Genomic DNA, 115,343 nt, shown 5'->3' with positions numbered 1-115,343 from the left:
AAAGCGCGGCAGCAGGACCATGAGCGGCAGGAAGCACACCCAGACCGTCAGCGCGAGCTGCCAGGAGTAGACGAACATCAGCACGGTGGCGACGAGGAGCTGCCCCAGGGCGATGATGACCATCAGCCCGCCCCACTGCATGAACACGCTGATCTGGTCGACGTCGCCGGTGACCCGGGAGACCAGGGCGCCGCGCCGCTCGGAGTTCTGGGTGAGCACCGACAGATCGTGCACGTGCCGGAAGCCGCGCACCCGGAGCGTGGCCAGGGACGCCTCGGTGGCCTTGTAGAGGCGGACGTTCATCAGGTAGGCGCAGAGCGCGGTGAGGATCACGGCCGCCGCGCAGAGCAGCACGGCGGTGCGGATGTAGGGCAGGTCCGGGGCCGCCCCCTTGAGTCCCCTGTCGATGGTCTGCTGGACGGCGATCGGCACGATGACCTTGCCCGCCGTGGCCAGCACGGCCAGGGCGAGCGTCCCGGCCAGCCCCTTGCGGAACTCGGGCGTGAGCGAGAGCCCGTGCCGTACGGTGGCCGACGCCGACCTCTCGATCCGGTGCAGGGAGCTCACGCGTTGACCTCTTCCTCTTCGTCGGCCACGAGCGCGCCGGCCTCGATGGCCTCGCGCTCGGCCTCCTCGCGCTCGTAGGCGGTGACCAGGTTGCGGTACCCCTCGCAGCGGACGATCAGCACGTCGTGCGGGCCCCGGTCGACCACCCTGCCGTGTTCGAGGTAGACGACCTCGTCGGCCAGGGAGATGGTGGCCATCCGGTAGGCGACGACGACCACGGTCGAGGCCCGGCCCGCGTCGCGCAGGCCGTACAGGATCTTCGCCTCGACCTGCGGGTCCACGCTGGAGGTGGCGTCGTCCAGGATGAGCAGCCGGGGATCGCGGACCAGCGCGCGGGCCAGGGCCAGGCGCTGGCGCTGGCCGCCGGACAGGGTCGTGCCACGCTCGCCGAGCCTGGTGTCGAGCCCGGAGGGGAGCGCGCTGACGAAGCCGTCCGCCTGGGCCAGGCGCAGGGCCGCCCAGACCTCCTCGTCGCCGACGTCCCGGCCGAGGGTGACGTTGCCGCGCGCGGTGTCGTCGAACAGGAACGTCTGCTGCGGGACCAGCGCCACCGCGTCGCTGACCCCGCCGCGGACGACCTCGCGCAGGTCCACCCCGTCCACGAGCACCGCTCCCCGCGCGGGGTCGACCAGGCGGACGAGGGTCTGGACGAGGGTGGACTTGCCCGAGCCGGTGGGGCCGACCAGCGCCACGGTACGGCCGGGCTCGATCTCGAAGTTCACCCCGTGCAGAACCGGGGAGTCGCCGTAGGCGTAGTCGAGGTCGCGGACCTCCAGCCGGGCCGGGGCCGGTCCCGGCAGCGTGGCGGCGCCGTACTCCATGGAGCCGGTCGCGCCGAGCACGGCCCGCACCCGCTCGTAGCCGACGACGGAGCGGGGCAGTTCGGCCAGGACCCAGCCGAGCGCGCGGATCGGGAAGGCCAGCAGGGTGAACAGGTAGGCGACCTGGATGAGGACGCCCGAGGTGATCGCGCCGCTCTCCAGCCGTACCGCGCCAACCAGCAGCACGGCGAGCACCCCCAGCGTGGGCAGGGCCTCCAGCATCGGGTCGAACAGGCCGCGGACCCGGCCGACCGCGACGTTGGCGTCGCGCAGCGCGTGGGCCCGGTCGCGGAACCTGGCGGTCTCCTCGTCCTCACGGCCGAGGGTCTTGACGACGAGGGCGCCGTCGAAGCTCTCGTGCGCGATCTCGCTGACCTCGGCGCGGAGCTGCTGGGCCCGGGTGGCCAGAGGGCTGAGCCTGCGCTGGTAGACCAGGTTGAGCAGCGCGATCGCCGGGAAGATCAGGAAGCCGATCAGGGCGAGGAACGGATCGGTGATCACCATCGCGACGGCGGCGGTGATCAGCATGACCACCACGCCGACCGCCATCGGCAGCGGGGCCAGCGGGGCCCAGGCCGCCTCGGCGTCGGCGCTGGCGTTGGAGAGCAGCTGGCCGGTGGGATGCCGGTGGTGCCAGGCCAGCGGAAGCCTGAGGTACTGCCGGGTGACCTCCCGGCGGGAGCGGGCCTGCATCCGGTACTGCATGACCCCGGCGAAGTATCGCCGTCCGGCGACGCCCAGCGCCTTGAGCAGCGACACGCCGAGGATCAGCAGCGTGCCGAGCGCGAGTGTGCCGGTGGCCACGGCCCCCCGGGCGAACGCGGGCAGCACGACGTTCTCGGCCGCCCAGCCGAGGGCCCACGCCGACGCGACGGTCGTGACGCCGTAGACGGCGCTGGACAGGACCGCCGCGGCGAAGATCGCCTTCTCCGCCCTGATGGCCACCCCGAGTACGCGGAGCCCTTGACGCATGACGGCGGAGGTCACCTTGCTCGCCACTCGGGGGGTGTCCTTTCAGGAGGAAATAATGCTACTTAGGTCACAATCACGCCTGATCACGTGCTTATTCCCCGATCCCCCGTCGGGGGAATAACACTTCCCGCCCCGATCGCGTGCTCAACGGTCTTGTTAGGATCACCAGATGACTCACGCCCGTGCCGAGCGCGCCGCCCTCGGCGACCTGTTCGCCCAGCTCGGGCCGGACGCCCCCACGCTCTGCGAGGGCTGGACCACCTTCGATCTCGCCGCCCACCTCGTGCTGCGCGAGGGCCGCCCCGACGCCGTCGGCGGCATCGCGCTCAAGCCGCTGGCCGGATACACCGCCTCGGTCCAGGAGTCGCTCAAGGCGAGGTACGGCTACCCGGGCCTGGTCGAGCTGGTCCGCTCCGGCCCCCGCGGGCTCTACGGCCTGATCCCCGGCCTGGACGAGGCCGTCAACACCATGGAGTTCTTCGTCCACCACGAGGACGTACGGCGGGCACAGCCGGGCTGGGAGCCGCGCGAGCTCCCCGCCGACCTGGAGAAGATCTTCTGGAGGCGGCTCCGCGGCGGTGGCCGCCTGCTGCTGCGCAGGTCACCGGTGGGCGTCCTGCTGCACCGCGCCGGTGACGGCGTCGCGCTCGGCGGCCCCAGGGGCGGGCCCAGGGTCGAGGTGGCCGGCCCGGCCGGCGAGCTGCTGCTGTTCTGCTTCGGCCGTCAGCGGCACGCCGAGGTCGACGTCACCGGCCGCGACGCGGCGGTGGCCAGGCTGATGGACGCGCCGCTGGGCGTCTGAGCCGCCCCGTCCGGGGCCGGGGGGCGGTTCAGGGGATCAGGCGGTGCCTGGTCCCGAAGACGAAGGGGAAGTCGCAGCGGCCCGGGTCGGCGGGACGGCGGCTGCGCACCTCCAGGCGGTAACCGGGGAACTCGTCCCAGCCCGCCGCGTCCCCCAGGTAGCCCAGCATCAGGACGAGGTCGTTCAGCCCGTCCAGGGAGAGCAGCAGGTCCGCCTCGTCCCGCCACGGGTTCATCCCGAACGGCTCCGCGGGAACGGGGACGAACCCCAGGCGCGCCTTGAAGGTGAACAGCCCCGGCTGCGGTATGTGCCCGTACAGGTTGGGGTCGTTGCCCAGCGTCACCTGACGGTAGCCCTTGCGCCGGGCCACCGCGACGGACTCGGCGTAGAGCGCGCGGGCCAGGCTGCGGTCGCGCCACACCGGGTCCACGGCGGAGAAGCGCAGTCTCACCGCGCCGGCCGGCGGGCTCTCCAGGCAGAGGCAGCCGCCCACCATGCCGTCCCCGTCGTAGAGGTAGACGGCGTAGTGGCGCTCCTCGGCGAGGAGTCCCTCCCGCAGCGAGGCGGCGAACCCCACACCGTGGGGCATGTTCGCCACCATGCGCTCGTACAGGACCAGGAACTCCTCCAGTGCGGCGGCGGTGAGCGGCTGCTCCACCACCTGCCGCAGCTCGCCCGCCGCGGCCTCCCGGGCGCGGCGGACGTCGTAGCGGGACCGTTTCGGCATCCGGGCCAGCCACTCTCCCTCCCCCGCGCACACGGGCGCGGTCCAGGTGATCCACGAGGGCTTGCGGACAAAACCGGCCCTGGCCAGGTCGATCCAGCTCGCGGCCGGTGGGTCCGGCACCCGCAGCACGTTGACCCCCGGCAGCGCCCGCCGGTCGCGGGAGAGATCTCCTGAGAGGGAGAGCGCCTCCTCCGCGGAGGCGACGGCGACCGAGAGTCCGAAGTCGTCGTACAGTCGCATGTCAGCGCACTTCCAGAGGTCGGGGCGCGGGGCGTCCGTCCCGCACGCGCTCCCAGGCGTACAGGGCCGCCAGCGCGGCGAGGATGAGCAGCGAGCCGAGCACCTCGTTCGGGCTGAGCCGTTCCCGCCTGGCCAGCGTTCCGGCCGCGACCGCGACCACCGGGATCAGGTAGAACGCCAGCGACGCCCGCACCGGGCCCACCCTGGCGATCAGCCAGTAGTTGACCAGGAAGGCGACCGCGGTCCCCGCACCCAGCAGCGCCAGGCAGACCACGATCGGCCACGTCGGGTGGACGGGCTGGACAAGCCGGCCGCCGCCCACCGGAATCATGATCGCCGAAGCGGCCAGGGCCTGGGCCGCGGCCAGGGAGAGCCTGCTGCCGGCGATCGTCCGGATCAGGCGCCCGGCGTAGCTGTAGCCGACCGCGTAGCACAGGGCGCCCGCCAGGCAGAGCAGCTGCCCGCCGAGCGGCGCCCGCGCCTGGTCTCCCCACGGGGCGAGGACCACGGCCAGCCCCGCGAAGCCGACGACGGCCGCGCCGATCTCAGCGACAGTGGGGCGCTCGCGCAGCAGCAGCCACGCCACCGGGACGGTCATCAGCGGGGTCAGCCCGGTGTAGACCCCGGCCAGCGCCCCGGTGACCTCCTGCTGCCCCCAGGCGAACAGCAGCCAGGGAACGGCCTGGCCGAGCAGCCCCATACCGGTCAGTTTCAGCCACACCATGCCGTCCCGGGGCAGCGGAGTACGGCGGGCACGGGCCAGGAGCAGCAGGGCGGCCCCGCCCGTCACCAGCCGGACGATCACGATCTGGACGGGGTCGACCCCCTCCAGCGCCTCCTCGACCAGCAGGAAGTTCGTGCCCCAGATGGAGGCGAGTGAGGCTATGCCAAGGATGTCAGCGGGGCGCACGTGAGAGCCTGACCTGCCTGTGTCGGATAGTCGTGGTGGCCGAAGTCGCGCAGGCCGCCGCCCGCGCCGTACCACGAGACGATCTCCGCGTCGAGACGGGCCCGCTGCTCGATCACGTCGGCCACCGCCTTGCCGCACTCGCGGACCGTCTCGGTGCTCAGGTAGGGAAGGCGGGCGAGCAGGTCGAGGGTGACCGCCTCGTGGGCCTCGTCCTCGTTCACGTCCGAGTGGCCGGCGATCGGCCCGACGAAGCCGTCCGGCAGGTCCAGTTCGGCGCAGCGGAGACGGAACAGCTCCAGGAACTCCGGCTCGGGCTCCTCCATCGGGAAAAGCGTGGAGATCAGCGCCAGCGGGAAGTTGTAGGCGTACACGCCCAGCGAGGCCATGATCGCCATGGTGGCCGGCAGCGGCTGGGCCCGCAGCAGCCGCTCGCGGGGGACGCCGGCCGCGAGCAGCGACCTCTCCATCATGCGGTCGTGGTTGCGCTCGGTCATGTAGAAGCGCATGAGCTCCTCCCAGACCGGCGGCCCCAGGTCGTCGCGGGCCAGCACCGGGGCGAGGGCGCGGGGGCACAGGTGGGTGACGTGCCAGTACTCGACCGCGTAGCCGATGAGCTGCTCACGGGTCGCGGTGCCGTCGGCGAGTGCCTGGACCAGGGGGCTGTGGACCTCCGCGCGCACCCGGTCGGCGTGCCGGCGCAGATAGGCGTAGGCGCCGATCCCGCTCATCCCGCCCGCCGCCGGCGCCTCGGCTTCGGCGATCATGCCCTGCTCGTCGAGCGCGGCGAGCATCTCGCCGTACTCCCGGGGACTGCCGGGGAACGTCTCACCCAGTTCGGCGGCGCTCAGCCCTCCCTCGGCCAGCTTCCCGACGAAGTCCAGGAACCGCTCGGCCCGGTCGGCGTCGAACTCGAACTCGACGAACCGGCGCCCGTCCAGATAGGTGAACTCGACGCCGCCGTCCGCGGTGGGGCCCGACCGCACGCCCGGACGGAGTGAGGGCCGCCGGAAGCCCGCGAAGTCGCTCATCGAAACTCCTTGAGTGTGGAGACCCCCGCCTTCAGGCGTGGGGAGGAGGTCAACGTGTCTCCCGCTCAGATCTCGGCGGTGCGCAGCAGCGGACGGCGGGGGTCGCCGTAGTGCTCCAGGATCCCGTTGTAGAAGGACGCGTACGCCTCCATGAACAGGTGCGCCTTGGCGTGCCAGCGCCGCTCGGTCTCCCGGTCGACACCGGGCACCCGGGCGAACAGCGCCCGGCTGACGGAGCCGTGACCGTGGCCGGCGTTGACCCGGGCGTGCGCGCGCATCGGCTCGACGAAGCCGGGCTCCAGCCCGATCCTGTCGCAGGCCGCCAGGAAGGAGTCGTAGGCGACGGGGCCGTCGAGGGCGTCCCCCGCGGGGTCGAGGCGGCCCTCCAGCACGCCGATCGTGGCCACGAAGAAGAGCGGATCGGTCCGCGCCCACCAGGACAGCATCTTGATCAGGGCGGTCGTGGTCGGCAGCGGGCGGGCGCGCAGCAGATCGTCGCGGGCGATGCCAAGGGGCTGGAAGGCCCGGAGCACGATGTCGTCGTGGCGGTGCTCCTCCTGGTAGAAGTCGTTGAGCATCACCCTGAGGTCGGCGCTCTCGGCGAGGGCGAGGACGGCGGAGTCGAACTCGCTCTCCCGGAACAGGAAGAACCAGTTCTCCAGCCCGAAGCCGAAGAAGACGTTGTGCGGCAGATCCTCCGGATGCTCCAGGATCCGCCGCCAGAACGGCCCGGCGAGGACCAGATCCTCCAGGAGCCGGTTGAGGACGTCCTCCAGGCGTGACAGGACCGCCTGTCCCGAGGAGGCGGCCGGGGCGGCGCCGTCGTCGACCAGCCCCCAGACCACCGCGGGCCCGACGACCTCGCGCACCGTCTCGCCGTCGAGACCGGTCTCGCGCTCCAGGTCCTCGACGGTCCTGCTGCCGTCGAGGAGCCTGAGCAGGCCGAGGAAATCGTCCCTGTTCATTCCCTCCGGAGCCTCGACCTCCAGGACTCCGCCGGAGGTGTGCAATTCGGTCTCGCCCTTATCCCCGATCCGCAGGGAGGCTCTGAGCCAGGGCTTTACCGGAAGAGGGTTCACAGACACCGTCGATTTCCTTTGACGTCGGAGGAGTGTCAGACAGGAGGAAGACCGGCACCGAGGGTGCCGGCCTTCTGACGATTCGTCACATCACAGGTGAACAGCCGAAAGGGCGGTCACCTTGGCACGACGCTTGATCCGCATGGAACACCTCCTCAACTCTCTGCGACCGCAAAGAAAGATGTCCCGCCGTACATACTGGTCGATTTACATATATACGGCGACCAATGTCAGACACTAAGCCGACCACATACCAGAGTCAACCCTCACGACATCTACCAATACGAACTCCTATTATCCTACAAATAATCGAGGATGTTACTCAAAGTGATTTCTTCTGCGGAAAGGGAAAGAACTCGCTGGTGCCGCGGACCTCGGCGGCGGCGGCACCGGCGTCACGGAGGCGCCGCCGGCCCGCGAGCGCCCGGCGGGGATCGGACGCCCACGGGCCGTCCGGGCGATCACCCGTTCGCCCGGGACCGAGACATCGGCACCGGTCTGCGCGATCCGGCCACCTCGCCCTAGCGCTACCGGTATATCTGGCAGTCGAGATTGGACACCGGGCCCGTCTCCACCGCACCATGGCGGGGGTGCCCCATGCCGATCCGGCGATCCGGCCATGGATCACCGCCGCACGACAGGTATGATCATCAAAATCCGGGAGCCACTCGGGCCGAAGATGCCAAAGATCCTTAAAATCCGGGTATATACGGCTGGGACTGGAACAGCAGGAGGCCCCCATGCAGGTCAAGAAGGTCGCCACCTACGTAGCGGTGGCGTTCGTGGCCTTTTATCTGTTCACCAAGCCCGCCGAGGCGGCGAGTGCGGTGAACGGTGTCTTCGCCGGGATCGTGAAGGGAGCAGACCAGCTGGCTCTGTTCTTCACACGCGTGCTGACCTGACCTCCGGTGGGGGCCGTCCCGCCCTTGATCTGTCTCCCTCGGCACCGCCCCCGCTCTCCGCGGGGGCGTGTCCCCCGTGGTGCCAGGTCATCGCGCGATGTGCTTCCGCTATCCCCTGGGCCGTGTTACGCAGAGAGCATGGCAGACCGTCACAGCGTCACCGGGGTTCATCCGCTCGACCCGGCGGAGCGGCGCGTTCTGGAACGCGTCGAGACCGAGGGCATCGAGCTGATCCGCTTCCTGTACGCCGACCACGGCGGCGTGATCCGCGGCAAGGCCGCCTCACGCTCCCGGCTGGCGGAGCGACTCGGCACCGGCATCGGGCACACCGTGGCGATGATGGCCATGAACATGCTCGACCAGCTCCAGGAGGTCGAGCGGCTCGGCCCCGTCGGCGAGGTCCGGCTCGTCCCCGACCCCACCACCTTCGTCGCCCTCCCCTACGCCCCGGGCGCGGCGGCCATGCTGTCGGATCTGCGCGAGCTCGACGGCTCCCCCTGGGCCGCGTGCCCGCGCGCCTTCCTGCGCGAGGCCGTCGCCGCCCTGGCGCAGGAGGGCCATGTCGCCGTCGCCGCCTACGAGCCCGAGTTCACCCTCGGCCACCGGACACCGGACCCCGGCGGGGGCCCGGACAGGCTGGCCCCCGCCGACGACAGCCCCTGCTACGCCACCTCCGGCTTCGACCAGGCCCACGACTACACGATGCGCCTGATCCGCGCCCTGCAGGCCCAGGGACTCCGGGTCGAGCACTACCACCCCGAGCTCGGCCACGGCCAGCAGGAGCTCTCCATCCGCCACGCCCCCGCCATGCGCGCCGCCGACAACCAGGTGATCTACCGGGAGACCGTGCGCGGCCTCGCGTTCCGCATGTCCATGTGGGCCTCCCTCGCCCCCAAGCCGATCGCCGACCAGGCCGGCAACGGCGCGCATCTGCACCTGTCCCTCTGGGACCCCGAGCTCCGGACCAACGCGTTCGGCGACTCCTCCGACCGTTACGGTCTGTCCCCCCTCGCCTACCGCTTCATCGGCGGTCTCATCGAGCACCTCCCGGCGCTCACCGCGCTGACCTGCGGCTCGGTGAACAGCTTCCGGCGGCTGACCCCCAGGATGTGGTCGAGCGCCTACGCCTGCTACGGCATGGACAACCGGGAGGCCGCGGTACGGATCTGCTCCCCCCTGGGCGGGGACGCCGAGGCGTCGGCCAACCTGGAGATCAAGCCCTCCGACTCCTCGGCCAACCCCTACCTCTCGCTCGGCGCCGTCATCCACGCCGGCCTGGACGGCATCCGCCGGGGGCTCGACCCCGGCGAGGCGGTCGGCGTCGATCCGGCCACGCTGCCCAAGGGCAGCGTTCCCCGCCTGCCGCGCTCCCTGGACGAGGCCCTGGACGCCCTGGAGGCCGACGACGTCCTGATGGACGCCCTCGGCCCGCTCCGCGGCCCCGCCTACCTGGCCGTCAAACGCTCAGAGGCCCGCGCCTTCGCCACGCAGGACGCCGCCTACGAGCTCTTCCACCACTTCCGGGTCTTCTGAAGGCCCGCTTCGGCGACGACGGCACATCCCGGTCCCCTCGCCGCACCATGGCCGACGGTGTCAGCGGACGGGGTGGCCCGCCTGGCGGAGGGTCTCCTTCACCTCACCGATCTTGAGCTGGCCGAAGTGGAACACCGACGCGGCCAGGACCGCGTCGGCTCCCGCCTCGACGGCCGGCGGGAAGTCCTCCAGGGCGCCGGCACCGCCGCTGGCGATCACGGGGATCGACACGACCCGCCGTACCGCGCGGATCATCTCCAGGTCGTAGCCGTGGCGGGTGCCGTCGCCATCCATGGAGTTGAGCAGGATCTCCCCGGCGCCGAGCTCCTCTCCGCGCCGGGCCCACTCGACCGCGTCGATGCCGGTTCCCCGCCGGCCGCCGTGTGTGGTCACCTCGAAGCCCGACGGGGTCGGCGGGCCGTCGACGACCCGGCGGGCGTCCACCGACAGCACGACGCACTGCGCGCCGTACCGCCGCGACACCTCGGTGAGCAGCTCGGGGCGGACGATCGCCGCGGTGTTCAGGCCGACCTTGTCCGCTCCCGCGCGCAGCAACCTGTTCACGTCCTCGACCGAGCGCACCCCCCCGCCGACGGTGAGCGGGATGAAGACCTGCTCGGCCGTCCGGCGGACCATGTCGTACGTCGTGGACCGGTCGGAGCTGGAGGCCGTGATGTCGAGGAACGTCAGCTCGTCGGCCCCCTCGGCGTCATAGCGGCGGGCCAGCTCGACCGGGTCTCCGGCGTCGCGGAGGTTCTCGAAGTTGACGCCCTTGACCACCCGCCCGGCGTCCACGTCCAGGCAGGGGATCACTCGTACCGCGACAGTCATCTGCAACTCCTCGTTCCCGGCCGCGCACACGGCCCCGCGTCCCACCCCGTCCGCCGCCTCATCCGCGGTACGCCTCGACCTCGGCCTCGACCAGCATGCGCGGATCGATCAGACCCGCCACCCGGACTCCCGTGCAGGCGGGGCGGACCTCACCGAACAGTTCGGCGTGCGCGCGGCCTACCTCGTCGTAGTGCCGGTCGTCGACCACGAAGTAACGGACCCGCACCACGTCACTACGGGACAGGCCCGCCGTCTCGATGGCGTCCAGCGCGACGCCGAAGGCGGTCAGCGACTGCCGGTAGGCGTCGCCGACGTACTGGACCTCGCCGTCGACGGTGGCGGTGCAGCCCGAGACGATCACCCACGGGCCGGCCACCACCGCACGGGCATAACGGTACCGTTCCTCCCAGATGCCACCGCTGAACACCCGGGTGCCCGAGCGGTGAGGTGGCGCGTTCCCTCTCACGTGACGTCCCCCTCCCGCGTCACGCGTCCTACGAGCTCACCGCGGCCAGGGCGTCCTCAAGGGTGAACGCCTGGGCGTAGAGGGCCTTCCCCACGATCGCCCCCTCGACGCCGATCGGCACCAGCGACGCCAGGGCCCGCAGATCGTCCAGGGAGGAGACCCCTCCGCTGGCCACCACCGGCTTGGCCGTACGGGCGCAGACCTCGCGCAGCAGGTCGAGGTTGGGGCCGCGCAGGGTGCCGTCCTTGGTGACGTCGGTGACGACGTAGCGGGGGCAGCCGTCGGCCTCAAGACGCTCCAGCACCTCCCACAGGTCGCCCCCCTCCCGGGTCCAGCCCCGGGCGGCCAGGGTGGTGCCCCGGACGTCCAGGCCGATCGCGATCCTGTCGCCGTACTCAGTGATGATCTTGGAGCACCAGGCGGGGTTCTCCAGCGCCGCGGTGCCGATGTTGACCCGGCGGCAGCCGGTGGCCAGCGCCGTCTCCAGGGAGGCGTCGTCGCGGATACCTCCGGACATCTCGACCTTGACGTCGAGCGCGTCCACCACGGAGGCGAGCAGCTCGCGGTTGGAGCCCCGGCCGAAGGCGGCGTCGAGGTCGACCAGGTGGATCCACTCGGCGCCGGCCTCCTGCCAGGCGAGCGCCGCGGAGAGGGGGTCGCCGTAGGAGGTCTCGGTGCCTGCCGCCCCCTGGACCAGGCGGACCGCCTGGCCGTCGGCGACGTCCACGGCGGGCAGCAACTCTAGCGACATCTGATCAAGACCTCCGGTCGAAGACAAGGGTGATAAAAAGCGGTACAAAAAGCACCGAAAGCACGAACAGGCCGAACCGTGCGGTCCACGAGGACCACAGCAGCCAGCCGATCACCTGAACGATGAGAAACAGGACCGCCACCAGGCCGTTCTGCGCCCTGCGGCGGCGGGCCGCCACCCCGCCCTGGACGGCGATCCGGACCGGCCTGCCGGGCAGGAGCGCGACGACCCGGCCGACGCGCTCGCGCCGCCGGGCCAGCCTGGCCTCCCGCTCGGCGCGCAGGGCCGCCCGGCGGGCCTGCTCGGCCTCCCGCACCGCCCTGCGCCTGGCCCGCTCCCTGCTCACCGAGGGCTCACACCGCGGTGACCCACCTGACGGAAGCCCACACGACGACGGCTCACCTGACGACGGCCCACCTGGGGGTGACCCGTGTGCCGGTGACTCGTCCGGCGGCTCACATGGGTGCGGCTCATTTGACGGTGGCGAGCCAGTTGGCGAGCAGCTGGGCCCCGGCGTCACCCGACTTCTCCGGGTGGAACTGGGTGGCCGTGAGCGGGCCGTTCTCCACCGCAGCGACGAACGGGACGCCGTGCTCGGACCAGGTGACCAGGGGGTCGGTGAACCCCGGGCCCGCCTGGAGCCGCCAGGTCCGCACACCGTACGAGTGGACGAAGTAGAAGCGCGTGCCGGGATCGAACCCGGCGAACAGCACGCTGTCCCCGGGCGCCCTGACCGTGTTCCACCCCATGTGCGGCAGGACGGGCGCGTCGAGCCGCTCGACCGTGCCCGGCCACTCCCCGCACCCGGAGGTCGTGACGCCGTGCTCGACACCCGTCTCGAAGAGGATCTGCATGCCGACGCAGATGCCGAGGACCGGCCTCCCCGCCGACAGGCGCCGGTCGATGATCCGGTCACCGCGTACGGCGCGCAGCCCCTCCATGCAGGCGGCGAACGCCCCGACCCCCGGGACGACGAGGCCGTCGGCCTCCATCGCCTCCGTGTAGTCGGAGGTCACCGTGACCTCGGCGCCGACCCTGGCCAGGGCCCGCTCCGCCGAGCGGAGGTTGCCCGACCCGTAGTCCAGAACCGTTACCCTCACCACCAGAGCACCGCCGCGGTAGTCGCCATGGCCGCGAGCACGCCGAGCAGCAGCGCCCCCGTCTTGAGCCCCTGCTTGAGAAAGGAGACGACCCCGCCGACGAGGAACATGGCCACGAAGGCCATCGCGACGGCCTGCCAGTTGTCGCTCACGCCTCCTCCGCCTCCGGCCGGCCGCTCACAGGACGCCCTTGGTGCTCGGCACCCCGGTGGCCCGGGGGTCGAGCTCCGACGCCTCGCGCAGCGCCCTGGCCAGGGCCTTGAACTGCGCCTCGACGATGTGGTGGGCGTTACGGCCGTAGGGCACGTGGACGTGCAGGCAGATCGCGGCCTGGGCGACGAACGACTCCAGGATGTGCCTGGTCATCGTGGTGTCGTACTCCGGGCCGATCATCGGGGCCATGCCTCCGGGCTCGGTGTGCACGAGGTACGGCCGGCCGGACAGATCGACCGTGACCTGGGCGAGGGACTCGTCCAGCGGGCAGGACGCGCTACCGAACCGCCGGATCCCCGACTTGTCGCCCAGAGCCTCGCGGAACGCGGCCCCCAGGGCGAGCGAGGTGTCCTCGATCGTGTGGTGCGAGTCGATGTGCAGGTCGCCCTCGGTCTTCACGGTCAGGTCGAACAGGCCGTGCTTGCCGAGCTGGTTCAGCATGTGGTCGAAGAACCCGACACCGGTCGACACGTCGACGTATCCGGTGCCGTCGAGGTCGACCTCGACCAGCACCGAGGTCTCCTTGGTCGCGCGCTCCACCCTGCCGAGGCGCTTCGCCGGCTCGGTTCCGGCAAGACTGCTCACAGCGTTCCCTCCAGGGCGGCGCGGAAGGCCGCCATCTCCTCCGTCGTTCCGACGGACACTCGCAGCCACCCGGGCGGGCCCACCTCGCGGATCAGCACCCCGCGGTCGAGCATGCCCTCCCAGATCGCGTGCCTGTCCGGGAAACGGCCGAACAACACGAAGTTGGCGTCCGAGTCCGCGACCTCCAGCCCCCTGCCCCGCAGCCACTCCACCGTCGCGTCCCGCTCGGCCCGCAGCGCCTCGACGGTGCCGAGCAGCTCGGCCCGGTGGGCGAGCGCCGTCCGCGCCGCCGTCTGGGTGAGCGTCGACAGGTGGTAGGGCAGGCGGACCAGGAGCAGGGCCTCGATCACCGCCGGGTGGGCGGCGAGGTAGCCGAGCCGGGTGCCCGCCATGGCGAACGCCTTGGACATGGTCCGCGTGACGATGAGCCGGGGACTGCCCGGCAGCAGGGTCAGCGCGGACGGCGTGCCGGTCCGGGCGAACTCGAAGTACGCCTCGTCCACCACGACCATGCCGGGCGCGGCCTCGACGATCCGGGCGATCACCTCCGGCGCGAGCGCGGTGCCGGTCGGGTTGTTGGGCGAGGTCAGGAAGACGACGTCGGGCCGGTGCTCCTCGATCAGCGCGACGGCCTTGCCCGGGTCGATCCCGAAGTCCTCCTCGCGCGCCCCGGGGATCCACTCGGTCGAGGCGCCGGTGGTGATGATCGGGTGCATCGAGTAGGAGGGCTCGAAGCCGAGCGCGCTGCGGCCGGGGCCGCCGAACGCCTGCAGGATCTGCTGGATCACCTCGTTGGAGCCGTTGGCCGCCCAGACCTGTTCCACGCCCAGGCCGTGGCCGAGGTAGGCGGCCAGATCCCGGCGGAGGGCGACGGCGTCACGGTCGGGGTAGCGGTTGAGCTCGGCCGCGCCGCGCCGTACGGCCTCGGCCAGGTCGGCGACCAGGGCCGCGGAGGGCCCGTAGGGGTTCTCGTTGGTGTTGAGCCGCACCGGGACGTCGATCTGGGGGGCGCCGTAGGGCGACCGTCCCCGCAGGTCGTCCCGGATCGGCAGGTCCTCAAGCCTCATGAGGGGATCCCCCAGTCGAACCTGGCGCGGATCGCCGCGCCGTGCGCGGGCAGGTCCTCGGCGTCGGCGAGCACGCACACGTGCGCGGCGGCGCCGGCCAGGGCCTCCCGGCTGTAGTCGACGACGTGGATGCCGCGCAGGAAGGTCTGCACCGACAGGCCGGAGGAGTGGCAGGCGCAGCCTCCGGTGGGCAGCACGTGGTTGGATCCGGCGAGGTAGTCGCCGAGCGAGACCGGCGCGTAGGTGCCGACGAAGATCGCGCCGGCGTTGCGGACCCGGGCGGCGAGCGCGGGCGCGTCGGCGGTGTGGATCTCCAGGTGCTCGGCGGCGTAGGCGTCGACGACGCGCAGCCCGGCCTCCATGTCGTCGACCAGCAGGATGCCCGACTGGCGGCCGGCCAGAGCCTCGGTGACGCGCCCGGCGTGCTTGGTCTCGGCCACCTGCCCGGGCAGCTCGCGCTCGACGGCGTCGGCCAGCTCGGCGGAGTCGGTGACGAGCACGGCGGCGGCGATCGTGTCGTGCTCGGCCTGGCTGATCAGGTCGGCGGCCACGTGCACGGGGTCGGCCGTCGCGTCGGCGAGGATGGCGATCTCGGTGGGCCCGGCCTCGGAGTCGATGCCGATCCGGCCCTTGAGCAGCCGTTTGGCGGCGGTGACCCAGATGTTGCCCGGACCGGTGACCATGGTGACCGGCGGGCACTCCTCGGTGCCGTAGGCGAACATCGCCACCGCCTGGGCGCCGCCGACGGCGTAGACCTCGTCCACGCCGAGCAGCGCGCACGCGGCCAGGATGGCCGGGTGCGGCAGCCCGCCGAACTCCTTCTGGGCCGGTGAGGTGACGGCGAGGGAGGGGACCCCGGCCTCCTGGGCGGGGACGACGTTCATGACCACGCTGGAGGGGTAGACCGCCCGACCGCCGGGGACGTAGAGGCCCACGCGCTCGACGGGGACCCAGCGCTCGGTGACGGTGCCGCCGGGCACCACCCGGGTGGTGACGTCGGTGCGCCGCTGGTCGCGGTGGACGAGCCGGGCGCGGCGGATCGACTCCTCCAGGGCGGCGCGGACCCTCGGGTCCAGCTCCCGCAGCGCCCCGGTGATCGCCTCCACGGGCACCCGGGTGGACTCCAGTTCGACACCGTCGAACCTTGCGGTCAGCTCTCGCACGGCTCGTGCGCCACGATGCCGCACGTCCTCGCAGATCAGCCGCACCTTCTCCAGGGCGGCCTCAACGTCGAGCTCGGCACGGGGCAGCACGTCGCGCAGGTCCTTCGGCAGGACCCCGCGCAGGTCGGTACGGGAAATCACCTGTCCAGTCTACGGAGGCCCGGCAACCGCTATCGTTCCGTCCGCCATCCGGACACCATCTTTACATTGTAGATTTTGATTGGGCACTACAATTCCCCCGTGAGCAAGAGCAGGAACAGGGGAGACCGGAAAACCCCGGCGGCGGTGGCGCTGGCCCAGGCCGGAGCGCATTTCACCCTCCACCCCTACGAGCACGACGCGACCGCCCAGGCCTACGGCGAGGAGGCGGCCGACGCGCTCGGCGTGCCGTACGAGCGGATCTTCAAGACGCTGGTGGCCGAGGTGGACGGCGAGCTGGCCGTCGCGGTGGTGCCGGTGGCCGGCAGGCTGGACCTCAAAGCCCTGGCCTCGGCGCTCGGGGGCAAGCGGGCCTCGATGGCCGACGCGGCCAAGGTGGAGCGGGTCACCGGCTACGTGGTGGGCGGGATCAGCCCGCTGGGGCAGCGCAGACGACTGCCGACCGTCGTCGACGCCTCGGCCCTGGACTTCGAGACGGTCTACTTCTCCGCGGGACGCCGGGGGCTGCAGATCGAGACGGCCCCGGCGGAGCTGGTACGGCTGGCGGGGGCGGTCACCGCCCCCATCGGCAAGGCGGGGTAGCCCCCGCCGCCCCACCGCCCGGCCGCGGCACCGCGTCACCGACCGGCCGCCCCGCCACCGCCCCGCCGTTCCGCCGTTCCGCCGACGGTCCCACGGGAAATCCTGTCGAAGGTTGCCGAGGCGCCGGGGGTGCTCTTCGGTGAGACTCGGCCCAGGCCGTAACCGATCGGGGGAAGCAGATGTTCTACCTGACAGCCACCGAGATGGTGGAACTGCTGCGCACCCGGCAGATCGGCGCGGTCGAGCTGCTCCGGGCGCACCTGAACCGGATCGAGGAGGTGAACCCGCGCGTCAACGCGATCGTCACCCTGGTGGCCGAACGCGCGCTCCGCCAGGCGGCGGAGGCCGACCGGGATCTGGCTCGGGGGCGCCCCCGCGGGCCGCTCCACGGGCTGCCGGTCGCGCACAAGGACCTCACCGACACCGCGGGGATCCGCACCACCTACGGCTCGCCGCTCTTCGCCGGCCACGTCCCCGGCAGCGACTCCCCCATCGTGCGGCGGATGCGCGAGGCCGGGGCGATCACGATCGGCAAGACCAACACCCCGGAGTTCGGCACCGGCTCCCACACGGTGAACGAGCTTTTCGGCGCCACCCGCAACCCCTACGACCTGTCGAGGTCGGCGGGCGGCAGCAGCGGCGGGGCCGCCGCCGCGCTGGCGACCGGGATGGTGCCCCTGGCCGACGGCTCCGACATGGGCGGCTCGCTGCGCAACCCGGCCTCCTTCTGCAACGTGGTCGGGCTGCGCCCGACGCCGGGGCGGGTGCCCTCGCCCTCGCCGGCGGCCGCGTGGTTCACCCTCGGCGTACCGGGGCCGATGGCCCGCACCGTGGCGGACCTGGCGCTGCTGATGAGCGTGGTCTCCGGATTCGACGCCGCCTCCCCCCTGTCGATCGCCGAGAGCGGCGCGGCCTTCGCCGAGCCGCTGGAGACGGACCTGACGGGGCTGCGCGTGGCGTGGAGCCCCGACCTGGGCGGGCTGCCGGTGGACGTGGAGACGGCGAAGGTCACCGCGGACGCCCCGGCGGTGCTCGCCCGGCTGGGCGCCCGGGTGGAGCGGGTGGAGGTGGACCTGTCGGACGCCGAGGACGCCTTCCGGATCTACCGGGCGTGGTACTACGCGCTGTCCTACGGCGACCTGCCCCGTGAACGGCTGGGCCCCAACGTGCGCTGGAACGTCGAGCAGGGCCTCGGCGTGACGGGGGCGGACCTGGCCAGGGCCGAGCGGCTCCGCAGCGGCCTCTACCTGCGGATGCGCGACTTCTTCGCCGCCTACGACTTCCTGGTGGCGCCGGTCAGTCAGGTGCCGCCGTTCCCGGTGGAGGCGCCGTACGTCTCGGAGATCAACGGGGAGGCGCTGCCCGACTACCTGGCGTGGATGCGCTCCGCCTACTGGATCAGCGTGCTGCACGCCCCTGCGGCCTCGGTGCCGTGCGGGTTCACCCCCGGCGGGCTCCCGGTGGGCGTGCAGATCGTCGGACGCCCCTTCGCCGACCTGGAGGTGCTGCGGCTGGCCCACGCCTTCGAGCGGGCCACCGGCCACGGCACGCGCAGGCCGCCCTGCCGCTGACCCCGCCACCGATGGCACCGGCGTCGCGAGGGGCGGGGACCCTACCGGCGGCTGATGTCGTAGTCGGACAGCGGCCCGTAGGGGTCCCGCCCGCCGAACGGGCGGCGGAGCGGCGAGTCACGGTAGCCCGCGACGCCCTCCAGGACGAAGAACAGGCCGACGGCCAGCGTCGGCCAGGCGTACAGCACCCCGCGCGCGGTCAGGTCGAGCGGCCCCGGCACCACCGACACCGCCGGTCCCGAGGCGGCGACGGTCGTCGCGCCGAGGTTGACGGCCCGGCCCACCAGCAGCGCGAGGTATCCGCCGAGCAGGCCGCCCCCGGCCAGGCCGAGGACCGCGGCGAGCGGGCGCCCCCGGCGCGACAGGCTGTAGCCGACGGCGCCGCACGCCAGCCCGAGGACGCCGGTGACCACGGCGAACCAGCCGTCCGCCGCGATGAGCGCCTGAGTGGAGGGGTCGGCCAGGGTCGGCCCCTGACCGGTCACCACGTACGGCGGGCGCGGCGCGAGATACGACCACAGGACACCGGCGGCCACTCCGAGAAGGCCCAGCACCAGCACGGTGACTGTGAAATCGCGCACATGCCGCAATGTGTGCCCCCCTACCCGCTGTACTTATGTCTGTACTGATGTGCCCGATGTTACCGATCCCCCGGCCCGTGGTCCCCGGGACGTGAGACGAATCCCGTTACGCTGTCGGAGTGAACGAAGAGGTATGGCTGATCGAGCCCTCCGGGCCGCTCCGCGGCGACGTCGAGGTCCGCGGGTCCAAGAACGGCGTCTCCAAGCACATGGTCGCCGCGATGCTGGGCATCGGGGAGAGCACGATCCACAACGCCCCCGACGTGGGTGAGGTCGAGATCACCGCGCAGATGCTGCGGGCGCTCGGCATCGACGTGGAGATCACCCCTCGCGAGATCAGGGTCGCCCAGGGGGCGCAGATCAACCCACACGTACCCGCGGCGTTCACCGGCCTCAACCGGATCCCCATCCTGATGCTGGGCCCGCTGCTGCACCTGGCGGGCGAGGCGTTCGTCCCGCTGGTCGGCGGCGACCCGATCGGGCGCCGCCCCGTCGACTTCCACGTCGAGGCGCTGCGCGCGATGGGCGCGGAGGTCGAGGTGAGCGACACCGGCGTCTACGCCAGGGCCAAGCGACTGCGCGGGACCCGGATCGAGCTGCCCTATCCGAGCGTGGGCGCGACCGAGACGATCCTGATGTCGGCGGTGCTGGCCGAGGGCAAGACCGTGCTCAAGGGGGCGGCCATGGAGCCGGAGGTGGTGGAGCTCGCCCTGTTCCTGCAGCGGATGGGCGCGCGCATCGAGCTCAGCCCGGACCGGCGCATCGTGATCGAGGGGGTGGAGCGGCTGCGCGGCGCCTCCACCTGGCTCAACGGCGACCGGATCGAGGCGTTCTCCTACCTGGCGGCCGGCCTGATCACCGGCGGTGAGGTCCGCGTGCACGGGTGCCCGCAGGACCGCCTGGTCACCGCGATCACCACCCTGGCCCGGATGGGCGCCGAGATGGACATCACCGACGACTACGTGTCGGCGTCGGCGCCGGACGGCCTGCGGGCCGCGGCGGTGCAGACCGACACGCACCCGGGGTTCATGACCGACTGGCAGACGCCGCTGATGGTCCTGTTCACACAGGCCCAGGGCATGTCGGTGCTGCACGAGACCGTGTTCGAGAACCGGCTGGTCTACGTGCCCGCGCTGCAGAAGATGGGGTGCGAGATCGAGGTCTTCGACGTGTGCCTCGGCGGCCCGGCCTGCCGCTACCACGACACCAACGCCAAGCACTCGGCGGTCGTGCGGGGGGTGTCGAAGCTGCGCGGCGCCGACGTGACCCTGCCCGACATCCGGGCCGGCTTCTCCGCGGTCCTCGCCGCCGCGGCGGCGGAGGGCACCTCCACGCTGCGCGGGGTGCACCACATCGAGCGGGGCTATCACCGCCCGTTCGAGCAGTTCGCCTCCCTGGGCCTGCGGGTCAGCAGGGAAGTGGTCCAGGAAGGGTAAAGACTGACGGCCGGGTGTTTGTCCTTGGTCATCCGACCGCACGTTACTATCCGTGACAGAGCGATCATCTGAGGTGAGGCGCGGGGCCGGTGCGTGCCTGCGAGGGCTGGCGTTCTGCGGGGTGCTCGGCGGGCTGCTGATGGGAGCCGTGGCCCTGCCGGTGGTCGGCGGGGCCGGGATCACCACCAACGGGGTCGCGCGCACCTTCATCGACCTGCCGCCCAGCCCGCGCGAGGACCCGCTCCCCGAGCGCACGGTGCTCCTGGACAAGAACGGCAGGCAGTTCGCCCAGTTCTACACGGAGAACCGGAAGATCGTGAGGCTCGACCAGGTCGCCCCGGTCATGCGCCAGGCGATCGTGGCGATCGAGGACTCCCGGTTCTACGAGCACGCGGGCCTGGACATCAAGGGGACACTGCGGGCGCTGGTGACCAACACCCAGGCCGGCGGGGTACGGCAGGGCGGATCCTCGCTCACCCAGCAGCTCGTGAAGAACATCCTGATCGAGAACGCCGAGACCGACGCCGAGCGGGCCAGGGCCCGTGAACCGAGCATCAGGCGCAAGATCAACGAGCTGCGGTACGCGCTGGCGATGGAGAACAAGTACTCCAAGGCCGAGATCCTGGAACGCTATCTCAACATCGCCTACTTCGGCGCGGGGGCGTTCGGGGTCGAGGCCGCGGCCCAGCGGTTCTTCTCCGTCCCGGCGTCGAGGCTGTCGCTGCGGCAGGCCGCGACGCTGGCCGGCGCGGTGCGCACGCCGTACTCGACGGACCCCTCGCTGGGCCGGCAGCGCCGCCAGCGCCTGCGGGAGCGCCGGGACATCGTCCTGGACCGGATGGCCCAGGTGGGGAACATTCCCCAGGCCCAGGCCGAGGCCACCAAGCGCAAGCCGCTGGACATCCGCCTGAAGCCGGAACCCGGCGGCTGCGGCGGGAGCCCCTACTCCTACTTCTGCCTCTACGTCCACCGGGAACTGCTGAACAACCCGGTGTTCGGTCACAGCCGCGCCGAGCGGGAGCGCCGCCTGGCCAGGGGCGGCATCGTGCTGCGGACCACCCTGGCCCCGAACGTCCAGCGGGCCGCGCAGCGGGCCATCTCCTCCCGGGTGTCCCCGGAGGACACCGAGGTCGCGGCAGAGGCGATGGTCGAACCGGGAACCGGGCGGATCAGGGCGATGGCCGCGAGCAAGAGATACGGCCGCAACTCCGGCAACGTCAGGAACGGCCCCAGCACCACCTACAACCTGCCGGCCGACGTGGCCCACGGCGGCGGCATGGGTTTCCAGGCCGGGTCCACGTTCAAGGTGTTCACCCTGGCCACCGCGCTGGGCCAGGGCTGGCGGTTCGACGACGGCTTCATGACGCCGGGCCGGTTCGTGCCCGCCGGCGGCTACCGCGACTGCCGGGGGCGCCGGGTGAACGACCCCAACGCGGAGATCTTCAACGCCAGCGGCGAGGGGAGCGGTGGCCCGCAGAGCATCTCCACCGGCACCTGGAAGTCGGTGAACATCTTCTACATGATGCTGGAGCGGCGGGTCGGCCTCTGCCAGGTGATCAAGACCGCCAAGGCGCTCGGCGTGGCCCGCGCGGACGGCACGCCGCTGCGCGAGGTCCCGACCTTCACCCTCGGGGTCAACGAGATGGACCCGGTGACGGTGGCGGCGGCGTTCGCCGCGTTCGGCGCGCGCGGTCGCTACTGCCGCCCGATGGCCATCCTCGACATGGTCGAGCGGGACGGCACCCGCACCACCGTGCCGCCGAGCTGCGGGCAGGCGATCGATCGTGGCGTGGCCGACGCGGTGAACCACATCCTGTCCGGGGTGTTCACCAAGGGCACCATGACGGGCCAGAGCATCGGCCGCGACGCGGGGGGTAAGACCGGCACCAACAACGGCTACACCTCGGCGTGGTTCGCCGGCTACACCCCCGACATGGCCGCCGCGGTCAGCCTGGGCGACATCCGGGGCTCCTACCGCCACCCGCTGCGCGACGTGACGATCGGCGGCGAGTACTACGGTCAGGTCCAGGGCGCCTCCCTGCCCGGCCCCATCTGGGTGTCGTCGATGTCCGCCGCGCTGCGGAACGTCGCCCCGTCCTCCTTCCGTCACCCGGACATGAGCCGATTCGGCGGCGGCTACACCCCGGGGCTGGACAAGCTCCTGGAGGCCGAGCGCCGCGCCGGTGAGCGGCGCGGTGACGAACCCCGGAGCGGCGCCCCCCGGGCGGACGAGCCCGCGGGGACGCACGCCCGCGGCGGGGGCCACGGCTACCGAGGCTGGAAGGCGAAGTGGAGACGCTGGAAGGCGCACCACCGCCGGCGCTGAACCGGCGGACGGGCACCGCCCCGGCCTCCCCGAGCCGTCCGTGGAGGCGAACAGGCGCTGAACCGGCGGCGCCTCCGGCCGCCCGGAGCCGGAGGCGGCCCCGGGCGGTTACCTCTTGACGAGGGTCTGCTGGGTCGGGAAGGGCCGGAAGGGGTGGCCGCCCTTCGAGAGCGTCGCGCCGGGCCCGCACAGGGCCTGGAAAATGTGGGTTCCGAGCGCGTCGTCGATCGGGTGCGGCTGGAGCACGCCGTTCGCGTCGAACCGCTGGTACTTCATCAGGTTGATCCCGAGGGAGATCTGGCGGCGGCCGTCCGGGGCGGACAGCGAGATCGTGCCCGTGCCCCACACGGCCCCGTCGTGGCCCCAGAATCGGCCGCAGGGCAGGTCCTCGGCGTAGATGCCGAGGCCGTAGTTCACCATCACGTTGCCCTGCCCGTCGGTGACCGGCACCGTGGTCTGCATCTGCGCGAGCTGCGCGGGCTTCAGGAGCCTGCCGCCCAGCAGCTCCCGGTAGAACCGGTCGAGGTCGCCGGTGGTCGAGACGATCGCGCCGGCCATGCCCGCCCACGACATGTTGTAGACGCTGTAGTCGCGCGGCGGATCGATGAGCCCGTAGAACGACTCGTAGGCCTTGGAGTGCGGTCCGGGGATGATCGGCGTGGTGGGGAAGGACGTGTCGCGCAGCCCGGCCCTGCGGATCACCTGCCGGGTGATGTACGACTCGGCCGGGGTGCCGGTCACCTTCTCCAGCAGCAGCCCGGCGATTATGTAGTTGGTGTTGGAGTAGGACCAGTGCTGTCCGGGCTCGCCCGTGGACGGGGCCGCCAGGCCGAACCCCACCAGTTCCTCGGGGCGGAGGGCGCGGAAACGGTTGTCGTCCAGGCTCTCGGTGGTCCCGCGGAGCAGGGAGGGGAAGGCCCCGCCGATGTAGTCGGCGATGCCGCTGGTGTGGTTGAGCAGCATCCGCACCGTGATCTTCTGGCCGCGCTCGGCGGGGATCAGGTCCGGCAGGTAACGGGCGACGGGCGCGTCGAGCTCGATCAGCCCCCGCTCGACCTGCTGGAGGATGGCCACCGCGACGAAGGTCTTGGTGACGCTGCCGACCCGGTGGAGCATCCCGGAGTGGACCGGCCGGCCGGTGCGCACGTCGGCGACCCCGGCCGCCCCGTCCCAGGACGCGTCGCCGTCCCGCACGCTGGAGTAGACGCCGTACATGCCGGCCCGCCGGATCTCCGCGAGGGTGCGCCGGAGCGCCTGACGGTCGATCCCGGCCGGCACCGCCCGCCCGGCCCCCGACGGCGCCGATCCGGCTCCGAGCTCCGCCGCCGGTCCGGGGCCGGTCACCGCGGCCGGCGCGGCCGGCGCGACGGCCCAGGTCATGAGCACCGCGCTCATGCCGAGTCCGACGATCGTGAGCCCCCGGTTGGAACGTCGTACGAAGGTCATCGCCCGCTATCTCCTCGCATCGGAAACACGACACCGCGATCATCGCAATTGGCCGGGGTGCCCGCCTCCCCTTCGGGGATGATCCGATGTTCCTTCACGAGAAGTACGACTAAGGTCTACGGGACGACGACCGGGGACGCGGCCCCCCTCACCAGCGGGGCCGGGGTGCCGGAACCGTCCGCGGGGACCGACCAGACATCCGAGCCTTTGGCGTACATCACGGTCCGTCCATCGAGCCAGGCCGCCTGGTCGTCGACGCTCGCGGTCTCGGCCAGCGGCGTCTCCCGCATGGTGGACAGGTCCAGAAGATGGAGCCGCCACATGCGACGCGGGTCGGCGGAGACCCGTTTCTTGAACACCAGCCGGGTGCCGTCGGGCGAGAGCGACGGGCACTCGACGTTCTCCCTGAGCGTCCGCGCCCGCCACTCGCGGTAGTCGCCCTCGACGAGGTACGTGCCGCCGCGGGTGGCCACGGTCGCGTAGAACCTGTTGTCGTCGGCGGCGAAGGTGACGCCCCAGTAGTTCACGTCGGGCGCGTGGTGGCGGCGGCCGTTCAGGGTCAGCGGGATGTCCTCGATGTTGGTGACCGCGTAGCCGGTGCGGGTGTCGAGGATCCCGGTCCAGGTGGAGAAGCCCCCCTGGCTGTAGGAGTCGCCGGTGACGAAGACGGTCCACGAGACCATGCGGCCGCTCGGCGACACCCTCGCCCGGTTCGGGATCCCGGCCAGCTTGATCCGGCGGGTCTCCCGCATGGAGCGGTCGAGGATCACCGCGTCCGTGGTGGCCGGTACGCCCGGGTTGGCGACCAGGCAGATCGAGGTGCCGCCCGCCGTGGAGAACCGGTCGCAGACCGGCCCTACGAGCGAGGGAAGGGCTGTGGAGACGGCCGGGGGAACGGCCGGAGAAGCCGCGGGGACGGCTGAGGAAGCGGTCGGGAGAACCGGCGACGCGGTCGGGAGAACCGGCGACGCGGTCGTGGGAACGGCCGGAGAGGAGGCCCTGGTCTCCCCCAGGGGCACCCCGGCGACCCGGCCGCCGGTCGTCAGGAACATCAGCTGCCCCGGACGGAGCGGCCCGGCCGCCGCCGAGGCCGGGCGGGCCTCACGACGTGCGGCCCAGGAGGCGTAGCCGGCCGCCGCGCCGCCCAGCAGGACGAGGGCGGAGAGCAGCACCGCCAGACGCCGGGCCGGGGTCATGACGGCCTCCCTCCGACGGCTCGGACACCGGCCGCGGGGACTGCGGAGGGGACGCGGGACGCGCGGGACACGGGACGCACGCGGAGTACGGGGTGCGCGGGAAGTACGGGAAACGGGACGGAGGTCACGCGTGTCTCCTCATCACGGACCGGGCGCCGAGCACGCAGACCGCGAGCCCGGCCGCCATGACGGCCAGCCCCTGGGTACTCCCCCACAGCGTCCAGACCGCGCCGAACAGGACGGAGGACAGCGTCCGGGCCGACGCCTGGCCGGTCTGGAGCAGGGCCAGGCCACTGGTGCGCAGGTGGGCGGGGAGCATCGGCCCGGCCACGGCCATCAGCACGCCGTCGGTGGCGGCGTAGAAGACCCCGTGCAGGGCCAGCACGGCGACCGGCCACCCCGGCCCGAGCAGTACGAGGTAGGCGGCGATCAGGGCGACGTGCCCGGCCAGGAAGACCGGAAGCCGGCCCAGCCGGTCGGCGAGCCGTCCGGCGGGTACGGCGAGCAGCAGGTAGACGGCGGCCGTGCCGATCGGCAGGAGCGGAAAGTACGCGGCGTCGATCCCGCCGCGCCTCTGCAGCAGCAGGTAGACGAACGCGTCACCGACGGTGACCAGGCCGAGGGCCACGGCCACCGCGCACACCCGCCGGAAGGCGGCGTCGCGGAGCAGCCCGAGCGCGGCGCGCGGCGAGGTGGCCGAGCGCGGGCCGGGCAGCGGTGTGGACCGGTCGCGGACGTACATGACCAGCAGCAGCACGCCGAGCGCGGCCACGCAGAAGCCTGCCACGAACACCGCGTCGTACGCCCCGCCGGTGCCCGTCAGGATGGCGAACGCCGCCAGCGGGCCGAGCAGCGCGCCGACGGTGTCCATCGCGCGGTGCGCGCCGAACGCCTGCCCGAGCCGGTCGGGCGGGACGCTCAGCGAGATCAGCGCGTCCCGTGGAGCCGTGCGCAGCCCCTTGCCGGCCCGGTCGACGGCGATCACCGCGCCCAGCGCCACGACGGAGCCGCCCGCCGCCAGCAGGGCCGGCTTGCAGAGCGCCGACAGCCCGTAGCCGATCCCCGCGACGAGCTTGCGCCGCTGCCACCGGTCGGCGAGGTTTCCCCCGGTGAGGCGGACCAGCGCGGTCACGCCGAAGGAGAGCCCGTCGAGCAGGCCGAACTGCAGCGGGCTGAGCCCGAGGAAGAGCGTCAGATAGAGCGGGAGCACGGCCGTGACCATCTCCGAGGAGACGTCGGTGACCAGGCTGACCGCGCCGAGCGCGAGCACGTTCCGGGGAACCGCCCAGGAGAGCCGGGACCGCGGACGTACTCCGTCCGCGGTCCGGCTTGCCGAGATGTACATCTAGTGGCAGGCGTAGGTGGGGCCGGTGTCCTTGACCGAGCCGTCGGTCCCGATCAGCTGCCAGGAGAAGGCGGCGGGGGCGAGGTTCAGCTTGAGCACGCCGTAGGTGTTCGCCAGCCGCTTCTGGCTGTTGGGCTGGACGTTCTGGATCCGGTACGGCGAGGCGCCGCCCATGCCGCCGAGGATCTCCACCATGCCGTTGGGGTCGGCCTTGGCGTCGGGGTTCTGCGGGGCGAACCGCTCGTAGTGGTGGTCGTGCCCGTTGAGCACCAGATCGGCCCGGGCGTCGTAGAGGATCTTCCAGACCGGCCTGCTCACCGGGGCGTTGCCGTGCTCGCCCGAGCTGAACAGCGGGTGGTGCCAGTAGGCGGCGACGCACCCCCTGGTGTTGGCGGCCAGGTCGGCCTTGAGCCAGTTGATCTGGGCCGGCTGGTTGAAGTTGTTGGAGTCGAGGGCGATGAAGTGCCAGTTGCCCCGGTCGTAGCTGTAGTAGGTCTTGCCCTGCGGGGTGGCGAGGGAGCCGAAGTAGCCCTTGTATCCGGCGTAGGCGCCCGCCGGGTCGTAGGTCTCGTGGTTGCCGGGGACCGGGCGGGTCTTGCTCTTGAACGCGCCCCAGGTCTTGTCGTAGTACTTCTGGTAGTCCGACAGCCGGCCGTCGCTGTACTGGTTGTCGCCCATGGTGAGGACGTACTCGGGGTTCATCGCCCGAACCTGCGCGGCGGTCTTGGGGTGGACGCACGAGCTGGAGCTCGCGGTGCACCGCTCGGCGATGTCGCCGGCCGCCGCGACCACGAAGGTGCCGCCGGGGGGCACGGTGGGGGTCGTCGTCGGCATCGGGGCGGGTGTGAAGGGGTAGGTCGGCATGCCCTGCGAGAGCAGGGTTTCGGCGGCTTCGGCGGGACCGACGGTGACCAGGCCGCTCGCGAGGAGGGCGGTGATCGTCACGGCGGCGGACAGGAGCCGGCGGGAAACGGAGTAAGGCTTCGTTGAGGTCACGAGCTTGTCTCCTGAAGGGGGGAAAGAGACGAGGGTCACGGCGTCGCCTGCGACGTCGTGCGAGCTACGGCCGGGGCGGCGCATCTCTCACTGAGCACCTCACGTCCCGTCGTGGACGCCGCGCCGAACCGCACACGGCATAGTGGCAAGCGATTCCGCGGAATGTCAATGAAAGTTAGTAAAGTTTCCTAACTTGCATATTTTCGTATCCGAAAAGTTCACCCGGCGGGCACAATATCCCATCGGAGACCTCCTCTTCCGGCTATCGGCCAGAGCCGCGATCCGGCCCCGCTCCGGCCCCCGTCCGACTCCGATCCGGCGGCGGGGGCGGCCCGGTGAGTTCGCGACCGCACCGGCGCGACGAGCCCGGCCGGTGCGGGTCATGTCGGATTTCCGCTAGCCCAGCGGGGTGGCCAAGGACGATGCTGGCGGTATGCATGAGGACGTGGAACGGTGTATGCGGGCTGTGCGGTCCAGGGACGCCCGGTTCGACGGGTGGTTCTTCGGCGCGGTGATCACCACCGGGATCTACTGCCGGCCGAGCTGCCCGGCGGTACCACCCAAGATCGAGAACATGCGCTTCTACCCCAGCGCCGCCGCGGCGCAACTGGCCGGATTCCGGGCGTGCAAACGCTGCCGGCCCGACGCCAGCCCGGGCTCCCCGGAGTGGAACCACCGCGCCGACGTCGTGGCCCGGGCGATGCGCATGATCGCGGACGGCGTCGTGGACCGTGACGGAGTGCCCGGCCTGGCCGCGCAGCTCGGCTACAGCACGCGCCAGGTCGAACGGCAGCTGCGCGCCGAGCTCGGGGCGGGCCCGCTCGCGCTGGCACGGGCGCAGCGGGCCCAGACCGCCCGGCTGCTGATCGAGACCAGCGCCCTGCCGATGGCCGACATCGCCTTCGCCGCCGGATTCGCCAGCATCCGGGCGTTCAACGACACCGTGCGGGAGGTCTTCGCCCTGACCCCGACCCGGCTACGGGATCGCGTCGCCCGGGGCCGCCCGGCGACCACCCCCGGGGTGCTGTCGCTGCGGCTGCCGTTCCGGTCTCCGCTCTGCCCCGGCAACCTGTTCGGGCACCTCGCCGCGACCGCCGTCCCCGGGGTGGAGGAGTGGCGCGACGGCGCGTACCGTCGCACGCTGCGCCTGCCGCACGGCCACGGGGTCGTCACCCTGCGCCCGCTGCCGGACCACGTCGGCTGCCGGCTGGCCCTCACCGACCTCCGCGACCTCTCCACCGCGATCAGCAGGTGCCGGCACCTGCTCGACCTCGACGCCGACCCCGTCGCCGTCGACGACCTGCTCAGCGGCGACCCGGCGCTCGCCCCCCTCGTGGAGAAGGAGCCCGGCCGCCGGGTGCCCAGGACCGTCGACGCGTCCGAGTTCGCGGTGCGCGCGGTGCTCGGGCAGCAGGTGTCCACCTCTGCCGCCCGCACCCACGCCGCCCGGCTGGTCACCGCGTACGGCGAACCGATCACGGACCCCGAGGGGGGCCTCAGCCGTCTCTTCCCCGGCCCGGCGGCGCTGGCCGGGCTGGACCCGGCGGAACTCGCCCTCCCCCGGGCACGCCGCGCCACGCTCACCGGGCTGGTCGCCGCCCTGGCCGCCGACGAGATCGACCTCAGCGTCGGCGGCGACTGGCACCGAGCCCGCGCGCAGCTCTCGGCGCTGCCGGGGCTCGGCCCCTGGACCGTCGAGACCATCGCCATGCGCGCCCTCGGCGATCCCGACGCGTTCGTCCCCACCGACCTGGGGATCCGCACCGCCGCCCGCCAGGCCGGCCTTCCCGCCACGCCCGCCGCGCTCACCCGCCACGCCGCCGCCTGGCGGCCCTGGCGGGCGTACGCCGTTCAGCATCTCTGGGCCACCGGCGACCACCCCGTCAACCGGCTGCCCGCCGCCTGAACCCCTCCCCGTTTCCCTTCCCGCCGGATTCCCCACCACCGGATCCACCCAAAGGAGCCTCGTTGCCTCAGACGGAAGACAGAACGCACACCGTGGTGGAGAGCGCCGTCGGCCCGCTCACCCTGGTGGCGGCCGGCGGAACCCTCACCGGGCTCTACATGCACCGGCAGCGGCACCGGCCGCCGGCGGAGACCTTCGGCGAACCCGACGCCGGGCCCTTCACCGAGGTCGCGAGCCAGCTGCGGGCCTATTTCGACGGACGGCTGACCGACTTCGACCTGCCCATGATCCTCACCGGTACCCCGTTCCAGCGACGGGTCTGGGCCGCGCTGCGAGACATCCCCTACGGGGAGACCATCACCTACGGCCGGCTCGCCGACCGGATCGGGCAGCCCACCGCGGCCAGGGCCGTGGGCCTGGCCAACGGCAGGAACCCGATCGGCATCATCGTTCCCTGCCACCGAGTGGTGGGCTCCACCGGCGACCTCACCGGCTACGGCGGCGGGCTGCCGACCAAGCGGTATCTGCTCGCCTTCGAGCGAGGCGCCGGCGGGGCCGCCCTCTTCTGACGGCGAGGACGGCGGCGGACAGGTGTCCTCCGGCATCTGTCCGCCGGCATCGACGGATCCGGCCCCCGGGGACCGAGGCGGGCGAGACTGTCGATGCCGCGCCCCACGTCGCGTTCAACGCGACTCCGCGCACTCTCACGCCCCCAGGCAGGCCGGCCCGAGGAGCTGTTTCAGATCGCCCATCAGAGCCGGGGAGGGGGCCACGCGCAGGCGGTCGTCCAGGCGGACGACGACGGTCTTCGGGCCGTTGTGCACCTGGAGGTGGACCTCGGTGGTGCCGGGATGGGCGGTCAGCACCTCCTTGAGACGGCCGATCACCGGAGGGGTGCAGCGGGCCAGCGGGAGGCTGACGGGCAGCGGGCCGCCGCCCTCACGGGTCAGGTCGGGAGCGGTGACCTCCATCGCGATGATCTTGCCGACGTCCTCGCGCTTGTCCAGGCGGCCCTTGACGAAGACGATGGCGTCCTCGGCCAGGACGGTCGCGCAGAGCTGGTACGCCGAGGGGAAGATCATCACCTCGATGGCGCCCTCCAGGTCCTCCAGCATGGTCAGGACCCAGGTGTCGCCCTTCTTGGTGACCTTCCGCTGCACACCGGAGAGGATGCCGCCCACGGTGATGACCTGGCCGTCCGGGCGGTGCTCGTCCTGGAGCGCGGCGATCGAGCAGTCGGCGCCGGAGGCCAGGATGTGCTCCACGCCGAAGAGCGGGTGGTCGGAGACGTACAGTCCCAGCATCTCCCGCTCGAACTGCAGCAGGGTGGTCTTGTCCCACTCCCCCGGCGGAATCTGCACGTCGAAGGTCTGGTCCTCTGCCCCCTCGACGGCGCCGAACAGGGAGTCCTGCCCCTGCGCCTCGTTCTTCTTGATCCCGATGATGCTGTCGACGGCCTGCTCGTGGACCAGCACCAGGCCCTTGCGCTCGTGGGCGTAGGAGTCGAAGGCCCCCGCCTTGATCAGCGACTCGATGACCCGCTTGTTGCAGACGACCATGGGGACCTTCCGCAGGAAGTCCTTGAAGTCGGCGAAGCGGCCCTTCTCCCGGCGTGCGGAGATGATCCCGTCGACCACGTTGCCGCCGACGTTGCGGATGGCCGACAGGCCGAACCGGACGTCGGTGCCGCGCGGGGTGAAGTCGAAGTCGGAGTCGTTGACGTCCGGCGGGAGCACCTTGATGCCCATCCGGCGGCACTCGTTGAGGTAGAGCGCCGACTTGTCCTTGTCGTCCTTGACCGAGGTCAGCAGGCCGGCCATGTACTCGGCCGGGTAGTTGGCCTTGAGGTAGGCGGTCCAGTAGGAGACCAGCCCGTAGGCGGCGCTGTGCGCCTTGTTGAAGGCGTAGTCGGAGAAGGGGAGCAGGATGTCCCAGAGGGTCTTGACCGCGGCGGCCGAGTAGCCGTTGTCCTTCATGCCCTGTTCGAAGGACTCGAACTGCTTGTCCAGCTCTGACTTCTTCTTCTTGCCCATCGCGCGGCGCAGCAGGTCGGCTTTGCCGAGGGAGAACCCGGCGACCTTCTGCGCGATGGCCATGACCTGCTCCTGATAGACGATCAGGCCGTAGGTGGTGCCGAGGATCTCGGCCAGCGACTCCCTGAACTCCTCGTGGATGGGGACGATCTCCTGCTGGCCGTTCTTGCGGAGCGCGTAGTTGGTGTGGGAGTTGGCGCCCATCGGTCCGGGCCGGTACAGCGCGCCGACGGCGGAGATGTCCTCGAAGTTGTCGGGCTTCATCAGCCGCAGCAGCGACCGCATGCCGCCGCCGTCCAGCTGGAACACGCCCAGGGTGTCGCCCCGGCCGAGCAGTTCGTAGGTCTTGCGGTCGTCCAGCGGGAGCTTGAGCAGGTCGATCGCGGTACCGGTGTTGGCCTCGATCATCTTCAGGCAGTCGTCGATGATCGTGAGGTTGCGCAGGCCCAGGAAGTCCATCTTCAGCAGGCCGAGCGTCTCGCAGGTCGGGTAGTCGAACTGCGTGATGATCACACCGTCGGAGTCACGGCGCATGATCGGGATGTAGTCGGTCAGCACCTCCGAGGACATGATGACGCCGGCGGCGTGCACGCCGGTCTGCCGGATCAGGCCCTCCAGGCCCCTGCCCAGATCCATCGCCGACTTGACGTCGACGTCCTCCTCGTACAGCTTGCGCAGCTCACCGGCCTCGTTGTAGCGAGGGTGCTCGGAGTCGAAGATGCCCGACAGCGGGATGTCCTTGCCCATCACCGCGGGCGGGAACGCCTTGGAGACCTTGTCGCCGAGGGCGTAGGGGTGGCCGAGGACGCGGGCCGCGTCCTTGATGGCCGCCTTCGCCTTGATGGTGCCGAAGGTGGCGATCATGGCGACCTTGTCGGCGCCGTACTTCTCCGTCACGTAGCGGATCACGTCGCCGCGCCGACGCTCGTCGAAGTCGATGTCGACGTCGGGCATGGAGACGCGGTCGGGGTTGAGGAACCGCTCGAAGATCAGGCCGTGCGGCAGCGGGTCCAGGTCGGTGATGCCCAGCGCGTACGCCGCCAGCGAGCCGGCCGCGGAACCTCGCCCCGGGCCGACCCGGATGCCGTTGTTCTTCGCCCACATGATGAAGTCGGCGACCACGAGGAAGTAGGAGGGGAACCCCATCTGCAGGATGACGTTCATCTCGAACTCGATCTGCCTGCGGTGCTCCTCGTCCACCCCCTCGGGGAAGCGGCGTTCCATCCCCCGCCAGATCTCCTCGCGGAACCAGCCCTCCTCGGTCTCCCCCTCGGGGACGGGGAAGGTCGGCATCAGGTTCTTGAAGCCGAACATGCCGGACGGGTCGACCTTCTCGGCGACCAGCAGCGTGTTGCGGCAGCCCTCGGCCCACAGGTCCGAGGAGTCGACCGCGCGCATCTCGTCGGCGGTCTTGATGTAGTAACCGCTGCCGTCGAAGCGGAACCGGTCGGGGTCCGACAGCTGCTTGCCGGTCTGGATGCAGAGCAGCGCGTCGTGCGAGGTCGCGTCGGACTCGTAGGTGTAGTGGGAGTCGTTGGTGACCAGCGGCGGGATGTTCAGCTCCGCGGAGATGCGGGTCAGCCCCTCGCGGACCCGGCGCTCGATGTCGAGCCCGTGATCCATGACCTCCAGGTAGTAGTTGTCCTTGCCGAACAGCTCCTGGAACCTGGCCGCCGCGGCGAGCGCCTCGTCGTACTGGCCCAGGCGCAGGCGGGTCTGCACCTCCCCCGACGGGCAGCCGGTCGTGGCCATCAGCCCCTCGGCGTGCTCGGCGAGGATCTCGGCGTCCATCCGGGCCCACTTGCGGACGAAGCCCTCGGTGTAGGCGCGCGAGGAGAGCCTCATCAGGTTCGTCAGCCCGGTGGCGTTCTTCGCCCAGATCGTCATGTGGGTGTAGTAGCCACCCGCCGACACGTCGTCGCGCTTCTGGTGCGGCTCACCCCAGAGCACCGACTTCTTCTGGTGCCTGGAGGCCGGGGCGACGTACGCCTCGATACCGATGATCGGCTTGATCCCGGCCCCGGTGGCCTGCCGGTAGAAGTCGTAGGCGCCGTGCATGTTGCCGTGGTCGGTGATCGCGATGGCGGGCATGCCCAGATCGCCGACCTGCTTGAACATCTGCTTCAACCGGGCGGCTCCATCGAGCATGGAGTACTCCGTGTGAACGTGAAGATGCACAAACGAGTCGGACATGCGGCCTCGTTCCTCCCCTAGTCGCGTGTCGGCCTGGGAAGCCTACGCGCGTTTGCCGTCCCTCGGGGCACCCGCCTGCCGACACTCTGCGCAACGATTGGATACTTTCCGTAACGAAGCTTCTGAGCTGGGCACATGGGGGGAACCTGTGAAGATCGACGAGGGCTACAGCCACGCGCTCGGCAACCGTCAGGTGCAGATGATAGCGATCGGCGGCGCGATCGGGGTGGGCCTGTTCCTGGGCGCCGGCGGGAGGCTCCAGGCGGCCGGTCCCGCACTCGTGCTGTCGTACGCGGCCGCCGGGCTCGCGGCGTTCTTCGTGATGCGCGCCCTCGGCGAGCTGGTGCTCTACCGGCCCACCTCGGGCTCCTTCGTAGACTACGCCGCCGACTTCGTCGGGCCGTGGGCCGCCTTCACCAGCGGCTGGATGTACTGGGTCAACTGGGCCTTCACCGGCATCGCCGAGCTGACCGCGATCTCCACCTATGTGGGCCTGTGGGCCCCGCAGTTCCCCAGGTGGATCACCGCCCTCGTCTCACTGGCGTTCGTTCTGGTCGTCAATCTGCTGTCGGTGCGGCTCTTCGGCGAGCTGGAGTTCTGGTTCGCGCTGCTCAAGGTGCTGGCCATCTGCACGTTCCTGGTGACCGGGCTGGTGCTGGTGCTCCTCGGCACCTCCCTGGGCGGAAGCACCGCGGGGCCGGGGAACCTCGTCTCCCACGGCGGCTTCCTCCCCAACGGGTTCCCCGTGGTGCTGATGAGCCTGCAGTCCGTGATCTTCGCCTACGCCTCGATCGAGCTGGTCGGCATCGCCGCCGGGGAGACGCGGAACCCCGAGCAGGTCATGCCCAGGGCGATCAACGGCGTGATCTGGCGGATCGGGATCTTCTACATCGGTTCGGTCCTGCTGCTCGCCATGGTGCTGCCCTGGACCGCGTACGGTCCCGAGCGGTCGCCGTTCGTGACGGTCTTCGCCGCGCTCGGCGTCCCCTGGGCGGCCGACGCAATGAACCTCATCGTGATCACGGCGGCCATGTCGTCGTGCAACTCCGGCCTCTACTCCACCGGCCGTATTCTGCGCGCCATGGCCGTCAAGGGCGAGGCGCCCGCGTTCGCCGGGCGGCTCGGCTCCCGGCACGTCCCCTACGGGGGCATCCTCCTCACCGCGAGCGTGTTCGCCGCCGGGGTCGCCCTCTACTACTTCGTGCCGGAACGGGCCTTCAACATCGCCACCGCCATCGCCTCCCTCGGCGTGATCACCACCTGGGGCGCCCTGGTCTTCTGCCAGATCAGGCTGCGCGAGGCCGCCGAGCGGGGCCTGCTGGACCGTCCCGCCTTCCGGATGCCCGGCTCGCCGTACACCAACTGGCTCACCCTGGGCTTCCTGGGGCTGGTGGTGCTGCTCATGCCGTTCGCCGACGACGACCAGCGCATCGCCTTCTTCTGCATCCCGCTGCTGGCCGCCGCCCTCGCCGTCGGCTGGCGGGTGGTCGGCACCGGGAGAGCCCGGAGGGTCGGGAACGCCGGGGGCCTCGGCGACACCGGGGAGATCGGGAACGCCGGGGAGATCGGGGAGATCGGGTACGCGGGGAGGGTCGAGGGCGCGGGGGGCGCGGAGGACGGGGTCAGGACTGACCCGCCGCCCGGCGTTCCTCCGCAAGGTGCAGGCCCGCCTCGATGACGGCGTTCATGATGGGCGCCAGCCGTGCCTCGCCGAGGGTGGGGGCGCGGCGGGCCATCTCGGCGACCAGGCGCCGCTCACGCTCCAGGTCGCGGCCGGCGAACCCGCCGACGGGCTTGAGACGCTGGATGGTGCCGGCGAGCTCGGCGCGGCGCTCCAGGAGGACGGCGAGCGCCGCGTCGACACGGTCGATGGCGCCGCGGGCGGCGAGGACGGAGTCGGGCGCCTCCGGGCGGGTGAGCGCCCCGACGATCCGCACGGCCTCCACCGCCGTCAGCGCCGCCTGCTCGGTGGCGCCCGGGGCCAGCAGGACGCCGTCGGCTCCGGCGGCGACGACCGCGGCGGCCAGCGCGGGGTCCTCGCCGAGGTCGGCCAGGACCGGACGCCCCGCCCGCTGCCGGGCGGCGCGCATCAGAGCCAGGTCCAGGGGCGCCCCTGCCGGGGACGATCCGTGGGTACGGCTGCCGCTCTCACAGAGCACGACCCTGTCGTTGCCCTCGGCCACGCAGTAGTCGGCGATGGCCAGCCACTCCTCCAGGGTCGCGGCCGGGCCGCGCTGAACGATCATCGGGAGGCCGAGCCTGGCGGCCACGCGGACCAGCTGGAAGTCCTGCATCCAGGCCGCGCCCACCAGCACGCCGTCGGCCTCCGCGGCGATCTCCGGCAGGTCCGCCGCCGAGAACGGCTCCACCAGGATCGGCCCGGCCCACTCGGCGCGGACCGCGGCCACGGCCTCGGCCGCCGGCACCCGGCCGTGGTGGTCGCGCAGATCGACCCGGCGGGCGTCCGCCCCGGGACCGCCGATCACCACGGCCGGTCCGGCACCGACCGCGAGCGTCCCCAGCCGTACGGTTCCGCGCTCCAGACGTGCGGTCAACGACATCTCGGCTCCCATGCTCAGCCGGCGCACATCCCGTGGTCCGGCGAATCGTAAGAAACAAAAAAGGCAGAGACTGTGCGTCTCTGCCTCGTGCCGGCTCCGAACGGTCGCTACATCACGCTGTCACGACCGGCTCTCCGGAGCCGGCTCGGTAAACACGAAATGGCAAGCCATGAGGGCGACGATATGCCATCCGCGCCCCGGGCGCCAATTACCGGACAACCTGTCTCAGGGTACGGACATCCAGACCTCGGGAGAGTCGATCACGCCGCTCGGCCTATGAGAGTATGCGGAGGCTTAGAGGGGGGTCAGAAAGGGGTAGGTGCGGTTGATGGCCGAAGCACAGCGTGAGGGACGTCGCATCGCCTCCCGCTACCACCTGCTCGAACCCATCGGCCGGGGTGGCATGGGCATCGTGTGGCGGGCCCACGACGAGCTCCTCGATCGCGAGGTCGCGGTCAAGGAGGTCCGCTACGCCGACATGCTCGGCGAGGACAACCAGGAGGACTTCAACCGGCGCACCAAGCGCGAGGCGCGTGCCGCCGGGCGGCTGACCCATCCGAACGTGGTCGTCGTCCACGACGTGGTCGAGGAGGACGGGCGGCCCTGGATCGTCATGCAGCTGGTGGAGTCCCGGTCACTGGGCAAGGTCCTGCGCCAGGACGGGCCGCTGCCTCCGGAGCGGGTGGCGGAGATCGGGCTGCAGGTGCTGGAGGCGCTGCGCGCCGCCCACGCCCAGGGGGTGCTGCACCGGGACGTCAAACCCGAGAACGTGCTGCTGGCCGACGACGGCCGGGTGGTGCTGACCGACTTCGGCATCGCGACGCTTGAGGCCGAGACCGCCCTGACCATGACCGGGATCGCCGGCACACCCGCGTTCATCCCGCCGGAACGGATCAAGGGGGGCAGCGCGCAGCGCGAGTCGGACCTGTGGTCCCTGGGTGCGACGTTGTACGCGGCCGTGGAGGGCAGGCCGCCACACGACCGGGGCGGGGCGCTGCCGACCATGCACGCCGTGCTGAACGACGAGCCGGAACCCCCGGTCCACGCCGGGCGGCTGGCCCCCGTCCTCGAAGGGCTGCTCCGCAAGGACCCGGATCTGCGGATGTCCTACGAGGAGGCCGCCCCGCTGCTGCGCGAGGTGGCCGAGGGCGGCAAGCAGCGGCGGCCACCCCCCAGGACGGCCGTCATGCCGACGGTCGCCGAGGCGGCGGCCGAGACCGATCCGGGGATCCGCCCTCCGGCGCAGGGCCTGCCGGCCACGGGGGTGAAGCTGGGCTCCGCCCTACCCGCTCCCCCGAAGGATCCGCCGCCGGCCGTCCCGCCCCCGGCCGCGCGGCGGCAGCCCCGGGAACCCGCGGCCGAGGTACGGCGGACACCGGCCGGTCCGCCTCCCGGCGCGGGAGGCGGACCGGCCCCCGGGCCCGTACCGGCCCCCGCCCCCCAGCCGGTTCAGCGGCCCATCCCCCCGGTAGGGCACGAGCCCGCCCCCGGCGCCGCTCCCCCTCGCCGCCCCGTAACGATGATGGAGCGCCTCTCCACCTCACCGACGCTCGCCTCGTGGCGGGCCCGGTCGTCGCTGAAGCGGGGGCTGCTGATGATCGTGCCCGCGCTGGTGGTCGTCGGGGTGGTCGCGGGGTGGCTCGGGATACGCGACGGCGAGGCGACCGGCGCCCTGGCGCCCCAGGACAGGCCGGGCAGGACGGCACAGCCCGCCGAGACGTCCGCGGAGCCCAGCGGGGATCCGTCCCCGTCCGCCAGCCCCGAACCCGAACCCGAACCCACCAAGAGCGACAAGGCCCCCGGGCTGCCCGACGACTGGCACACGCACAAGGACGCCAACGGCTTCTCGGTCGGCCTGCCCAAGGGCTGGGACGTGGACCGGCGATCCGGGCAGTCGGTGTGGTTCCGCGGCCCCGACCGGGTGAGCTATCTGCTGATCGAGTACACCGAGCACCCGGGCTCCGACCCGAAGAAGGACTGGCAGGAGCAGGAGCGGTTCAGCCGGGGAAACTTCAGCGGTTACGAGCGCATCCGCATCGCCAAGGTCGACTACATGAAGAAGGCCGCCGACTGGGAGTTCACCTGGAACATGAGCTCGGGCAAGGCCCGGGTGATCAACCGGGGGTTCGTGACCGAGGGCGGCCGGGGATACGCGATCTACTGGCACACCAGGGCCGAGGAGTGGGACAGGAACCTGGGCCTCTTCAAGGGATTCACCGAGAGCTTCTCCTCGAAAAAGTGAGCACCGTCCCAACCGGCTACGATGCGTGGGTTTGGGAGGGGCGAGGAGAATGACCGAACGGAAGGTGGCGGGCCGGTATCGCCTGCTCGAACCCATCGGCGAGGGCGGGATGGGCGTCGTCTGGCGCTCCCACGACGAGCTTCTCGACCGGGTCGTGGCGATCAAGGAGGTCCGCTACCGCGGCGTCGACGAGGCCGCGCGCGCCGACCTGAACCGGCGGACGATCCGGGAGGCCAAGTCCGCGGGGCGGCTCGACCACCCCTCAGTGATCATCGTGCACGACGTGGTCGAGGAGGAGGGGCGGCCCTGGGTCGTCATGCAGCTGGTCCGCTCCCGCTCGCTGGGGGAGATCATCCGCACGGAGGGGCCGCTCTCCCCCGAGCGGGTGGCCTCGGTCGGGCTGCACGTGCTGGGCGCGCTGCGGGCCGCGCACGCCGCCGGGGTGCTGCACCGGGACGTCAAGCCGGAGAACGTGCTGCTGGCCGACGACGGCCGGGTGGTGCTGACCGACTTCGGCATCGCCTCGATGGCGCACGAGACCGGCATCACCCGGACAGGCGGGATGATCGGCACCCCGGCGTTCCTTCCGCCGGAACGGCTGCACGGGCTGCCCGCCACCCCGGAATCGGATCTGTGGTCCCTGGGGGCGACGCTGTACGCCGCCCTGGAGGGCCGCCCGCCGTTCGAGCGCGACACGGCTGCGGCGACCATGATGGCCGTCCTGCACGGCGAACCCCGCCCGATGGCCCACACCGGTCCCCTCACCTCCGCGATCCTCGGCCTGCTCGCCCGGGAACCCGTCGCCAGGACGGCCGCCGACGAGGCCGCGGCCCTGCTCACCCTCGCCTCCTCGGGGAGGGGCGCCGGGCGCCCGGCATCCTCGGGTGAGGCCGGAGTCGGCGCGCACCCCCCGCGGCCCGGTGCGGCACCCCACCACCCCCTGTCGCCCCACCCGGGTCACCCGGGCTCTCCCGCCCGGCCCGGCGGCCCACCGTATCCGGAAGACCTCACACACCGCGGTGGACCGGTTTACCCCGGCGAGCCCGCCCGGCCCGGTGTCCCCGGCCATCAGAGCGGTCCGGTACGGCACGGCGAGCCGCGGTACCCGAACGATCCGGCCCGGCACGGCGCCCCCCTCCAGGACAACCGGCCCGCCCATCCCGGGGAGACGGCGCGTCCCGCCGTGGCCGTGCCGCCCGGCCGGCATCCGCAGCACGCCTCCCCCCAGCACAGCGGGCCCCCGTCCCACCCGGGCGGCCTGGCACGGTCCCACCACCGCGACGGGTCCGCCCCCACCGGGCACCCGTCCCATCCGGGGGACCCGACGTGGCCTCCGTACCGCGACGGTCCCACCGCCGCCGGATACCCCGCCCATCCGGGCCCCCCGCCACAGCCCGGCCATCGGAACGATCCCCCCCACCCTGGACGGCCCCCCTACGGCACCGGGTCGCCGCCCCCCGGCCCCCGGTCGCACCGGGGACGGCCCGGCGGCGGGCCCGCCCTGGCCGGGCGGCTGGCGCTCACGGTGGGGGTGCCGGCGCTCGCGCTGGCGGTCGGGATCGGCGGATGGCTGCTGCTCCAAGGGCCGGACGACGCGACGCCGAACCCGCCGACGTCCGCCGCCGGGTCCTCGGGCGGGACGACCGGGCCGGACACGCCCTCGGGAGGTCCCCGTCCCACCGCGCCCTCGTCGCCCTCGTCGCCCTCGTCGTCTTCGCCCCCGTCGGCCGTCCCGGACCGTCCCGCCCGGCTTCCCGCGGGCTGGCGGCTGTACCAGGACCCCAAGATGGGCTTCAGCGTGGCGATGCCGCGCGGCTGGACCGGTAAGCGCTTTCCCGACCGGAACAGGATGGAGTTCCGGGAGCCGGGATCGGACGCCTTCCTGTGGATCGAGTCGACCGAGGACCCGGAGACGGATCCGGTCAGGCACTGGGAGAAGGTGGAGCGGGGCGGGCTGGCCAAGAAGGCCTGGCCGGGTTACAGACGCCTGGGCGTCACCCCGCTGCGGTATCGCGGCGCCCCCGCCGCCGACTGGGAGTTCACCTACCTGAAGAACGACGTTCCGACGCACGTTCTGGACCGGGGCTTCCGCACCGCCTCCGGCCGCCCCTACGCGATCTACTGGGAGAGCCCGGAGGCCGAGTGGGACCGGACGTTCTTCGACAGGTTCACGAAGACTTTCCAGCCGTGACCACCACGACGGATATATCAGGCATGGCGAGCGAGCCGCCGGTGACGGACGGGCCGGGCGCGACCGGGCGGACGGCGGTGCCCCGGCGGACAGGCGGACAGGCGGGAACGCACCAACTCAGTACAGAAAAGCGGACATAACCTCATTCATATGGAAACAACCACTCGCTCCTCGGCGATCCGGGACGGACTGGGGGTGGGGATCGCCGTGGGACTGGCCGGGCTGGCGTTCGGCGCCACCGCGGTCACCGCGGGGCTGAGCGTCGCGCAGGCGTGCGTGCTGAGCCTGTTCGCCTTCACCGGCGCCTCGCAGTTCGCCATGGTCGGGGTCGTCGCGGGCGGCGGCAACCTGGTCGCCGGCACGGCGGGCGCGTTGCTCCTGGGGATCCGCAACGGCCTGTACGGCCTGCGGATGGCCGACCTGCTGGGAGCGCGAGGCCGGCGCAGGTTCCCGATGGCCCACGGTGTGATCGACGAGACGACCGCGGTGGCCCTGGCCCAGCCCGACCGGGAGTCGGCCAGGACCGGGTTCCTCGTCACGTTCGCCAGCCTCTACCTGACCTGGAACGCGACCACGCTGGCCGGCGCGGCGGGCACCTCCTGGGTGGCCGACCCGGCCCTGCTCGGCCTGGACGTGGTGGGCCCGGCGACGTTCCTGGCCATTCTGTGGCCCCGGCTCACCGGTGGCGGCGCGGAGACCCGTACGCTGCGGTTGATCGCGGCGGGCGGCGCGGCGGTCGCGCTGGCCGCGACCCCGTTCACCCCGCCCGGCGTGCCGGTGCTCATCGCGGCGGTGGCCGTGCTCGCCGTGATCCTGAGGAGGCCGCGATGAGCGGTGTGTGGTGGGCCGTGCTGGCCACCTGCGTGGGGTGCTACGCGCTGAAGCTCGCCGGCCTGTCGGCGCCGCGCCGGATGCTCGACCACCCCGGGGTGCAGCGTTTCGCCGCGCTGGTCCCGGTGGCACTGCTGGCCGCGCTGATCGCGGTGCAGACGTTCGCACACGGTCAGTCGCTGCACGTCGACTGGCCGCGCACGGCCGGGCTGGGCGCGGCCGTGGTGGCGCTGCTGCTGCGCGCGCCCTTCCTGGTCGTGCTGGCCGCGGCGGCCGTGGTCACCGCCGCGCTGCGCTGGCTGACGGCCTGACCTGAGGGAAGGGCACGCGCGCCCGGCGCGCTGCCCGCGCCGGTGACGGTCCGATGACTTGACGGCATATGTGACATATGCCGATTGTCTGCCGTAATCAGGGGTAGGCGAGGCCCATGTCCGACTCTCAAGAGATCATCGGCGCCCGGTACCGGCTGCTGGAGCACATCGGCCGCGGGGGCATGGGCACCGTCTGGCGGGCACGGGACGAGGTGCTCGGCCGGGACGTGGCGGTCAAGGAGGTCATCCCCTCCCCGGACCTGACCGGCCCGGAGCGTGAGGTGTTCACCGTACGGACGCTCAGGGAGGCGCGCGCCGCCGGCCGGGTCGGCCACCCCGGCGTCGCGACGGTCTACGACGTGATCGAGGAGGACGGGCGTCCGTGGATCGTCATGCAGCTGGTGGAGTCCCGGACGCTCGGCGCGGTGATCAGGGAGGACGGGCCGCTGCCACCGGCGCGGGTGGCGCGGATCGGGCTGGAGGTGCTCGGGGCGCTGGTCGCCGCACACCACGCGGGCGTGCTGCACCGCGACGTCAAACCGGACAACGTGCTGCTCGCCAGGGACGGCCGCGCCGTGCTGACCGACTTCGGCATCGCGGTACTGGAGGGCGACTCGTCGGTGACCAGGACCGGAGCCCTCATCGGCACACCCGCGTTCATCGCGCCGGAACGGGCGAGCGGCGGAACGGCGGAGTTCGCCTCCGACCTGTGGTCACTCGGCGTGACGCTCTACGTGGCGGTCGAGGGGCGTTCCCCCTTCGAACGCGCCCACCCCCTGGCGACGCTCAGCGCGGTCATGCACGAGGAACCGGCCCCGCTGAGGTTGGCCGGCCCGCTGGGGCCGGTGATCTACGGCCTGCTCCGCAGGCATCCCAGGCGGCGCATGTCCGCCCAGGAGGTGCAGATCCACCTGCGCTCGATCGTGAACGGGACCGCGCCGCAGGCCACCATGCCGATCGACCTGCCCTCCCCCGCTCCCGCCCGCGCGCCGGTGACCGGGGAGATCGCCGACCCCGTGCCCCACGGACCGGTGGACCCGGAGGCGGCGGGGCCGGGTGCGGCCGCTCCCGTGCCCGCCCCGGCCGCCCCGGGGGGACGGCGGCGGCGTTCCGCGGCCGCGGCCCTGGTGGCCGCGGTGCTCGCGATCGTCACGACCGCGGGCGGAGCCGCCTGGGTCGCCATGAGTTCCGCTCCCCCGGCCTCACAGGAGCCGACGCCCCCGAGGGACGCTCCCACCGGGGACGACGCCCGCCGGACCAGGACCGAACAGGCCAGGCTGCCCACCGGCGGGGACTCCCCACCGCCCGGAACGGGGCGGGACACCCGGCGGGCCCCCGCCCGCCCGGCACCCGCCGACAGGTCCAGCAAGTCCGGCAAGCCCGAGGAGAACGGTCCGTCCCCGTCGCCCAAGCCCTCGGACACCCCCTCGGAACAGAGCCCGGAGAACGACACCGGCACGGGCGGCGGAGAGTCCGAGAGCGTCCCAGAGGACGGCCAGAGCCCCGGTCAGGGGCCGGGGAAGAACCCCGGCGAGGGTGGCGGCCAGAACCAGGACGGCGACCAGGACAACCAGAGCGGCCAGGACGGTCTCGGCGGCGAGACGAACGCCGTGGCGGGCAGCGCCCCCGGCATGTCCGCGTACGGCAAGGCCGGCGGTCCCCACCGGGCCGAGACAGTCGAGGCCGTCGAGGAGTAGGCGGACGAGGCGGGCTCACCGAGCCGGGGAGGGCCGGTCAGCCGCCGGCGGGCACCGGGCCCGGCTCCATGGGCCGCCGCGCGTACACCTCCATCTCGAACTTCATCCGGGGATCGGCCAGGCCGCACACGAGCATGGTCGCGGCCGGGCGGACATCGCCGAAACAGCGGCGCAGCGTGGGCCAGCACGGCTGGAAGTCCTCACGGTCGGGCAGCAGGTATCTGACCCGTACGACGTCGGCGAACGAGCAGCCCGCCTCGGCCAGCGCCGACTCGACGTTGCGCAGGCACTGCTCGGCCTGTTCGACGATGTCGTCGGAGATGGTCATGGTCGCGTAGTCGAACCCCGTCGTCCCGGATACGTGCACCCGGTCGCCGTCGACCACCGCCCGCGCGTAGCCGATCTCCTCTTCGAAGGTGGAACCGCTCAAGATCACACGCCGCTCTGTCATGCGGCGAAAGGTAGACAGCCGGCGCCGATATGTCCAACGCCCCGTCGTGACCCGCCACCCGCCACCAGGCCGTGATGGGCCTGGCGCGCGGGCCGGCCGCGCCGTGACCGGTGGGGAACGCCGCACGAGCGGGCCGGGGAGTCTCCGTCGTCCGCGCCGGGCGGGACCGTCAGGACTCGCTGCCGACGATCTTCAAGGCGCGGGCCAGGTCGTCCGGGTAGCCGGCGTCGAAGCCGACCCACTCACCCGTCACCGGGTGCTCGAAGGCCAGCGAGACGGCGTGCAGCCACTGCCGGGTGACGCCCAGCCGCGCGGCCAGCGTGGGATCCGCGCCGTACATCAGGTCACCGACGCACGGGTGGCGCAGTGCCGCCATGTGGACCCGGATCTGGTGGGTCCGCCCGGTCTCCAGCTTGATGTCCAGCAGCGACGCGGCGCGGAACGCCTCGACCGTGTCGTAGTGGGTGACCGACTCCTTGCCTCCGGCCACCACCGCGAACCGGCCGTCCCCCGAGGGATGGCGGTCGATGGGCGCGTCGACCGTGCCGCGCAGCGGATCGGGGTGGCCCTGGACCAGGGCGTGGTAGCGCTTGTCGACCGTGCGCTCCTTGAAGGCGCGCTTCAGCCGCGAGTAGGCGTGCTCGCTCTTGGCGACGACCATGGCCCCGGTGGTGTTGGCGTCCAGGCGGTGCACGATGCCCTGCCGCTCGGCGGCACCGCTGGTCGCCACCCGGTGCCCGGCGCCCAGCAGGCCGCCGATCACGGTCGGCCCGGTCCAGCCGGTGGTGGGGTGGGCGGCCACGCCGATGGGCTTGTTGACGACGACGATGTCGTCGTCCTCGTAGAGGATCCGCATGCCGGGGATCGGTTCGGCGACCGGCATCGGCACGGCGGGCGGCGCCGGCAGGGTGATGTCCAGCCAGGCGCCCGCGTGGACCCGGTCGGACTTGGCTGCGGGCGAGCCGTTCACCAGCACGTCGCCGTCGACGATCAACTCGGCCGCGCGGGTGCGGGAGAAGCCGAACAGCCGGGACAGGGCCGCGTCGAGACGCTCGCCCTCCAGCCCGTCGGGGACCGGAAGACTCCGCTGCTCAGCCATCGTTTCTTCTCTCTCCGGTGTCTCGTGTGCCGTCGATCTGATAGCCCCGCCAGGCGAGGAGGACGGCGAGGATCCCGCCGCAGACGATCGCCGAGTCCGCGACGTTGAAGACCGGGAAGCGGCCGGGGAAGACCTCGACGAAGTCGACCACGTGCCCCTGGAGCCCTCCGGGGGCACGGAAGAGCCGGTCGGTGAGGTTCCCCAGGGCCCCGCCGAGCATCAGGCCGAGCGTGATCGCCCACGGCACGCTGCGCAGGTTCCGCGCGGTGCGCAGGATGGCGATCACGACTCCGGCCGCGATGATCGTGAAGACGATGGTCATGCCGGTGCCGATGCTGAACGCGGCCCCCGGGTTGAAGATGACCCGGAACTGGAGCAGGTCGGGGATGAGCACGACCGGCTCCCTGCCTTCGAGCGTCTTCAGCACGATGGTCTTGGTCAGCAGGTCGAGACCGTAGACGACCACCGCGAGAGCCGCCAGCACGGCCACCCGCCGCGCCGCCCGCGGGGCGGGTGGGGCGGCTCCTCCGACGGGGCCGCCGGCGTCACCGGTCAGCGGCGCTCCTCCCGCTGCTTGCAGGCCACGCAGAGCGTCGCCCTCGGGAACGCCTGAAGGCGCTCCTTGCCGATCGGCTTGTGGCACGATTCGCACACTCCGTAAGTCCCCGCGTCGATCCGGGCGATCGCTCGCTCGTTCTGCGCGACCAGATCGCGCGAATTCAGGGTAAGGGCGATCTCACGTTCCCGTTCATACGTCCGGGCACCGGCGTCGGCCTGGTCGTCTCCGGCGCCGTCGGTGACATCGCTCGACGCGATCTCGCTCTCCGCCTTGGCGATCTCCTGGTTGAGCTCGTCGATCTCCTCGGCCAGCCTCTCGCGGACGTCCGCGAGCTCCGTGGCCGACCAGGTGACGGCGCTCCCGTCCTCCAACGGCGCTACCGCGCTCTCGTCCGCGCGTACAGTCGCGGCCATGGCGGCCTCCTTGCTCGATCGGACCGTATTCCAGTGTGGTAAACGGTGCGGGCAGCTTAGGTCTCCCATAACAGAACGGCAAACGACCCGCCGTGATGTTTACCACTCCCGTAACATACGGCCCCCTCTCTCGGATTCCCTCCCGACCTCGGTATTCGGGAAGCTTCTCGCGGATCGGTGCGTTATGGTGTGAGCCTGCAAGGCGTTGATGGGGACAACTACCTTCGAGCCCCTCGCACGAGCGACCCGGGGAGGGTGTGAGCCCGGGGCGATGCCCGGAGGGAAAATCACCCCTGAGCCGCCGGAGGAACGGTCGCCCCGACCCAGTAGAACCGGCAGCAGATCCCAAGGAAGAGGACCTTCGCTCCGAAGGTCAAGGAGGGTGGTACCGCGGGGCCCATCGGGTCTCGTCCCTCCACGCCACTGCCGATGCCAGCGTGGAGGTCCCGCCTTCTATGTCCGCCTATTTCCGCTCTCTTCCCGCGCAGGTCGATCTGCCCGCGCTTGAACACGAGGTGCTCGACCGCTGGCGGGACGGCAAGATCTTCGAGCGCTCGGTCGAGCAGAACGCCGACGGCCCCAACTGGGTCTTCTACGAGGGCCCTCCCACCGCCAACGGCATGCCCGGCGTGCACCACGTCGAGGCCCGTGTCTTCAAGGACATCTTCCCCCGCTACCGGTCCATGCGGGGCTACAACGTGCCCCGCAAGGCCGGCTGGGACTGCCACGGCCTGCCGGTCGAGGTCAGCGTCGAGAAGGAGCTCGGCCTCTCCGGCAAGAAGGACATCGAGGCGTACGGCATCGCCGAGTTCAACGCCAGGTGCCGCGAGTCCGTGGTGCGGCACGTGGACGCCTTCGAGGAGATGACCGAGCGGATGGGGTACTGGATCGACCTGTCCCAGGCCTACCGCACGATGGACCCGTCCTACGTGGAGTCCGTCTGGTGGTCGCTCAAGGTCATCTTCGACAAGGACCTGCTCACCCGCGACTTCCGGATCACGCCCTACTGCCCCCGCTGCGGCACCGGCCTGTCCGACCACGAGCTGGGCCAGCCCGGCGGCTACGAGACCGTCACCAGCCCCTCGGTCCACGTCCGGATGCCCGCCACCTCCGGCCCGCTGGCCGACCTCGGCGCCTCGCTGCTGATCTGGACCACCACGCCCTGGACGCTGGTCTCCAACACGGCGGTGGCCGTGCACCCGGAGGTGACCTACGTCGCGGCGCGCCCGGCCGGGTCCGACGAGGTGCTGGTGGTGGCCGAGCCGCTGCTGGTCGCCGCGCTGGGTGAGGGCGCCGAGGTGCTGGCCTCCTTCCAGGGCGCCGAACTGGAGCACACCACCTACTTGCGCCCCTTCGACCTGGTCGACATCCCGGGCGCGCACTACGTGGTGCTCGGCCACTACGTCACCACCGAGGACGGCACCGGCCTGGTCCACCAGGCACCCGCCTTCGGCGCCGACGACCTGACCACCTGCAAGCGGTACGGCCTGCCGGTGGTCAACCCGATCGGCCCCGACGGGCGCTTCCTCGACGACGTCCCCCAGGTCGGCGGCCGGTTCTTCAAGGAGGCCGACGAGGACCTGACCGCGGACCTCCTCCGGCGCGGCCTGCTCTACCGGGGCGGCCACTTCGAGCACAGCTACCCGCACTGCTGGCGCTGCCACACCGCGCTGCTGTACTACGCGCTCCCGGCGTGGTACATCCGCACCACCGCGATCAAGGACCAGCTCCTCGCCGAGAACGAGAAGACCAACTGGTATCCCGGGACGATCAAGTGGGGCCGCTTCGGCGAGTGGCTGCGCAACAACGTCGACTGGTCGCTGTCGCGGTCGCGCTACTGGGGCACGCCGCTGCCGCTCTGGGTCTGCTCCGCGGACGACTCGCACGTCACCTGCGTCGGCTCGCTGGAGGAGCTGGGCCGGCTGTCGGGCCAGGACGTCTCCGCGCTCGACCCGCACCGCCCCTACGTGGACGACGTCACGCTTCCCTGTCCCACCTGCGGGGCCGAGGCGCGCCGGGTGCCGGACGTGATCGACGCCTGGTACGACTCGGGTTCGATGCCGTTCGCCCAGTGGGGCGCGCCGTACCGCGACGCCGACATGCTCGACAAGGCGTACCCCGCGCAGTTCATCTGCGAGGCCACCGACCAGACGCGCGGCTGGTTCTACTCGCTGATGGCGGTCGGCACGCTGGTCTTCGGCAGATCGTCGTACGAGAACGTGCTCTGCCTCGGCCTGATCCTCGCCGAGGACGGCCGCAAGATGAGCAAGCACCTGGGCAACGTGCTGCAGCCGATCCCGCTGATGGACCAGCACGGCGCCGACGCGCTGCGCTGGTACATGGCCTGCGCCGGCTCGCCGTGGGCCGCCCGCCGGGTCGGGCACGCCGCCCTGGAGGAGATCGTCCGCAAGGTCCTGCTGACCTACTGGAACACCGCGTCGTTCTTCACCCTGTACGCCAACGCCGAGTCCTGGTCACCGGCCGACCTCTCCGAGGCCCCCGGGTACGGCGAGCGCCCGCTGATCGACCGCTGGGCGCTGGCCGAGCTGCACCGGACGACGGCCGACGTCACCGCGTCACTGGACGACTACGACACCGCCCGGGCCGGGCGGCGGCTGGCGGAGTTCCTCGACGACCTGTCCAACTGGTACGTACGGCGCTCCCGCCGCCGGTTCTGGTCCGGTGACGTCTCGGCGTTCGCCACGCTGTACGAGTGCCTGGAGACCGTCACCCGGCTGATGGCGCCGGTGACGCCGTTCGTCACCGACCACGTCTGGAGCGTGCTCCGCGACGCCGACGCCCCCTCCTCGGTCCACCTGACCGGCTGGCCCTCCGTGACCGAGGAGCTGCTGGACGAGGCGCTGTCGGAGCAGATGGCGCTGGTCCGGCGCCTGGTGGAGCTGGGCCGCTCGGCCCGTGCCTCCAGCGGGGTGAAGACTCGCCAGCCGCTGGGCCGCGCCCTCGTCGGCGCCCGGGGCTGGGGGACGCTCTCCCCCGAGCTGCGCGAGCTGATCACCGACGAGCTCAACGTGCAGAGCCTGGAGGATCTGGGCGGCATCGAGGCCGACCTGGTCTCCTTCACGGTCAAGCCCAACTTCCGGGCGCTGGGCAGGAGGTTCGGCTCGCAGACCAAGCTGGTCGCCGCCGCCGTCTCCGCCGCCGACGCCGCGGAGCTCGCCCGCGCGCTCCGCTCGGGGTCGGCGGTGTCGGTGGACGCCGGTGAGCTGGGTCCGGTGGAGCTGACCGCCGAAGAGGTGATCGTCACCGAGCAGCCGAAGTCCGGCTGGGCCGTGGAGACCGGGGCCGTGGACACCGGGACCGGCGAGACGGTCGCCCTCGACCTGACCATCACCGACGAGCTGCGCCGCTCCGGGCTGGTCCGCGACGTCGTCCGCCTGCTCCAGGACACCCGCAAGTCCACCGGGCTGTCGATCTCCGACCGGATCGACGTGTGGTGGTCCGCCACCGACGCGGACCTGGCCGAGGCGCTGCGTACCCAGGGTGGCACGGTGGCCGGCGAGGTCCTCGCGGTCTCCCTCACCGAGGGCGCCGCCGACGATCTTCCCACCCACCACGACGCCGACCTCGGCCTGACCTTCCAGCTCCGCCGTATCGGCTGAAAACCGCCACATCGGCCGAAAACGAAAACCAGAGAGGGGCCCGGGGATTCTCCCCGGGCCCCTCTCTCGGTTCTCTCACCGCGCCGCTCCGGGCCCCGGCGCCACCGGCACGGCTCGATCTACGTGGTGGTCCGGCAGACCGAGCAGCTGCTCATCCCGGCCTTCTCCGCCTTGGCCAGGGTCATGCTCTCCAGACCGGCGGCGTCCACGCCCTTGATCAGAGGGCAGGTCGAGCCGTGGAAGCGGCGGGTGCCAACGATGATCTTGACGGTCTCCGGCGCGGCGGCGTCCGCCCGGACGACCGGAATCCCGCGCGGGGCGGTGTCGGCATCTTCACGATCTTCGTCCGGGACCGCCGGGGAGGTGCCCTTCGGGGTCTTCCCGCCGGCCGCCGGGGCCTTGGGGACGGAGGCCGCCGAGGCGGGGTCGGCCGGCGCCGGTCGCCCGGCGCGCCCGGACCCGGCGCCGACCGGCCCCACCGGCTCGGCGGTCTTGGCCGGCTTCGCGGGGGCGGCGCCGGAGGTCGTCCGCGCCGGCGCGGGCGCCGTGGTCTTCTCGGTCTCGGCGGAGGAGGCGCTCGCGGCCTTCGGCCCGGCGGCCGGACTCCGGGATCCGGTCGTGGACTCCGGCTCCGGCCCGCTCCCGACGGGGCCGGGCTCGGCCGGGCCACCGGTCCGGGCGGAGGGCTTGGCCTCCTGGCCGGCCTTGGACTCCGGGGACTTGGCCGCCTCACGGCTGAACCAACTGGTGGCGTTGGGCTCGGAGGATGCCTCCGGTATGGAGATCGGGGGCCGGATCGGGAAGGAGGGGATCACCGGTTCCGCGGCGCGCAGGGGCGGGACCGCCGCTTTCCGGGGCAGCGCCTGCTCCCTCTCCGGCCCGGACCGCTCATGCTCCTGCCGCGGCCGGTCACGGTCCTGCCGGGGCTGCTCGCGCTGCCCGGACCGCGCCTGCTCACCGGAGGCGGTGGCGGGCCTGTGGGCGTCGGGCCGGGTCTCCGGGGCCTCCTGAGCGCCGGGCGCGGCTGCGGACGACACCGTGGGGGAGGCGAATCGGGCGGTGGTCTGGTGTACGCCGGATTCGCCGGTGTCGCCGGGGCCGGAGAGACCGGACCCCTGACCGGACCCCTGGGAGGGCGCGGGCTTGGCGGCCTTGGCGGGCTGCTGAGCCGGCACGGAGACACCCTGCGGGATCCCCGCGGTGAACTCCGGCAGGCACGTGGTACAGGCCGTGAAGCCCTCCTCACGCGCCTCTCCGCGCGTGAGCTCCTCATGCTCCCTGTCGGCCAGCTGACGGCACCCGGTGACGTGGAAGCGCTTACGGCCGGGGATCACCAGGACGATCGCCTCGTCGTCCAGGACGCCCCGCCCCGCGGCGGGAACCGGCCCGGCCACCGGACGGCTCAGCCGGGGCTGGGCCGCGGCGGCCCGCTGCGCGCCGTGCGGCACCGTGGTGTGCGGCACGGGAGAGGCGAGCTGGGACGACATCGCGGGCAGCCCTGACAGCGGCCCCGGGGGAACCGGCGCCGTGGGCGGGAGTGGCGGAACCACCCCGGCGCGCCCGCCACCGGGAAACAGCTCGTGGCGGCGTAACAACGCCCCGATCACCAGGAAGACCGCGGACAGAACGCTGACCGCGATCGACCACATGACCAGAAACGGTTTGGCCATCACGAACCCCGCGATGAGCAGGGCGATGGCGGTGAGCACCAAACCAGCGCTGATGAGGATCACAGAGGAACTCCCGGATCGGGTCAGAGGTAATGACCCGACAACCTATCGGCGGTCGTTGTGCGGACCGTCAACACCCTGGAAGGCACTGGAGTGCTGCACCGGCTCGCCACCGAACGGACCCGGGGCACCCTGGATGGACGGCTGTCCTCCCTGGGCCACGGCGTGGGACATGGCCGGAGGGCCGCCCACCATCGGGAAGGCGCCGGTGCCCTCGGCCGCCACGTTAAGATCGGCGAGCTGGTTCTCCAGATACAGCTTCAGCCTGCTGCGGTACTCGCGCTCGAAGCTGCGGAGCTCCTCGACCTTGCGCTCCAGCTCGTCACGGGTCTGCACCAGTGAGCCCATGGCCTGCCTGTGGCGCTCCTGGGCGTCGCGCTCCAGCGTCTCGGCGCGGGCACGGGCGTCGCCGATCACCTGCTCGGCCTGGCGGCGGGCCTTGCCGAGGATGTCGTCGGCCTCACGGCGCGCCCGGGTCACCGTCTCGTCCGCCTCCCGGCGGGCGTCGGCGATCGCCTGGTCGGCCGTCTGCTGGGCGAGGGCGAGGACACGGGCGGCGGTGTCCATGTTGTCCTCGGCCGGGGGCATCCCCATGGCGACCGGGACGGGCTGCTGGTGGTGCACGGGCTCCGGAGGCCGGATCTGCTCCGGCTGCTGCATCATCATCTCCGGCTTGGACTCGGCGATGGGAGCAGGCGCCATGGCCATACCCATTCCGCCGGGCACCTTGCCCCGCAGACACTCGGTCAGTTTGGCACGGAGCTCCTCGTTCTCCTGGATGAGGCGGTCCAGCTCGGACTCCACCTCATCGAGGAAGGCGTCTACCTCTTCCTCGTCGTAGCCCGGCCTGAGCCGGGTCGTACTGAATTGCTTGTTCCGCACATCAGCGGGCGTCAGCGGCATTTCGGTCTCCTTGGCGCGCTTGGAGTCTGTCCGGAGGACGGTACCCGATCAACGAAGCGCGGACACGAGTTGGATCAAGACCAAGACCCCAATGAACAGCATTGCGAAGCTTAGGTCAAAGGCCACCGTACCCAACCGGAGTGGTGGAATGAAACGGCGGAGGAACTTGAGAGGTGGATCGGTCAGTGTGTACACGACTTCCGCGAGGACCAGGATGGGCCCCGTGGGACGCCACTGACGTGCGAACGACTGCACCGTCTCAAAGATCATTCTGCCGATCAGCAGAACCAGGTAGAGGGACAGGACTGCGACCAAGATCTCGCTAACGATCCCCATGATCCGTCCCCACCTCCACTCCGTTCCGCCGTCCCCGGTCTCGTCGGGACCTGTCCGGCCGGTCACTGTTCATGGTGGAACTCTAGCTCTGGTTGAAGAACCCGCGTTCCGCGATTCGAGCCTTGTCCTCGGCGGTCACCTCGACATTGGCAGGGGACAACAGGAACACCTTGTTGGTAACACGTTCAATGCTGCCATGTAGGCCAAAGACAAGACCTGCCGCGAAATCAACAAGACGTTTCGCGTCGCTGTCAACCATCTCGGTCAGGTTCATGATGACCGGGGTGCCGTCCCGGAAGTGCTCGCCAATGGTCCGCGCCTCGTTGTAGGTGCGGGGGTGAAGTGTCGTTATGCGCGCCAGGTCGGTGGTGCGACGTTCCATGACGGCGGTGGCGGGCCTGGGGGCCGGAACACCCGGATCGGTGTCCTCCTCGCGGTCGTGGACCGCGCCAGGACGTTCGTCGGCGACCCGCCGCGAGTCGTCGAACTCCTCGTAGTCGTCGTCGGAATAGCTGTCGTATCTCTCGTAGCGGTCGTCCTCCACAAGACCGAGGTAGACCGCCATCTTGCGCATCGCGCCGGCCATCGCTACTTCTTCCTCCGCCTTACTTCGATCTGCCCGGGGCGGTAGCCGCACCCCCTTGGAGCTCACCACCGATCGACCTCTATCTGGATACGTGGCCGTCAAGGTCCACGTGAAGGGACATTACCTGACGAAGGGCTTCCTACGACCGAGCAACGCCGTACCGACACGCAGGTGTGTCGCGCCATTCGCAATGGCCTCGGCCATATCACCGCTCATCCCCGCGGAGATGACATCGGCCCCCGGGTGGTTCTCCCGTACGGCCTGCGCCATCTCCCGCAACCTCGCGAACGCCCCACCCGGCTCCTCCCCCGGCGGCGCCACGGCCATCACCCCGCCCAGCCGCAGGCCACGGGCCTCGGCGACGGCGTCGGCCAGGGCCGCCACCTCCGCCGGCCGGGCACCGCCCCGCCCCGGGTCGTCGTCCAGGGCCACCTGCACCAGGCAGGTGATCTCCCTGCCCGCCCTGACCGCCTCACGACCGAGCGCGGTCACCAGACGTGAACGGTCCACCGAGTGCACGACATCGGCGTAGCCGGCCACCGAGCGGGCCTTGTTGGTCTGCAACTGACCGACAAAGTGCCAGGTGAGGCCGAGATCCGCGCATTCGGCCGCCTTGGCCGCGGCCTCCTGGTCACGGTTCTCCCCCACGTCCGTCACCCCCAGCGCGGCCAGCAGCCGCACGTCGGAGGCGGGGTAGGTCTTGCTCACCGCGACGAGCGTCAGCTCCTCGCGGGTACGGCCGGCGGCCCGGCAGGCCGCGGCGATGTTCGCCTCGACCTCGGCCAGCCCGGCCGCGATCTCATCACGTCGTGTTGTTTTCGTCACATCTCCGCCGCTCGAACAGCCACAAACCGGCGGAATCCATTCTCCCTGTCACGGCTGGGTGATCGGTCGCCCACCCAGCCGTGAGCAATGTCACTTCAGGAAGTCCGGGACGTCGAGCTCCTCCTCCTGCTCCTCGAAGATCACCTGACGCCGCCGGGCGGGGTCGGGAACCCGGGCGGAGATGGAGGTGGGCTGCGAGGGCTCGGGGGCGGGACGCGGGATCGACACCGGCGGCGCCGGCGGCTCCTCCGGCCGGTGCGACTCGGCGTGCTCCATCGGCTGGTGCGACGGCGGGACGTGCTGCTGCATCGGATGGGCGTGCTGGACCGGCTGGGAGACGGGCGCGGGCGGCATCTCGGCCGCGGGGGCGGGGGCCGGCTGGGTGCCGAGGACGGGCCGGACCGGCGGAGGGAGGTGCTCGGCCCTCGGCTCGGGACGCGGCTCGGCCTTCACCGTGGGCGCCGGGGTGCGGATCGAGGCGGTGACCGAGGAGGTCGCGGCCGGGCGCGCCGCGGGCTGCTGGCGCGGCGCCGGCTGCGCCGCCGCCACCTTGACCTCGGCGGCGGGCTCGTCGAACCCCGCCGCGATCACGGTGACCCGCACCTCGTCGCCGAGCGCGTCGTCGATGACCGTACCGAAGATGATGTTGGCGTCCGGCGCGGCGGCGTTGGAGACGAGCTGGGCCGCCTCGTTGATCTCGAACAGGCCCAGGTCGGACCCGCCGGCGATCGACAGCAGCACGCCGTGCGCGCCGTCGATGCTGGCCTCCAGCAGCGGGCTGGACACGGCCATCTCGGCGGCGGCGACCGACCGGTCGTCGCCACGCGCGTGACCGATGCCCATGAGCGCCGAACCGGCGCCCGACATCACCGACTTGACGTCGGCGAAGTCCAGGTTGATCAGACCCGGCGTGGTGATGAGGTCGGTGATGCCCTGGACACCGGAGAGCAGCACCTGGTCGGCCGCCTTGAAGGCGTCCAGCACGCTCACCTGCCGGTCGGAGATCGACAGCAGCCGGTCGTTGGGGATCACGATGAGGGTGTCGACCTCCTCGCGCAGAGTCTCTATTCCGGCCTCCGCCTGCATCGCCCGGCGCCGGCCCTCGAAGCTGAAGGGCCGGGTCACCACGCCGATGGTCAGCGCGCCCAGGGACCGTGCGATGTTGGCCACCACGGGGGCGCCGCCGGTGCCCGTGCCGCCGCCCTCTCCGGCGGTGACGAACACCATGTCGGCGCCCTTGATGACCTCTTCGATCTCCTCGCGGTGGTCCTCTGCGGCCTTGCGCCCGACTTCGGGGTTGGCCCCCGCGCCGAGGCCACGGGTGAGTTCACGCCCAACATCGAGTTTGACGTCGGCGTCACTCATCAGCAGCGCCTGGGCGTCGGTATTGATGGCGATGAACTCGACGCCCTTGAGTCCCTCCTCGATCATCCGGTTGACGGCGTTGACTCCGCCTCCGCCGATTCCTACAACCTTGATGACCGCGAGGTAGTTCTGCGGTGCTGCCACGACGAGGGGCCTTTCCGCTCGTTGACTTGCAATCTCATGCGACACGGGGCCCGTGCCGTCGTTTCCAAAACCCTCACCCTCAAGTTGAGATTTAGATTTATGTCAACCTGAGGAGTGATACGGACAGTAGGAGTTGCGCTCCAGGTGGGTCAACTAACCGCGCCGCAAGCGTGCCCGGCGTGTCGCGGGCCGTCCTTTTCGGAGAACGCGCCCGGCCCGGTGGGATCACTTCACCGTCACAACGTCGGGAGAACTCACATCGTAGGTGTCGGCCGGCCGTTTCAGCAGCGTAACGAGGATCCGGACCTTGTCCGCCGGTCGGTCCCCGCCACCCCACACGACCTCGCGGCCGTCCTTGAGGCGCAGCGAAACGGTTTCCGGCGAGGGCGCGAGCACCTCGGCGACCCTCGGGGCCAGATCGTCCGGCAGCGCGCCTATGACGGTCAGCGCGATGTCGGTCGCCGGATCGCCCGCCTGAGGACGGGCCACCCGCAGCACCGGGAGCGTCGGAGGTGCGACGCCCCTGATCTCGGTCACCACCCCGTGCCGGTCCACCAGCGCGAACCTCCCTCCGGCCGGCACCACGGCCACCGGCTCGCGTTCCACTATCCTCACCACCAGCGTCCCCGGCCAGCCGCGGCTGACCACGACCGACTCGACCTGCCGGATCCCTCTGATCCGGTTCTCCACCTCGGCCACGTCCACACCCGCCAGAGGTCTCCCCTCGGCGACCCCGGCCACCTGCCGGATCTGCTGGGCCGGGACGGCGAGGTTGCCGACCACCTGGACCTCCCTCACCCCGAGCACCGAGGAGAAGAACACCAGCCAGGCGGCGACACCCACCACCCCCGCCGCGAGCAGGGCCAGGAAGGCCGATCTCCACATCCCGTTCATCGCCCCGCCCCGTCCCGGGACGGGAGCCCGGGCGCCGGCGGCCGGCGTCTCCTCGCGCGGGTCACCTGGCGGCCAGCTCCGCCACGATCCAGGGTCCCAGCTCGGTGACATCACCGGCACCCATGGTGAGCACGATGTCACCTGGACGGGCACGCCCGGCCACCAGGGCCGGTACGGCGTCGCGCTGCGGCGCGTAGGCCACCTGGGCGGGCGGCAGCGGCACCTTGCCCGCCACCAGGGCCCCGGAGATCCCCGGTTCGGGGTCCTCACGGGCCCCGTAGACGTCCAGGACGATGACCTCGTCGGCCAGGCCCAGGGCGGCGCCGAACTCGTCGGCGAAGAACCTGGTGCGCGAGTAGAGGTGCGGCTGGAAGACCGCGACGACCCGGCCGGAGCCCGAGAAGGAGGCCACCACGTCCCGCGCCGCGCGCAGGTCGGCGACGAGTTCGGTGGGATGGTGGGCGTAGCTGTCGAAGACGGCCACCCCCCCGGCCTCGCCCTTGGCCTCGAAGCGGCGCTTGGCACCGGTGAAGGCGGCCAGGCCGTCGCGTATCTCGTCGAAGGACACGCCCAGCTCCGCCGCCACGGCGATGGCCGCGGTGGCGTTGAGCGCGTTGTGACGGCCCGGGACCGAGAGCCTCACCTCCCCGTGACCCGCGACCGTGAAGGAGATGCCCAGGCCGTCTGGAACGATCCCGTCCACCCTGAGGTCGGCGTCCCCGGCCTCGCCGTACGTGACCACCTTCAGCCCGCGAGCGCGGGCGATCGGGATCAGGGCCGCGGAGCCGGGGTCGTCGGCGCAGATCACCATGGACCTCCCGACCCGCTCGGCGAAACGGGCGAAGCTGTCGTAGACCGCCCGCGGGTCGCCGTAGTTGTCCAGGTGGTCCGGCTCCACATTGGTCACCACGGCGATGTCCGGGGCCAGCATGAGGAAGGAGCCGTCGCTCTCGTCGGCCTCGGCGACGAACACCCCGCCCGCGCCCTCGTCGGCCCCCAGGCCGGTGGTCACCAGCTGGCCGCCGACGCAGTAGGACGGGTCGGCGCCGCACTTCTGCAGCGCCACGGTGAGCATCGAGGTGGTGGTGGTCTTGCCGTGCGTCCCGGCCAGGGCGATCCCGGTCCGGCCCGCCATGACCGAGGCCAGCGCGGCGGCCCGGGGGATCACCCGCAGGCCCTGGCGGAGCGCCTCGCCGAGCTCCGGGTTGGAGTCACGGATCGCGGTGGAGACCACCACGGTGTCGACGTTGACGACGTGCGAGGCGGCGTGGCCGACGTGGATCCTGGCGCCCAGCTCGCGCAGCTCGTCGACCATCTCCGAGCCGCGCGAGTCGCTGCCGGAGACGGACACGCCGCGCTTGAGCAGAATGCGGGCGATGCCCGACATCCCGGAACCGCCGATCCCGATGAAGTGCACCCGCCCGAGTTCCTCGGCCGCGACCGGATCCACCAGTTTGACCAGGCTCATCGGCCGCTCACCACTCCTCGCTCACTACGCTCGCCACCTGGGCCGTCTCGCCCCTCGACGGCCCGCCACACCCGCCGCGCCGGATCCGCGGCCAGCCCGAGGCCGCTCATCGGCTCTTCCCCTCCGCCGCGATCTGCAGCACCCGGCGGGCGAGCGTCACGTCGGCGTCCTTGCTGCCCATCCTGGCCGCGGCCTCCGACATGGTGACCACCCGTTCGGGGTCGGACAGGATGGGCAGCACGTTCTGGATGATCCACTCCGATGTCAGGTCGACGTCGTCGACCATGAGACCGCCCCCGGCCTCCACGATCGGCTCGGCGTTGAGCCGCTGCTCGCCGTTGCCGTGCGGGAGGGGGACGTAGGCGGCCGGCAGGCCCACGGCGGTCAGCTCGGCGCAGGTCATGGCGCCGCTGCGGCACAGGGCGAAGTCGGCGGCGGCGTAGGCCAGGTCCATCCGGTCGACGTACTGCAGGGCGACGTACTGCGGGTCGCCCGGCGGAGGCTCCTCCTCCAGGGTGTTCTTCGGGCCGATGACGTGCAGCACCTGCACCCCGGCCCGGCGCAGCGCGGGGGCCGCGGCCAGGGCCGCCCGGTTGAGCGACCGGGCCCCCTGGGAGCCCCCGGTGACCAGCAGCGTGGGCAGGTCGGCCTCCAGGCCGAACCAGGAGCGCGCCTTGTCCCCCATGGAGAGCCGGTCCAGGGCCACGATCTCGCGGCGGAGCGGGATCCCCACGTACTGGGCGCGGGCCAGCGGCGTGTTCCGGTGTCCGGTGAACACGTGCTCGGTGAGCCGCGCGCCCAGCCGGTTGGCCAGGCCGGGCCGCGGGTTGGCCTCGTGCACCACGATCGGCACACCCCGCCGCCGCGCCCCCAGGTAGGCGGGGGTCGCCACGTAACCGCCGAAGCCGACCAGGACGTCGGCTTGGACACGGTCCATGACGGCCGAGGCCGCGTTGATGGCCCCGGCCAGGCGTCCGGGCACGGTCAGCAGCTGGGGCGTGATGGACCGGGGCAGCGGCACCGCGGGCACGAGCTGAAGCTCGTAGCCCCGGTCGGGCACCAACCGGGTCTCCAGACCGCGCTCGGTGCCGAGACAGGTGATCCCGATGTTCGGGTCGAGTTGGCGCAGCGCGTCGGCCAGAGCCAGCGCCGGTTCGATGTGACCGGCTGTCCCGCCGCCGGCGAGGACCACCCTCATGTCGGTCCTTTCACTTATCGTCTTCCGCGGACCGGCCGTCGTTTCCGTGCCGGCCCACCCAGGCCAAGCCAGCTTAGGCCCCGCGCCACCGGTCCGGGGCCACGAGCCGCGAGAGCCTGTCGCGCTCCAGGCTCGTGTCTGGCGAAGGAGAGCAGCATGCCGAGCGCCGCCAGGGTGGGCAGCAGCGCCGATCCACCGTAGGAGACCAGTGGCAGCGGAATGCCGGTGATGGGCAGCACGCCGATGACCGCGCCGATATTCACGATCGCCTGACCGGCGATCCAGGCGACCGTCGACGCCGAGGCCAGCCGGACGAACGGGTCCTTGACCCGGGTGGCGACCCGCAGCCCGGCGTAGCCGAGCAGGCCGAACAGGGCCACCACGACGAGGGTGCCCATCAGGCCGAGCTCCTCGCCGAGAATGGAGAAGATGAAGTCGCTCTCGGCGTGCGGAAGCCAGCTCCACTTCTGCCTGCTGGACCCCAGGCCGAGCCCGAACCAGCCGCCGCTGCCCATGGCGATCTGTCCCTGCACCGCCTGGTAACCCGTGGTCTGGGCGTTGCCCCACGGATCCAGCCAGCCCGCGATGCGGTCCGAGCGGTATCCCTCGGTACTGATCATGACAACGGTCGCGAGCACCGCCACAGCGAGGATCCCGCCGAACAGCCGGAGCGGCGCCCCCACCACCCAGAGCAGCGACAGGAAGATCATCATAAGCACCAGCGTGGTGCCGAGGTCGCGCCCCAGCAGGACCATGATGGCCAGGATCACGGTGCCCGGCATCAGCGGGATGAACAGATTACGCCATTCGATCATCCCGCCGCGCGCCTTGCGGGCCAGCAGGTCCGCGCCCCAGAGCATCAGGCCCAGTTTGGCGGGCTCGGAGGGCTGCAGGTAGATGGGGCCCAGGTCGATCCAGCGCTGGGCGCCGAGCTGGGAGGTGCCGATGAACAGCACCATGACCAGGCCGATGATCGACACCACCAGCAGCGGGTATCCGGCGAGCTGGAAGAAGCGCTGGGGCAGCAGCGAGCAGATCCACATGACCGGGATGCCGAGCGCGACCGAGACCGACTGCTTGAAGAACCAGTAGAACGGGTTCCCCTTCTCCTGCAACGCCTCGATGCTGGAGGCGGAGAGCACCATCATCAGGCCGAGGGCGAGCAGCAGCGCGCTGCAGCCGAGGATCAGATAATAGGAGGTCAGCGGCCGGTTGAGCAGCTCGCGGAAGGCGGCGAGCTGATCGCGCGCCCCCGTGGGAGCGCGCTTGGCGTCCCCGGGTGACCCGCTCCGCCCGCGTTCGGCCTCCTCACGCTCCCCGCCCCGCCCGCGCCGGGTCCCCGCGTGCCCGCGCTTGGTGCCCTCGGGCACCGTGGCGCTCACTCCGGCCCGCCGTCGTGCCGGGCCGCGAGATCGTGTACGGCCCGCGTGAACGCCTCCCCCCGCGCCGGGTAGCCGGTGAACATGTCCAGGGAGGCTCCGGCCGGAGCCAGCAGCACGGTGTCCCCGGGGGCTGCGAGCCTCGCGGCTTCGGTGACGACACGGTCCATGACCCCAGTGTCTTGCCCCGGCACCTCAACCACCGGAACATTCTCGGCGTGTCGCGCCAGAGCCCGGTGAATTCGCTCGCGGTCGGCGCCCAGGAGCACCGCGCCGCGCAGCCTCGGGGCCGCCTGCCGTACCAGGTCGTCCACGTCGGCGCCCTTGAGCTGGCCTCCGGCGACCCAGACGATCGACGGGTAGGCGGCGAGCGACGCGGCGGCGGCGTGCGGGTTGGTGGCCTTGGAGTCGTCCACGTAGTCGACCTCGCCGACGCGGGCGACGTGCGCGATCCTGTGGGGGTCGGGGACGAAGTCCAGCAGGCCCCGCCGCACGGCAGCCGCGGGCACCCCGTATGATCTCGCCAGGGCCGCGGCGGCGAGCGCGTTGGCCACGTTGTGCGGCGCGAACGGCCGGATGTCGGCGAACGAGGCGAGCTCCTCGGCGCCGCCCACCGGGTCGGCCACGAAGGCACGGTCCACCAGCAGGTCCTCGACGACACCGATCTGCCCGAGACCGGGCACCCCGAGGGTGAAGCCGACCCCGCGCCCGGCCTCGCCGTACGGCCCGGCCAGACGGGTGGACCACTCGTCGTCGGCGTTGTGGACGACCGTCCCGGCGCGGGAGAAGACCTCTCCCTTGGCCCGGGCGTACTCCTCCATGGAGCCGTGCCAGTCGAGGTGGTCGGGGGCGACGTTGAGCACGGCCGCCGCGAGCGGGGCCAGGCTGGGCGAGCGGTGCAGCTGGAAACTGGACAGTTCCACGGCCAGCACGTCCCAGGGACCGGTGACGGCCTCCACGACGGGCGTGCCGACGTTGCCGACCGCGAGCGCCCGGTGCCCCGCGGCCTTCAGCATCGAGGTGAGCATCCGCACCGCGGTGGTCTTGCCGTTGGTGCCGGTCAGCGCCAGCCACGGTGCCGCGCCCGCCGGGCGGAGCCGCCAGGCCAGCTCGACCTCGCTGATGACCTCCAGCCCGGAGGCGGCCGCGGCGGCGAGCAGCGGGTGGTGCGGCGGCCAGCCGGTGGTGACGATGAGGCAGGTGTCCTCGGGCGGCCCGGCGAACTCGCCGAGGCGGACCTCGACGCCGAGCCCGGCCAGGGCCGCGGCCCCCTCCCTGGCCCGTTCGCCGTCCCCGTTCTCCAGGACGACCACCTTCTCGCCCCGGGCGGCCAGGACGCGGGCGGCGGCCGTCCCCGAGACCCCGAGACCGGCGACGCAGATCGTCCGGTCGCCCCGGAGCGCGCGGGGACCGGCGGGCGCTGTCACTGCTTCGGCATCCATTCGACGTAGAAGAGCCCGAGACCGGCGGCGGCGCAGAGGCCGGCGATGAGCCAGAAACGGACCACGATGGTCGTCTCGGCCCAGCCCGACAGCTCGAAGTGGTGCTGGAGCGGGGCCATCCTGAAGACCCGTTTGCCGGTCATCTTGAAGAAGCCCACCTGGATGATCACCGAGAGCGTGATGACCACGCAGACCCCGGCCAGGATGATCAGCAGGAGCTGGGTGCGGGTGGTGATGGCCAGGCCGGCGAGGACGCCGCCCAGGGCCAGCGAGCCGGTGTCGCCCATGAAGATCTTGGCGGGGGGGGCGTTCCACCACAGGAAGCCGGCCAGCGCGCCGAGCACGGCCGCGGCGACCACCGCCAGGTCCAGCGGGTCGCGGACCCAGTAGCAGTTGGGGCCGAGCTGGGCGGTGCAGCTGTTGCGGAGCTGCCAGTTGCCGATCAGCACGTAGGAGGCCAGCACCACGCCGGTGGCGCCGCTGGCCAGGCCGTCCAGCCCGTCGGTGAGGTTCACCGCGTTGGAGAAGCCGACGATCATGATGAGCACCCAGATCGTGAACCCGACGATGCCGATGGACGGCCCGAAGTCCCGCAGGAACGACAGCCGGGTCTCGGCCGGGGTGATCAGGTAGGCGTTCGGGAAGCGGGTGACCAGGACGGCGAAGACCGCGCCGACGATGAGCTGGCCCAGCGCCTTGGCACCGCTGCGCAGGCCGAGGCTGCGCTGCTTGTAGATCTTGATGAAGTCGTCGAGGAAGCCGACCGCGCCCAGCCCCGTCATCAGGAAAAGCACAAGGACGGCGGAGGCGGTGGGCGGGGTGAAGGTGGCCAGGTGGGCGCAGGCGAACCCGGCGAGCGCCGCGATCACGATCACGGTGCCGCCCATGGTGGGGGTGCCGCGCTTGTCGTGGTGCCCCGACGGCCCCTCCTCCCGGATGCTCTGACCGTAGCCGCGCCGCGAGAACAGCCGGATCGCCAGCGGGGTGCCGAACATGGACAGCAGCAGCCCGACCGCGGCGGCGATGAGGATCTCCCTCATCGGCGGTCACCCCCGAGCAGCGCCGCGGCCACGCGCTCCAGCCCGGCGGCGCGCGGTCCCTTGACCAGCACCACGTCGCCGGGGGCCAGGAGCGCCGACAGCTCGGCGACCGCCTCGGCGACGTCGGCGACGTGCACGACCCCTGCGCCGGGTGGCGCGCCGTCCCCGGCCGGTCCGCCCCCGGCTCGCGGAGTACGGCCCGCACCGCCCGCACCGGCGCCGGTCAGGATCGGGGCGGCGTCGGGACCGACGACGAACAGGGCTTCGAGACCCGCTCCGGCGGCCAGACGGCCCACCCCCTCGTTCAGGGCCGCGCTCTCCTCGCCCAGCTCCCGCAGGGCGGCGACGACCGCGAACCGGCGACGGCCCCCCGCGAGCGCGGCGAGGGCGCCGAAGGCGGCGCGCATGGAGTCGGGGTTGGCGTTGTAGGCGTCATTGATCACGGTGACGCCGTCCGGCCTGTCGGTGACCTCCATCCGCCAGCGGCTGCGCGGCTCGGCCTCCGACAGCTCCTCGGCGATGGTGGTGACCGGCAGCCCCAGCTCGTAGCCGGCCGCCGCGGCGGCCAGGGCGTTCTCCACGGCGTGCTCGCCGTAGAGCCGGAGCCTGACCGGGGCGGCGCCGGACGGGGTGCGCAGCGTGAAGGAGGCGCGGCCACGCCCGTCGAGGGTCACGCCCTCGGCGCGGACCGCGGCGGCCGCCCCCCTGCCGTACCAGGTGACACGGGCGGCGGTGCGCCCGGCCATCGCGACCACCAGCGGGTCGTCGGCGTTCAGCACGGCCACGCCGTCGGCGGGCAGCGCCTCGACCAGCTCACCCTTGGCCCGGGCGGTCACCTCCTTGCCGCCGAAGACCCCCAGGTGGGCGGTGCCGACGTTGAGGACCACGCCGATCCGCGGCGGCGCGATGCGGGCGAGGTCGGCGATGTGGCCCACACCCCTGGCACTGAGTTCGAGCACCAGGTAGCGGGTGCTCTCGTCGGCTCTCAGCACGGTGAGCGGGTGGCCGATCTCGTTGTTGAACGATTCCACCGGGGCCACCGTCGGACCGATCCTGGCGGTGAGCCGGGCGAGCAGGTCCTTGGTCGTGGTCTTGCCCGCCGAACCGGTCACGCCGATGACCGTGGCCGCCGGCAGGCCGGCGCAGACGGCGGTGGCCAGGGCGGCGAGGGCCGCCAGGGGGTCGGCGACGATGACCGCGGGGACGTCGACGGGCCTGGAGGCCAGCACGGCGACGGCACCGTCGGCGACGGCCTGGGCGGCGAAGTGATGCCCGTCGGTCCGGTCCCCCTTGACGGCCACGAACAGCGATCCCGGCTCGACGGCACGGGAGTCGACGACGACCGGACCGCGCACCACCGCACGGGGATCGGCCATACCGGCGAGGGCACCCGAGGTGATCTCGGCGATCCTGGCCAGTGGCAACGGGATCATGATGCGTCTTCCCTACTCTCCATACGTACTTCGGCGCCCGATCCGGTTCCGCCGTCTGACGATCGCGTCGGCCACGACCTGCCTGTCGTCGAACGGGAGCACCCGGTCTCCGACGTACTGACCCTGCTCGTGTCCCTTGCCCGCCACGACGACGACGTCGCCGAGGCCCGCCCGGCCGATCGCCAGGTCGATGGCCTCGGCGCGGTCGGGCTCAATGATCACATGTGCGCGCTCGTCCTGGGGCACGCGGAGGACTCCGTCCATCATCTCGGCCAGGATCCGGAGCGAATCCTCCGAGCGGGGGTTGTCACTGGTGAGAATGGCCACATCCGCCAGCCGGGCGGCGGCCTCCCCCATCATCGGGCGTTTACCCCGGTCACGGTCGCCGCCGCAGCCCAGCACCACGGTCAGCCTGCCGGTGGTGACCTCGCGCAGCGAGGTCAGCACCGACTCCACCGCGCCCGGTTTGTGGGAGTAGTCGACGACGGCCTGGAAGCCCTCGCAGCCGGGCACGCGCTCCATCCGGCCGGGCACCCCGGCCGTCGCGCCGACACCCGCCGCCGCCGTGGGCAGCGGCACCCCGGCCTCCACCAGGGCGACGATCGCGCCCAGCGCGTTGGCGACGTTGAACGGGCCGGGCAGGGCCACCGTCGCGTCCTGCTCGACCCCGCCGGGGCCGACCACGCGGAAGAAGCTGCCGTCGGCGCCCAGCCGGACGTCCACGGCCCGCCAGTCGGCCCCCGCCGCGCCCGCCGCGGAGAAGCTGGTCATCGGGATCCCGCCCAGGCCGAGGAGCTCGCGCCCGTGGACGTCGTCGAGGTTGACGACGCCCACGCGGCTCATCTCGGGGGTGAACAGGCGGACCTTCGTCGCGAAGTAGTCGTCGAGATCCCGGTGGAAGTCCAGGTGATCCTGGGACAGGTTGGTGAACAGCGCGACGTCGTAGAAGACCGCGTCGACGCGGCCCAGCGCCAGCGCGTGGCTGGAGACCTCCATGGCGGCGGCGGTGACGCCCTGCTCGCGCATGAGGGCGAACAGGCCCTGCAGGTCACTGGCCTCCGGCGTGGTCAGCCGGGGGGTGAACCGCATCTCGCCGATGTGGATCTCAACGCCGCCGATCAGCCCGGGCCGGTGCCCGGCGGCCCGCAGCCCGGCCTCCAGCAGGAAACTGGTGGTGGTCTTGCCACTGGTCCCGGTGACGCCGATGACCATCACGTCCGCCGCGGGCCTGCCGTACACCCAGGCGGAGACCTGCCCGAGCAGGTCGCGCGGGTCCGGCACGACGAGAACCGGCAGGCCGGTCGCCACCGCGGCCTCGCGGCCCGCCGGATCGGTCAGGATGGCGGTGGCGCCGGCGGCGAGCGCCTGGGCGGAGAAGTCCGCGCCGTGGGCCGTCGCGCCGGGCAGCGCGACGTAGAGATCCCCGCGCTGGACCTGGCGCGAGTCGATGGTTACCCCGGACACCGCGGCCAGCGGCGCGCGCGACGTGCCGGAGGGCGCGCCGAGCAGGCTCGCCAGCCCCGAGAGCGGACGGGGTGAGCTGGTTGAGGGTCGCATGGACGACGGGGGACGCACGGCGAGAGCGTACCTTCCCTCATCATTCCCCGGCGCGTATCCGCACCGTGGGCGGCTTGGTTCCGGTCGGCGGGATCTTCTTGCTCTTCAACGCGAACGTCATCACTTTCTTGAAAACCGGGGCGGCGATCTCCCCACCGTAGTGCCCCTTCTGGGGATCCTGGATGACCGCCAGGACGACCAGGCGGGGCTTGTCCGCCGGGGCGAAGCCGACGAATGTCGAAGTGTATCCGCAGTAACCCTGGCACTTGGCGTCGTAGCGCATCGCGGTGCCCGTCTTGCCGGCCACGCGGTAGCCGTCGATGGCGGCGAGGTTACCGGTGCCCTCCGCGCTCACCGCGGCCTCCAGCATCCCCGCCACCTCCCTGGCCGTGCGCTCGCCGACCACCCTGGTCCGCTTGCCGGGCGGGGACGGCACGAACACGTCGTTGTCGGCGGTGGTGCCGGCCACGACCTGCGGGGTGACACGCGTGCCGCCGTTGGCGATGGTCTGGTACACACTGGCGGTCTGCAGCGCGGTCACCGAGACGCCCTGGCCGTAGGCGATCGTGCAGCGCTGGCTGCCCGACCACTTGCGCCAGTCCGGCAGGAGCCCGGCCTCCTCGCCGAGGAGGCCGCTCCCGGGCCGGCTGCCGAAGCCGAAGCGCTTGAGCATGTCGTACAGCCTCTGGTCGCCGACCTTCTGCGCGGCGAGGATCGTGCCGACGTTGCTGGAGGTGGCGACCACGCCGGAGAAGGTCAGCTGCTCCGGCGGGTGCGGGTGGGAGTCCCTGAGCACCCGGTCGGCGCACCTGATGTTGTCACGGACCGAGAACACGCTCTCGGGCCGTACGGCCCCCGACTCCAGGGCGGCCGCGGCGGTGATGACCTTGTTGGTGCTGCCCGGCTCGAACACGTCCGTCACCGACCGGTTGACCCAGTCCTCCTGAGGGGTCCGCTGCCAGTTCTTCAGGTCCAGTTCGGGGGCGTTGGCCATGGCCAGCAGGTGGCCGGTCTGCACGTCCATGACGATGGCGCTGCCGGTGCGCGCCCCGGTGGCCCGGACCTGGTCGGTGATCGCCTTCTGGGCGGCCCACTGGATGTCGCGCTCGATGGTCAGCCGTACGTCCCTGCCCTCCACCGGCGTCTCCAGCGTGCTGCGGGTCATCGGGATGCGCTGCCCCTCGCGGCCCGTCTCGATGAACTGCTGGCCGTCACGGCCCGCGAGCACCTTGTTGTAGGTGCTCTCCAGCCCGCTCAGGCCCGTGCCGTCGCTGCCGACGAAGCCGAGCAGGGTGCCCGCCAGATCGCCGCCGGGGTAGTCGCGCCGGTAGCGGTGCTTGCTGCCGACACCCTTGAAGTCACGATCCATGATCCGCTGGGCGACGGGGGGGTCGACGGCCGCCGCCACCGGCTGATAGTGGCCCGGAGCGGCGAGTTTGGCCATGATCTGCTCCTTCGGGATGCCCAGATCGGCGCCCAGGGCCGTGGCCACCCGGTCGCGCTGCTCGGGCTCCACCTCCCCCGGATCGACGAAGATCTCACGCGCCTCCAGGGTCAGCGCCAGCTCGTGGCCGCCGGCGTCGGTGATCGACCCGCGCCGCGCGGGCAGCTTCTCGCCCTGGACCCGCTGTTTGGCGGCCTCGGCCACGTAGACCTTGGAGTCCAGGCCCTGGAGCTGGATGAGCCGTCCGGCGAAGATGGAGAGCACGAAGGTCATCCCGATCAGGCCGACGCTGATCCGCCTGCCGGGGTTGCCCAGGCGCAGCACCGCCGGGGGGCGCACCGGAGGCCGGGGCGGCATGCCGCCCGGCCGTCCTCTGGTGCCCGGCCGCTCGTCTCCGCGCCCCTGGCCGGGACGCCCCCGCCCGGCGGAGGCCGGTTCCCCCGCCCTCGGAGGACGCCTTGGCCCGCGCGCCGCCTCCGGCCCCGCCGGGGGCCTGCCGGACCCGCCGGCGCTCTCGACGCGCGCGGATCCGGCCCCCGCCTCGAACCGCGCGGAGCCTCCCGCGGCCGCGGGCCTGCCCGCTCCCGCGCCGGGGGGCCTGCCCACGGGCCTCTCCGCGCGCGGTCTGGCGGAACCACCCGATCCACCTGACTTGCCGTCGGGGCGCGACCTGCCCGCGAGCCCCTCGGGACGCGGTTTGCCGGCACCCGCCTGCTTGCCCGGGGCTCCCTCGGAGCGCGGCTTACCCGGACCGGGCGGCCTGCCCGGGGACCCCTCGGGACGCGGCCGGCCCGTTCCCTCGGAACGGCCGGGCCTGCCGGATCCGGGCGCTCCGCCGGAGGAGGCGGGTGTGCCGGTGCCCGCCGCGCCGTCGGGCCTGCCCTGGCCGTCCCTGCCCGGCTTTCCGGTGGCACCCGGCTTCCCGGTGGCGTCCGGACCGGCCGGCCTGGCCGTACGGCCGGGACCGCCGGGTGTCCGGCGACCGGAGCCTCCGGCGGATCCACCTCCGGAACCGCCCCGGCCGGGACCGGCGCCCCGGCCGCCGGTCTCCCTCACCGGCCCGTGCCCGGCACTCGCTCCTGTCCTGCGGACGTCCGGTCGCCATCGGCGGAGCGGCTGTCGGCGGAGCGGCCGAGGGTGACGGGGTCGGGGACTACGGGGTCGGGGACGCGGTCGGGGGTGAGGACGTACGCCTTGTCCCAGTCCGGCCTCTGGTTCTGGACGAGGGCGCTCTCCGAGAGCGAGGCGGGCATCTCCCGCCGCATGTTGTCGTGCTTGAGCGCCTCCTTCTTCTGGCGGAGCTGGTTGTTGGCGTTACGCAGCTCGTTCGCCCTGAAGGAGTCCTGGGCGAGGACGGTGTTCAGCAGCAGGAGGCTGACCAGGCCACCGCAGAGCAGGCCCACCACGAGCAGCACGAAGGGAGCGCGTGGCGGCCGCGACTGCCTGGCCGCGGCCGGTGCCGGCGACGTGACCGCCCGGCCCGGAGGAGGAGCGGCGGGCGTGGCCCTGACCGGCCTGGTCCTGCGTCCCTGCGGAGCGGCGCGGGGGACGCGCGCGGGCCGTCCGCCGCGACCGGGCGCGGTACGGCGGACCTCTGCTTCACTCCTCGTCAACTGCCTCACGGATCCTCTCTGCCGCCCGACACCGGGCAGAGGCCGCCCGCGGGTTGCGGGCCACCTCTTCTTCGCTCGGAAGCTCGGCTCCCCTGGTCAGGAGGGCGAACCGCGGCTGGTGAGCCGGCAGCGGAACGGGCAGCCCTGGCGGCCCGGTCTCCCTGGTTCGCGCCGTGAGAACCTGCTTGGTCAGCCGGTCCTCAAGGGAGTGGTAGGCGAGCACGACCACGCGCCCGCCGAGTGTCAGTGCGTCAAGCGCGGCGGGGAGTGCGCGTTCCAGTGCCGTCAACTCCGCGTTCACCTCGATCCGCAACGCCTGAAAAGTCCTTTTGGCGGGGTTGCCCCCGGTCCGTCGAGTGGCCGCGGGGATCGCCGTACGGACAATCTCCGCAAGCCGCTTGGTCGACGTTATGGCCTCCTTGGCCCGTTCCTTGCTGATTAGGTGTGCGACACGCGGAGCGAATCGCTCTTCACCGTAATCCCGGAGAATTCTGATCAAATCCGGAACCGGGTAGGTGTTCACCACGATCTCGGCCGTCAGCTCCTGATCCCGGTCCATCCGCATGTCCAGCGGCGCGTCATAGGAGTAGGCGAAGCCGCGCTCGGCCTCGTCCAGCTGGGGCGAGGAGACGCCCAGATCGAACAGTGCCGCGTTGACGCGGGGGCGGCCGGCACGGGCGAGCACCTCGGGCAGCTCGTCGGAGACCGCCCGGACCAGCGTGATCCGGTCGGCGTACGGCGCGAGCCGGACCGTGGAACGCTCGATCGCGGTGGGGTCGCGGTCGATCCCGATCAGGTGCAGCGAGGGATGGGCCGCGAGCAGCGCCTCGGCATGGCCGCCGAGGCCCAGGTTGGCGTCGACCAGGACGGGGTCGGGCCCCGACAGCGCGGGCGCCAGAAGCTCCAGCACGCGGCCGAGCATCACGGGCACGTGGCCACCCGAGGCCAGAAGATCATGTTTGTCGTTTTCGGCGCGCATGAAGCGCAACCCCCCTCTCGCCGCCTCGCTCGCGGTTGTGCGGCGGACGCTCACCGGTGTCGTTACTGGCTCCCACCCCCGGGGGCCGTCCGGCCAGGTCCCCATCCGCATCCGTGCATTCGCCGTCACCTGACACCGGGGAAGGTGCATCAGCTGACAGCTGTGGTGTGGTTGCGGGTGGAGACCTCGCCGAACGACGTTTTCACCGATGAGTCGACCGTGGAATCACAGAATCCCTGGCAGCACCTCCTCCGACAGGTCGGCAAAAGCCTGCTCTTGGTCGGCCAGATAGGTGTCCCAGGCGTGCACGTCCCAGATCTCCAGCCGGGTGTTGGCACCGATGACCACGCAGTCACGACACAGGCTGGCGTATTCGCGCAGAGCCTGCGGGATGGTGACCCGGCCTTGCTTGTCGGCGACCTCGTCGGACGCACTGGCGAAGAGGACGCGGCTGTAGTCGCGGACCGCCTTGGCGGTCACCGGCGCGGTGCGCAGAGCCTCGGTAATGCGCTGAAACTCCTCTACGGGAAAAACGTAGAGGCAGCGCTCCTGGCCTTTGGTGATCACCAGACCCTCCGCCAGCTCCTCACGGTACTTCGCCGGCAGGAACAGCCGTCCCTTGTCATCGAGGCGCGGGTGATGAGTGCCGAGGAACACCGGCTTCACCTCCCGTGCCTAGCGGAGCGCGTGGCTCTGTGGCCCCTGCTCTCCACTGCGCACCACCATACTCCACTTCTCCCCACCGTCAACTGATTCCGCGGCTCTCCACAGCCGGTTTGGCGGTTATTTTCCCAGCTCAGAATGGGTGGAGCGGAGTGGAGGGGGTGGGCGGCCCCCTCTGCTGGACGGGCGTGTCGAGAAGGTGAGCGATAGCCGGACAAGCTGGGAATCGACCGATGGGCGGGGCCCGGGGGAAAGTGGAACGTGCCGCGGCCCCACTCCCCGATCGGCCCGCCCCCTCCGCGAGCCGGTCTGTCACGAGATCGGTACATCTTTCCCACCGGAACGGCACCCTGAGCTCGCACACTATGGCTGTTCACCCGGAATCAGCCTTAATGCCCACATAGAGTCGCTCGGGAACCCGCAGCGTCGTAGGGTCGATACCCACAATGGAAAAAGGGACCGTAAAGGCCCTGGAATACGAACCCCCGGCGAGAAACCGCCGCAGCTTCATGGAGGCCTGGTGGCAGTAACCCATGACGTCTCACCTCGGCTCGATGACCTGGTCGTCACGGCGCAGCGGATCAGCCAGGCGATCGAGTCGGTGATCGAGGGTAAGAGCGACGTCGTACGCCTGACCCTGACGGTTCTCCTCGCCGAAGGCCACCTGCTCATCGAGGACGTGCCCGGAGTCGGCAAGACCATGCTCGCCAAGGCCCTCGCCCGAGCCATCGACTGCCCGGCCCGCCGGATCCAGTTCACCCCCGACCTGCTGCCCAGCGACATCACAGGCGTGAGCGCCTACAACCAGCAGACCAGGGAGTTCGAGTTCAAGCCCGGCCCGGTGTTCGCCAACATCGTGGTGGGCGACGAGATCAACCGGGCGTCGCCGAAGACGCAGTCGGCGCTCCTGGAGTGCATGGAGGAGCACCAGGTCACCGTCGACGGCGCGACCTACCGGCTGGACAGCCCCTTCATGGTGATCGCGACCCAGAACCCCATCGAGATGGAGGGCACCTATCCCCTCCCCGAGGCGCAAAGGGACCGTTTCACCGCCCGGATCGCGATGGGCTACCCCTCGCCCGGCGCCGAGATGGAGATGCTCGACGTGCACGGCGCCGCCTCCCCGCTGGACAAGCTGGAGCCGGTGGCCGGCACCGCCGAGGTCCGGGCGCTGATCGAGGCCGTGCGCGCGGTCTACGTCTCGCAGCCGATCAAGAAGTACGCCGTCGACCTGGTGACCGCCACCCGTCACTCCCCCGACCTGCGGCTCGGCGCCTCCCCGCGCTCGACCCTGCAACTGGTCCGGGCCGCCCGGGCGCACGCCGCGCTGGGCGGTCGTGACTACGTCATCCCGGACGACCTGCAGGAGCTGTGCGTCCCCGTGCTCGCCCACCGGCTGCTGCCCAGCGTCGAGGCCCAGAGCCAGCGCCGGATGCCCGAGCAGGTTATGGCCGACCTGGTCCACCGGGTGCCCGTACCCGAGGCACAGGTACGGTGACCTCGGGCCTCAGGGCGCTCACCGCCCGCGGCCGGTCCTTCCTCGCGTCCGGCGTCGCGGCGCTGCTGTGCGCCCTCCTCCTCGGGGAGTACGACCTGTTCAGGGTCGCGGTACTGATCGTCTCCCTGCCGCTGCTGGCCGCCATGGTGGTCAGCCGCACCCGCTACCGGCTGAGCTGCGCGCGACGCCTGGACCCGCCCAGGGTCCAGCTGGGCGGCGAGGCCACCGTGACGCTGCGGCTGGAGAACGTCACCCGGCTGCCGACCGGCCTGCTGATGATCGAGGACACCGTTCCCCACGCGCTCGGGGCACGGCCCAGATTCGTGCTGGACAGGGTGGAGGCTCAGGGGGCCAGGGAGATTGACTACCGGGTCAGGTCCGATCTGCGCGGCCGTTTCGGCATCGGCCCGCTCACCGTGCGGATCAGTGACCCGTTCGGCCTCGTCGAGCTGACCAGGTCGTTCAGCATCAGCGACACGCTCGTGGTGACCCCGCAGGTCGTGGCGCTGCCCCACGTGCGGCTCTCCGGCGAGTGGACGGGCGGGGGCGACAGCCGTACCAGGAGTGTGGCGGCCGCGGGCGACGACGACGTCGCGCCACGCGAGTACCGGCAGGGCGACGACCTGCGGCGGGTGCACTGGCGCTCGACCGCCAGGTACGGCGAGCTGATGGTCCGGCGCGAGGAGCAGCAGTGGCAGAGCCGAGGCGCGCTGCTGCTGGACACCCGGCGGACCGCGCACCGGGGTGAGGGCCCCCGCTCGTCGTTCGAGACCGCGGTCTCGGCCGCGGCCTCCATCGGCGTGCACCTGGCACGCGAGGGGCTCGGCCTGCGTCTGGTCACCGACCAGGGCGCCGAGCGGCTCACCGACACCGGGCTGAGCCTGGCGCTGCTGGACACCCTCGCCGTGGTGCGGAGCAGCCCGGCGCGCTCCCTTGAGTACGGCATAGCCGCGCTGCGGCAGGGCGGCGGCGACGGGCTGATCGTGGCGGTGCTCGGCGCGGTCGACCTGGAGCAGGCCCAGGCGCTGGCCAGGACGAGACACGGCAACATGACCGGGGTGGCCGTGATGCTGGACCTGACCACCTGGGACCGGCCCGAACCCGGCCGGGACGGAGAGCAGCGGGCGGCGGAGGCGGTGCTCTCCGGGGCGGGGTGGCGCGTCGTACGGCTGCCCGCGGGCGCCTCCATCGCCGGCGTGTGGCCGCAGGCCGCGCGGCGGGAGCGGTTCGCACTCAACGGGGGCGGCTCATGAGACTTCCCATCGCGGCGGGTGTGGCCACGGCCGCGGTGACCGTCGTGCTCCACCCTCTCTTTCAGGGGGGCACCTGGTTCTGGTCGGGCCTCGGCGTCATCCTGGTGGTGACCGGGGTGGGCATGGCGGCCAGTCGCCACACCCTGCCCAACTGGCTGGTACCGCTGGTCCAGCTGGCCGCGGTCTGGGTCTACCTGACCGCGGTGTTCGCCGCCGGCAAGGCGTGGGCCGGGGTGGTGCCCACCAGAGCGTCGGTCCTCCACCTGGCGAAGCTGCTGGCCTCCGGCTTCGCCGACATCCCGCGAATCGCGGCCCCGGTCCCGGCCGACACCGGCATCACCGCGCTGGCCTGCGGCGGCATCGGGCTGATCGCGATCACAGTCGACCTGCTGGCCTCGCGGATGCGCCGGGCCGCGCTCACCGGGCTGCCGCTGCTGGCGCTGTTCACCGTCCCGGTGGCCGTGCTCGCCGAACCGGTCGGCTGGCTGGCGTTCATCGTCGCGGCCCTGGGCTACCTGGGACTGCTGGTGGCGGACGGCCGGGAACGGCTCGGCCACTGGGGCCGGGCGGTGCTGGTCCGCAGGACCTCCCCGTCGTTCACCACTCCGGCGGGCGCCTCCGACGCGGGCTCGCTGCGGCTGTCGGGCAAGCGGATCGGCCTGACCGCGATCGTGCTGGCCATTCTGCTGCCCGCGCTGCTGCCCCCCCTGGAGCCGAACCCGCTGTTCGGGTTCGGCTCGGGCGGCGGCAAGGGCCGGGGCGGCAACTCGATCAGCATCCTGAACCCGATCGTCCACCTGCGGGGCGAGCTGTCACTGCCGAGCAACACCACCCTGCTGACCTACACCACCGACGACGGTGCCCCGCGCTACCTGCGGACGTACTCGCTGGACGTCTTCGACGGCCGGCAGTGGACGATGACCGGGCCGAACGGCCGCCCGGAGGACCGGACCTCCGCGGGGCCGCTGCCCCCGCCGCCCGGCCAGAACGGGACCGTGCCCGTCGCCCGGGCGACGACCAGGGTCACGATGAGCGACGAGGTCGGGAACCTGAAGTTCCTGCCGCTGCCCTACCCGCCCGCGCGGGTCGACGTGGAGGGGGACTGGCGGCCCGACCGGGACACCCTCATGGTGTTCTCCACCTCCGACACCGCGCGGGGACTGACCTACACGGTCGTCAGCGACGAGCCCCGGCCCACCGCGGAGACGCTCAAGTCCTCCGGCCCCGTGCCCCCGCAGATCGGCGAGCGGTACCTGCGGCTGCCGCCGGACCTGCCGCGGGAGGTCCGCGAGCTGGCCGTACGGGTGACCGACCGGGGCGCCGGCCACTACGAGCAGGCGGTCCAGCTACAGGAGTTCTTCACCGCGAAGGGCGGGTTCACCTACAGCCTGTCGGCCCAGGGGCACGACGACCAGGCGCTGACGGACTTCCTGATCCGCAACCGGGCCGGATACTGCGAGCAGTTCGCCGCGTCGATGGCGGTGATGGCACGGGTGCTGGGCATCCCCGCCCGGGTCGCCATCGGCTACACCGGGGGCAGCAGGATCGACGGTCGCTGGCAGGTCCGCACGCACGACTCGCACGCCTGGCCCGAGCTCTACTTCGAGGGCACCGGATGGCTGCGGTTCGAGCCCACCCCGGCCGGGAACACGGGCCAGGGCAGCGCGACGGTGCCGCCCTACAGCCGGCCGCAGACCGTGAGGACCGGCGACGGCGAGCCGATCCCGGCCCAGAGCGCCCGCCCGGAGAAGACGGACCTCCCCGGCGGGGCGGCGCGCAACCGCCGGGACCTGATGCTCGACCGCGAGTACGGCGGGGGCCCCATCACGGTGGACGAGGGCATGCCGGTGGCGGCCGGGATCGGCGCCGGGGTGGCGGCCGTGCTGCTGGTCGCGCTCATCCCGGCGATGCTCCGCCGGCAGGTGCTCGCCCGCCGGCGCAGGGCCTACTCCCGGGTGGCCGGCCCCGGCGGCGCCGTGGAGGCCGCATCCGGCAGGTGGGAGCCGGCGATGAGGGCGGCCTGGGCCGAGCTGGACGACGCGCTGTGCGACTACGGCATGTCCCGGCAGCCGAGCGAGAGCCCCCGGGCGCTGGCCGGGCGGCTGACCGAGCAGTACGGGTTCGACGCGGAGACCTCGGCCTCGATGTCGAGGATCGCCACGGCGGTGGAGCGGATGCTCTTCGCCAGGACCCCCGGCGAGGCCGGCCCGCTGCGGGAGGACCTCAGGCGGGTACGGCGGGCGCTGGCGGGCACCGTGTCACGGGGCAGGCGGATCCGCGCGGTGCTGCTGCCGCCCTCCACGCTGCGGCGGATGCGGGCCCTGGGCGGACGGGTGCTGGACGGCTTCGACCGGCTGGAGAACCTCCGGCTGCGCGGGCCGGCGCGGCGGAGCGGCTGACCGCGGCGGAAACCGGCCGGTCGTCACGGGGGACGTGGGCGAGGCCAGCGATTCGGGTGGGCCGCCTCCGGTAGGAGGCGGCCCACGGCGTCACAGCGGACAGCCCCGGACCGTCACCCCGGCGGCCTCACACCGGCCGCCGGACCTGCTCCCGGAACCACCGGCGAGGTCGCCGCGGGGCCGGTCTCGGGGGATCGGCGGCCCCGGAGCCGGCCGCGCTAACGCTCGTCGTGCCTGCGGCGCCAGCGCTCCTCCATCCGCTCCATGAAACTCGGCCGGGACCCCCCGCGGCGGCCCACCCTGCTCGGATGAGCGGCCGGCCCGGCCGCGGGGGCCTCACCGAACCCGTTCATCCGCTTCCAGCTGGACAGACCCCACAGACACGCGGCGAGCATGACCACGAAACCGCCGACGCCGAGCGGGATGTAGTTCACGACGCCGACCATCAACAGGACAACACCCAGGACGAAGCCGATGGAGGCCTTCACCAGGCGACGCTTGTAGTGGCTGCGCGGATCACTGATCCGTACGGTATTGGCCCACTTCGGGTCCTCGGCGTAGAGGGCCTGCTCGATCTGGTCGAGCAAGCGCTGCTCGTGCTCAGAGAGCGGCACGGCGCCTCCCAAGGACAGCCCCAGGACGGGGAAGACGGTGACGGACGACACGGGGTGTCCGAACCTCGCGGTCGGTTATCCCCAGAATACGAGGCTGTAGACGTAGACGAAAGAAAACGTCCAACGTAGTCCAAACCGGAGGCGGTGTCATAGATCTATTCCATCAAACGGCGGGCAAACAAGCGACGCCGGGACCACCGCATCACGACCGAACCTGCGGACCGCCCGGTCCATCGCCCGTTCGGCCTCCCGCCAGCCGCTCTCCCGCTCTCCCAGGCCGAGTTGCCTGGTCACCTCGCCGGCCGGGCGGAGGTTCTCCACCCGCACCCCGACCAGGCGGAGCCGTACTCCGTCCAGGCCGGCGGCGGCGTAAAGATCGCAGGCGGTGCCGTACAGCACCCGGGCGACGTCGGTGGGCTCCCTGAGGGTCCGGGAGCGGGAGATGGTGCTGAAGTCGGCGCGGCGGAGCTTGACGCCGACCGTACGGCCGGCGTGGCCGCCCTGTCTGAGCCGGGCCGCCACCCGCTCCGCCAGGCGGAGCAGCTCCCGGCGGATCCGGACCGGGTCGCCGACGTCCACGGCGAACGTCTCCTCGGCCCCGATGCTCCGGTCAGGCGTGTGGGGGGTCACCGGGCGCTCGTCGCGCCCGGCGGCCAGCGCGGCCAGGTGGGCGGCGACGGCCTGCCCGAGCTCGCGCCGGAGCGTCTCGACGGGCACCTCGGCGAGGTCGCCGACCGTCTTGATCCCGAACCGGCTCAGGGAACGTTCCGTGCGCTCCCCCACGCCCCACAGGGCCGCCACCGGGAGCGGATGGAGAAAGTCCACCACCCTGTCGGCGGGCACCACCATCAGGCCGTCCGGCTTGCAGTGCCGCGAGGCGAGCTTTGCCACGAATTTACTGTTGGCCACCCCGACCGAGCAGGTGATCCCGTGCTCGGCCGCGACCCGTTCGCGGATCATCGCGGCGATCACGGCCGGCGGGCCGAGCCGCTTGCGCGCCCCGCCGACGTCCAGGAACGCCTCGTCGGAGGCGACGGGCTCCACCTCGGGGGTGAACGTGCGGAAGATCTCCATGACGCCGCGGGAGACCCGGGAGTATTTTTCACGGCTGGGCGGGATGATCACCGCCTGGGGGCAGAGCCTGCGGGCGCGCGTCATGGGCATGGCCGAGTGCACCCCGAATCCCCGGGCCTCGTAGGTGGCGCTGAGCACCACGCCCCGCGCGCCGGGCGCGCCGACGATGACCGGCGCGCCCCTGAGCTCGGGGCGCTCGCGCAGCTCGACGCCGGCGAAGAAGGCGTCCATGTCCACGTGGAGGATCGGGCAGCCGGTGTCGTCGGCGCCCAGATCCACCCCCGGGCGCGGCACCTGCTGTTTCCTCGACACGAGGTCATTATATGAGAACACATGTTCGGCGGTGGGGTCACCGGCGACCGAGGATGTGCAACTGGGTGGCGATGTCGCGGAGCACGGGGTGGTCGGCGGCGGCCTGCTCCAGGGCGACCAGCGCACGCGCGGCCCCCGGCTCACCGTCGACCAGGCGGCTGGGCACCAGGTCGGCGAAGATCCGCACCCCGTGGGCCTCACCGGGCTGGAAGCCGGTCGCGGCCAGGAGCCGGGAGAGGGCCTCGCGGGTGAAGCGCCGGGGGGTGGGGTCACGGTCGCCCCAGCGGCCCTCGGGATCGTCCAGAACCTGCAACGCCTCGTCGAACCGGCCCGCTATGGAACGGTGTAGGGCGGCGGCGAGCGGGTTCGCCGCCAGCACGCTGATCGCGCCGCCCGCGCGGAGCAGACCGGCCATGGCCGTCAGCGCGCTGGTCGGATCCTCCACGTACTCCAGAACGTTGTGGCACAGCACCAGGTCGGCGCCGTCGACGGGGAGGAGCTCCCCCAGGTCCGCCGCGTCCCCCTGCAGGGCGCGCACGGTCACCCCCGCCTCGGCGGCCCGGCGTTCGAGCGCGGCCAGCGAGTCGGGGCTGGGGTCGACAACGGTGACGGCGTGCCCGAGAGCCGCCAGCGGTACGGCGAAGCCACCGGTGCCGCCTCCGGCGTCGACGATGTCGAGCCGATCTCGGCCGGTCACGGAGACCCGGTCGGCGAGCACCGCCCTCAGGACGTCCCAGACCACGGCCGTGCGGACCGCAGGGGTGCCTGCCGGCCGCGAGATGCCTACGGCGCGCAACTTCAGATCGCCTCCTCTTATGGGGTGACGAGCCCAGCCTACGCCGGACCGTCGGCGGGGCCGCCCAGGGGCGATCCATACCCGTACCCGGTTGAGTTTTTCCCCGGCACGGGTGGAGACCGCGGTGGAGCGAGGAGCAAAATGCGGAAAATCAGCATATGGCCCCCGGAACGTACTCGTGGAGGAACCGGCACCCCGGCCCTCCCCACGGGTACGGAGCGCGGCTACAGCGCCAGGGACGGCTTGAGCTGCTTGAAACGGGCCATGAGGCCGTTGACGAACTGCGGCGACTCGTCGGTCGACAGCTCGGAGGCCAGGCCCACCCACTCGCTGATCACGACGCCCTCGGGGACGTCGGGCATCCACAGCAGCTCGTAGGTGCCGCCGCGGAGCAGGTTGCGGTCGACCGCGGGCATGCGGTCCAGCGTCCAGCCCTCGGCGTAGGTGGTGATCAACTCGTCGATGCGCGCCCGGTGACGGCACACGCCCTCGACGATCGTCGCGGTGTACTCATTGACGGGCGGCTCGGCCCGCTCCAACCGCTCCGCGAGGACGCTCAGCGGGTCCTGGCTGCGCGCCTCCGCCTCGAACAGGATGTCCAGCGCGCGCCTGCGAGCCTTACCCCGTGCCGACATCAGGCGCGGCCGAGGTAATCGCCGGTGCGGGTGTCGACCTTGACCTTCTCGCCGGTCGTGATGAACAGCGGCACCTTGATCTCAGCGCCGGTCTCCAGCTTGGCGGGCTTGGTGCCGCCGGTGGAGCGGTCACCCTGAAGGCCCGGCTCGGTCTCGGCGATGATCAGTTCGACGGCGGCGGGAAGGTCGACGTAGAGCACGTTGCCCTCGTTGACGGCCACCGTGGCGAGCATGTTCTCCAGGAGATAGTCGGCGGCGTCGCCGACGGCCGTCCGGGAGACGTGCAGCATGTCGTAGGTCTCGGTGTCCATGAAGACGAACTCGTCGCCGTCCATGTAGGAGAACTGCATCTCGCGCTTGTCGACGTTGGCCACCTCGACCTTGACGCCGGCGTTGAAGGTCTTGTCGACGACCTTGCCCGAAATGACGTTCTTCAGCTTGGTGCGGACGAACGCACCACCCTTACCGGGCTTGACGTGCTGGAACTCCACGACCGCCCAGAGCTCACCGCCGTCGAGCTTGAGCACCAGACCGTTCTTCAGGTCGTTCGTCGTCGCCACTAGTTCTCTCCTGCGTACGGCCGCTCTTTAAAGGACAAGCAGCTCTTTGGTCGTCCGTGTGAGAAGTTCCGGTCCGTCATCACGCGCCACGAGCGTGTCTTCGATGCGGACGCCGCCCCTGCCCGGTAGGTAGATCCCAGGCTCAACGGTGACCGGAACTCGATCCTCTAGTCTAGCGTGCTCAAGGTCGGACTCCGGTTTCGCCGGAGCGAGGAACGGCACCTCGTGGATCTCCAGCCCGACACCGTGGCCGAGACCGTGCCCGAAGCGCTCGCCGTAGCCCGCCTCCGCGATGAGATCACGGGCCGCGGCGTCGACCTCGTGGGTGAACGCGCCGGCCCGCACGGCGTGGCGACCGGCACGCTGCGCCACGCGGACCAGGTCGTACAGCTCGCGCTGCCACCGCGCGGGCTCACCGATCGCCACCGTCCGGGTCATGTCCGCGTGGTAGCCCGCGTAGAGGGCACCGAAGTCCATCGTGACCAGATCGCCGCGCTCCAGCGGCCGGTCGGAGGGCGAGTGGTGCGGGATCGAGCCGTTGGGGCCGCTCGCCACGATCGAGTCGAAGGCGGGCTTCTCCGCGCCGAGCTCGATCATCCGGCGCTCCAGCCCCCTGGCGATCTCCCGCTCCGTCGCGCCGGGCCTCAGTGTGGGCAGCACGTCGGCGAAGGCCTGGTCGGTGAGCTCGCACGCCGTGCGGATGAGATCGATCTCCTCCTCGTCCTTGATCCGGCGGACCGACTCCACCAGCCCGGAGACCCGGAGCAGGTCCTCCCCCAGCCGGAAGTAGTCGGCGACGGACATGTGGTGGGCCTCGACGGCGACCCGGTCGGCCAGCGTGACCAGGTGCCCGATGACGTCGCGTTCCTCGATCACCTCGATGTCGGGGCAGACCCGCCGGGCGGTCTCGGCGTAGCGGGAGTCGGTGGCCAGCGTGGCGTCCGCGCCGGCCCTGACGAGCACGGCCGCGTTGGAGCTGGCCAGGCCGGTCAGATAGCGCACGTTGACGCCCCGGTTGACCAGGAGGGCCTCCGCCCCGTGAGCGGGCAGCAGGGCCGCCAGGCGGGCGCGGCGCTGAGCGTGGATGAGGGTCATAACCTGCATGCTATGGACGGTTTTCGCCGGTGTCGTCCCCTGGCGGCGAGAAAATCGGAAAGACCCGGACGCCGGGGAAAGACCCCGGCCTCGGAGCCTCGGAGCCCCGGGCCAAGGGGCCTCCGAGGAGGAGACGCGATACCTCGCCACCCGCGCGTCGCGAATCGCGGCCGTCTGGACGGGCTTGGGGCCTGAGCCGTACGGCCAGAGATTCACCGAAATAGCACATCAGAACATTCCGTGAAAAATCGGGATTCACCCGCGTGGTACCCCACCGAACCGGGGAGACGATTTCCCGGCGGGCGTCAGCAGGCGATTTTAATGACGTCCATGATACGGCCGAATCTGCCGACATCGGTATATCTTTCACTCCAGTCCTGCACGGCAGCCGGCCGCTTCTCGCCGGATTCGGTGTCCACGAAGCAGGCCGGGGCCTGGGCGTCGAACGACCCGACGTGATCGCGCAGATAGCCGGGCAGCTTGATCATCTGCCCCATCCCCGGCGACCACACCCAGATCTTCCCCGCGGACTCCCACCCGGGCCACAGGCAGACCGACCCGCGGGGACAGGTCGAATCCGGCTTCGGTGGCGCGTCCTCCCCCGAGGTCCGCGGAACCGGAGTCCGGGGCACGGCCTCCGGAGGGGCAAACCGGTCCGCCAGAAAGAAGACAATGCTTATCACCGCGATTACCGTGCTGACGATCCCGGCGATCGTCCCCCACTTCGTCCAGCTCAAGGCTCGTTTCTCGTGCCCCTCGGCGGGCGCGCCCCGAGGACGCGATCCGCCACCGCGAGAAAGAACAGGCGCCTTCCCCTTCCACTTACTGGACTTACCAGGCATTCCTCTCCTTCTTATGGCACCCCAGCCTCAATGGTTCACGGAAACAGCCGTCGCCGATCAGAAATTCGGCACGACAGGGCCAAATAATAGAACGCGGCATGCGGCCCGGTCCGGTCACCGCCGGAAATGGCGGCGAGAGAACGGATCCGGCCGCGCAGGGGAAAGATGTCTCCCCGAAAGGACACCATTGGCAAAATCAGCCGATACGGCATGCCATGAACGGAGCGCCGCGAGATGCGTAAAGACCGGATGACGTCCCGGACGGTCGTGATCCGATGCCGGATCTCCATCGCGCGGTGAGGCCGCCGCCGACGGCGCATTGGCCGCCGTACGGGCCGGTGACGGAGGACAGGGGGCCGGGCCGGCCGCCGGCGGTCGCCTTCCTCATCCACTGTTCCAGGTCGTGGCCACGGCGTTCGGTCACGGGACCGGCGAATGTCTCCCCGGCGCGGGCGTCGCCGCGGCGGAGGAGCCTGCGAGCGTGCGGGCGGATCAGGGTTTCCCGGCCGCCGGCCGCGATGCCGGACAGCCGCCGCCCGCAACGGCCGCGCGTTCCGCGCGGCAGTGTTCCGCTACGCCGCGGCGGTGGACCTGCGACACCGGTGGGCGCGCGGGCGGAGGAGGCGCCAGGCCGGACTCACTGTCCGGCGTCCTGCGGATACCAGCGCAGTTCGACGGTGTTGCCGTCCGGATCCCGCACGTAGATCGACTGCCCCTCGCCCCGCGCGCCGAAGCGGCCGACCGGGCCTTCCAGCACGGTGAAGACGCCCGAGTCGACGACCTGCTCCCAGTCCAGCGGTTCGACGACCAGGCAGATGTGATCCACATTGGACTCCCCGCGGGGGCGGCCGAGCAGATCGATGATCGTGGCCGGCCCGACGCGCACCGACGGGAACGGGACCTTCCCCGCCCGCCACTCCTCCACCCGGACCGGTTCCAGACCGAGAGATCCGCAGTAGAACTCCAGCGCGCGTTCGACGTCCCGCACATTGATCACCAGGTGATCGAAGCCTATGACCCGCACGAATCCTCCAATAGTCGACATCCGGTAACGTTCCCGGGCCGGATCCCGCCGCCAGGGCGGACGCCGCAGGGCGTTGCCGGTGGTTGCCGGTGGTTGCCCATCCTCGCCGATGCCAGTCGGTGTGCTCAGGGGGCGGCCCTCCGAGCTCACTCCGGCCCCACGCGTCAGACCATTGTGTCAGCGGAGTGAACACGGGACGGCGCCCACCCGGAGGCGGGCGCTCCCGTCTCGTGCTACTGGGGGGGCGGGGTGGAGGCGGTGGGAGTGGAGGACGGCGACGAGGAAGACCCGGGGGCCGGGGTGCCGGACTTGAGCATCAGGGTGCACTTCAGGCGCGGGTAACCCTTCACGCTGCCGTCCCAGTCGCACAGGGAGCGGATGCCCGAGAGGTCGAGGACGAAAGGCCCGTCGAGACCCTTGCCGTCGGCGCCGGGCTTGCCGTCGGCGCCCTTGGCACCGGCCGGACCGGTGTCGCCCCGCGCTCCGGTCTCCCCGGCCTTACCGGGTTCCCCCTGCGCTCCGGGCTTTCCGTCCACACCGTTCTTGCCGGGGTCGCCCTTCTGCCCCTGCTGCCCGGTGAGGCCGCGCTCTCCCTGCGCGCCCTGCAGGCCGCGCTCTCCGCGCGGCCCCTGGGAGGCGATGCCCTGCTGGGCCTCCTCAATGGTCAGGGTGCGCTCGGTCTTCGGGTTGCACGCCTTCAGCGCACGGACGATCTTGGTGGTCTTGTTCACGCAGAACACCTGGCCGGCGACCGCCGTCTGCGCGGCCGACGCCGTGGTCACGCTGGACAGACCGACCGCGAGAACGGCGGTGGCGAGGATCGCAAGAGGTGTTTTCAAACGCATGAGCACTCCAGGGAAGAAAGAAAAAGCCGTGGCACGGCGGCACCAGAGTGGCAGTTGGGAACGGTCCATGCGCCTCAAACGAGCACATGTACAGACATGTAATGAAAAAGAGATCCACGTCCTTTCACCCCGAACGGTTGGGCACCGTCCCCGCCCCACTCACCGGCGCCGTTCCCGCACCTTCCGGAGCGCAGGCGAGTTCACGGCCGGGCCTCCCGATTCCAGACCGGAGGGACCCGGCCGGAGGATGTCAGAAGGCGGCAGGTCAGAAGGAGGAGTCAGGAGGCGAGGGCTCTGACCTTTTCGATGAGGCGGATGCGTTCCTCGTGGGTACGGCCGAGGGGGGTGACGTTGACGGTGGTGACACCCGACTCCCTCATCGCCTGAAGGCGGTCGCGGACGTGGCCCTCGGGGCCGATGAGGGACATCTTCTCCAGGAGTTCCCGCGGAACCAGCGCGGCGGCCTCGTCCTTCCTGCCGTCGAGGTAGAGGTGCTGGATCCGCTCGGCCTCCCGCTCGTAGCCGTAGCGGCGGGCGAGGTCGTTGTAGAAGTTCCTGCCCTTGGCGCCCATGCCGCCGATGTAGAGGGCGGCCATCGGGCGGCCGAGCTCCAGCCAGTCCGACACGTCGTCGCCGATGGCGAGCGCGGCCTGGGCGATGACGTCCAGCTCGCCCAGGGCCGGGTCGCGCCTGGCCTTGCCCGCGGCGAGGGATGCGCCCCAGACGTCGGCCGCCTTCTCCGGAAAGTAGAAGATCGGTTCCCAGCCCTCGGCCAGTTCGGCGGAGAGCTCGACGTTCTTGGGGCCGATGGCGGCGATCACGATGGGGATGCGGTCGCGGACCGGACGGTTGATGATCTTCAGGGACTTGCCCAGGCCGGTGCCCTGGTCCGCCGGGAGCGGGACGGTGTAGTACCTGCCCTGGTAGGCCAGTCGCTCGCGTTTCCAGACCTGCCGGCAGATCTCGACGACCTCGCGGGTACGGCCCAGCGGCGCGGTGTACGGCACGCCGTGAAAGCCCTCGATGACCTGCGGCCCCGAGGCGCCCAGGCCGAGGGTGAAGCGGCCGTCGGAGACGTAGTCCATGCCCGCGGCGGTCATGGCCAGCAGGGCGGGGGTCCGGGAGTAGATCGGCAGGATGCCCGAGGCGATCTGCAGCCGCTCCGTCTTGGCCGCGATGTAGCCCATCTGGCTGACCGCGTCGAAGCTGTACGCCTCGGCGACGAAGACGATGTCGAGGCCTGCCCTCTCGTAGTCGGCCAGCTCGGCCACCGTCTCCTTGAAGCCTCCTGAGTAGTTCAGGGCCATACCGATACGCATCGTGAGACCGTCCTCCCGCGCCCGCAGAACCGAATGATGTTCCGTTACCTTCGCGGCAAAGGCTATCGACTCACCGGTAAAGCACAAGCTCCGCATCCTCGACGCCGGGCCGGTAGCGTACGGATCCCGGGACGGGACAGGAGCCGTCGGGGCGGAGTGAACGCGGGACGGACACGGACGGATGTGGGGACGGCGCGGGACGACGTGGAACGGGCACGGACGGACGCGGACGGGCACGGGACGGACGCGGAGCGCATACGGGTGAACGGGGACGACGGGCGCGGAACAGCCGCGGGACGGATACGGGCGAGGGGCGATGTGCTGAGGCGGTCGATCATCGTGATGGCGGGGGCGCTCACCCTCGTTCTCTGCGGCCACCGGTTACTGCCTGAGCTGGGCGGGTTCACCCCGGTGCTGGAGAGCCTGCTCCCCTGGCTCGGGGCCGCGGTGCCGTTGCTGCTGGTCGGAGCGGCGTTCACCCGCTCGTGGCGGGTGCTCGTCACCACGCTGCTCCCGGCGGTCGCGTGGGGGATCATGTTCGGCCCGGCGCTGCTGCGCACCTCACCGGGCGGGCCGAGCGACGTGTCGGTCGTCACGCTCAACGTGGGCGCGGCCAACGCGGACTCGGCGCAGGCCGTACGGGCCGTCTCCCAGGACCGGGACCTGGTCGCGGTGCAGGAGCTGACCGACGGCGGTCCGGCGGCGAAGATGCTCGACAGCCGCTTTCCGCACCGCTACCAGGTGACCACGGTCGGCCTGTGGAGCCGGTTCCCGATCCTGCGGGCCCACAAGGTGGACATCGGCCTGAACTGGGCGCGGGCCCTGCGGGCGGTGGTGGAGACCCCCAAGGGCAGGCTGACCGTCTACGTCATGCACCTGGCCTCGGCCCGCCCCGGCCAGACCGCCCAGCGGGACGAGAACCTCGGCTACGTCCGCAAGATCATCGACAGGGACGCCAGCAGGCACCTGCTCCTGCTCGGCGACCTCAACACCGCCACGACCGACCGCAAACGCTCCGGCCTGGTGCCGCCGCTGTCGGACGCCCAGCAGGAGGCCGGTTCCGGCTTCGGCTTCACCTGGCCGTCGTCGTTCCCCGTCACCCGCCCCGACCACATCCTCTACCGGGGTCTCACCGCGACCGGCGCCGGGGTGGAGCGCGCCGCGGGCAGCGACCACCGGGCCGCGGTCGCCTCCCTGCGGCTGTGGGAGAACACCCCCCGCTCATGAGGCCGTACGGCCGCGCCGCGGACCGGCCGTGAGCCGGCCCGTGCCGGGGTCGGGCGGCCTGCGGCGCACGGCGGTCTCACCGGGCGCGCAGGGCCGACAGGTCCGCCTGGGTGTCGATGTCGGTGGGGTCGCCGACGTCGTCGCAGGCGACCTCGGTGATCAGCTCGGGATGGGCCCGCAGAAAGGGCCGGGCACCGACGTCCCCGACCGCGAGCTCCGCGACCTCGGCGAAGTGCTCCCTGGCGATGAGCACCGGGTTCCTGGGCCGCCCGCCATAGCTCGCGACGGCGACCGAGGCGCCGTCACGCGCGGCCCCGATCAGCCGCTCCACGGCCTGCGGGTCGATGAACGGCTGGTCCACCAGGGCGATCACCACCCGCTCCACGTCGCCGGGGAGGGCGTCCAGGCCGATGCGGAGCGAGGAGCCCATCCCTGAGGACCAGCGCGGATTCCGTACCGCCACCGCCCTGCGGACCTGCACGGTGACGGCTCCGAGCACGACCACCACGGGATGGCAGCCGCCGTCGTGGAGCATCCGGATCCCCCGGTCCACCAGCCGCTCACCGCGGAACTCCACCAGCGCCTTCGGCCTTCCCAGCCGGGAACCCGATCCGGCCGCCAACAGCAGTCCGGCACTCGCCGATCTCACGAAGTCCTTCTCCTCTCCCCGGCCGTCCACGCACGGGGACCGTCCCCGTGGATCCGGCCGGAGCCTTCTGTCAGTGGTTGCCCGGAGCCGCCCCAGCGGAGCTGGATCAGCTCGGCGGCGATGGAGACCGCGGTCTCCTCGGGGGTCCGGGCACCCAGGTCCAGCCCTATGGGCGAGCGGAGCCGCTTCAGCTCGACCTCGTCCAGACCCGCCCGCGCGAGCCGTACCAGGCGGTCCTCATGGGTGCGGCGTGAGCCCATCGCGCCGACGTAGCCCGCGGGGGTGCGCAGGGCCACCTCCAGCAGCGGGACGTCGAACCGGGGATCGTGGGTGAGCACGCAGATCGCGGTCCGCTCGTCCACGGTGATCGAGCTCAGATAGTCGTGCGGCCACTTGACGATCACCTCGTCGGCCTCCGGGAAGCGCTTGGCGGTGGCGAAGACCGGACGGGCGTCGCACACGACCACGTGATACCCGAGGAACTTGCCGATCCTGGCGACCGCGGCGGCGAAGTCGATGGCACCGAAGACCAGCATCCGGGGCGGCGGGGCGAAGGAGTGCACGAAGACCGACAGATCGTCGAGCCGCCGCTCGCCCCGCGCGCCGTACCGGCGGATCCCGGTGCTCCCCTGGGCGAGCATGCCCCGCGCGTCGTCGTCCACCGCCTCGTCCAGCCGGGGCACGCCCAGCGAGCCCGAGGAGCGCTCCGGCCAGATCACCCGGCGGGCGCCGACGGCCCCGGGCCCGGACAGCACGGTCACCACCGCCACCGGCTCGCGCCCCCGCACCGACCCCGCGACATCTCCCAGCTCGGGAAAGGTCTCGCGCGACACCGGCTCGACGAACACGTCCAGGATGCCGCCGCAGGTCAGCCCGACGGAGAAGGCGTCGTCGTCGCTCACGCCGTAGCGCTGCAGGACCGGTGCGCCGGAGGCGACCACCTCGCGGGCCAGCTCGTAGACGGCGCCCTCGACGCAGCCGCCCGAGACGCTGCCCTCCGCCTCCTCGCCGAAGACGGCCATGGAGGCGCCCGGCGGCCGGGGCGCGCTGTGGAAGGTGTTCACCACGGTGGCCAGGCCGAACGTCTGCCCGGACTCCCACCACCGCACGATCTGCGACAGCACCTCACGCATGGGCCCCTCCCAGCAGCCCGGCCAGATCCGCGAAGGCGGCCAGACTGTGCCCGGCCACGAAGTCGTCGACGTACGGCAGGGCGGCGCGCATCCCGGCGGTGAGCGGCTGGTAACCCTCCTGGCCCTTGTGCGGATTGACCCAGATCACCCGGTGCGCCGTCCGGGACAGCCTGGCCATCTGCGCGCCGAGCAGTGAGACGTCGCCCCGTTCCCATCCGTCCGAGGCGATCACGACCACCGCGCCTCCCGCGTCGTTCGTCTCCAGCAGTCTCCCGATCTCCTCGCCCAGCCGGGTACCGCCGCTCCAGTCGGGGATGGCCCGGGAGGCGGCGTCCATCGCGGTGGACGGGTCGCGGTGACGCAGTTCCGCGGTGAGCCGGGTGAGCCGGGTGCCGGCGCTGAACACCTCGGTGGCCCGGGGCTCGGACCGGACCAGCGCGTGGCCGAGGCGGAGCAGGGTGTCGGCGTAGGGGGTCATGGAGCCGCTGACGTCGACCAGCAGCACGACCCTGCGGGGCCTGGTCCGGTGGGTGCGGTAGCGGAGCCTGGCGGTCTCCCCTCCGCGCCGCAGGGTCTCGCGGATCGTCGCCCCGCCGTCCAGCCGCCCCCGGTGGGACGGCCCGAACCGCCGCGACCTGCGCCGCTCGCGCCCCACTCTGAGCAGGGCGAGCAGCCGCCGTACCTCGGCCAGCTCCGCCCCGGTCATCTTGGCCACGTCCCGGTGACGCAGCACCTCCGTGGCGCTCGCGCCCGCCGCCCGGACCGGGCGGTCGCCGCCCTCTCCGCCGGGGGCGCCGGACGGGACGGCGGTGTACCGGACGACGGTGATCGCGGCCCGCCGGGTACGGCCGGCTCGCAGCCCGCCGAAGTAGGCCCGGAAGACCCGGTCGTAACGGGGCAGGTCGTCGGCGGAGGCGCACAGGGTGAACCGGCCCGCCCAGTAGACGTCGCGCGGCCTGGTGGCGTCCAGGTGGGACAGCGCGCGCAGCAGGCCCTGGGTCCGCTCGTGGTCGGCGGGGACCCCGGCGGCGCGCAGTGTCCTGGCGAATCCGGTCATGACGGCGACCAGGTCCCGTGCCGTCCCCGCACCGGGTGGCGGAGGGGTTTCCCCGGGAGGGCGGATGTCAGCCACGTGACTCACCATGTGGATCACCGAAGAACCCGTTCCCGAGCACGGCCTCGTGGTCCTCCCGGTGCTTGAGCAGGGCGCCCAGCGTCGCAGCCGCCAGGTCGGGATCCAGCTCGCGGGCACCGAGCGTCATCAGGGCCTCGGTCCAGTCGAGGCTCTCGGCGATCCCGGGCGGCTTGACCAGACCTGCCCGGCGGAGCCGTCCGGTGGCCCCGGCCACCTGCTGGGCGAGGGTCTCCGAGCAGGCGGGCAGGCGTCGTAGCAGGATGGCGACCTCCCTGTCGAAGGAGGGGTGCTCCAGCCAGTGGTAGAGACAGCGCCGCTTGAGCGCGTCGTGCACCTCGCGGGTGCGGTTGGAGGTCAGCACGACCACCGGCGGCGTCTCGGCGCGGATCGTTCCGAGCTCGGGGATGGAGATCGCGAAGTCCGACAGCACCTCCAGCAGGATCGCCTCGAACTCCACGTCGGCCCGGTCGATCTCATCGATGAGCAGCACGCTGGGCTGGGTCTCGACCGCCTTCAGCAGCGGCCTGGCGATCAGGAAGCGCCGGTCGTAGACCTCCCCCTCCAGCCGGGCCGCGTCGGTGACCCCGCCCGCCTCGGCGGCCTTGAGGTGCAGGAGCTGGCGGGCGAAGTCCCAGTCGTAGAGCACCTGGGGCCCGTCGAGCCCCTCGTAGCACTGCAACCGGATCAGCGGCGCCTCCAGCACGGCGGCGAGCGTCCTGGCCAGCTCGGTCTTGCCGACCCCCGCCGCGCCTTCGAGCAGCAGCGGGCGTCCCATCCGCAGCGCCAGGAACGCCACGGTGGCAAGCCCCTCGTCCGCGAGATAGGCCTGCCGGTCGAGCAGCTCTCCGAGCTGCCCCGGGGACTCCACGTCCGCCGGCCTGATTGTCCGCCTCAGCACCACCTCAGGCTACGCCTGCGGACTCGGTCAGGAGGAGAGTCCCCGAAGAGCGGCGGCACACCCGCGCGCCGGACGGCGCGGGTGGCGGGCACGGGCGGACCGCGCGGACGACGGCCACGGCACAGGCGACAGAGCGGACGCGAACACGGGCTGCGGGCACGGCGGGCACGGCGGACCGGTAAGAACGGCTCCGCCGTCAGGGGCGCGGTGGACGGTTCCACCCCGGGCAGGCGTATCCTCGCGACCCGTGAAGAACCTGGTCCGGCAGATCAACACGCCGTCGAGAGTCCTCGTGACCGCCTTCCTGGCGGTGGTGCTCGTCGGTTCGGCGCTGCTGTCACTGCCCGTCGCGGTCGAGGCCGGCCAGCGGTCGTCATGGACGTCCGCGCTGTTCACCGCGACCTCGGCGGTCTGCGTGACCGGACTCGCCGTACAGGACACCGCGACGCACTGGACGCTCTTCGGCGAGACGGTGATCCTGGTGCTGATGCAGATCGGCGGCTTCGGGATCATGTCGCTCGCCTCCATCATCGCGCTGGTCGTCTCCGGCAGGCTCGGCCTGCGCGCCCGGCTCAACACCCAGGCCGAGACCAAGACCATGGGGGCCGTCGACGTGCGCCGGCTGCTCGCGGGCGTCGCCAAGGTCACGTTGACGATCGAGGCGCTGACCGCCACGGTGCTCACCGTCCGCTTCGTCACCGGGTACGGCGAGTCCCCCGGCCGCGCCCTGTACCAGGGGGTCTTCCATTCGGTCTCGGCGTTCACCAACGCCGGGTTCACGCTCTGGCCGGAGGGCGCGGCGCGGTTCGTCACCGACCCGTGGGTCTGCCTGCCCCTCGCGCTGACCGTGATCGCCGGGGGTCTCGGTTTCCCGGTCTACGCCGTACTCCGGCGGAGCTGGCGCCACCCGGTGCGCTGGTCCCTGCACGTCAAGATCACCGTTGGGGTGACCGCGGTCCTGCTGTTCGGCGGGGCCGCGGCCGTCACCGCCACCGAGTGGAACAATCCGGCCACCCTGGGCGGGCTCTCCCCCGGATCGCGGGTGATGGCCGGTTTCTTCCACAGCGCCATGACCCGCAGCGGCGGCATGAACTCCGTCGACGTCTCCCAGATGCACGAGACCACCTGGCTGATCAGCGACGTGCTGATGTTCATCGGCGCGGGCAGCGCGAGTACCGGCGGCGGCATCAAGGTGACGACGTTCGCGCTGCTCGGCTACGTGATCCTGGCCGAGCTGCGCGGCGAGCCCGACGTCACGGCCGCCCGGCGCCGCGTGCCCGAGCCGCTCCAGCGGCAGGCGCTGACCATAGCCCTGCTCAGCGTGGCGTCGGTCGCCCTCGGTACGTTCGTGCTGATGATGGCGACCCCGTTCAAACTCGACCGCGTGCTGTTCGAGGTGCTCTCCGCCTTCGGTACGGTCGGGCTGTCGACGGGGATCACCCCCGACATCGGCACCGCCGGGCGGCTGACCCTGACGACCCTGATGGTCGTCGGCCGGCTCGGCCCGGTGACCCTCGGCGCCGCCCTGGCACTTCACGTCCAGACCCGCCGGTTCCGCTATCCGGAGGAGCGTGTTCTCGTTGGTTGACAAGAAGGGCCGCGGCGACGCGGTCGTGGTGATCGGCCTGGGCCGGTTCGGCGGCGCGCTGGCGCGGGAGCTGGTGGGGCGCGACGTCGAGGTGCTCGGCGTGGACAGCGACCTCAGGAACGTGCAGCAGCTCTCCGGTCAGCTCACCCACGTGGTCTGCGCCGACTCCACCGACCCCGACGCGCTCACCCAGCTGGGCGTCGCCGAGTTCGGCAGGGCGGTGGTCGGCATCGGCACCGACATCGAGGCGAGCATCCTGACCACCTCGATCCTGGCCGACTTCGGTGTGCCGGACATCTGGGCCAAGTCCATCAACCGCCAGCACAGCCGGATCCTGGAGCGGGTGGGCGCCCACCACGTGGTGCAGCCGGAGCACGACATGGGAGAGCGGGTCGCGCACCTGGTGACCGGCCGGATGCTCGACTACGTCGAGATTGACGACGACTACGCCCTGGTCAAGACCAAGGCTCCCCGGTGGGCGGAGGGCAGGACGCTGGGTGAGCTGGGCATCCGCAGGAAGTACGGCGTGACCGTGGTCGGGATCAAGAAACTCGGCGGCGGATTCACCTACGCCACATCCGACACCGACATCCAGGGGGGCGACATCCTGCTCGTCGCGGGCCGGACGGGCAAGGCGGAGCGGTTCGCCGACGAGACCTGAGGGGGCGGAACCGGCGGGCGCGATCCCGCGGGTTCAGCGAGCGGCGGTCAGCGGGTCTCCTCGGCCTCGCCGCGCTCGCGGATGAGCGCGGCGAGCTCGCGGACCTGCCGGACGGTCCGCTCCTTCTCCGAACCCTGCAGTCCCATGGCCCCGACCGTCGCACCGTCGGCAAAGTCGATCCTGGCCCAGGGTTCGCTCTCGACCAGCGTGACCGCGAGCACCTCGGGCCACTCGTAGCGGTGCACCCGCAACGGGTTGACCACGGTGATCCCCTGCTCGTCCGCCTCGACCCTGCAGCGGCCCAGCAGGTGCAGCACACCGGCGATCACCCCGCCGAGCAGGAGCATCGCGATCCTGTCGGCCAGGGTGAACGGCGCTGGCAGCAGGAGCGCCATCAGCAGGGCCCCCAGCATGATCAGTCCGGCGAAGCCGTACGCCACGACGCGGCCCTTCCTCGGCCGCCACACCACGGGCAGCGGGGGCGGAGAGACGCTCTCGGGGCTCAATTGGAGATCACATTCCTTCGGGAGAACCGCCGGTCACAGCGGCTGCGACCGGCGACACGACGCCGAACGAAATTTACCGCACCACCTGCCCGCCCCTTACCCCGCACCGGAGGCGGGATCCCGGCCGGGCGGGGTCAGACCCGCCGCAGGTCACGCAGGAGCAGCGCGGTCTCCAGGGCGGCGACGGTGGCCTCGTAGCCCTTGTCCTCGTGGCTGCCGGGCAGCCCGGACCGGTCGAACGCCTGGTCGAGGGAGTCGCAGGTCAGCACGCCGTTGCCCACCGGCGTCTCCTCGTCGAGTGAGATCCGGGTCAGGCCCGAGGTCACCGACTCGCAGACGTAGTCGAAGTGGGCCGTCTCCCCGCGGATCACGGCCCCCAGGGCGACGACCGCGTCACACCGCCGGGCCAGGGCCTGGAGGACGACGGGGATCTCCAGGGACCCGGCCACCCGGATCACGGTCGCGGTGGCGCCGCTGTCCTGGCTGGCCCGCACCGCCCGCGCCACCAGCTGGTCGGTGATCTTCTCGTGCCAGCGGGCGGCCACGATGCCGACGGTCAGCCCGGCGGCCTCGACGGCCGCCGCCCGAGGTTGTCCTCCGCCGCTCACGCGCCCCCTCCTTCCCGCGTCCCTGGACGGGTGAGGGCCCCGGGGCCGCCGATCCGCTCGATCATGCCTTCTCCTCCTGAGTGTCACGGTCCTGGATGTCGCCGCCCTGGATGTGGTGACCGAGACGGTCACGCTTGGCCATCAGGTATCTCTCGTTGTGCGGGTTGATCGCCGCCGGCATCGGCTCGCGGCCGAGCACCTTGATACCGTAACCGTCCATGCCCCGCAGCTTCGCCGGGTTGTTGGTCAGCAGCCGGATCGACTTCACGCCCAGGTCGGCGAGGATCTGCCCGGCGTTGGAGAACTCGCGGGCGTCCACCGGCAGCCCGAGCTCCAGGTTGGCGTCCACGGTGTCGCTGCCGCCGTCCTGCAGGCCGTACGCCTTGAGCTTGGCCAGCAGTCCGATGCCGCGCCCCTCGTGCCCGCGCAGATACACGACCACGCCCCGGCCCTCGGCGGCGATCTCCGCCATGGCGTGGTCGAGCTGCACCCCGCAGTCGCAGCGCAGGGACCCCAGCACGTCGCCGGTCAGGCACTCGGAGTGCGCCCGGACCAGAACGTTCTCCCCGTCGCCCATGTCACCGTAGACCAGGGCCAGATGCTCGCCGCCGTCCAGCGCGCTGGCGTAGCCGTAGGCGCGCCACGTCCCGTATCTGTTCGGCAGGCGGGTCTCGGCGACCCGGGTCACCATCCGCTCGCTCCGCCGCCGGTACTCCACCAGCTGCTCGATGGAGACCAGCGCCAGGTCGTGCTCGTCGCAGAACTCGCGGAGCTCCGGCAGCCGTTTCATGGTCCCGTCGTCGTTGACGACCTCGGCGAGCGCGCCCGCGGGGCGCAGCCCGGCGAGTCTGGACAGGTCCACGGCCGCCTCGGTGTGACCGCGCCGGACCAGCACGCCGCCCTCGCGGTAGCGGAGCGGGAAGACGTGGCCGGGCCGGAGCAGCTCGAAGGGCTCGGTCGCCGAGTCGCACAGGGTACGGATGGTTCTGGCGCGATCGGAGGCCGAGATGCCGGTGGTCACCCCGTCGCGGGCGTCCACGCTGATCGTGTAGGCGGTGCGGAGGCGCTCCCTGTTGTCGTGCACCATCAGCGGCAGGCCGAGCCGGTCGAGGTCCTCACCCGTCATCGACACGCAGATCACGCCGCTGCTGTGCCGGATGGTGAAGGCCAGCAGCTGCGGCGTGGCCCTGGCCGCCGCGAAGATGATGTCACCCTCGTTCTCGCGGTTCTCGTCGTCCACGACCACGACGGGTCTGCCCTCGCGAATGTCGGCGATCGCCCGTTCTATCGGGTCCAGCGTGGTCACACAGCCTCCTTGAGGACGAGCACGGTCCTGGACCGGTACTCCTTGAGCCAGTTGAGGAATCCGACCAGGACGAGGGCGAGGAAGACGCCGTACACGGTCCCGGAGACGACGAGCCCCGAGCTGAAGGCCAGCGGCACGCCGACCAGGTCCACCGCCACCCAGATCAGCCAGAAGTCGACCAGCGCGCGGCCCTGCGCCCAGGTGGCGACCGCGCTGCCCACGAAGAGGTAGGCGTCGGCCGCGACCAGGAGGTAGCCCTTGGGCGGCGGGACGAGCGCGCCCCAGGAGAGCCCGGTGACGTAGAAGATCATGCCGACCGCGGCCGTGCCCGCGACCAGGGTCCCGGCCAGGGCGAGCCGCTCGCGGCCCGTCGCCGGGCGTACGGCCAGCTCCCGGCCGTTCCGGGTGCCGCGCGTCCAGCGCCACCAGCCGTAGACGGCCAGGGCGCCGAACATGACCTGCTTGAGCGCGTTGCCGGTGAGGTGCGCGCCGATCGAGGCGGCGAGCAGGAGCGCGGCGGCGGTGAACTGCACCGGCCAGGTCCAGATCGACCTGCGGATGGCCAGCAGCACGGTGGCCAGGGCCGCCGCGTTCCCGACGAGGTCGGTCCAGAGGACCCTGGTGCCGAGGATCTCCAGCCCCGCCTGGGCCCAGTTCACGAGGCGCCCCGGGGGGCGTAGGCGCCGAGGAGTTTCTCCACGTGCTTGGCGATCACGTCGACCTCAAGGTTCACCGGGTCGCCCGGCTGCTTGGCGCCGAGGGTGGTGAGAGCCAGGGTGGTCGGGATGAGGCTGACCGAGAAGCCGTCGCCGTCCACGCCGACCACGGTCAGGCTGATGCCGTCCACCGCGATCGAGCCCTTCTCAACGACGTAGCGGTTCAGTTCGGCCGGGAGCGAGATCCGGACGACCTCCCAGTGCTCGTCCGGCTCCCGGGACAGCAGCACACCGGTCCCGTCGACGTGGCCCTGCACGATGTGACCGCCCAGGCGCTGGTCGGCGCGGACCGCGCGTTCCAGGTTGACCCGGGAGCCGGGCCGCAGGGCGCCCAGGCTGCTGCGGTCCAGGGTCTCCTTCATCACGTCGGCGGTGAACACCTCCCCGTCGACCTCCACCACGGTCAGGCAGACCCCGTTGACCGCGATCGAGTCGCCGTGCCCGGCGTCACCGGTGACGGTCCCGCCGCGGATCGACATCCTGGCGGCGTCCCGCAGCGGCTCGATCGCGGCGATCTCGCCCAGTTCCTCGACGATTCCGGTGAACATTCACAGCTCCTTCGCGGGGTGCGGCAGGACGGTCGCGAGGCGGGTCCCGGCCGGTGGGGGTGGCGTCCTCGAACTCCGGGAGGCGGGTCCGGGCGAGCGGGCGGGCACATGGGCGAGCACACGGCGGGATGGTGACGGCGGGCGAAGACGTGGACGCGCTCGGGGAAGGCCGGGATCCGTGACACCGCAGACACGCGCGGCGGATGGGCGGGCGCGGGCGACGCCGCGGACGTGCGTGGTGGACTCGACCACCCGGCGCGGACGCGCCTGACCGGTCATCCCGGGACTCCCCTTCGCCAGTAGCTGCCTGCCACGGCGGGCCCCGGGGGATTACAGGTGTGTACACCCGATCGGCGGAGGGTGCCCTCATGGACACTCTCCGCCCGCGCGCTTCCTCCCATCCGGACTTTAACCGTCGGTCCCGGAATCCCACCGGGTCAACCGGTCGATGGATTCGACCGGGTCGCGGACTGTAACCGCCGGTTCGGACTTTCACCGACCCCGGAGCACGCTGCTCTCCCCATCAGTGTGCCACGTCCGGCAAATGGGATGGGATACCCCTCCACCATATGGAACGAGCAAACGCTTGGTCGCGTTACGCGGCGCGCCCGTCCGTCACCCGCCGTGCCCGGCGGGCGTCGGGGCTGTAACGGACCTGAGCGGGGACCAGGCCGATCCCGGTCTGCAGGGTCCGCAGCGTGGCGGTCGCCCACAGGTCGCCGAGCGGCGTGGCCGGCAGGCCGTACAGCCTGCGGGCCCAGCGCGGCAGGGTGGCGAAGGCCAGCACGGTGAGCATGGGGAGGACCGGTTTGAGCGGGAGGAGGTAGGCCGGCAGCGGCGCGTTGAACGACTGGCGGAGTGGGTGGGGCACCTCGGGGGGAAAACGGAGGCCCGGACGGCAGCCCTGGATGTAGTCGCGCATCTCGCCGACGGAACCGGGCACGTCGTCCGCGCGCAGGCCGACGACCTCGGCGGCCCGCCGCCACTCCGCCACGAACCGGTCGGCCTCGGCGTCCGTCAGGCGGACCCCGGCCCGGCGGGCGACCGACAGGTAGGAGTCGACCTCGCCGACGTGGACCCAGCGCAGCGCGTCGGGCTCGTCGAGACGGAACCGCTCGCCGGTGTCCGGGTCGAACGCGGTGAGCCGGGAGTGGATCCGCCTGACCCTCGCCCCGGCCTTGGCCACCTCGGCGCCGGTACCGTAGGTGCGCACCCGGACGAATTCGGTGGTACGAAGGAAGCGGGACCACGCCTCAGCCGGATCCATGAGCGCGGAGTTCTGCGCGACCCCCCGCATCGCCCGGGGGTGGAGCCCCTGCATGAGCAACGCCCGGAAGCCCCCGACGAGCAGGATCGGCTCGCCCATCACCCGCCAGGTCACCGACCCCGGCCCGAACAGCCCGTGATCCATGCGTCACCTCTTCCGTGAGCGGATGGTCACCCTACCCGGCCGGGGAACGCGCGTGTCCACGGGGCCGCGGCCCACGGCCGCGTGAACTGTCATGGCCACGTCATGACTATGTCACAAATCCGTGAATACCAGATGGTGGAGAATCCCATCCTTTCACCGGACCCCCCATGCGGGTCAACGGAATTGCAGCCACAACCTGGTCTACATTGCACAACGAAAAAACAAGTAACAGCCGAGCCATTGATTTGCCCCTGATTGTTTTGCAATGGTTCCCCCAGATACCGCTCAGCCATCCTCGTTGGGGGCTCCCGCAAGATGACCATCCCTGCACCAGCCGCGACCACCGTCGGCGAGGCGCCCGTGGTGAAGGCACCGGAGACGGTGGGCCGCTCACCCGGGCAACTGATGTGGCTCCGCTTCCGCCGTGACCGGACCGGTGTCGTCTCCGCCATAGTGGTGATTTTCTTCTTCCTGGTGGCGGTCCTCGCCCCGGTCATCTCCTGGCTGTACGGCAAGGACCCCTACGTCCTCTACGGCCAGGACACCCCGGGGCTGCTCAACGACTACGGCTACCCGCTGGGGGCCAACGGCGGCGTCAGCTCCGAGTTCTGGTTCGGCATCGAGCCGGGCCTGGGCCGTGACGTGTTCACGCAGCTCGTCTACGGGATCAGGACCTCCCTGCTGATCGCGGTCACCTCGACCGTCATCACCACGATGATCGGCATCGTCCTGGGCATCGTGGCCGGGTACGCCGGCGGCAAGACGGACTACTTCATCGGCCGCCTGATCGACACGGTGCTGTCGTTCCCCTCCGTGCTCTTCACCATCGCGTTCATGCCCGTGGTGGAGAACCTCTTCGTCAAGTCGAACGAGGAGACGCCCATCTGGCTGCGCGCCGTGACGCTGGTGATCGTGCTGACCCTGTTCCAGTGGGCCGGACTGGCCCGCCTGCTCCGAGGTCAGGTGCTCTCGCTGCGCGAGCGCGAGTTCGTCGAGGCGGCCCGGGTCACCGGCGCCTCCCCTGCCCGGATCGTGTTCAAGGAGCTGCTGCCCAACCTCTGGACGCCGATCCTGATCCAGTCGACGCTGCTGCTGCCCGCCCTGGTCACCGCCGAGGCCGCGCTGTCCTTCCTCGGCGTCGGAATGATCGAGCCCATCCCCGACTGGGGGCGGATGTTCCTGCGCGGCACCGAGGTCTACCAGAACGACATCACCTATCTGATCTTCCCGGGCGCCGCCCTGCTGATCTTTGTGATCGCCTTCAACCTGCTCGGAGACTCGGTCCGTGACGCCTTCGACCCCAAGCTCAAGCGTTAGACCCGATAGGAGAGAGATGACAGTCCGAAAGCGGTCAGCAGTGGCCGCACTGGCCATCGGCGCACTCGCACTCACCAGTGCCTGCGCCGAGGGCAACCAGGGTGCGCCCGCCACCGGAAACGGGTCCAGCGGCTCCGCCGCGCCCGTCGAGGCGTACAAGCCGGCGACCATCACCGTCGGCACCGCCGACGACTCCAAGGGTCCCGCCATCCCACCGGAGGGTGTCGTCAAGGGCGGCACCGTCACGATGATCGACCGCAACGACTTCTCCCACCTCGACCCCGCGCAGATCTACGTCAACACCGAGTCGAACTTCAACCTGCTGATCGCCCGTTCCCTGACGGGCTACAAGCGGGTCGCCAAGGGCGACTACAAGCTGGTCGGCGACCTGGCCACCGACACGGGCACCCCGTCGGACGGCGGCAAGACCTGGACGTTCACCCTGAAGGACGGCGTGAAGTGGCAGGACGGCACGCCGATCACGTCCGAGGACGTCAAGTGGAGCATGGAGCGGACGTTCGCGCCGTTCGTCACCCAGGGACCGACCTACGTCCAGCAGTGGCTGACCGAGGTCGACCACAAGAAGGCGTACAAGGGTCCCTACGGCGGCAAGCGCCTGGACGCGATCGAGACGCCGGACGACAAGACGATCGTCTACAAGTTCACCTCGCCGCACGCGGACGCCAACTACGCCCTGGCGATGGGCGGCTACGGCATCGTGCCGAAGGCCAAGGACACCAAGGAGAAGTACGACAAGGAACCCGTCTCCAGCGGGCCGTACGTCATCAAGTCGCACGTGGTGGACAAGACCATCGACCTTGAGCGCAACCCCAACTGGGACCCGGCCACCGACCCGATCCGCGGCGCCTACCCCGACAAGTGGCACCTGGAGTTCGGCCTGGAGCCCCTGCAGGTGACCGACCGCCTCCTGGCGGACACCGGCCCCGACCAGAGCGCGTTCACCTTCTACTCCTCCACCCCGCCCGAGCGGCTGCAGCAGGTGCTGGGCGACGCCTCCCTGGCGTCGCGCCGGATGAACAGCCCCTCGCCGTACGGCAACTACTACTACTTCAACCTCGACCGGATGAAGGACGTCAAGGTCCGCCAGGCCATCAACCACGCCTGGCCGTCCAAGCAGATCCAGCAGGTCGTGGGCGGCCCCGCCGCCGCCGCGCTGCCCACCACGATCCTCAACGAGAACACCACGGTCGGTTACGAGTCCTACGACCTGTTCGGCAAGGAGACCAAGCCCGACGGTGACGTCGCCAAGGCCAAGGAACTGCTGGCCCAGTCGAGCACCCCGACGCCGACCGTCGTCTACGCCTACAACCAGACGCCGGTCCAGGAGCGGGTGACCGTCGTGATCAAGAGCGCGCTGGAGAAGGCCGGCATCAAGGTCGTGGCCAAGCCGCTCGACCGCAAGACCTACTACGACTCCATCGGCACGGTGAAGAACGAGTTCGACATCTACTGGGGTGGCTGGGGTGCCGACTGGCCCTCCGGTTCCACGGTGCTGCCGGTCATCTTCGGCCCGGTCGCCGACGGCGCGCCGAACTACTCGCACCTGAAGGACCCGGCGCTCACCGCGGAGATGGACAAGATCACCGCCATGACCGACATCCAGGCGGCCAACGCCGCGTGGATGGCGCTGGACAAGAAGATCCAGGAGACCATCACCCCGCTGGTCGTCGCGGAGAACAGGATCGCCACCATGCTCCACGGTTCCAAGGTGGGCGGCGCCGAGATCGATCCGCAGTCGTGGATCGTCCAGCCGAACACCATCTTCGTGAAGCCGTAGAGACAGCGACGGCCGTGATCCCGCGCACAGGTGTGCGCGGGATCACGGCCCCCGGGGGCCGTGAGGCCCCCGCAGCGCGCTCTCCCAGCCACCGTCGGGAAACAGGCAATGTTTCGATTCATCACTCGCCGCACGCTCGGCGCCGCGGTCACCCTGGTGATCATCGCCGCGGTCACGTTCTTCCTCTTCTTCGCCGTACCGGCCGACCCGGCCCGGCTCGCCTGCGGCAAGGTCTGCCCGCCTGAGCTGCTGGAGCAGGCGCGGCACAACCTGGGACTGGATCTGCCGCTGTTCGCGCAGTTCCTGGCCTGGCTGTCCGGCATCTTCGTCGGCCGTGACTACGAGGGCCTGGGCCACTGCCCGGCCCCCTGCCTGGGCTACTCCTTCGTCAACCGGGCACCGGTGCTGGAGACGATCCTGGACCGGCTCCCGCTCACCGTCTCGCTCACGATCGGCGCGGCGGCCGTCTTCCTCACCTTCGGCGTGGCGACGGGCATCATCGCGGCGCTGCGGCAGGGCAAGCCGCTGGACAAGATCGCCAGCGTGTCGTCCCTCATCGGCGCCTCGGTGCAGATCTACTTCGTCGGCACGCTCGCCCTGTACTTCCTCGTCTACAAGAACCACATCCTCCAGCAGCCCAAATACGTGCCGTTCACCGAGGACCCGCTCGCCTGGTTCAGCGGGCTGGCACTGCCCTGGGTGGTACTGGCGATCATCTTCACCGCCAACTACACCCGGATGACCCGCTCGACGATGGTCGAGGAACTCGGCGAGGACTACGTCCGCACCGCGCGGGCCAAGGGCATGTCGGGCCGCTCGGTCGTGATGAGGTTCGCCCTGCGGGGGACCATGATCCCGATCGTCACCATCTTCGGCGTGGACCTGGGCACGCTGATCGGCGGCGCGATCATCACCGAGACGACCTTCGGCCTGCAGGGGCTCGGGCAGCTGTCGATCAGGGCCGTCACCAACTCCGATCTGCCCATGCTGATGGCGACGGTGCTCGTCGCCGCCGGGGCGATCGTCGTGTTCAACATCGTGGTGGACGTCCTGTACGCCTTCATCGACCCCCGCGTGCGGCTGAGCTAGGAGTCTGGAAGAAAGTGTCAACCCCGTTCCTCTCGGTCCGTGACCTGACCGTCGACTTCCACACCGAGGACGGCGTCGTCCACGCGGTGGACGGGCTCTCCTTCGACGTGGAGAAGGGCACCACGCTGGGCATCGTGGGCGAGTCGGGCTCCGGCAAGTCGGTGACCAACCTGACCGTGCTCGGCCTGCACAACCCCGAGACCACCAAGATCAGCGGAGAGATCCACCTGGACGGCGAGGAGCTGATCGGCGCCTCGCGCTCCACCATGGAGCGGCTCCGCGGCAACAAGGTCGCGATGATCTTCCAGGACCCGCTGACCTCGCTCTCGCCGTACCACACCATCGGCAAGCAGATCAGCGAGGTCTACCGCAAGCACACCGGCGCGAGCCGCGCCGAGTCCAGGAACCGCGCGATCGAGATGCTGACCCGGGTCGGCATCCCGCAGCCGAAGACCCGGGTGGACGACTATCCCCACCAGTTCTCCGGCGGCATGCGGCAGCGCGCGATGATCGCGATGGCCCTGGTCTGCGACCCGGACCTGCTGATCGCCGACGAGCCCACCACCGCGCTGGACGTGACCGTGCAGGCCCAGATCCTGGACCTGCTGAAAGAGCTCCAGGAGCAGATGGGCACCTCCATCGTCCTGATCACGCACGACCTGGGCGTGGTGGCGAGCACCGTGCACAATGTGCTGGTGATGTACGCCGGGCGCGCGGTGGAGCGCGGTACCGTCGCCGAGGTCCTCGGCGAGCCCCGCCACCCCTACACCTGGGGTCTGCTGGGCTCCATGCCGCACCTGACCTCGCCGGTGGACGTGCCGCTGAAGCCCGTCCGGGGCACCCCGCCGAGCCTGATCAACGTCCCGCCGGGCTGCCCGTTCCATCCCCGGTGCGACTACATGGACCTGGCCGGCCCCGAGGTGTGCAAGGGCGAGCGGCCCGAACTGTCCCCGCACCGCGGCCACGGCGACGCGTGCTACCTGACCCTCGCCCAGAAGCGGGAGATCCACAAGTGAACCACCGAGTACGGCGGCGCCCCGCCCGCGCCACCGGCGCAGGACGGCCCGTGAACGGGCGACGCGAGACATCCGGCGCGCGGGACGGCTCACGTACGCCGCCGGTGAGGGAGGACACGTGAGCGAGACACTCCTGGAGCTGTCCGGACTGGAGAAGCACTTCCCGGTGACGGGCGGTTTCCTGTTCAAGCGGCAGGTCGGCCGGGTCCACGCGGTGGACGGCATCGACCTGACGGTGCACGCCGGCGAGACCCTCGGGCTGGTCGGCGAGTCGGGCTGCGGCAAGTCGACCACCGGGCGGCTGGCCGCGCGGCTGCTGGAGCCGACCGGGGGTGGCATCAGGTACCGCGGGCACGACATCGCCCACGCGAGCCGCAGGGAGCTGAAGCCGATCCGGGCCGAGATCCAGATGATCTTCCAGGACCCGTACTCGTCGCTCAACCCCCGGCATACCGTGGGCACCATCATCGGCGGCCCGATGGAGATCAACGGCATCAACCCGCCGGGCGGCCGGGACAGGCGGGTCCGGGAGCTGCTGGAGATCGTCGGCCTCAACCCCGAGCACTACAACCGCTTCCCGCACGAGTTCTCCGGCGGCCAGCGCCAGCGCATCGGGGTGGCCCGCGCCCTCTCCCTCAACCCCAAGCTGATCATCGCAGACGAGCCGGTCTCGGCGCTGGACGTCTCGATCCAGGCCCAGGTCGTCAACCTGCTCCAGCAGCTCCAGCGCGACATGGGCATCGCGTTCCTGTTCATCGCGCACGACCTGGCCGTGGTCAGGCACTTCTCGCAGCGGGTCGCGGTCATGTATCTCGGCAAGATCGTCGAGATCGCCGACCGGAGTTCCCTGTACGAGCGTCCCCGCCACCCCTACACCCACGCGCTGATGTCGGCGGTGCCCGACGCCACCGTGGACGCGGGGGCCCGCGCGCGCATCCGCCTGGCCGGGGACGTGCCCTCCCCCATCAACCCACCCTCCGGCTGCCGGTTCCGCACCCGCTGCTGGAAGGCGCGGGAGAAGTGCGCGACCGAGGAGCCTCCGCTGGTCAAGCTGGAGGGGAACCTGGACGGCCACCTGACCGCCTGCCACTTCCCCGAGGCGCCGACGGTACACGGCGAGGACGTGGTGCTGGACCCGGCCCTGCTCGGCTGACCCCGCTCGGCCGGTCCCGCCTCCGCCCGACCGGCCCCGCCCGACCCGCGCCGTTCACCTGACCGTGCCCGTCCGGGCGTGTTCATCCAGGGACACGGTCACCCGGCGCTCCCACCCGGCCGGGGGCCGTGCGGACGGCCTGCCCCGCCCGCACGGCCCCCGGCCGGCCGACGGCCTCGGCGGTAACCACCGCCGAGGCCGTCCGGGTCGGTACGGATCACTCCAGGTCAATCACGATCGATACAGGTGGCCCCGGATCGGTCCGGAGCAGTGCGGGCCCGTCCGGACCGGTCCGGTCTCGCACGGGTCGGTCCCGGCCTGCTCAGCTCTTCTCGGCCAGGGCGCGCAGTTCCTCCACCGCGCGGGCCGGGTCGTCGGTGCCGTAGACCGCGTTGCCCGCCACGAAGACATCGGCCCCCGCCTCGGCGCAGCGCTCGATCGTGTCGGCCGAGACCCCGCCGTCCACCTGCAGCCAGACCTGGCCTCCGTGCTTGTCGATGAGCGTGCGGGCCCGCCGGATCTTGGGCAGCACCACGTTCAGGAACTTCTGGCCGCCGAAACCGGGCTCGACGGTCATCAGCAGCAGCATGTCCATCTCACCGAGCAGGTCCTCGTACGGCTCGACCGAGGTGGCCGGGTTCAGCGCGAGCCCGGCGCGGGCACCGGCGGCGCGGATCTGACGCAGCGTCCTGACCGGGGCCTTGGCCGCCTCCGCGTGGATGGTCACGCCCCCCGCTCCGGCCTCGGCGTAGGCGGGGGCCCAGCGGTCCGGGTCCTCGATCATGAGGTGGCAGTCGAGCGGTGTCGAGGTCGCCTTGAGCAGCGACTCGACGACCGGAAGACCGAGCGTCAGGTTGGGGACGAAATGGTTGTCCATGACGTCCACGTGCAGCCAGTCGGCGTTGGGAACCGCCGCGGCCGCCTCTGCGAGGCGGGCGAAGTCGGCGGACAGGATGCTGGGCGAGATCTGTGCGGCCATAATGCGGCCGAGTCTATTGCCCGCTCCGGCCCCCGGCATCCGGCCGCCTCACACCGCCGCTCTCGTCACGGCCCGCCGTAGGGCGGGTTCAGAGTTTGATCTGCACGCCGCACTGCTGGAGCCAGGCGTCGAACTCCAGGAGCCCGTCCAGCGACGCCCGGTCTCCGGGGAGGCCGGCGCCCTCGGGGCGGTCGAGTACGGCGCGCACCTTGCCGGAGTCGACCAGCGGCACGACGACGTCCCCCCTGTCGAACAGCCGGGCCGCCTGCGCGCGCAGGGTCCGCTCGTAGGCGGGGTCCTGGGTGGAGGGGTAGGGACTCTTGCGGCGCTCGACGACCGACCTCGGCAGGACGTCGGCCGTGGCGGCGCGGAGCACGCTCTTCTCGTGCCCGTCGAAGGACTTCATCGACCAGGGAATGTTGAAGACGTACTCCACCAGCCGGTGGTCGCAGAACGGCACCCGGACCTCCAGGCCGACGGCCATGCTCATCCGGTCCTTGCGATCGAGCAGCATCTGCACGAACCGGGTGAGGTGCAGGTAGCCGACCTCCCGCATGCGCCGCTGCAGGCCGCCCTCACCCGGCAGCCTCGGCACCTCGGCCAGGGCCTGCCGGTAGCGCTCCGCGCGGTAGGCCGGCAGGTCGAGCTCGCGCAGCAGGTCGTCGCCGAGGAGCCGGCCCAGGCCGGTGAACCGCTCGACCCCGGCCGCCGCCAGCCATGGGAAGGTGTCGGCGTTGACCGCCGCGGGGTCGTGGAACCATCGGTAGCCGCCGAAGACCTCGTCGGCCGACTCACCCGACAGCGCCACGGTCGAGTGCTCCCGGATCGCCTCGAACAGCAGGTAGAGCGAGGTGTCCATGTCGCCGAGGCCGGTCGGCAGGTCACGGGCGCGCAGAGCCGCGGCGCGCACGGCCGGGTCGGTGAGGTCGGCGGAGTCCAGGACGATGCCGGTGTGGTCGGCGTCGATGTGCCGCACGACGTCGAGGACGTACGGCCCGTCGGGGGTGGCGCGCAGCGCGTCGGGGGTGAAGTTCTCGCCGTGGCCGGCGAAGTCGACGGAGAAGGAGCGGATCCCGCCGTTCCCCCGCTCCCGCAGGGCGCCCATGGCGAGCGCGGTGATGGCGCTGGAGTCGAGGCCGCCCGAGAGCAGGCTGCAGATCGGCACGTCGGAGACGAGCTGGCGGCCGACGATGTCGTCCAGCAGCTCGCGCACGGTCCGGACGGTGGTGCCGAGGTCGTCGGGGTGCTCGCGGGCTTCGAGCCGCCAGTAGCGGCGATGGCTCAGACCGGCGCGGTCGACCCGGACGAGCCGGCCTGGACGGACCTCGTACATCCCCCGGTAGACGCCGTGCCCCGGCGTCTTGACGAGGCCGAGCAACTCGCGCAGCCCGTCGGTGTCGACCACGGCCGGCTGGGCGAGCGGGTTGGTGAGAATCGCCTTGGGCTCGGAGCCGAACAGCACCCCGGCCGGGGTCGGATGGTAGTACAGCGGCTTGACGCCCATCCGGTCGCGGGCCAGGAGCAGTTCCTCGCGGCGGACGTCCCAGATCGCGAAGGCGAACATGCCGTTCAGCCGGGGAAGGAGGCCCTCCCCCCACTGCAGGTAGGCCCGTAGCAGGACCTCGGTGTCGCTCCGGGTGCGGAACCGGTGGCCGCGCACGGCGAGTTCGCCGCGGAGCTCGCGGAAGTTGTAGATCTCCCCGCTGTAGACGAGTACGGCGAGCGGCCGGCCGTCCTCCTCGGCGACCATCGGCTGACGTCCGCCCTCGACGTCGATGACGGCGAGCCTGCGGTGGCCGAGCGCGGCGTGCGGGGCGATCCAGAGTCCCTCCTCGTCGGGTCCCCGGCAGGCCATCGTGTCGGTCATGATCTGTGTGGTGTCGCGCCACTGCCCGAGGTCGTGCTCGAAGTCCACCCACCCGGAGATTCCGCACACTTTCCCAACCCCCACGTCTCATCGGCAGATATCTCACATTGTTAGATGACAATCTGTAGATCTCAATGTGAGAGAAATATCCGATATTCCGTAATGGGATTTATTGAGCTCCTCACATCAGGCGCCCGCCCCACGGCGCCGGCCCGCCCCCGGCGCCGCGCGGCGGAGACACGCGCCGTCCCCGGGGAGGGGGCGGCGCGCGGGAACATCCGCCGCCACCCCGCCGACCAGCGGGACGGCACGGAGACAGCCGTGCCGAAAGCTCCGGGAAGACGCCGAGCCGGGGTCTCGCCCCCGGAGCTCAGCGGCGGCGCAGCAGGGCCAGGAACATCCCGTCGGTGCCGTGGCGATGTGGCCAGAACTGGATATACGGCCCCTCCCCCAGGTTCTCGACCTCGGGGAGGTAGGCGCGGGCGTCGAGGGCCTCCACGTCGTCGTGGCGGCGCAGCGTGTCGCCGACCACGGTCACCGTCTCGGCCAGATGGGGCGAGCAGGTCACGTAGGCGACGACTCCCCCGGGACGGACGGCCTCCAGGGCCGAGGCCAGCAGGTCGCGCTGGAGCCTGCCCAGGTCGGGGAGGGCGCGGGGGTCACGGCGCCAGCGGGCCTCAGGCCGGCGGCGCAGCGCGCCCAGGCCGGTGCAGGGAGCGTCGACCATGACCCGGTCGAAGACCCCGGGCCGCCAGGCGGGGACCGTGCCGTCGGCGGTGATCACCGCCGCCCGCCGGGTGGCCTGCCGGACCAGGCGGGCGCGGTGATACTGGAGCTCGGCGGCGAGCAGACGGGTCCCGCCGGGGAGGTCTCCCCGGGCGGCGACGGCGTCGAGCAGGCCCGCCTTGCCGCCGGGCCCCGCGCACAGGTCGAGCCAGCGGGAGTCGCCGCCGGTCACCGGGACGCGGGTCAGGGCCAGCGTGACGAGCTGGCTGGCCTCGTCCTGTACGGCGGCACGCCCCTCGGCCACGGCCCGGACGGCGCCCGGATCCCCTTCGGGCAGGTAGGCCGCGTACGGGGAGTACGCGGCCGGCTCGGCACCGGAGGCGAGGAGCTCCTCGACCGACGCGCGGCCGGGGCGGGCGACGAGGGTGACGCGGGGGCGCTCGTTGTCGGCGGCCAGCAGAGCGGCCGTCTCGTCGAAGTCGCCGCCCACCGCGTCGCGCAGCGCGGTGACGATCCACCGGGGATGGCTGTGCGCCACGGCCAGGTGGCCGACCGGGTCCTCGGCCGGGTCGGGGGCCACGATCGGAACCCACTCCTCCAGGGTGCGGGACGCGACCTTGCGCAGCACGGCGTTGGCGTACTTCGACGCGCCGACGCCCACCCGCAGCCGCACCAGGTCCACGGTCGTGCCCACGGCCGCGTGCGGCGGGACGCGGGTCTTGAGCAGCTGGTGCACGCCCAGGCGGATGGCGTCGAGCAGCGGCGGGTCCAGGTCCTCCGGGGGCCGGTCGCTGCAGGCCGCGATGATCTCGTCGTAGGTGCCCAGGCCGCGCAGGGTCCCGTAGGCCAGCTCGGTGGCGAGGCCCGCGTCCCGCCCGGAGAGGCGGCGCTCACGCAACAGCGCGGGCATCAGCAGGTTGGCGTAGGCGTCCCGCTCGTCCACCGCGCGCAGCAGGTCGTAGGCGGTGTTGCGGGCCTCGTCGCGGATCGGCCTGGGCGGACGCGGCCCCCGCCCGCCGGTCCGGCCCGCCCCCCCGCGCCGCACAGGCTCCCCGGCCTCTTTTCCACGGTTCATGACCCCTCGCCCAGCCGATCGTCGTCGGTGAGCCGCACGCCGCGCGCCCACTCCTCAGCGCTCATCGGGCGCTTGCCCTGCGGCCGCACCTCACCCAGCTCGACGGGGTGCGTGGCCGTGCCGACCAGGACGGAGGTCTTGGAGGCCGAGATCCGGCCCGGGGCGAGCGCGGCGGCGCCGGGGGCGGGCCGTACCGGGCCGAGCTTGATCCGCCGGCCGCGGAACCCGGTCCACGCGCCCGGGGCGGGCGTGCAGGCGCGGATCAGGCGGTCCACCCGCATGGCCGGCGCCGACCAGTCGACCCTGGCGTCGTCCACGCCGATCTTCGGGGCGAGGCTCACCCCGTCGACGGGCTGGGGCACGGCCTCCAGGGTGCCGTCCTCGATGCCGTCCAGGGTCGCCGCCAGCAGCCCGGCACCGGACTCGGCCAGCCGGGCGAGCAGTTCCCCGCCGGTGTCGGCGGGCCGGATCTCCTCGGTGACCACGCCGTAGACCGGACCGGCGTCCAGCTCCCTGACGATCCGGAAGGTGGCCGCGCCGGTGATCGCGTCACCGTGCAGCACGGCGTGCTGCACGGGAGCGGCGCCGCGCCAGGCGGGCAGCAGCGAGAAGTGCAGGTTGACCCAGCCGTGACGCGGGATGTCCAGGGCGGCCTGGGGCAGGAGCGCGCCGTAGGCGACCACCGGGCAGCAGTCGGGGTCGATCAGCCGCAGACGCTCCAGGAACTCGGGGTCACCCGCCTTCGGCGGCCTGAGGACCTCCACGCCCGCCTCCTCCGCCAGTTCGGCGACGGGACTGGGGTGGACCTTGCGGCCCCGGCCCGACTGTGCGTCGGGCCGGGTGACGACGGCGACGACGTCGTGACGTGGCGAGTCGAGCAGTGCCCGCAGCGAGAGCAGGGCGGTGTCCGGGGTTCCGGCGAAGACCAGGCGCAAGGTTCCTACAGAGCCTTCCCGTGGGTGGCGTGCGGAGAGAACTTGAACGGAGGCGCCGACAGCCCGCTCCACTCGGCCTCGCGGATCTCCTTCATGGCGAGCTTGCGCTGCCGGGGATCCAGCCGGTCGATGAACAGCACGCCGTCCAGGTGGTCGGTCTCGTGCTGGAAGCAGCGCGCCATGAGGTCGGTGCCCTCCAGGGTGACGGGCTCGCCGTGCGCGGTGAAGCCCTTCGCCACCGCCCGGACGGCCCGGGGCGTGGGAAACGACAGACCGGGGAAGGACAGGCAGCCCTCCTCCCCCTCCTCGTCCCTGTCCTCGGAGAGGTCGAGGCTGGGGTTGATCAGATGGCCGAGCCTGTCGTCCACGTAGTAGGTGAAGACCCGCAGCCCGACGCCGATCTGCGGCGCCGCCAGACCGGCCCCCGGGGCGTCCATCATCGTGTCGGTGAGATCCTTGACGAGCTTGCGCAGCTCCTTGTCGAAGTCCTTCACCGGCTCCGCCGGCGTGCGCAGCACCGGATCGCCGAAGAGGCGGATCGGCTGAATGGCCAACAGGGGTCTCCTCACGCTTTCGGGGATCCCCCCAGTGTAAGGGCCCTGGTCACCTCTCTCGGATCTTCCGCCGGGCCGCCCGCCGGAGGAGCGGCCGCACCCGGTCACCGGGGCGGCGTCCACCGCGACGGCCACGCGCCTCCACCGGGCCGGCACCCCCCGCGCCCCGCCGGTACGGCGAGCGTCGACCGGGTGCGGCCGGCGTCGGCGCACGACGCGCGACCCGGTGAACGTCCACGGTCGGCGCACCTAGCGGGAGCGGGTCTTCATGGCCGCCTTGCGGGCCGCCTTGGCCACCGCGGGGTCGCCGTGGTGGGCGCCCAGCAGGTCGAGCACGGCGACGGTGTCGGGGTGGTCCACCTGCGCCATCTCCTCGACCAGGCGGACCAGGTCCTCCCCGGGTTCGAGCGCGTCGAACTCCCGCATCGCCTCGGCCGCGTGGCCGAGCTGGACCAGCGAGGCGAGCGTGTCGACCGCTATCCAGGTGCGGTCGGCGGGCGCGAGCGGGGGGGCGGGCAGGTCGCGTATGTGCAGCCAGGAGGCGGCGTAGCGCCACATGACGGGCTCGGCGAGCGCCTCTCTGAGGGGGGACTCGGCCTCGGGGCCGAGCTCCTCCAGGATCGTGCCCACCGTGCCGCGCTGGCCGGCCGTACCGGATGCGGCGATCTTGACCAGCTCCCGGGCGGCGGCCTCGGGGGGGCGCGACTCCAGCCAGACCGTGACGGCGCTGGGGGCGGCGGAGCGCTTCGTGATCGCGTCGACCAGCTCGGCGGCGTCGAGGTCGGCGAAGACGGCGACCTCGGCCCCGGTGGGCGCGTCGTGGCCCTCGCGGATGAGGTCCTGGCGGACCGCCCAGACCCCGAGCGGGGTCAGCCGGGGCCGGCCCGCCTCGGACGACTCGATGAGCCCGCAGTAGCCCAGCAGCGAGAGCGCGGCCTCCAGCTCGCCGGGGAGCGCGGCGGTCAGCGCCCGCATCTCGGCCCGGCGGGCCTCGCAGGCCACCTCGTGCGACTGGAGGATGCCCTTGACCAGGGTGGCCGACGACAGGCCGTCGCTCACCGCGTACATCGTGGCGAGCATCTCGGCGAGGTGGTCGTCCACCACCGCCGAACCGGTCAGGCCCTCGTCCGCGCGGTCCAGGACGTCCATGACCACGCCGTCCCAGAACTCCAGTGCCACCCGGGGGGGCAGCCCGGCGGAGAGGGAGAGCGGACCGGGGGTCGCGACGCCCCGGGAGATGCGGAGCATGCCGGTGTTGACCGCGACGACCCAGAGCAGATGCAACCGCGCCGGACCGGGCACCCCGAGCTCGGCGCAGGGCAGGAAGGGGTCGGGCAGCAGGCCCTCGGGGGTCACCCGCCGGGTGCCGGTCCACTCGGCCAGCCGCTGGGCGTCCAGCACCAGCGGAACCCGCGTGACGGCCTCCGCCAGCTCGGTGTCGGAGGCCAGGTCGACCGGCGGGAAGGTCAGCACCTCGGCGCCGCAGCCCGAACACTCGCAGGCGTCGGCCGCGCCGGCCGCGGTGGCCGTGTCGCGCACGGCCGCGCGGAGCTCGCCGGGGGCCGCTCCCAGCTCCCCCACCAGCCTGCGCAGCTCGCCGAGATCGAAAACGTTTCCGGTGTTCCCGCTCTTTGCCACTCGTGAAACTTACTGCACTCGGGCCCCACGGGTGTACGGCTAACCGATGGCGCGGGAACGCGCCTTGAAAGCGGCCTTGCGTGCCGCCTTGGCCGTGTTCTGGTCCTGCAGGGAGCGGCCCAGCAGCTCAAGGACCTGAACGACGTCGGGGTGGTCCACCCGCCACATCTCGTCGATCACGTGGGCCGGAGGGCCGGAGGCCGCCATGTTCTCGGCGAACCCCTCCGGGTCGTCCTCGGCCGCCGAGATGGCCAGGGCGAGCATGTCCACGCTCATCCAGAGCACCTCCCGCTGGGTGAGCGTGGGGGCGGCCAGACCCCGTGTGGAGAGCCAGTGGATGGCGTGCGGACGCAGTTCGGCCTCCTCCAGGTATCGCCGGACCTCGGGCTCGGCCTCCGGGCCGAGCCGGTCCACGATCGTCACGGCGATGCCCCGGGCGACCGAGGGGGCGCCGGACGCGGCTCCCAGCAGCTCGGCGGCGGCCTCCGCCGCGGTCCTGCCGCGCAGCCAGCCGTCGATGTCGGCCTCCGCCATCTCGGCGGGCATCCCGGACAGCAGCCCGTCGATGAGCTCGGAGGCGTCGGCGGCCGTCAGGTCGGCGGCCTCCGGCGCCTCGATGCCCAGCCCGGTGTAGAGCTCCCGCAGGGCCCAGACGGCCAGCGGGGTGAGCGCCAGGTGCTCCTCGTCGGGCACGGCGATCCCGTAGTAGGCCAGCCGCCGCACGGCCTCGGCGACGTCCACCTCCCCCTCGGCGATGAGCCCGACCTCACCCAGATACTCCAGAACCAGGGGGATCGGCACCGGCTCCTGCAGACGGTAGAGCATGTCGCACAGGCCGTAGAGCTCCTCGTCGAGGGCCGGGGCTCCGGTGACCGCGCCGCCGGTCTCCTTCTCCACGGCGAACTCCACCACCGCCGCCCAGGTGTCGAGCGGATCGGGGTCGTCGCCGTCGAAGACCGCGGTGCCCTCGACCTCGACCAGGCCGGTGTAGACCGCCAGGTCCCACAGGAGCGCCGGGTCGGCCACGGCGAGCTGGGCGGCCGCCTCGGCGGCGTCACGGACCCTGAGCCGCCCCTTGACGGTGGGTCTGCGGCCTCCGGCGAGCATCCACTGGGCCAGCCGCCGCACATCGGTCACCAGGGGCACCCGCAGGGCCCCCTCGGCGAGTTCGGTGCGGGAGGCGAGCCGTACCGGGGGGAGCGGGGAGCATCCCGGGCACTCGCAGAGGGCGGGGGACTCAGCGGGCACCGGCTCGGCCCCGGCCGCCGCGCCCGGTTCCAGGGAGTCGGCGCCCATCGCGCTGAACAGGCTTTTGGCCATGCCGAAGCGGGAGGTGTCGGCGAGCGCGATCGGCATCTCGGGCTCGATCCGGTCCAGGACGGTCCGCATCCGGACCGCCATCTTGCCGCCGATCTCCTCGGTCGCGAGGAGGAAGTCGACCAGGGTGCGGGCGGCGGCGACGGTCTCGAAGGCGCTGTCCGGCGGGGCGATGACCTTGCGCGGATAGATGTTGAGCAGCAGTTCCTCGAAGGTAACCGGGGTGAAATCACCCAGTTCGTTCACGTTCAGATAATCGCTTGCGTAGTCACAGAGCAGCCGCACCTCATCCACGTCAACGTCCAGGCCATGCGCACGCCCCCACGCGCGCAGATCATCCACAGCCCGATTCACCCATTCGATCGACACAGGGGAAAATTAACGGCTTACTGTCGGCACCGCGAATCGGGGAAACACGTCAAATGACATCCAGGGGGTCAATGCACACCCTGACCACCTCCGCGGCCTTGCGCGCCGACCGCACGCCGACCGCCCCCTTCAACGCCGCGGCGAGCGCCGGACCGGCCTCCCACGGGGCCCGCACCATGGCGCGTTCCCGCACCTGATCGTCCCTGGGCGAGTCGATCGGGACGGGCCCGAGCACCTGTGCCCCACCGGGCAGCGCCACCTCCCCGAGCATCTCCCTGACCGCCCCCGGAGAGCCCGTCAGCGTCGCGATCCTTACCGCGGGGGGAAAACCCAGTTCTGTCCTCTCGGCCAGCTCGCGTTCGGCGTGGGTGACGGGATCCCAGCGCAGCAGGGCCTGCACGGCGAGCACCGAGGAGTCGGCGAGCACGACCAGCTCGGCCCGGGGCCGCAGCAGCGCGGCGGCGTTCATCCACCGGCGCAGCGTCTCCTCGGCGACCCGCAGGTCCGGCCGGCCGAGCAGTGCCCACCCGTCCAGCAGCACGGCCGCCGCGTAGCCGCCCTCGGCCACCGGCTCGGCCCCCGGAGTGGCCACCACCAGGGTCCGCGCGGCGCCGACCGTGGCGAGCACCCCGTCCTTGCCCGAGGTTTTGACCTGGACCGAGGGGAAGGCCCGCCCCAGTTCCTCGGCGGTACGGCGGGCGCCCACCACCTGTGCCCGCATCCGGGCCGAACCGCAGGCCGGGCAGCGCCACTCCCCCGCGATCCGTCCGCACCAGCGGCAGTACGGCACCGCGTGACCGCCCCGGAGCGCGAGCGGCCCCCCGCAGTGCCCGCACCGCGCGGGGGCCCGGCAGTTCTGGCAGGCCAGCGCGGGCAGGTAGCCCCGGCGGGGAACCTGCACCAGCACCGGGCCGGTCTCAAGCCCCGTCCTCAGCGTGCGCCAGGCGAGGCTGGGCAGCCGGGCCGCCCTCGCCGCCTCGTCCCTGGCCAGCTCGGAGTCGTCGCCCGCCGGGTGGACCCTCGGCGCCCTGGTCCTGACCGTCTCACGGGTCGCGAGGATGGGACCGGCCCAGCCGGTCGCGATGAGCCGGGTGGCCTCCGCCGTACGGGCGTATCCGCCGATGAGCAGGCCCGCGCGGCCCTGGTGGGCGCGGAGCGCGAGGACCTCCCTGGCATGCGGGTACGGCGCCAGCCGCTCGGCGTGCAGGTCGTCCCCGTCGTCCCAGATCACCGCCAGGCCCAGGTCTCCGACCGGGGCGAACGCGGCCCCCCTGGTGCCGACGGCGACGCGCACCCGCCCCCTGGCCACCCGCAGCCACCGCCGGTAGCGTTCGGCGGGCCCCAGGTCCGAGGTGAGCGCCACGTGCGCCCCGGGCCCCAGGACGGCGCTCAGCGCCGCGTCGGCCAGGGCCACGTCCTTGCCGTCGGGCAGCACCACGAGCGCGCCCCTGCCGCCGCGGAGCGTCTCCCGTACGGCCACCGCGATCGCGACCGGCCATCCGGGGCCGTCCGGCCCGGTTCCGGGCAGCGCGGTCCACACGGCCCTCGGCGAGCCTCCCCCGGCGAGGGCCGTCAGGAACGCCTCCCCGTCCGGGTAGTCCGCCCACGGCCCCACCTGCGCGGGTGGGGCCGGAACCGTGGACGGGGGCCGGGACTCGGCCGGACTCCGTCCCCGGGACGTCCGCGGCCCGGGCTCCGAAACCGGAGGGGCGGGAACACCGGGGACCGCGGCCGAGGACATCCCCGTCTCGCCGGGCACCTCGCCGGGCGTCTCGGCCTCCACCCTGGCGTGGCGCGGGGGGACGGCCAGGCGGAGCACGTCGGCCAGCGTCCCGGCGTAGCGGTCGGCCACGGCCCGGGCCAGCCGGGCGATCTCGGGGGTGAGCACCGGCTCGGCCGAGACGACCCGCTCCAGCCGGGTCAGCCTGCCCTCGTGCTCGCTGCTCTCCACCCGTTCCAGCAGGAAGCCTCCGACGAGTTTGCCCGCGAAGCGGACCCGGACCCGCGCCCCCGGCACCGCGTCGGCGTCCAGGGGGGCCGGCACCAGGTAGTCGAACGGCCGGTCCAGGTGCGGCAGCGGCATGTCCACCGCGATCCGCGCGACCGGCAGCGTGGCCGCGGGCTCCGGCACCCCTCTGGCCGGCGGGGCGGGAGCGGGCCTCTCACGTACGGCGTCGAGCGGCAGCAACGCGTCGTCGTCTGATGAGGGGCCGGTGTGGGTCACCCACTTGTCCTACCAGATACCGGAGGGCTGTCCCGCCGGACACCGGGGGCCGCGACGGACCGGATCGGGGCGGCGGGCCCGCTCGATGCGGTGGACGGGCCGGCCCGTCCCGGGCGTGCGGGGCGTCGGACAG

At 71.8% G+C, this 115,343-nt stretch carries 99 protein-coding genes and 1 riboswitch (1 of these 100 running past the window's edge); of the genes, 27 read left to right on the top strand and 72 right to left on the bottom strand.

All coding sequences use genetic code 11. The features are described from left to right. Both ACWEF2_RS09670 and ACWEF2_RS09665 read right to left on the bottom strand, forming a co-directional pair. On the bottom strand, positions 1-567 hold the beginning of the coding sequence (locus ACWEF2_RS09670; RefSeq protein WP_453813583.1) for an ABC transporter ATP-binding protein. Its footprint begins 1,206 nt before the window's first position; only the first 567 of its 1,773 coding nucleotides appear in the window; the start codon lies at positions 565-567; its stop codon lies off the left edge, out of view. Further along, on the bottom strand, positions 564-2,360 hold the full coding sequence (locus ACWEF2_RS09665; RefSeq protein WP_453813804.1) for an ABC transporter ATP-binding protein: 1,797 nt from the start codon (positions 2,358-2,360) through the stop codon (positions 564-566). The genes ACWEF2_RS09670 and ACWEF2_RS09665 overlap by 4 nt, the downstream gene beginning before the upstream one ends. 169 nt (positions 2,361-2,529) lie before the next feature. On the opposite strand from ACWEF2_RS09665, the gene ACWEF2_RS09660 reads away from it, so the two are divergent. After that, positions 2,530-3,162, top strand: coding sequence for a TIGR03085 family metal-binding protein (locus ACWEF2_RS09660; RefSeq protein WP_453813581.1), 633 nt, complete (start codon positions 2,530-2,532; stop codon positions 3,160-3,162). Positions 3,163-3,190: 28 nt separating this feature from the next. On the opposite strand, the gene ACWEF2_RS09655 is transcribed toward ACWEF2_RS09660, so the two are convergent. From ACWEF2_RS09655 to ACWEF2_RS09640, 4 genes are all read right to left on the bottom strand, one after another. Continuing rightward, the gene (locus tag ACWEF2_RS09655) at positions 3,191-4,129 is read right to left on the bottom strand and encodes a GNAT family N-acetyltransferase (protein ID WP_453813579.1); all 939 of its coding nucleotides are present in this window, start codon (positions 4,127-4,129) and stop codon (positions 3,191-3,193) included. Position 4,130: 1 nt separating this feature from the next. After that, on the bottom strand, positions 4,131-5,039 hold the full coding sequence (locus ACWEF2_RS09650) for a DMT family transporter (RefSeq protein WP_453813577.1): 909 nt from the start codon (positions 5,037-5,039) through the stop codon (positions 4,131-4,133). Continuing rightward, on the bottom strand, positions 5,012-6,067 hold the full coding sequence (locus ACWEF2_RS09645) for a thiaminase II/PqqC family protein (RefSeq protein ID WP_453813575.1): 1,056 nt from the start codon (positions 6,065-6,067) through the stop codon (positions 5,012-5,014). The genes ACWEF2_RS09650 and ACWEF2_RS09645 overlap by 28 nt, the downstream gene beginning before the upstream one ends. A 65-nt stretch (positions 6,068-6,132) precedes the next feature. Further along, a complete protein-coding gene (locus ACWEF2_RS09640; protein WP_453813573.1) occupies positions 6,133-7,152 on the bottom strand; it encodes a thiaminase II/PqqC family protein in 1,020 nt (339 codons plus the stop codon). A 734-nt stretch (positions 7,153-7,886) separates the two neighbouring features. On the opposite strand from ACWEF2_RS09640, the gene ACWEF2_RS09635 reads away from it, so the two are divergent. Next, positions 7,887-8,048 (top strand): hypothetical protein, encoded by a 162-nt coding sequence (locus tag ACWEF2_RS09635; RefSeq protein WP_355590239.1) that lies wholly within the window; start codon positions 7,887-7,889, stop codon positions 8,046-8,048. Positions 8,049-8,186: 138 nt separating this feature from the next. Beyond that, complete coding sequence (locus ACWEF2_RS09630) at positions 8,187-9,581, top strand: glutamine synthetase family protein (protein ID WP_453813571.1); 1,395 nt, start codon at positions 8,187-8,189, stop codon at positions 9,579-9,581. A 60-nt stretch (positions 9,582-9,641) separates the two neighbouring features. Here ACWEF2_RS09630 and hisF read toward each other — a convergent pair whose 3' ends face one another. The 9 genes from hisF to hisD form a co-directional block, all read right to left on the bottom strand. Continuing rightward, a complete protein-coding gene (gene hisF, locus ACWEF2_RS09625; RefSeq protein ID WP_453813569.1) occupies positions 9,642-10,412 on the bottom strand; it encodes an imidazole glycerol phosphate synthase subunit HisF in 771 nt (256 codons plus the stop codon). A 58-nt stretch (positions 10,413-10,470) separates the two neighbouring features. Further along, a complete protein-coding gene (locus tag ACWEF2_RS09620; protein WP_453813567.1) occupies positions 10,471-10,878 on the bottom strand; it encodes a RidA family protein in 408 nt (135 codons plus the stop codon). 28 nt (positions 10,879-10,906) lie between these two features. Next, positions 10,907-11,629 (bottom strand): bifunctional 1-(5-phosphoribosyl)-5-((5-phosphoribosylamino)methylideneamino)imidazole-4-carboxamide isomerase/phosphoribosylanthranilate isomerase PriA, encoded by a 723-nt coding sequence (gene priA / locus ACWEF2_RS09615; protein WP_453813565.1) that lies wholly within the window; start codon positions 11,627-11,629, stop codon positions 10,907-10,909. Between the two features lie 4 nt (positions 11,630-11,633). Then, a complete protein-coding gene (locus ACWEF2_RS09610) occupies positions 11,634-11,975 on the bottom strand; it encodes a hypothetical protein (RefSeq protein ID WP_453813563.1) in 342 nt (113 codons plus the stop codon). Between the two features lie 124 nt (positions 11,976-12,099). Then, the gene (hisH, locus tag ACWEF2_RS09605; protein ID WP_453813802.1) at positions 12,100-12,735 is read right to left on the bottom strand and encodes an imidazole glycerol phosphate synthase subunit HisH; all 636 of its coding nucleotides are present in this window, start codon (positions 12,733-12,735) and stop codon (positions 12,100-12,102) included. Continuing rightward, on the bottom strand, positions 12,726-12,881 hold the full coding sequence (locus ACWEF2_RS09600) for a hypothetical protein (RefSeq protein WP_453813562.1): 156 nt from the start codon (positions 12,879-12,881) through the stop codon (positions 12,726-12,728). Before ACWEF2_RS09600 ends, hisH begins: the two co-directional genes overlap by 10 nt. Positions 12,882-12,906: 25 nt before the next feature. Continuing rightward, complete coding sequence (gene hisB, locus ACWEF2_RS09595; RefSeq protein ID WP_453813560.1) at positions 12,907-13,527, bottom strand: imidazoleglycerol-phosphate dehydratase HisB; 621 nt, start codon at positions 13,525-13,527, stop codon at positions 12,907-12,909. After that, positions 13,524-14,594 (bottom strand): histidinol-phosphate transaminase, encoded by a 1,071-nt coding sequence (locus ACWEF2_RS09590; RefSeq protein ID WP_453813558.1) that lies wholly within the window; start codon positions 14,592-14,594, stop codon positions 13,524-13,526. The genes hisB and ACWEF2_RS09590 overlap by 4 nt, the downstream gene beginning before the upstream one ends. Then, on the bottom strand, positions 14,591-15,898 hold the full coding sequence (gene hisD / locus ACWEF2_RS09585; RefSeq protein WP_453813556.1) for a histidinol dehydrogenase: 1,308 nt from the start codon (positions 15,896-15,898) through the stop codon (positions 14,591-14,593). The genes ACWEF2_RS09590 and hisD overlap by 4 nt, the downstream gene beginning before the upstream one ends. Before the next feature lie 99 nt (positions 15,899-15,997). Between hisD and ybaK the strand changes: the two genes are divergently transcribed. Together ybaK and ACWEF2_RS09575 are read left to right on the top strand one after the other, a co-directional pair. After that, entirely contained in the window at positions 15,998-16,498 is a 501-nt protein-coding gene (ybaK, locus tag ACWEF2_RS09580) for a Cys-tRNA(Pro) deacylase (protein WP_453813555.1), read from the top strand. Between the two features lie 179 nt (positions 16,499-16,677). After that, positions 16,678-18,069 (top strand): amidase, encoded by a 1,392-nt coding sequence (locus ACWEF2_RS09575; protein ID WP_453813553.1) that lies wholly within the window; start codon positions 16,678-16,680, stop codon positions 18,067-18,069. A 41-nt stretch (positions 18,070-18,110) separates the two neighbouring features. On the opposite strand, the gene ACWEF2_RS09570 is transcribed toward ACWEF2_RS09575, so the two are convergent. Next, entirely contained in the window at positions 18,111-18,650 is a 540-nt protein-coding gene (locus tag ACWEF2_RS09570; RefSeq protein ID WP_453813551.1) for a hypothetical protein, read from the bottom strand. 119 nt (positions 18,651-18,769) lie between these two features. On the opposite strand from ACWEF2_RS09570, the gene murA reads away from it, so the two are divergent. After that, positions 18,770-20,086: a UDP-N-acetylglucosamine 1-carboxyvinyltransferase gene (gene murA, locus ACWEF2_RS09565; RefSeq protein ID WP_355590155.1), complete on the top strand. Its 1,317-nt coding sequence runs from the start codon at positions 18,770-18,772 to the stop codon at positions 20,084-20,086. 73 nt (positions 20,087-20,159) lie between these two features. Continuing rightward, on the top strand, positions 20,160-22,412 hold the full coding sequence (locus ACWEF2_RS09560; protein WP_453813548.1) for a transglycosylase domain-containing protein: 2,253 nt from the start codon (positions 20,160-20,162) through the stop codon (positions 22,410-22,412). A 108-nt stretch (positions 22,413-22,520) separates the two neighbouring features. Here ACWEF2_RS09560 and ACWEF2_RS09555 read toward each other — a convergent pair whose 3' ends face one another. The 4 genes from ACWEF2_RS09555 to ACWEF2_RS09540 all read right to left on the bottom strand — a co-directional run bounded on the left by ACWEF2_RS09555 (position 22,521) and on the right by ACWEF2_RS09540 (position 27,395). Next, entirely contained in the window at positions 22,521-23,858 is a 1,338-nt protein-coding gene (locus ACWEF2_RS09555; protein ID WP_453813546.1) for a serine hydrolase domain-containing protein, read from the bottom strand. Positions 23,859-23,974: 116 nt separating this feature from the next. After that, positions 23,975-25,054 carry a TolB family protein gene (locus tag ACWEF2_RS09550; RefSeq protein WP_453813544.1) on the bottom strand — a complete coding sequence of 360 codons (1,080 nt, stop codon included), beginning with the start codon at positions 25,052-25,054 and terminating at the stop codon, positions 23,975-23,977. Positions 25,055-25,178: 124 nt separating this feature from the next. Next, on the bottom strand, positions 25,179-26,324 hold the full coding sequence (locus ACWEF2_RS09545; protein ID WP_453813542.1) for an MFS transporter: 1,146 nt from the start codon (positions 26,322-26,324) through the stop codon (positions 25,179-25,181). A gap of 75 nt (positions 26,325-26,399) precedes the next feature. Further along, entirely contained in the window at positions 26,400-27,395 is a 996-nt protein-coding gene (locus ACWEF2_RS09540; RefSeq protein ID WP_453813540.1) for a metallophosphoesterase family protein, read from the bottom strand. A 457-nt stretch (positions 27,396-27,852) separates the two neighbouring features. Here ACWEF2_RS09540 and ACWEF2_RS09535 point away from each other — a divergent pair, with 457 nt between their 5' ends. Next, a complete protein-coding gene (locus ACWEF2_RS09535; protein WP_453813538.1) occupies positions 27,853-29,301 on the top strand; it encodes an AlkA N-terminal domain-containing protein in 1,449 nt (482 codons plus the stop codon). A gap of 62 nt (positions 29,302-29,363) precedes the next feature. Then, positions 29,364-29,870, top strand: a complete 507-nt coding sequence (locus tag ACWEF2_RS09530) for a methylated-DNA--[protein]-cysteine S-methyltransferase (RefSeq protein ID WP_453813536.1) — start codon at positions 29,364-29,366, stop codon at positions 29,868-29,870. 135 nt (positions 29,871-30,005) lie between these two features. Here the strand turns inward: ACWEF2_RS09530 and dnaE are convergent, their stop codons facing one another. After that, complete coding sequence (dnaE, locus tag ACWEF2_RS09525; RefSeq protein ID WP_453813534.1) at positions 30,006-33,527, bottom strand: DNA polymerase III subunit alpha; 3,522 nt, start codon at positions 33,525-33,527, stop codon at positions 30,006-30,008. 148 nt (positions 33,528-33,675) lie between these two features. Here dnaE and ACWEF2_RS09520 point away from each other — a divergent pair, with 148 nt between their 5' ends. Beyond that, positions 33,676-35,205 carry an amino acid permease gene (locus ACWEF2_RS09520; RefSeq protein ID WP_453813532.1) on the top strand — a complete coding sequence of 510 codons (1,530 nt, stop codon included), beginning with the start codon at positions 33,676-33,678 and terminating at the stop codon, positions 35,203-35,205. Here ACWEF2_RS09520 and ACWEF2_RS09515 read toward each other — a convergent pair. Beyond that, complete coding sequence (locus tag ACWEF2_RS09515) at positions 35,150-36,088, bottom strand: chorismate mutase (protein ID WP_453813530.1); 939 nt, start codon at positions 36,086-36,088, stop codon at positions 35,150-35,152. The genes ACWEF2_RS09520 and ACWEF2_RS09515 overlap by 56 nt on opposite strands. Positions 36,089-36,416: 328 nt before the next feature. On the opposite strand from ACWEF2_RS09515, the gene ACWEF2_RS09510 reads away from it, so the two are divergent. The 5 genes from ACWEF2_RS09510 (at position 36,417) to ACWEF2_RS09490 (ending at position 43,360) form a co-directional block, all read left to right on the top strand. Beyond that, the gene (locus tag ACWEF2_RS09510; protein ID WP_453813529.1) at positions 36,417-38,330 is read left to right on the top strand and encodes a serine/threonine-protein kinase; all 1,914 of its coding nucleotides are present in this window, start codon (positions 36,417-36,419) and stop codon (positions 38,328-38,330) included. Between the two features lie 49 nt (positions 38,331-38,379). After that, positions 38,380-40,521 (top strand): protein kinase domain-containing protein, encoded by a 2,142-nt coding sequence (locus tag ACWEF2_RS09505; protein ID WP_453813527.1) that lies wholly within the window; start codon positions 38,380-38,382, stop codon positions 40,519-40,521. Positions 40,522-40,671: 150 nt separating this feature from the next. Next, positions 40,672-41,352, top strand: a complete 681-nt coding sequence (locus tag ACWEF2_RS09500; RefSeq protein WP_453813525.1) for an AzlC family ABC transporter permease — start codon at positions 40,672-40,674, stop codon at positions 41,350-41,352. Then, entirely contained in the window at positions 41,349-41,663 is a 315-nt protein-coding gene (locus ACWEF2_RS09495) for an AzlD domain-containing protein (protein WP_355590114.1), read from the top strand. The genes ACWEF2_RS09500 and ACWEF2_RS09495 overlap by 4 nt, the downstream gene beginning before the upstream one ends. Positions 41,664-41,779: 116 nt before the next feature. Then, positions 41,780-43,360 carry a protein kinase domain-containing protein gene (locus tag ACWEF2_RS09490; RefSeq protein WP_453813523.1) on the top strand — a complete coding sequence of 527 codons (1,581 nt, stop codon included), beginning with the start codon at positions 41,780-41,782 and terminating at the stop codon, positions 43,358-43,360. 37 nt (positions 43,361-43,397) lie between these two features. On the opposite strand, the gene ACWEF2_RS09485 is transcribed toward ACWEF2_RS09490, so the two are convergent. The 4 genes from ACWEF2_RS09485 to ACWEF2_RS09470 form a co-directional block, all read right to left on the bottom strand. Continuing rightward, positions 43,398-43,796, bottom strand: a complete 399-nt coding sequence (locus ACWEF2_RS09485; protein WP_453813521.1) for a RidA family protein — start codon at positions 43,794-43,796, stop codon at positions 43,398-43,400. A gap of 184 nt (positions 43,797-43,980) precedes the next feature. Then, positions 43,981-44,910, bottom strand: a complete 930-nt coding sequence (locus tag ACWEF2_RS09480) for an RluA family pseudouridine synthase (protein ID WP_355590104.1) — start codon at positions 44,908-44,910, stop codon at positions 43,981-43,983. After that, positions 44,903-45,394 (bottom strand): signal peptidase II, encoded by a 492-nt coding sequence (lspA, locus tag ACWEF2_RS09475; protein WP_453813519.1) that lies wholly within the window; start codon positions 45,392-45,394, stop codon positions 44,903-44,905. The genes ACWEF2_RS09480 and lspA overlap by 8 nt, the downstream gene beginning before the upstream one ends. Before the next feature lie 68 nt (positions 45,395-45,462). Then, positions 45,463-45,882 carry a TraR/DksA family transcriptional regulator gene (locus ACWEF2_RS09470; protein ID WP_355590098.1) on the bottom strand — a complete coding sequence of 140 codons (420 nt, stop codon included), beginning with the start codon at positions 45,880-45,882 and terminating at the stop codon, positions 45,463-45,465. A 455-nt stretch (positions 45,883-46,337) separates the two neighbouring features. Here ACWEF2_RS09470 and ileS point away from each other — a divergent pair, with 455 nt between their 5' ends. Further along, on the top strand, positions 46,338-49,502 hold the full coding sequence (ileS, locus tag ACWEF2_RS09465; RefSeq protein WP_453813517.1) for an isoleucine--tRNA ligase: 3,165 nt from the start codon (positions 46,338-46,340) through the stop codon (positions 49,500-49,502). Between the two features lie 119 nt (positions 49,503-49,621). On the opposite strand, the gene ACWEF2_RS09460 is transcribed toward ileS, so the two are convergent. The 18 genes from ACWEF2_RS09460 to mraZ form a co-directional block, all read right to left on the bottom strand. Beyond that, positions 49,622-51,235 carry a hypothetical protein gene (locus ACWEF2_RS09460; protein ID WP_453813515.1) on the bottom strand — a complete coding sequence of 538 codons (1,614 nt, stop codon included), beginning with the start codon at positions 51,233-51,235 and terminating at the stop codon, positions 49,622-49,624. Positions 51,236-51,277: 42 nt separating this feature from the next. Continuing rightward, the gene (locus tag ACWEF2_RS09455; protein WP_453813513.1) at positions 51,278-52,135 is read right to left on the bottom strand and encodes a DivIVA domain-containing protein; all 858 of its coding nucleotides are present in this window, start codon (positions 52,133-52,135) and stop codon (positions 51,278-51,280) included. Between the two features lie 48 nt (positions 52,136-52,183). After that, the gene (locus ACWEF2_RS09450) at positions 52,184-52,471 is read right to left on the bottom strand and encodes a YggT family protein (protein WP_355590086.1); all 288 of its coding nucleotides are present in this window, start codon (positions 52,469-52,471) and stop codon (positions 52,184-52,186) included. An 82-nt stretch (positions 52,472-52,553) separates the two neighbouring features. Then, entirely contained in the window at positions 52,554-53,057 is a 504-nt protein-coding gene (locus tag ACWEF2_RS09445; RefSeq protein WP_355590083.1) for a cell division protein SepF, read from the bottom strand. Positions 53,058-53,177: 120 nt separating this feature from the next. Beyond that, a complete protein-coding gene (locus ACWEF2_RS09440; RefSeq protein ID WP_453813510.1) occupies positions 53,178-53,882 on the bottom strand; it encodes a YggS family pyridoxal phosphate-dependent enzyme in 705 nt (234 codons plus the stop codon). Between the two features lie 90 nt (positions 53,883-53,972). Further along, entirely contained in the window at positions 53,973-55,391 is a 1,419-nt protein-coding gene (gene ftsZ, locus ACWEF2_RS09435; RefSeq protein WP_453813508.1) for a cell division protein FtsZ, read from the bottom strand. Between the two features lie 225 nt (positions 55,392-55,616). After that, positions 55,617-56,285, bottom strand: coding sequence for a cell division protein FtsQ/DivIB (locus ACWEF2_RS09430; RefSeq protein WP_453813506.1), 669 nt, complete (start codon positions 56,283-56,285; stop codon positions 55,617-55,619). Positions 56,286-56,346: 61 nt separating this feature from the next. After that, the gene (murC, locus tag ACWEF2_RS09425) at positions 56,347-57,753 is read right to left on the bottom strand and encodes a UDP-N-acetylmuramate--L-alanine ligase (RefSeq protein ID WP_453813504.1); all 1,407 of its coding nucleotides are present in this window, start codon (positions 57,751-57,753) and stop codon (positions 56,347-56,349) included. Positions 57,754-57,859: 106 nt separating this feature from the next. Beyond that, positions 57,860-58,951 (bottom strand): undecaprenyldiphospho-muramoylpentapeptide beta-N-acetylglucosaminyltransferase, encoded by a 1,092-nt coding sequence (gene murG / locus ACWEF2_RS09420; protein WP_453813503.1) that lies wholly within the window; start codon positions 58,949-58,951, stop codon positions 57,860-57,862. Between the two features lie 14 nt (positions 58,952-58,965). Next, entirely contained in the window at positions 58,966-60,321 is a 1,356-nt protein-coding gene (gene ftsW, locus ACWEF2_RS09415) for a putative lipid II flippase FtsW (protein WP_453813501.1), read from the bottom strand. An 8-nt stretch (positions 60,322-60,329) separates the two neighbouring features. After that, a complete protein-coding gene (murD, locus tag ACWEF2_RS09410; protein WP_453813499.1) occupies positions 60,330-61,772 on the bottom strand; it encodes a UDP-N-acetylmuramoyl-L-alanine--D-glutamate ligase in 1,443 nt (480 codons plus the stop codon). Continuing rightward, on the bottom strand, positions 61,754-62,812 hold the full coding sequence (gene mraY, locus ACWEF2_RS09405) for a phospho-N-acetylmuramoyl-pentapeptide-transferase (RefSeq protein ID WP_453813497.1): 1,059 nt from the start codon (positions 62,810-62,812) through the stop codon (positions 61,754-61,756). Before mraY ends, murD begins: the two co-directional genes overlap by 19 nt. Beyond that, positions 62,809-64,245 (bottom strand): UDP-N-acetylmuramoyl-tripeptide--D-alanyl-D-alanine ligase, encoded by a 1,437-nt coding sequence (locus ACWEF2_RS09400; protein ID WP_453813494.1) that lies wholly within the window; start codon positions 64,243-64,245, stop codon positions 62,809-62,811. Before ACWEF2_RS09400 ends, mraY begins: the two co-directional genes overlap by 4 nt. Before the next feature lie 12 nt (positions 64,246-64,257). Continuing rightward, positions 64,258-65,802: a UDP-N-acetylmuramoyl-L-alanyl-D-glutamate--2,6-diaminopimelate ligase gene (locus ACWEF2_RS09395; protein ID WP_453813800.1), complete on the bottom strand. Its 1,545-nt coding sequence runs from the start codon at positions 65,800-65,802 to the stop codon at positions 64,258-64,260. Positions 65,803-65,842: 40 nt separating this feature from the next. After that, on the bottom strand, positions 65,843-67,570 hold the full coding sequence (locus ACWEF2_RS09390; protein WP_453813798.1) for a peptidoglycan D,D-transpeptidase FtsI family protein: 1,728 nt from the start codon (positions 67,568-67,570) through the stop codon (positions 65,843-65,845). Positions 67,571-68,298: 728 nt separating this feature from the next. After that, positions 68,299-68,859 (bottom strand): hypothetical protein, encoded by a 561-nt coding sequence (locus tag ACWEF2_RS09385; protein WP_453813492.1) that lies wholly within the window; start codon positions 68,857-68,859, stop codon positions 68,299-68,301. Then, positions 68,846-69,838, bottom strand: a complete 993-nt coding sequence (gene rsmH, locus ACWEF2_RS09380) for a 16S rRNA (cytosine(1402)-N(4))-methyltransferase RsmH (RefSeq protein WP_453813490.1) — start codon at positions 69,836-69,838, stop codon at positions 68,846-68,848. The genes ACWEF2_RS09385 and rsmH overlap by 14 nt, the downstream gene beginning before the upstream one ends. A gap of 225 nt (positions 69,839-70,063) precedes the next feature. Continuing rightward, positions 70,064-70,495, bottom strand: coding sequence for a division/cell wall cluster transcriptional repressor MraZ (gene mraZ, locus ACWEF2_RS09375; protein WP_355590549.1), 432 nt, complete (start codon positions 70,493-70,495; stop codon positions 70,064-70,066). A gap of 526 nt (positions 70,496-71,021) precedes the next feature. Here mraZ and ACWEF2_RS09370 point away from each other — a divergent pair. Genes ACWEF2_RS09370 through ACWEF2_RS09360 form a run of 3 tightly spaced genes read left to right on the top strand, consistent with a single transcriptional unit; the run spans position 71,022 to position 75,651 of the window. Beyond that, positions 71,022-71,999, top strand: coding sequence for an AAA family ATPase (locus tag ACWEF2_RS09370; protein WP_453813488.1), 978 nt, complete (start codon positions 71,022-71,024; stop codon positions 71,997-71,999). Beyond that, the gene (locus ACWEF2_RS09365; RefSeq protein ID WP_453813486.1) at positions 71,996-73,252 is read left to right on the top strand and encodes a DUF58 domain-containing protein; all 1,257 of its coding nucleotides are present in this window, start codon (positions 71,996-71,998) and stop codon (positions 73,250-73,252) included. Before ACWEF2_RS09370 ends, ACWEF2_RS09365 begins: the two co-directional genes overlap by 4 nt. Next, positions 73,249-75,651 carry a transglutaminase TgpA family protein gene (locus ACWEF2_RS09360; RefSeq protein WP_453813484.1) on the top strand — a complete coding sequence of 801 codons (2,403 nt, stop codon included), beginning with the start codon at positions 73,249-73,251 and terminating at the stop codon, positions 75,649-75,651. Before ACWEF2_RS09365 ends, ACWEF2_RS09360 begins: the two co-directional genes overlap by 4 nt. A 218-nt stretch (positions 75,652-75,869) precedes the next feature. Here the strand turns inward: ACWEF2_RS09360 and ACWEF2_RS09355 are convergent, their stop codons facing one another. The 10 genes from ACWEF2_RS09355 to ACWEF2_RS09310 all read right to left on the bottom strand — a co-directional run bounded on the left by ACWEF2_RS09355 (position 75,870) and on the right by ACWEF2_RS09310 (position 84,767). Beyond that, entirely contained in the window at positions 75,870-76,265 is a 396-nt protein-coding gene (locus ACWEF2_RS09355; protein WP_453813796.1) for a DUF3040 domain-containing protein, read from the bottom strand. 147 nt (positions 76,266-76,412) lie between these two features. Continuing rightward, on the bottom strand, positions 76,413-77,633 hold the full coding sequence (gene dinB, locus ACWEF2_RS09350) for a DNA polymerase IV (RefSeq protein WP_453813482.1): 1,221 nt from the start codon (positions 77,631-77,633) through the stop codon (positions 76,413-76,415). Between the two features lie 55 nt (positions 77,634-77,688). After that, positions 77,689-78,447 carry a methyltransferase gene (locus ACWEF2_RS09345; RefSeq protein WP_453813480.1) on the bottom strand — a complete coding sequence of 253 codons (759 nt, stop codon included), beginning with the start codon at positions 78,445-78,447 and terminating at the stop codon, positions 77,689-77,691. 224 nt (positions 78,448-78,671) lie between these two features. Continuing rightward, complete coding sequence (gene nusB, locus ACWEF2_RS09340) at positions 78,672-79,082, bottom strand: transcription antitermination factor NusB (protein WP_086577701.1); 411 nt, start codon at positions 79,080-79,082, stop codon at positions 78,672-78,674. Next, positions 79,082-79,642, bottom strand: coding sequence for an elongation factor P (efp, locus tag ACWEF2_RS09335; protein ID WP_355590029.1), 561 nt, complete (start codon positions 79,640-79,642; stop codon positions 79,082-79,084). The genes nusB and efp overlap by 1 nt, the downstream gene beginning before the upstream one ends. Before the next feature lie 27 nt (positions 79,643-79,669). Beyond that, entirely contained in the window at positions 79,670-80,737 is a 1,068-nt protein-coding gene (locus ACWEF2_RS09330; RefSeq protein ID WP_453813477.1) for a M24 family metallopeptidase, read from the bottom strand. A 305-nt stretch (positions 80,738-81,042) separates the two neighbouring features. Further along, complete coding sequence (locus ACWEF2_RS09325) at positions 81,043-81,579, bottom strand: peptidase inhibitor family I36 protein (RefSeq protein WP_453813476.1); 537 nt, start codon at positions 81,577-81,579, stop codon at positions 81,043-81,045. A gap of 637 nt (positions 81,580-82,216) precedes the next feature. After that, positions 82,217-82,624, bottom strand: a complete 408-nt coding sequence (locus tag ACWEF2_RS09320) for a VOC family protein (RefSeq protein ID WP_453813475.1) — start codon at positions 82,622-82,624, stop codon at positions 82,217-82,219. A gap of 212 nt (positions 82,625-82,836) precedes the next feature. Then, complete coding sequence (locus ACWEF2_RS09315; RefSeq protein ID WP_453813473.1) at positions 82,837-83,448, bottom strand: hypothetical protein; 612 nt, start codon at positions 83,446-83,448, stop codon at positions 82,837-82,839. 278 nt (positions 83,449-83,726) lie between these two features. Next, positions 83,727-84,767, bottom strand: a complete 1,041-nt coding sequence (locus ACWEF2_RS09310) for an LLM class F420-dependent oxidoreductase (protein WP_355590014.1) — start codon at positions 84,765-84,767, stop codon at positions 83,727-83,729. Between the two features lie 318 nt (positions 84,768-85,085). Here ACWEF2_RS09310 and ACWEF2_RS09305 point away from each other — a divergent pair, with 318 nt between their 5' ends. Next, positions 85,086-85,994, top strand: coding sequence for an endonuclease/exonuclease/phosphatase family protein (locus ACWEF2_RS09305; protein WP_453813471.1), 909 nt, complete (start codon positions 85,086-85,088; stop codon positions 85,992-85,994). A 76-nt stretch (positions 85,995-86,070) separates the two neighbouring features. Here the strand turns inward: ACWEF2_RS09305 and ACWEF2_RS09300 are convergent, their stop codons facing one another. The 4 genes from ACWEF2_RS09300 to ACWEF2_RS09285 are packed head-to-tail and all read right to left on the bottom strand — an operon-like array spanning position 86,071 to position 89,809. Continuing rightward, positions 86,071-86,643: a nucleotidyltransferase family protein gene (locus tag ACWEF2_RS09300; RefSeq protein ID WP_453813469.1), complete on the bottom strand. Its 573-nt coding sequence runs from the start codon at positions 86,641-86,643 to the stop codon at positions 86,071-86,073. Then, positions 86,640-87,776, bottom strand: a complete 1,137-nt coding sequence (locus ACWEF2_RS09295; RefSeq protein WP_453813467.1) for an XdhC family protein — start codon at positions 87,774-87,776, stop codon at positions 86,640-86,642. The genes ACWEF2_RS09300 and ACWEF2_RS09295 overlap by 4 nt, the downstream gene beginning before the upstream one ends. Then, positions 87,769-88,908: a vWA domain-containing protein gene (locus ACWEF2_RS09290; protein WP_453813465.1), complete on the bottom strand. Its 1,140-nt coding sequence runs from the start codon at positions 88,906-88,908 to the stop codon at positions 87,769-87,771. The genes ACWEF2_RS09295 and ACWEF2_RS09290 overlap by 8 nt, the downstream gene beginning before the upstream one ends. Next, entirely contained in the window at positions 88,901-89,809 is a 909-nt protein-coding gene (locus tag ACWEF2_RS09285) for an AAA family ATPase (protein WP_453813463.1), read from the bottom strand. Before ACWEF2_RS09285 ends, ACWEF2_RS09290 begins: the two co-directional genes overlap by 8 nt. A gap of 247 nt (positions 89,810-90,056) precedes the next feature. On the opposite strand from ACWEF2_RS09285, the gene ACWEF2_RS09280 reads away from it, so the two are divergent. Then, entirely contained in the window at positions 90,057-91,397 is a 1,341-nt protein-coding gene (locus ACWEF2_RS09280; RefSeq protein WP_453813461.1) for a TrkH family potassium uptake protein, read from the top strand. After that, complete coding sequence (locus ACWEF2_RS09275; protein ID WP_453813459.1) at positions 91,390-92,058, top strand: potassium channel family protein; 669 nt, start codon at positions 91,390-91,392, stop codon at positions 92,056-92,058. The genes ACWEF2_RS09280 and ACWEF2_RS09275 overlap by 8 nt, the downstream gene beginning before the upstream one ends. Before the next feature lie 47 nt (positions 92,059-92,105). Here ACWEF2_RS09275 and ACWEF2_RS09270 read toward each other — a convergent pair whose 3' ends face one another. The 6 genes from ACWEF2_RS09270 to ACWEF2_RS09245 form a co-directional block, all read right to left on the bottom strand. Beyond that, positions 92,106-92,564 carry a PH domain-containing protein gene (locus tag ACWEF2_RS09270; protein ID WP_453813457.1) on the bottom strand — a complete coding sequence of 153 codons (459 nt, stop codon included), beginning with the start codon at positions 92,562-92,564 and terminating at the stop codon, positions 92,106-92,108. Between the two features lie 134 nt (positions 92,565-92,698). Further along, a complete protein-coding gene (gene ribH, locus ACWEF2_RS09265) occupies positions 92,699-93,172 on the bottom strand; it encodes a 6,7-dimethyl-8-ribityllumazine synthase (protein WP_453813455.1) in 474 nt (157 codons plus the stop codon). A gap of 61 nt (positions 93,173-93,233) precedes the next feature. Continuing rightward, positions 93,234-94,478, bottom strand: coding sequence for a bifunctional 3,4-dihydroxy-2-butanone-4-phosphate synthase/GTP cyclohydrolase II (locus ACWEF2_RS09260; protein WP_453813453.1), 1,245 nt, complete (start codon positions 94,476-94,478; stop codon positions 93,234-93,236). Next, entirely contained in the window at positions 94,475-95,137 is a 663-nt protein-coding gene (locus ACWEF2_RS09255) for a nicotinamide mononucleotide transporter family protein (RefSeq protein ID WP_453813451.1), read from the bottom strand. Before ACWEF2_RS09255 ends, ACWEF2_RS09260 begins: the two co-directional genes overlap by 4 nt. Then, positions 95,134-95,742 (bottom strand): riboflavin synthase, encoded by a 609-nt coding sequence (locus ACWEF2_RS09250; RefSeq protein ID WP_453813449.1) that lies wholly within the window; start codon positions 95,740-95,742, stop codon positions 95,134-95,136. The genes ACWEF2_RS09255 and ACWEF2_RS09250 overlap by 4 nt, the downstream gene beginning before the upstream one ends. Positions 95,743-96,125: 383 nt before the next feature. Continuing rightward, positions 96,126-96,256: riboswitch (FMN riboswitch) on the bottom strand. A gap of 81 nt (positions 96,257-96,337) precedes the next feature. Then, on the bottom strand, positions 96,338-97,153 hold the full coding sequence (locus ACWEF2_RS09245; RefSeq protein WP_453813447.1) for an oxygenase MpaB family protein: 816 nt from the start codon (positions 97,151-97,153) through the stop codon (positions 96,338-96,340). A 315-nt stretch (positions 97,154-97,468) separates the two neighbouring features. Between ACWEF2_RS09245 and ACWEF2_RS09240 the strand changes: the two genes are divergently transcribed. The 5 genes from ACWEF2_RS09240 (at position 97,469) to ACWEF2_RS09220 (ending at position 103,526) form a co-directional block, all read left to right on the top strand. Then, complete coding sequence (locus ACWEF2_RS09240) at positions 97,469-98,470, top strand: ABC transporter permease (protein ID WP_453813445.1); 1,002 nt, start codon at positions 97,469-97,471, stop codon at positions 98,468-98,470. A gap of 16 nt (positions 98,471-98,486) precedes the next feature. After that, entirely contained in the window at positions 98,487-100,268 is a 1,782-nt protein-coding gene (locus tag ACWEF2_RS09235) for an ABC transporter substrate-binding protein (RefSeq protein WP_453813443.1), read from the top strand. A 108-nt stretch (positions 100,269-100,376) separates the two neighbouring features. Beyond that, a complete protein-coding gene (locus tag ACWEF2_RS09230) occupies positions 100,377-101,357 on the top strand; it encodes an ABC transporter permease (RefSeq protein WP_453813441.1) in 981 nt (326 codons plus the stop codon). Positions 101,358-101,371: 14 nt separating this feature from the next. Next, a complete protein-coding gene (locus ACWEF2_RS09225; RefSeq protein ID WP_453813439.1) occupies positions 101,372-102,373 on the top strand; it encodes an ABC transporter ATP-binding protein in 1,002 nt (333 codons plus the stop codon). A gap of 118 nt (positions 102,374-102,491) precedes the next feature. Next, on the top strand, positions 102,492-103,526 hold the full coding sequence (locus ACWEF2_RS09220; protein ID WP_453813437.1) for an ABC transporter ATP-binding protein: 1,035 nt from the start codon (positions 102,492-102,494) through the stop codon (positions 103,524-103,526). A 322-nt stretch (positions 103,527-103,848) separates the two neighbouring features. Here ACWEF2_RS09220 and rpe read toward each other — a convergent pair whose 3' ends face one another. The 8 genes from rpe to ACWEF2_RS09180 all read right to left on the bottom strand — a co-directional run bounded on the left by rpe (position 103,849) and on the right by ACWEF2_RS09180 (position 115,210). Next, on the bottom strand, positions 103,849-104,505 hold the full coding sequence (rpe, locus tag ACWEF2_RS09215; protein WP_453813435.1) for a ribulose-phosphate 3-epimerase: 657 nt from the start codon (positions 104,503-104,505) through the stop codon (positions 103,849-103,851). A gap of 88 nt (positions 104,506-104,593) precedes the next feature. Further along, positions 104,594-106,441, bottom strand: coding sequence for an asparagine synthase (glutamine-hydrolyzing) (gene asnB / locus ACWEF2_RS09210; RefSeq protein ID WP_453813433.1), 1,848 nt, complete (start codon positions 106,439-106,441; stop codon positions 104,594-104,596). A gap of 301 nt (positions 106,442-106,742) precedes the next feature. Continuing rightward, positions 106,743-108,173, bottom strand: a complete 1,431-nt coding sequence (locus tag ACWEF2_RS09205) for an RsmB/NOP family class I SAM-dependent RNA methyltransferase (protein ID WP_453813431.1) — start codon at positions 108,171-108,173, stop codon at positions 106,743-106,745. Then, positions 108,170-109,108, bottom strand: a complete 939-nt coding sequence (gene fmt / locus ACWEF2_RS09200; RefSeq protein WP_453813429.1) for a methionyl-tRNA formyltransferase — start codon at positions 109,106-109,108, stop codon at positions 108,170-108,172. Before fmt ends, ACWEF2_RS09205 begins: the two co-directional genes overlap by 4 nt. Before the next feature lie 5 nt (positions 109,109-109,113). After that, a complete protein-coding gene (gene def / locus ACWEF2_RS09195) occupies positions 109,114-109,662 on the bottom strand; it encodes a peptide deformylase (RefSeq protein ID WP_453813427.1) in 549 nt (182 codons plus the stop codon). Between the two features lie 249 nt (positions 109,663-109,911). Continuing rightward, entirely contained in the window at positions 109,912-111,300 is a 1,389-nt protein-coding gene (locus tag ACWEF2_RS09190) for a hypothetical protein (protein WP_453813425.1), read from the bottom strand. Between the two features lie 39 nt (positions 111,301-111,339). Then, on the bottom strand, positions 111,340-112,911 hold the full coding sequence (locus tag ACWEF2_RS09185) for a hypothetical protein (RefSeq protein WP_453813423.1): 1,572 nt from the start codon (positions 112,909-112,911) through the stop codon (positions 111,340-111,342). Between the two features lie 124 nt (positions 112,912-113,035). Beyond that, positions 113,036-115,210, bottom strand: coding sequence for a primosomal protein N' (locus ACWEF2_RS09180; RefSeq protein ID WP_453813421.1), 2,175 nt, complete (start codon positions 115,208-115,210; stop codon positions 113,036-113,038). Positions 115,211-115,343 lie beyond the last annotated feature (133 nt).

This window comes from Streptosporangium sp. NPDC004631 (genome assembly GCF_053601935.1).
This window is presented reverse-complemented; position numbering and strand designations above follow the sequence as displayed.

Bases quoted from the DNA above. Each gene is read 5' to 3' on its own strand.
- ACWEF2_RS09665 (WP_453813804.1), bottom strand. From the start codon at position 2,360: ATGCGTCAAGGGCTCCGCGTACTCGGGGTGGCCATCAGGGCGGAGAAG.
- ACWEF2_RS09660 (WP_453813581.1), top strand. From the start codon at position 2,530: ATGACTCACGCCCGTGCCGAGCGCGCCGCCCTCGGCGACCTGTTCGCC.
- ACWEF2_RS09655 (WP_453813579.1), bottom strand. From the start codon at position 4,129: ATGCGACTGTACGACGACTTCGGACTCTCGGTCGCCGTCGCCTCCGCG.
- ACWEF2_RS09645 (WP_453813575.1), bottom strand. From the start codon at position 6,067: ATGAGCGACTTCGCGGGCTTCCGGCGGCCCTCACTCCGTCCGGGCGTG.
- ACWEF2_RS09635 (WP_355590239.1), top strand. From the start codon at position 7,887: ATGCAGGTCAAGAAGGTCGCCACCTACGTAGCGGTGGCGTTCGTGGCC.
- ACWEF2_RS09630 (WP_453813571.1), top strand. From the start codon at position 8,187: ATGGCAGACCGTCACAGCGTCACCGGGGTTCATCCGCTCGACCCGGCG.
- hisF (WP_453813569.1), bottom strand. From the start codon at position 10,412: ATGACTGTCGCGGTACGAGTGATCCCCTGCCTGGACGTGGACGCCGGG.
- priA (WP_453813565.1), bottom strand. From the start codon at position 11,629: ATGTCGCTAGAGTTGCTGCCCGCCGTGGACGTCGCCGACGGCCAGGCG.
- ACWEF2_RS09590 (WP_453813558.1), bottom strand. From the start codon at position 14,594: ATGAGGCTTGAGGACCTGCCGATCCGGGACGACCTGCGGGGACGGTCG.
- ACWEF2_RS09575 (WP_453813553.1), top strand. From the start codon at position 16,678: ATGTTCTACCTGACAGCCACCGAGATGGTGGAACTGCTGCGCACCCGG.
- ACWEF2_RS09555 (WP_453813546.1), bottom strand. From the start codon at position 23,858: ATGACCTTCGTACGACGTTCCAACCGGGGGCTCACGATCGTCGGACTC.
- ACWEF2_RS09550 (WP_453813544.1), bottom strand. From the start codon at position 25,054: ATGACCCCGGCCCGGCGTCTGGCGGTGCTGCTCTCCGCCCTCGTCCTG.
- ACWEF2_RS09535 (WP_453813538.1), top strand. From the start codon at position 27,853: ATGCGGGCTGTGCGGTCCAGGGACGCCCGGTTCGACGGGTGGTTCTTC.
- dnaE (WP_453813534.1), bottom strand. From the start codon at position 33,527: ATGTCCGACTCGTTTGTGCATCTTCACGTTCACACGGAGTACTCCATG.
- ACWEF2_RS09515 (WP_453813530.1), bottom strand. From the start codon at position 36,088: ATGTCGTTGACCGCACGTCTGGAGCGCGGAACCGTACGGCTGGGGACG.
- ACWEF2_RS09510 (WP_453813529.1), top strand. From the start codon at position 36,417: ATGGCCGAAGCACAGCGTGAGGGACGTCGCATCGCCTCCCGCTACCAC.
- ACWEF2_RS09505 (WP_453813527.1), top strand. From the start codon at position 38,380: ATGACCGAACGGAAGGTGGCGGGCCGGTATCGCCTGCTCGAACCCATC.
- ACWEF2_RS09500 (WP_453813525.1), top strand. From the start codon at position 40,672: ATGGAAACAACCACTCGCTCCTCGGCGATCCGGGACGGACTGGGGGTG.
- ACWEF2_RS09495 (WP_355590114.1), top strand. From the start codon at position 41,349: ATGAGCGGTGTGTGGTGGGCCGTGCTGGCCACCTGCGTGGGGTGCTAC.
- ACWEF2_RS09490 (WP_453813523.1), top strand. From the start codon at position 41,780: ATGTCCGACTCTCAAGAGATCATCGGCGCCCGGTACCGGCTGCTGGAG.
- ACWEF2_RS09480 (WP_355590104.1), bottom strand. From the start codon at position 44,910: ATGGCTGAGCAGCGGAGTCTTCCGGTCCCCGACGGGCTGGAGGGCGAG.
- ACWEF2_RS09470 (WP_355590098.1), bottom strand. From the start codon at position 45,882: ATGGCCGCGACTGTACGCGCGGACGAGAGCGCGGTAGCGCCGTTGGAG.
- ileS (WP_453813517.1), top strand. From the start codon at position 46,338: ATGTCCGCCTATTTCCGCTCTCTTCCCGCGCAGGTCGATCTGCCCGCG.
- ACWEF2_RS09455 (WP_453813513.1), bottom strand. From the start codon at position 52,135: ATGCCGCTGACGCCCGCTGATGTGCGGAACAAGCAATTCAGTACGACC.
- ACWEF2_RS09450 (WP_355590086.1), bottom strand. From the start codon at position 52,471: ATGGGGATCGTTAGCGAGATCTTGGTCGCAGTCCTGTCCCTCTACCTG.
- ACWEF2_RS09445 (WP_355590083.1), bottom strand. From the start codon at position 53,057: ATGGCCGGCGCGATGCGCAAGATGGCGGTCTACCTCGGTCTTGTGGAG.
- ACWEF2_RS09430 (WP_453813506.1), bottom strand. From the start codon at position 56,285: ATGAACGGGATGTGGAGATCGGCCTTCCTGGCCCTGCTCGCGGCGGGG.
- murC (WP_453813504.1), bottom strand. From the start codon at position 57,753: ATGAGCCTGGTCAAACTGGTGGATCCGGTCGCGGCCGAGGAACTCGGG.
- murG (WP_453813503.1), bottom strand. From the start codon at position 58,951: ATGAGGGTGGTCCTCGCCGGCGGCGGGACAGCCGGTCACATCGAACCG.
- murD (WP_453813499.1), bottom strand. From the start codon at position 61,772: ATGGATGCCGAAGCAGTGACAGCGCCCGCCGGTCCCCGCGCGCTCCGG.
- mraY (WP_453813497.1), bottom strand. From the start codon at position 62,812: ATGAGGGAGATCCTCATCGCCGCCGCGGTCGGGCTGCTGCTGTCCATG.
- ACWEF2_RS09400 (WP_453813494.1), bottom strand. From the start codon at position 64,245: ATGATCCCGTTGCCACTGGCCAGGATCGCCGAGATCACCTCGGGTGCC.
- ACWEF2_RS09395 (WP_453813800.1), bottom strand. From the start codon at position 65,802: ATGCGACCCTCAACCAGCTCACCCCGTCCGCTCTCGGGGCTGGCGAGC.
- rsmH (WP_453813490.1), bottom strand. From the start codon at position 69,838: ATGCGCGCCGAAAACGACAAACATGATCTTCTGGCCTCGGGTGGCCAC.
- ACWEF2_RS09360 (WP_453813484.1), top strand. From the start codon at position 73,249: ATGAGACTTCCCATCGCGGCGGGTGTGGCCACGGCCGCGGTGACCGTC.
- nusB (WP_086577701.1), bottom strand. From the start codon at position 79,082: ATGTCGGCACGGGGTAAGGCTCGCAGGCGCGCGCTGGACATCCTGTTC.
- ACWEF2_RS09330 (WP_453813477.1), bottom strand. From the start codon at position 80,737: ATGACCCTCATCCACGCTCAGCGCCGCGCCCGCCTGGCGGCCCTGCTG.
- ACWEF2_RS09325 (WP_453813476.1), bottom strand. From the start codon at position 81,579: ATGCCTGGTAAGTCCAGTAAGTGGAAGGGGAAGGCGCCTGTTCTTTCT.
- ACWEF2_RS09320 (WP_453813475.1), bottom strand. From the start codon at position 82,624: ATGTCGACTATTGGAGGATTCGTGCGGGTCATAGGCTTCGATCACCTG.
- ACWEF2_RS09315 (WP_453813473.1), bottom strand. From the start codon at position 83,448: ATGCGTTTGAAAACACCTCTTGCGATCCTCGCCACCGCCGTTCTCGCG.
- ACWEF2_RS09310 (WP_355590014.1), bottom strand. From the start codon at position 84,767: ATGCGTATCGGTATGGCCCTGAACTACTCAGGAGGCTTCAAGGAGACG.
- ACWEF2_RS09295 (WP_453813467.1), bottom strand. From the start codon at position 87,776: ATGCGTGAGGTGCTGTCGCAGATCGTGCGGTGGTGGGAGTCCGGGCAG.
- ACWEF2_RS09250 (WP_453813449.1), bottom strand. From the start codon at position 95,742: ATGTTCACCGGAATCGTCGAGGAACTGGGCGAGATCGCCGCGATCGAG.
- ACWEF2_RS09245 (WP_453813447.1), bottom strand. From the start codon at position 97,153: ATGGATCACGGGCTGTTCGGGCCGGGGTCGGTGACCTGGCGGGTGATG.
- ACWEF2_RS09240 (WP_453813445.1), top strand. From the start codon at position 97,469: ATGACCATCCCTGCACCAGCCGCGACCACCGTCGGCGAGGCGCCCGTG.
- ACWEF2_RS09235 (WP_453813443.1), top strand. From the start codon at position 98,487: ATGACAGTCCGAAAGCGGTCAGCAGTGGCCGCACTGGCCATCGGCGCA.
- ACWEF2_RS09230 (WP_453813441.1), top strand. From the start codon at position 100,377: ATGTTTCGATTCATCACTCGCCGCACGCTCGGCGCCGCGGTCACCCTG.
- rpe (WP_453813435.1), bottom strand. From the start codon at position 104,505: ATGGCCGCACAGATCTCGCCCAGCATCCTGTCCGCCGACTTCGCCCGC.
- ACWEF2_RS09205 (WP_453813431.1), bottom strand. From the start codon at position 108,173: ATGAACCGTGGAAAAGAGGCCGGGGAGCCTGTGCGGCGCGGGGGGGCG.